The 114,682-nt window shown below is 48.4% G+C and carries 122 protein-coding genes, 1 other RNA gene and 5 pseudogenes (2 of these 128 cut by a window edge); 89 read left to right on the forward strand and 39 right to left on the reverse strand.

Translation table 11 applies throughout. The features are described from left to right. The 20 genes from VN23_RS12000 to VN23_RS12090 all read right to left on the reverse strand — a co-directional run. Positions 1–628 carry the 5' portion of a Cap15 family CBASS effector gene (locus VN23_RS12000; protein ID WP_046350672.1) on the reverse strand. Its footprint begins 11 nt before the window's first position, so 628 of the gene's 639 nt are visible here — the first part of the coding sequence; it begins with the start codon at positions 626–628; the stop codon falls past the left edge of the window. A 143-nt stretch (positions 629–771) separates the two neighbouring features. Further along, positions 772–2,541 carry a hypothetical protein gene (locus VN23_RS12005; RefSeq protein WP_231743245.1) on the reverse strand — a complete coding sequence of 590 codons (1,770 nt, stop codon included), beginning with the start codon at positions 2,539–2,541 and terminating at the stop codon, positions 772–774. Positions 2,542–2,826: 285 nt separating this feature from the next. Then, on the reverse strand, positions 2,827–4,362 hold the full coding sequence (locus VN23_RS12010) for a UvrD-helicase domain-containing protein (protein WP_046350671.1): 1,536 nt from the start codon (positions 4,360–4,362) through the stop codon (positions 2,827–2,829). Then, positions 4,359–6,101 carry an ATP-dependent nuclease gene (locus VN23_RS12015; RefSeq protein WP_046350670.1) on the reverse strand — a complete coding sequence of 581 codons (1,743 nt, stop codon included), beginning with the start codon at positions 6,099–6,101 and terminating at the stop codon, positions 4,359–4,361. The genes VN23_RS12010 and VN23_RS12015 overlap by 4 nt, the downstream gene beginning before the upstream one ends. A 642-nt stretch (positions 6,102–6,743) precedes the next feature. Then, the gene (locus tag VN23_RS21515; protein ID WP_082752765.1) at positions 6,744–7,415 is read right to left on the reverse strand and encodes an HNH endonuclease; all 672 of its coding nucleotides are present in this window, start codon (positions 7,413–7,415) and stop codon (positions 6,744–6,746) included. 185 nt (positions 7,416–7,600) lie between these two features. After that, a complete protein-coding gene (locus VN23_RS12020) occupies positions 7,601–9,709 on the reverse strand; it encodes a TniQ family protein (RefSeq protein ID WP_082752766.1) in 2,109 nt (702 codons plus the stop codon). Then, on the reverse strand, positions 9,706–10,674 hold the full coding sequence (locus VN23_RS12025) for a TniB family NTP-binding protein (protein ID WP_046350668.1): 969 nt from the start codon (positions 10,672–10,674) through the stop codon (positions 9,706–9,708). Before VN23_RS12025 ends, VN23_RS12020 begins: the two co-directional genes overlap by 4 nt. Then, positions 10,674–12,599 carry a DDE-type integrase/transposase/recombinase gene (locus tag VN23_RS12030; RefSeq protein ID WP_046350667.1) on the reverse strand — a complete coding sequence of 642 codons (1,926 nt, stop codon included), beginning with the start codon at positions 12,597–12,599 and terminating at the stop codon, positions 10,674–10,676. Before VN23_RS12030 ends, VN23_RS12025 begins: the two co-directional genes overlap by 1 nt. Continuing rightward, the gene (locus tag VN23_RS12035) at positions 12,596–13,306 is read right to left on the reverse strand and encodes a hypothetical protein (RefSeq protein WP_052746436.1); all 711 of its coding nucleotides are present in this window, start codon (positions 13,304–13,306) and stop codon (positions 12,596–12,598) included. Before VN23_RS12035 ends, VN23_RS12030 begins: the two co-directional genes overlap by 4 nt. Before the next feature lie 255 nt (positions 13,307–13,561). Continuing rightward, complete coding sequence (locus VN23_RS12040; RefSeq protein ID WP_046350872.1) at positions 13,562–13,984, reverse strand: helix-turn-helix domain-containing protein; 423 nt, start codon at positions 13,982–13,984, stop codon at positions 13,562–13,564. A 387-nt stretch (positions 13,985–14,371) separates the two neighbouring features. Then, on the reverse strand, positions 14,372–15,454 hold the full coding sequence (locus VN23_RS12045; protein ID WP_046350665.1) for a ribonucleotide-diphosphate reductase subunit beta: 1,083 nt from the start codon (positions 15,452–15,454) through the stop codon (positions 14,372–14,374). Between the two features lie 84 nt (positions 15,455–15,538). Next, positions 15,539–16,093 (reverse strand): hypothetical protein, encoded by a 555-nt coding sequence (locus VN23_RS12050; protein ID WP_046350664.1) that lies wholly within the window; start codon positions 16,091–16,093, stop codon positions 15,539–15,541. 8 nt (positions 16,094–16,101) lie between these two features. Beyond that, entirely contained in the window at positions 16,102–16,659 is a 558-nt protein-coding gene (locus VN23_RS12055) for a hypothetical protein (RefSeq protein WP_046350663.1), read from the reverse strand. Next, positions 16,656–17,684 (reverse strand): adenosine deaminase, encoded by a 1,029-nt coding sequence (locus tag VN23_RS12060; RefSeq protein WP_046350662.1) that lies wholly within the window; start codon positions 17,682–17,684, stop codon positions 16,656–16,658. Before VN23_RS12060 ends, VN23_RS12055 begins: the two co-directional genes overlap by 4 nt. A 263-nt stretch (positions 17,685–17,947) precedes the next feature. After that, on the reverse strand, positions 17,948–20,809 hold the full coding sequence (locus VN23_RS12065) for a ribonucleoside-diphosphate reductase subunit alpha (protein ID WP_046350661.1): 2,862 nt from the start codon (positions 20,807–20,809) through the stop codon (positions 17,948–17,950). A 464-nt stretch (positions 20,810–21,273) separates the two neighbouring features. Next, positions 21,274–21,954: a hypothetical protein gene (locus tag VN23_RS12070; RefSeq protein ID WP_046350660.1), complete on the reverse strand. Its 681-nt coding sequence runs from the start codon at positions 21,952–21,954 to the stop codon at positions 21,274–21,276. A 61-nt stretch (positions 21,955–22,015) separates the two neighbouring features. Further along, positions 22,016–23,413 carry an alkaline phosphatase gene (locus VN23_RS12075; protein WP_046350659.1) on the reverse strand — a complete coding sequence of 466 codons (1,398 nt, stop codon included), beginning with the start codon at positions 23,411–23,413 and terminating at the stop codon, positions 22,016–22,018. 26 nt (positions 23,414–23,439) lie between these two features. Further along, on the reverse strand, positions 23,440–24,849 hold the full coding sequence (locus VN23_RS12080; protein ID WP_062654890.1) for an alkaline phosphatase: 1,410 nt from the start codon (positions 24,847–24,849) through the stop codon (positions 23,440–23,442). Between the two features lie 272 nt (positions 24,850–25,121). Next, positions 25,122–25,601, reverse strand: coding sequence for an FKBP-type peptidyl-prolyl cis-trans isomerase (locus VN23_RS12085; protein ID WP_046350657.1), 480 nt, complete (start codon positions 25,599–25,601; stop codon positions 25,122–25,124). 4 nt (positions 25,602–25,605) lie between these two features. Continuing rightward, positions 25,606–26,073 carry a peroxiredoxin gene (locus VN23_RS12090; RefSeq protein WP_046350656.1) on the reverse strand — a complete coding sequence of 156 codons (468 nt, stop codon included), beginning with the start codon at positions 26,071–26,073 and terminating at the stop codon, positions 25,606–25,608. A gap of 51 nt (positions 26,074–26,124) precedes the next feature. Here VN23_RS12090 and VN23_RS12095 point away from each other — a divergent pair, with 51 nt between their 5' ends. The 13 genes from VN23_RS12095 to VN23_RS12160 all read left to right on the forward strand — a co-directional run bounded on the left by VN23_RS12095 (position 26,125) and on the right by VN23_RS12160 (position 38,068). Next, positions 26,125–27,234, forward strand: coding sequence for a cupin domain-containing protein (locus VN23_RS12095; protein ID WP_046350655.1), 1,110 nt, complete (start codon positions 26,125–26,127; stop codon positions 27,232–27,234). Continuing rightward, positions 27,212–27,703, forward strand: a complete 492-nt coding sequence (locus VN23_RS12100; RefSeq protein WP_046350654.1) for a DUF7931 domain-containing protein — start codon at positions 27,212–27,214, stop codon at positions 27,701–27,703. Before VN23_RS12095 ends, VN23_RS12100 begins: the two co-directional genes overlap by 23 nt. A gap of 211 nt (positions 27,704–27,914) precedes the next feature. Beyond that, positions 27,915–28,109 carry a hypothetical protein gene (locus tag VN23_RS12105; RefSeq protein WP_046350653.1) on the forward strand — a complete coding sequence of 65 codons (195 nt, stop codon included), beginning with the start codon at positions 27,915–27,917 and terminating at the stop codon, positions 28,107–28,109. Between the two features lie 245 nt (positions 28,110–28,354). Next, positions 28,355–29,662, forward strand: coding sequence for a TRZ/ATZ family hydrolase (locus VN23_RS12110; RefSeq protein WP_046350652.1), 1,308 nt, complete (start codon positions 28,355–28,357; stop codon positions 29,660–29,662). Continuing rightward, positions 29,662–30,372: a bifunctional 2-polyprenyl-6-hydroxyphenol methylase/3-demethylubiquinol 3-O-methyltransferase UbiG gene (ubiG, locus tag VN23_RS12115; protein ID WP_046350651.1), complete on the forward strand. Its 711-nt coding sequence runs from the start codon at positions 29,662–29,664 to the stop codon at positions 30,370–30,372. Before VN23_RS12110 ends, ubiG begins: the two co-directional genes overlap by 1 nt. 38 nt (positions 30,373–30,410) lie before the next feature. Next, the gene (locus VN23_RS12120; protein WP_046350650.1) at positions 30,411–31,064 is read left to right on the forward strand and encodes an HAD family hydrolase; all 654 of its coding nucleotides are present in this window, start codon (positions 30,411–30,413) and stop codon (positions 31,062–31,064) included. 166 nt (positions 31,065–31,230) lie between these two features. Then, positions 31,231–31,595: a transfer-messenger RNA gene (gene ssrA / locus VN23_RS12125) on the forward strand. A gap of 305 nt (positions 31,596–31,900) precedes the next feature. Continuing rightward, positions 31,901–34,555, forward strand: a complete 2,655-nt coding sequence (locus VN23_RS12135; protein ID WP_046350648.1) for a type VI secretion system Vgr family protein — start codon at positions 31,901–31,903, stop codon at positions 34,553–34,555. After that, positions 34,536–35,057 (forward strand): DUF4123 domain-containing protein, encoded by a 522-nt coding sequence (locus tag VN23_RS12140; RefSeq protein WP_046350647.1) that lies wholly within the window; start codon positions 34,536–34,538, stop codon positions 35,055–35,057. Before VN23_RS12135 ends, VN23_RS12140 begins: the two co-directional genes overlap by 20 nt. Before the next feature lie 16 nt (positions 35,058–35,073). Next, positions 35,074–35,448, forward strand: coding sequence for a hypothetical protein (locus VN23_RS12145; protein ID WP_046350646.1), 375 nt, complete (start codon positions 35,074–35,076; stop codon positions 35,446–35,448). Between the two features lie 19 nt (positions 35,449–35,467). After that, the gene (locus VN23_RS12150) at positions 35,468–36,685 is read left to right on the forward strand and encodes a hypothetical protein (protein ID WP_046350645.1); all 1,218 of its coding nucleotides are present in this window, start codon (positions 35,468–35,470) and stop codon (positions 36,683–36,685) included. Between the two features lie 14 nt (positions 36,686–36,699). Further along, entirely contained in the window at positions 36,700–37,515 is an 816-nt protein-coding gene (locus VN23_RS12155; protein WP_046350644.1) for an Imm52 family immunity protein, read from the forward strand. A gap of 121 nt (positions 37,516–37,636) precedes the next feature. After that, complete coding sequence (locus VN23_RS12160; RefSeq protein WP_046350643.1) at positions 37,637–38,068, forward strand: DUF2513 domain-containing protein; 432 nt, start codon at positions 37,637–37,639, stop codon at positions 38,066–38,068. A gap of 239 nt (positions 38,069–38,307) precedes the next feature. Here the strand turns inward: VN23_RS12160 and VN23_RS21825 are convergent, their stop codons facing one another. Beyond that, positions 38,308–39,012 carry a putative adhesin gene (locus VN23_RS21825; protein WP_046350642.1) on the reverse strand — a complete coding sequence of 235 codons (705 nt, stop codon included), beginning with the start codon at positions 39,010–39,012 and terminating at the stop codon, positions 38,308–38,310. A 485-nt stretch (positions 39,013–39,497) separates the two neighbouring features. Between VN23_RS21825 and VN23_RS12170 the strand changes: the two genes are divergently transcribed. Then, positions 39,498–40,175, forward strand: coding sequence for a hypothetical protein (locus tag VN23_RS12170; protein WP_046350641.1), 678 nt, complete (start codon positions 39,498–39,500; stop codon positions 40,173–40,175). 60 nt (positions 40,176–40,235) lie between these two features. Here VN23_RS12170 and VN23_RS12175 read toward each other — a convergent pair whose 3' ends face one another. Next, a complete protein-coding gene (locus tag VN23_RS12175) occupies positions 40,236–41,267 on the reverse strand; it encodes a phage portal protein (protein ID WP_046350640.1) in 1,032 nt (343 codons plus the stop codon). A gap of 2 nt (positions 41,268–41,269) precedes the next feature. Beyond that, complete coding sequence (locus tag VN23_RS12180; RefSeq protein ID WP_046350639.1) at positions 41,270–43,021, reverse strand: terminase ATPase subunit family protein; 1,752 nt, start codon at positions 43,019–43,021, stop codon at positions 41,270–41,272. 159 nt (positions 43,022–43,180) lie between these two features. Here VN23_RS12180 and VN23_RS12185 point away from each other — a divergent pair, with 159 nt between their 5' ends. The 26 genes and pseudogenes from VN23_RS12185 (at position 43,181) to VN23_RS12295 (ending at position 61,248) form a co-directional block, all read left to right on the forward strand. After that, positions 43,181–43,969 carry a GPO family capsid scaffolding protein gene (locus VN23_RS12185; RefSeq protein ID WP_062654892.1) on the forward strand — a complete coding sequence of 263 codons (789 nt, stop codon included), beginning with the start codon at positions 43,181–43,183 and terminating at the stop codon, positions 43,967–43,969. 57 nt (positions 43,970–44,026) lie between these two features. Then, a complete protein-coding gene (locus VN23_RS12190) occupies positions 44,027–45,118 on the forward strand; it encodes a phage major capsid protein, P2 family (protein ID WP_046350637.1) in 1,092 nt (363 codons plus the stop codon). Beyond that, positions 45,115–45,774 (forward strand): phage terminase small subunit, encoded by a 660-nt coding sequence (gene gpM / locus VN23_RS12195; RefSeq protein ID WP_231743246.1) that lies wholly within the window; start codon positions 45,115–45,117, stop codon positions 45,772–45,774. The genes VN23_RS12190 and gpM (VN23_RS12195) overlap by 4 nt, the downstream gene beginning before the upstream one ends. 96 nt (positions 45,775–45,870) lie before the next feature. Then, complete coding sequence (locus VN23_RS12200) at positions 45,871–46,338, forward strand: head completion/stabilization protein (RefSeq protein ID WP_046350636.1); 468 nt, start codon at positions 45,871–45,873, stop codon at positions 46,336–46,338. Further along, positions 46,338–46,544: a tail protein X gene (locus tag VN23_RS12205; protein WP_046350635.1), complete on the forward strand. Its 207-nt coding sequence runs from the start codon at positions 46,338–46,340 to the stop codon at positions 46,542–46,544. Before VN23_RS12200 ends, VN23_RS12205 begins: the two co-directional genes overlap by 1 nt. A 4-nt stretch (positions 46,545–46,548) precedes the next feature. After that, the gene (locus tag VN23_RS12210; protein WP_046350634.1) at positions 46,549–46,917 is read left to right on the forward strand and encodes a putative holin; all 369 of its coding nucleotides are present in this window, start codon (positions 46,549–46,551) and stop codon (positions 46,915–46,917) included. After that, positions 46,914–47,150 (forward strand): annotated as a pseudogene (locus VN23_RS22450) (phage holin family protein); the annotation flags it as partial. The gene VN23_RS12210 and the pseudogene VN23_RS22450, both read left to right, overlap by 4 nt. A 64-nt stretch (positions 47,151–47,214) precedes the next feature. After that, on the forward strand, positions 47,215–47,679 hold the full coding sequence (locus VN23_RS12215) for a D-Ala-D-Ala carboxypeptidase family metallohydrolase (RefSeq protein WP_046350633.1): 465 nt from the start codon (positions 47,215–47,217) through the stop codon (positions 47,677–47,679). Beyond that, positions 47,676–48,029, forward strand: a pseudogene (locus VN23_RS12220) (hypothetical protein); the annotation flags it as partial. The gene VN23_RS12215 and the pseudogene VN23_RS12220, both read left to right, overlap by 4 nt. After that, the gene (gene lysC / locus VN23_RS22150; RefSeq protein WP_231743249.1) at positions 48,001–48,216 is read left to right on the forward strand and encodes an Rz1-like lysis system protein LysC; all 216 of its coding nucleotides are present in this window, start codon (positions 48,001–48,003) and stop codon (positions 48,214–48,216) included. The pseudogene VN23_RS12220 and the gene lysC (VN23_RS22150), both read left to right, overlap by 29 nt. After that, the gene (locus VN23_RS12225) at positions 48,209–48,670 is read left to right on the forward strand and encodes a phage tail protein (RefSeq protein WP_046350632.1); all 462 of its coding nucleotides are present in this window, start codon (positions 48,209–48,211) and stop codon (positions 48,668–48,670) included. The genes lysC (VN23_RS22150) and VN23_RS12225 overlap by 8 nt, the downstream gene beginning before the upstream one ends. Next, positions 48,667–49,119 carry a phage virion morphogenesis protein gene (locus VN23_RS12230; RefSeq protein WP_046350631.1) on the forward strand — a complete coding sequence of 151 codons (453 nt, stop codon included), beginning with the start codon at positions 48,667–48,669 and terminating at the stop codon, positions 49,117–49,119. Before VN23_RS12225 ends, VN23_RS12230 begins: the two co-directional genes overlap by 4 nt. 26 nt (positions 49,120–49,145) lie before the next feature. Further along, complete coding sequence (locus VN23_RS12235; RefSeq protein ID WP_231743251.1) at positions 49,146–49,862, forward strand: phage baseplate assembly protein V; 717 nt, start codon at positions 49,146–49,148, stop codon at positions 49,860–49,862. Then, positions 49,862–50,212: a GPW/gp25 family protein gene (locus VN23_RS12240; protein WP_046350629.1), complete on the forward strand. Its 351-nt coding sequence runs from the start codon at positions 49,862–49,864 to the stop codon at positions 50,210–50,212. Before VN23_RS12235 ends, VN23_RS12240 begins: the two co-directional genes overlap by 1 nt. A 3-nt stretch (positions 50,213–50,215) precedes the next feature. Further along, on the forward strand, positions 50,216–51,115 hold the full coding sequence (locus VN23_RS12245) for a baseplate assembly protein (RefSeq protein WP_046350628.1): 900 nt from the start codon (positions 50,216–50,218) through the stop codon (positions 51,113–51,115). Further along, the gene (locus VN23_RS12250) at positions 51,108–51,656 is read left to right on the forward strand and encodes a phage tail protein I (protein WP_046350627.1); all 549 of its coding nucleotides are present in this window, start codon (positions 51,108–51,110) and stop codon (positions 51,654–51,656) included. Before VN23_RS12245 ends, VN23_RS12250 begins: the two co-directional genes overlap by 8 nt. Then, positions 51,653–53,710: a phage tail-collar fiber domain-containing protein gene (locus tag VN23_RS12255; protein ID WP_062654894.1), complete on the forward strand. Its 2,058-nt coding sequence runs from the start codon at positions 51,653–51,655 to the stop codon at positions 53,708–53,710. The genes VN23_RS12250 and VN23_RS12255 overlap by 4 nt, the downstream gene beginning before the upstream one ends. Before the next feature lie 4 nt (positions 53,711–53,714). Beyond that, entirely contained in the window at positions 53,715–54,248 is a 534-nt protein-coding gene (locus tag VN23_RS12260) for a hypothetical protein (protein ID WP_052746598.1), read from the forward strand. A 91-nt stretch (positions 54,249–54,339) separates the two neighbouring features. Then, positions 54,340–55,512: a phage tail sheath protein gene (locus VN23_RS12265; protein WP_046352106.1), complete on the forward strand. Its 1,173-nt coding sequence runs from the start codon at positions 54,340–54,342 to the stop codon at positions 55,510–55,512. Positions 55,513–55,527: 15 nt separating this feature from the next. Further along, positions 55,528–56,037: a phage major tail tube protein gene (locus VN23_RS12270; protein WP_046352054.1), complete on the forward strand. Its 510-nt coding sequence runs from the start codon at positions 55,528–55,530 to the stop codon at positions 56,035–56,037. Between the two features lie 20 nt (positions 56,038–56,057). Beyond that, complete coding sequence (locus VN23_RS12275; RefSeq protein WP_046352055.1) at positions 56,058–56,363, forward strand: phage tail assembly protein; 306 nt, start codon at positions 56,058–56,060, stop codon at positions 56,361–56,363. An 8-nt stretch (positions 56,364–56,371) separates the two neighbouring features. Further along, positions 56,372–56,494, forward strand: a complete 123-nt coding sequence (locus VN23_RS21530) for a GpE family phage tail protein (protein ID WP_082752769.1) — start codon at positions 56,372–56,374, stop codon at positions 56,492–56,494. Continuing rightward, a complete protein-coding gene (locus VN23_RS12280; protein WP_046352056.1) occupies positions 56,491–57,204 on the forward strand; it encodes a DNA-methyltransferase in 714 nt (237 codons plus the stop codon). Before VN23_RS21530 ends, VN23_RS12280 begins: the two co-directional genes overlap by 4 nt. After that, positions 57,204–59,786, forward strand: coding sequence for a phage tail tape measure protein (locus tag VN23_RS12285; protein ID WP_046352057.1), 2,583 nt, complete (start codon positions 57,204–57,206; stop codon positions 59,784–59,786). Before VN23_RS12280 ends, VN23_RS12285 begins: the two co-directional genes overlap by 1 nt. Further along, positions 59,786–60,196 carry a phage tail protein gene (locus tag VN23_RS12290; protein WP_046352058.1) on the forward strand — a complete coding sequence of 137 codons (411 nt, stop codon included), beginning with the start codon at positions 59,786–59,788 and terminating at the stop codon, positions 60,194–60,196. The genes VN23_RS12285 and VN23_RS12290 overlap by 1 nt, the downstream gene beginning before the upstream one ends. Next, on the forward strand, positions 60,193–61,248 hold the full coding sequence (locus VN23_RS12295; RefSeq protein WP_046352059.1) for a phage late control D family protein: 1,056 nt from the start codon (positions 60,193–60,195) through the stop codon (positions 61,246–61,248). The genes VN23_RS12290 and VN23_RS12295 overlap by 4 nt, the downstream gene beginning before the upstream one ends. 19 nt (positions 61,249–61,267) lie before the next feature. Here VN23_RS12295 and VN23_RS12300 read toward each other — a convergent pair whose 3' ends face one another. Further along, positions 61,268–62,623, reverse strand: a complete 1,356-nt coding sequence (locus VN23_RS12300; protein ID WP_046352060.1) for a hypothetical protein — start codon at positions 62,621–62,623, stop codon at positions 61,268–61,270. A 226-nt stretch (positions 62,624–62,849) separates the two neighbouring features. On the opposite strand from VN23_RS12300, the gene VN23_RS12305 reads away from it, so the two are divergent. Both VN23_RS12305 and VN23_RS12310 read left to right on the forward strand, forming a co-directional pair. Beyond that, complete coding sequence (locus VN23_RS12305) at positions 62,850–63,125, forward strand: toxin-antitoxin system TumE family protein (RefSeq protein ID WP_231743253.1); 276 nt, start codon at positions 62,850–62,852, stop codon at positions 63,123–63,125. Continuing rightward, positions 63,122–63,472 (forward strand): HVO_A0114 family putative DNA-binding protein, encoded by a 351-nt coding sequence (locus VN23_RS12310; RefSeq protein ID WP_046352062.1) that lies wholly within the window; start codon positions 63,122–63,124, stop codon positions 63,470–63,472. The genes VN23_RS12305 and VN23_RS12310 overlap by 4 nt, the downstream gene beginning before the upstream one ends. Before the next feature lie 59 nt (positions 63,473–63,531). Here the strand turns inward: VN23_RS12310 and VN23_RS12315 are convergent, their stop codons facing one another. Both VN23_RS12315 and VN23_RS12320 read right to left on the reverse strand, forming a co-directional pair. After that, positions 63,532–63,786: a hypothetical protein gene (locus tag VN23_RS12315; protein WP_046352063.1), complete on the reverse strand. Its 255-nt coding sequence runs from the start codon at positions 63,784–63,786 to the stop codon at positions 63,532–63,534. Positions 63,787–63,913: 127 nt separating this feature from the next. Then, positions 63,914–64,390 (reverse strand): helix-turn-helix domain-containing protein, encoded by a 477-nt coding sequence (locus VN23_RS12320; RefSeq protein WP_052746599.1) that lies wholly within the window; start codon positions 64,388–64,390, stop codon positions 63,914–63,916. A gap of 86 nt (positions 64,391–64,476) precedes the next feature. Between VN23_RS12320 and VN23_RS12325 the strand changes: the two genes are divergently transcribed. From VN23_RS12325 to VN23_RS12345, 5 genes are all read left to right on the forward strand, one after another. Beyond that, the gene (locus VN23_RS12325; RefSeq protein ID WP_156455195.1) at positions 64,477–64,713 is read left to right on the forward strand and encodes a hypothetical protein; all 237 of its coding nucleotides are present in this window, start codon (positions 64,477–64,479) and stop codon (positions 64,711–64,713) included. Positions 64,714–65,155: 442 nt separating this feature from the next. Next, complete coding sequence (locus VN23_RS12330; protein WP_046352065.1) at positions 65,156–65,614, forward strand: hypothetical protein; 459 nt, start codon at positions 65,156–65,158, stop codon at positions 65,612–65,614. Next, positions 65,611–67,521 carry a replication endonuclease gene (locus VN23_RS12335; RefSeq protein ID WP_052746600.1) on the forward strand — a complete coding sequence of 637 codons (1,911 nt, stop codon included), beginning with the start codon at positions 65,611–65,613 and terminating at the stop codon, positions 67,519–67,521. The genes VN23_RS12330 and VN23_RS12335 overlap by 4 nt, the downstream gene beginning before the upstream one ends. 87 nt (positions 67,522–67,608) lie before the next feature. After that, positions 67,609–67,848 carry a hypothetical protein gene (locus VN23_RS12340; protein WP_046352066.1) on the forward strand — a complete coding sequence of 80 codons (240 nt, stop codon included), beginning with the start codon at positions 67,609–67,611 and terminating at the stop codon, positions 67,846–67,848. Positions 67,849–68,222: 374 nt separating this feature from the next. After that, complete coding sequence (locus VN23_RS12345; protein WP_046352067.1) at positions 68,223–69,377, forward strand: tyrosine-type recombinase/integrase; 1,155 nt, start codon at positions 68,223–68,225, stop codon at positions 69,375–69,377. Between the two features lie 99 nt (positions 69,378–69,476). Here VN23_RS12345 and VN23_RS12350 read toward each other — a convergent pair whose 3' ends face one another. Both VN23_RS12350 and VN23_RS21535 read right to left on the reverse strand, forming a co-directional pair. Beyond that, positions 69,477–69,812: a GrlR family regulatory protein gene (locus VN23_RS12350; protein WP_046352068.1), complete on the reverse strand. Its 336-nt coding sequence runs from the start codon at positions 69,810–69,812 to the stop codon at positions 69,477–69,479. A gap of 583 nt (positions 69,813–70,395) precedes the next feature. Then, entirely contained in the window at positions 70,396–72,144 is a 1,749-nt protein-coding gene (locus VN23_RS21535; protein ID WP_082752770.1) for an ATP-binding protein, read from the reverse strand. A gap of 830 nt (positions 72,145–72,974) precedes the next feature. Here VN23_RS21535 and VN23_RS12360 point away from each other — a divergent pair. Genes VN23_RS12360 through VN23_RS12370 form a run of 3 tightly spaced genes read left to right on the forward strand, consistent with a single transcriptional unit; the run spans position 72,975 to position 75,101 of the window. Further along, a complete protein-coding gene (locus VN23_RS12360) occupies positions 72,975–74,114 on the forward strand; it encodes an RNA ligase RtcB family protein (protein WP_046352069.1) in 1,140 nt (379 codons plus the stop codon). Beyond that, the gene (gene prfH / locus VN23_RS12365) at positions 74,111–74,731 is read left to right on the forward strand and encodes a peptide chain release factor H (RefSeq protein WP_046352070.1); all 621 of its coding nucleotides are present in this window, start codon (positions 74,111–74,113) and stop codon (positions 74,729–74,731) included. Before VN23_RS12360 ends, prfH begins: the two co-directional genes overlap by 4 nt. 43 nt (positions 74,732–74,774) lie before the next feature. Continuing rightward, a complete protein-coding gene (locus VN23_RS12370; protein WP_046352071.1) occupies positions 74,775–75,101 on the forward strand; it encodes a low molecular weight protein tyrosine phosphatase family protein in 327 nt (108 codons plus the stop codon). 115 nt (positions 75,102–75,216) lie between these two features. Here the strand turns inward: VN23_RS12370 and rtcA are convergent, their stop codons facing one another. The 3 genes from rtcA to VN23_RS12385 are packed head-to-tail and all read right to left on the reverse strand — an operon-like array spanning position 75,217 to position 78,284. Then, complete coding sequence (gene rtcA / locus VN23_RS12375; protein ID WP_046352072.1) at positions 75,217–76,230, reverse strand: RNA 3'-terminal phosphate cyclase; 1,014 nt, start codon at positions 76,228–76,230, stop codon at positions 75,217–75,219. A gap of 17 nt (positions 76,231–76,247) precedes the next feature. Beyond that, positions 76,248–77,051, reverse strand: coding sequence for a nucleotidyltransferase domain-containing protein (locus tag VN23_RS12380; RefSeq protein ID WP_046352073.1), 804 nt, complete (start codon positions 77,049–77,051; stop codon positions 76,248–76,250). A 12-nt stretch (positions 77,052–77,063) separates the two neighbouring features. Further along, entirely contained in the window at positions 77,064–78,284 is a 1,221-nt protein-coding gene (locus tag VN23_RS12385) for an RtcB family protein (protein ID WP_046352074.1), read from the reverse strand. Positions 78,285–78,578: 294 nt separating this feature from the next. On the opposite strand from VN23_RS12385, the gene rtcR reads away from it, so the two are divergent. Both rtcR and VN23_RS12395 read left to right on the forward strand, forming a co-directional pair. Further along, positions 78,579–80,177 (forward strand): RNA repair transcriptional activator RtcR, encoded by a 1,599-nt coding sequence (gene rtcR / locus VN23_RS12390; RefSeq protein WP_046352075.1) that lies wholly within the window; start codon positions 78,579–78,581, stop codon positions 80,175–80,177. A gap of 182 nt (positions 80,178–80,359) precedes the next feature. After that, positions 80,360–81,526 (forward strand): winged helix-turn-helix domain-containing protein, encoded by a 1,167-nt coding sequence (locus VN23_RS12395; RefSeq protein ID WP_046352076.1) that lies wholly within the window; start codon positions 80,360–80,362, stop codon positions 81,524–81,526. A gap of 357 nt (positions 81,527–81,883) precedes the next feature. Here the strand turns inward: VN23_RS12395 and VN23_RS12400 are convergent, their stop codons facing one another. After that, a complete protein-coding gene (locus tag VN23_RS12400; RefSeq protein ID WP_046352077.1) occupies positions 81,884–82,621 on the reverse strand; it encodes a substrate-binding periplasmic protein in 738 nt (245 codons plus the stop codon). Between the two features lie 442 nt (positions 82,622–83,063). Next, on the reverse strand, positions 83,064–83,750 hold the full coding sequence (locus VN23_RS12405; RefSeq protein ID WP_156455196.1) for a hypothetical protein: 687 nt from the start codon (positions 83,748–83,750) through the stop codon (positions 83,064–83,066). On the opposite strand from VN23_RS12405, the gene VN23_RS21830 reads away from it, so the two are divergent. Beyond that, positions 83,740–83,970 carry a hypothetical protein gene (locus VN23_RS21830; protein WP_156455197.1) on the forward strand — a complete coding sequence of 77 codons (231 nt, stop codon included), beginning with the start codon at positions 83,740–83,742 and terminating at the stop codon, positions 83,968–83,970. The genes VN23_RS12405 and VN23_RS21830 overlap by 11 nt on opposite strands. Positions 83,971–83,983: 13 nt before the next feature. On the opposite strand, the gene VN23_RS12410 is transcribed toward VN23_RS21830, so the two are convergent. Further along, positions 83,984–84,757, reverse strand: a complete 774-nt coding sequence (locus VN23_RS12410; protein WP_046352079.1) for a hypothetical protein — start codon at positions 84,755–84,757, stop codon at positions 83,984–83,986. A 333-nt stretch (positions 84,758–85,090) separates the two neighbouring features. Between VN23_RS12410 and VN23_RS12415 the strand changes: the two genes are divergently transcribed. The 11 genes from VN23_RS12415 to VN23_RS12465 all read left to right on the forward strand — a co-directional run bounded on the left by VN23_RS12415 (position 85,091) and on the right by VN23_RS12465 (position 93,846). Next, on the forward strand, positions 85,091–85,849 hold the full coding sequence (locus VN23_RS12415; protein ID WP_046352080.1) for a hypothetical protein: 759 nt from the start codon (positions 85,091–85,093) through the stop codon (positions 85,847–85,849). 659 nt (positions 85,850–86,508) lie between these two features. Next, entirely contained in the window at positions 86,509–87,495 is a 987-nt protein-coding gene (locus VN23_RS12420) for a bacteriophage abortive infection AbiH family protein (protein WP_046352081.1), read from the forward strand. A gap of 298 nt (positions 87,496–87,793) precedes the next feature. Next, positions 87,794–88,258, forward strand: coding sequence for a hypothetical protein (locus VN23_RS12425; RefSeq protein ID WP_046352082.1), 465 nt, complete (start codon positions 87,794–87,796; stop codon positions 88,256–88,258). A 127-nt stretch (positions 88,259–88,385) separates the two neighbouring features. Continuing rightward, complete coding sequence (locus tag VN23_RS12430) at positions 88,386–88,706, forward strand: hypothetical protein (protein ID WP_046352083.1); 321 nt, start codon at positions 88,386–88,388, stop codon at positions 88,704–88,706. Positions 88,707–88,809: 103 nt separating this feature from the next. Then, positions 88,810–89,466: a DUF4365 domain-containing protein gene (locus VN23_RS12435; protein WP_197432912.1), complete on the forward strand. Its 657-nt coding sequence runs from the start codon at positions 88,810–88,812 to the stop codon at positions 89,464–89,466. A gap of 100 nt (positions 89,467–89,566) precedes the next feature. Continuing rightward, entirely contained in the window at positions 89,567–90,163 is a 597-nt protein-coding gene (locus tag VN23_RS12440) for a hypothetical protein (protein WP_052746601.1), read from the forward strand. 113 nt (positions 90,164–90,276) lie between these two features. Beyond that, positions 90,277–91,152, forward strand: a complete 876-nt coding sequence (locus VN23_RS12445; protein ID WP_046352085.1) for a toll/interleukin-1 receptor domain-containing protein — start codon at positions 90,277–90,279, stop codon at positions 91,150–91,152. Between the two features lie 508 nt (positions 91,153–91,660). Then, entirely contained in the window at positions 91,661–92,290 is a 630-nt protein-coding gene (locus VN23_RS12450; protein ID WP_046352086.1) for a hypothetical protein, read from the forward strand. Between the two features lie 276 nt (positions 92,291–92,566). Continuing rightward, positions 92,567–92,995: a hypothetical protein gene (locus VN23_RS12455; RefSeq protein ID WP_046352087.1), complete on the forward strand. Its 429-nt coding sequence runs from the start codon at positions 92,567–92,569 to the stop codon at positions 92,993–92,995. A gap of 74 nt (positions 92,996–93,069) precedes the next feature. Beyond that, entirely contained in the window at positions 93,070–93,489 is a 420-nt protein-coding gene (locus VN23_RS12460) for a hypothetical protein (protein ID WP_046352088.1), read from the forward strand. Between the two features lie 78 nt (positions 93,490–93,567). Further along, the gene (locus VN23_RS12465; RefSeq protein WP_046352089.1) at positions 93,568–93,846 is read left to right on the forward strand and encodes a hypothetical protein; all 279 of its coding nucleotides are present in this window, start codon (positions 93,568–93,570) and stop codon (positions 93,844–93,846) included. Between the two features lie 301 nt (positions 93,847–94,147). Here the strand turns inward: VN23_RS12465 and VN23_RS12470 are convergent, their stop codons facing one another. The 5 genes from VN23_RS12470 to VN23_RS12490 form a co-directional block, all read right to left on the reverse strand. After that, a complete protein-coding gene (locus VN23_RS12470) occupies positions 94,148–94,510 on the reverse strand; it encodes a hypothetical protein (RefSeq protein ID WP_046352090.1) in 363 nt (120 codons plus the stop codon). Further along, positions 94,507–95,049: a type VI secretion system amidase effector protein Tae4 gene (locus VN23_RS12475; protein WP_046352091.1), complete on the reverse strand. Its 543-nt coding sequence runs from the start codon at positions 95,047–95,049 to the stop codon at positions 94,507–94,509. Before VN23_RS12475 ends, VN23_RS12470 begins: the two co-directional genes overlap by 4 nt. Positions 95,050–95,058: 9 nt before the next feature. Beyond that, positions 95,059–95,691 (reverse strand): PAAR domain-containing protein, encoded by a 633-nt coding sequence (locus VN23_RS12480; protein WP_082752772.1) that lies wholly within the window; start codon positions 95,689–95,691, stop codon positions 95,059–95,061. Between the two features lie 256 nt (positions 95,692–95,947). After that, positions 95,948–96,970: a phage portal protein gene (locus VN23_RS12485; RefSeq protein ID WP_046352092.1), complete on the reverse strand. Its 1,023-nt coding sequence runs from the start codon at positions 96,968–96,970 to the stop codon at positions 95,948–95,950. Further along, positions 96,971–98,722, reverse strand: coding sequence for a terminase ATPase subunit family protein (locus VN23_RS12490; protein ID WP_046352093.1), 1,752 nt, complete (start codon positions 98,720–98,722; stop codon positions 96,971–96,973). A 159-nt stretch (positions 98,723–98,881) separates the two neighbouring features. On the opposite strand from VN23_RS12490, the pseudogene VN23_RS21540 reads away from it, so the two are divergent. From VN23_RS21540 to VN23_RS12600, 25 genes and pseudogenes are all read left to right on the forward strand, one after another. Further along, positions 98,882–99,669: pseudogene (locus VN23_RS21540) on the forward strand (GPO family capsid scaffolding protein). Between the two features lie 57 nt (positions 99,670–99,726). Further along, positions 99,727–100,818, forward strand: a complete 1,092-nt coding sequence (locus tag VN23_RS12505) for a phage major capsid protein, P2 family (RefSeq protein ID WP_046352095.1) — start codon at positions 99,727–99,729, stop codon at positions 100,816–100,818. Further along, the gene (gene gpM, locus VN23_RS12510) at positions 100,815–101,474 is read left to right on the forward strand and encodes a phage terminase small subunit (protein ID WP_052746603.1); all 660 of its coding nucleotides are present in this window, start codon (positions 100,815–100,817) and stop codon (positions 101,472–101,474) included. The genes VN23_RS12505 and gpM (VN23_RS12510) overlap by 4 nt, the downstream gene beginning before the upstream one ends. Positions 101,475–101,577: 103 nt before the next feature. Further along, positions 101,578–102,045, forward strand: a complete 468-nt coding sequence (locus tag VN23_RS12515; protein WP_046352096.1) for a head completion/stabilization protein — start codon at positions 101,578–101,580, stop codon at positions 102,043–102,045. Beyond that, a complete protein-coding gene (locus VN23_RS12520; RefSeq protein ID WP_046352097.1) occupies positions 102,045–102,251 on the forward strand; it encodes a tail protein X in 207 nt (68 codons plus the stop codon). The genes VN23_RS12515 and VN23_RS12520 overlap by 1 nt, the downstream gene beginning before the upstream one ends. 4 nt (positions 102,252–102,255) lie before the next feature. Then, on the forward strand, positions 102,256–102,624 hold the full coding sequence (locus tag VN23_RS12525; protein ID WP_046352098.1) for a putative holin: 369 nt from the start codon (positions 102,256–102,258) through the stop codon (positions 102,622–102,624). Then, positions 102,621–102,857 (forward strand): annotated as a pseudogene (locus VN23_RS22455) (phage holin family protein); the annotation flags it as partial. The gene VN23_RS12525 and the pseudogene VN23_RS22455, both read left to right, overlap by 4 nt. Before the next feature lie 64 nt (positions 102,858–102,921). After that, a complete protein-coding gene (locus VN23_RS12530) occupies positions 102,922–103,386 on the forward strand; it encodes a D-Ala-D-Ala carboxypeptidase family metallohydrolase (protein WP_046352099.1) in 465 nt (154 codons plus the stop codon). Further along, positions 103,383–103,784 (forward strand): annotated as a pseudogene (lysB, locus tag VN23_RS12535) (Rz-like lysis system protein LysB); the annotation flags it as partial. The gene VN23_RS12530 and the pseudogene lysB, both read left to right, overlap by 4 nt. Then, complete coding sequence (gene lysC, locus VN23_RS22155; protein WP_231743254.1) at positions 103,708–103,926, forward strand: Rz1-like lysis system protein LysC; 219 nt, start codon at positions 103,708–103,710, stop codon at positions 103,924–103,926. The pseudogene lysB and the gene lysC (VN23_RS22155), both read left to right, overlap by 77 nt. Next, positions 103,923–104,258: a phage tail protein gene (locus VN23_RS12540; RefSeq protein WP_197432913.1), complete on the forward strand. Its 336-nt coding sequence runs from the start codon at positions 103,923–103,925 to the stop codon at positions 104,256–104,258. Before lysC (VN23_RS22155) ends, VN23_RS12540 begins: the two co-directional genes overlap by 4 nt. Next, a complete protein-coding gene (locus tag VN23_RS22300; protein ID WP_257722028.1) occupies positions 104,251–104,385 on the forward strand; it encodes a hypothetical protein in 135 nt (44 codons plus the stop codon). Before VN23_RS12540 ends, VN23_RS22300 begins: the two co-directional genes overlap by 8 nt. After that, positions 104,382–104,834 (forward strand): phage virion morphogenesis protein, encoded by a 453-nt coding sequence (locus VN23_RS12545; RefSeq protein WP_046352100.1) that lies wholly within the window; start codon positions 104,382–104,384, stop codon positions 104,832–104,834. Before VN23_RS22300 ends, VN23_RS12545 begins: the two co-directional genes overlap by 4 nt. 26 nt (positions 104,835–104,860) lie before the next feature. After that, positions 104,861–105,577: a phage baseplate assembly protein V gene (locus VN23_RS12550; RefSeq protein WP_231743255.1), complete on the forward strand. Its 717-nt coding sequence runs from the start codon at positions 104,861–104,863 to the stop codon at positions 105,575–105,577. Next, positions 105,577–105,927: a GPW/gp25 family protein gene (locus VN23_RS12555; RefSeq protein WP_046352102.1), complete on the forward strand. Its 351-nt coding sequence runs from the start codon at positions 105,577–105,579 to the stop codon at positions 105,925–105,927. Before VN23_RS12550 ends, VN23_RS12555 begins: the two co-directional genes overlap by 1 nt. 3 nt (positions 105,928–105,930) lie before the next feature. Continuing rightward, positions 105,931–106,830 (forward strand): baseplate assembly protein, encoded by a 900-nt coding sequence (locus VN23_RS12560; protein ID WP_046352103.1) that lies wholly within the window; start codon positions 105,931–105,933, stop codon positions 106,828–106,830. Then, entirely contained in the window at positions 106,823–107,371 is a 549-nt protein-coding gene (locus VN23_RS12565) for a phage tail protein I (RefSeq protein ID WP_046352104.1), read from the forward strand. Before VN23_RS12560 ends, VN23_RS12565 begins: the two co-directional genes overlap by 8 nt. Next, positions 107,368–110,112 (forward strand): phage tail-collar fiber domain-containing protein, encoded by a 2,745-nt coding sequence (locus VN23_RS12570; protein ID WP_062654906.1) that lies wholly within the window; start codon positions 107,368–107,370, stop codon positions 110,110–110,112. Before VN23_RS12565 ends, VN23_RS12570 begins: the two co-directional genes overlap by 4 nt. A gap of 4 nt (positions 110,113–110,116) precedes the next feature. Beyond that, the gene (locus VN23_RS12575) at positions 110,117–110,668 is read left to right on the forward strand and encodes a hypothetical protein (protein WP_052746614.1); all 552 of its coding nucleotides are present in this window, start codon (positions 110,117–110,119) and stop codon (positions 110,666–110,668) included. A gap of 90 nt (positions 110,669–110,758) precedes the next feature. Then, positions 110,759–111,931 (forward strand): phage tail sheath protein, encoded by a 1,173-nt coding sequence (locus tag VN23_RS12580; RefSeq protein ID WP_046352578.1) that lies wholly within the window; start codon positions 110,759–110,761, stop codon positions 111,929–111,931. A 15-nt stretch (positions 111,932–111,946) separates the two neighbouring features. Beyond that, the gene (locus VN23_RS12585; protein WP_046352209.1) at positions 111,947–112,456 is read left to right on the forward strand and encodes a phage major tail tube protein; all 510 of its coding nucleotides are present in this window, start codon (positions 111,947–111,949) and stop codon (positions 112,454–112,456) included. A gap of 18 nt (positions 112,457–112,474) precedes the next feature. After that, positions 112,475–112,768: a phage tail assembly protein gene (locus tag VN23_RS12590; RefSeq protein WP_046352210.1), complete on the forward strand. Its 294-nt coding sequence runs from the start codon at positions 112,475–112,477 to the stop codon at positions 112,766–112,768. A gap of 8 nt (positions 112,769–112,776) precedes the next feature. Further along, positions 112,777–112,893 carry a GpE family phage tail protein gene (locus VN23_RS21550; RefSeq protein ID WP_082752774.1) on the forward strand — a complete coding sequence of 39 codons (117 nt, stop codon included), beginning with the start codon at positions 112,777–112,779 and terminating at the stop codon, positions 112,891–112,893. Positions 112,894–112,896: 3 nt separating this feature from the next. Next, positions 112,897–113,610 (forward strand): DNA-methyltransferase, encoded by a 714-nt coding sequence (locus VN23_RS12595; protein ID WP_046352211.1) that lies wholly within the window; start codon positions 112,897–112,899, stop codon positions 113,608–113,610. Then, a protein-coding gene (locus tag VN23_RS12600; RefSeq protein WP_046352212.1) for a phage tail tape measure protein crosses the window boundary here: on the forward strand, positions 113,610–114,682 show its beginning. The gene runs 1,516 nt beyond the window's last position; 1,073 of the gene's 2,589 nt are visible here — the first part of the coding sequence; its start codon is at positions 113,610–113,612; its stop codon lies off the right edge, out of view. The genes VN23_RS12595 and VN23_RS12600 overlap by 1 nt, the downstream gene beginning before the upstream one ends.

The raw sequence follows: 114,682 nt of genomic DNA on the forward strand, positions 1-114,682 counted from the left end.
TCGTCCAGTTCATTTTGCCAAAGGTCCCGCGACTGCCCCCATTGAAATATTCAGCGGTAGCTAACGTTAGATCGTTTGCTATAGTGACAACTGCGCAGCCCATATGGGATGCAAGGGTAGACTCCCCCACCTTTGGATCGTTCCTGTACTGATAAAGCAAGACATAGCCATCGACACTGTCAGTGGCAAGAGCTGCGGCCATACTACTTGAGCCTGAATGTGCCGTCTTGAGTCGTATCCGCAGCTTGTCCCAGCTTTGGACTATAGTGACTTCGCCATTCCATTGGTAAGCAACAGTACCATCGAGATGAAGCGACTCTCCCTGACAATCCCAAATACCCGCTAGATTAGGTACTTTCAGCAACCGATCAATCAAAGGCCACTTCCAAGCATACTTGCTCAAGATCCAGCACAGTCCCCCAAATACCATGCCTGCACCGAGCAATGAAAGCACTGCGGGAGGCACGTTAACGTTCAGCCCTGAGGTTTTGGCCAGATCAACCACGCTCAGCAAAGAGAAAACTAGCCCTGCTGAGATCACGCTTGAGACAATACTCAAGTAGCGGCCGATCTTGGCGCGTTCAACCCCTCCCATCACAGCGTACTCATGATCCTGCGGTGTAACCATATCCCTATCCTTTACTTCATCTATAAGCCTGTAGAGCTGGCAACCATATTCTCACGGAGACATTCGCTCTGTACATCAAGTAGCTATATAAATGGCAACGTTTAGTGCTTTACCATCAGATCCTGGTGCATCCGATTAATGCGCTACTCCATTAAGTAGCTCTGGTCAAAGGAGGGGTCAATGTCAAACCGACCACTCACGAATCGAATCTCCCCCACCTCCAGCGGAATCGCATCGATGCGTTCGAGAATGGCATTGATCTGAGCACACTGCTGAGCATCCAAGTAGAAACGATGCGAGTTTAGCCAATTCATAGGCGCGTGATAATTGTTAACGGTTGCTATTACCAAGGCCTCGATATGACCTTCAAGTTCTTTTCGGCTAGCACGCGGCCGGAGAGTGGGGAAGATATCTACCGTTCGATCATCTGAAACAACAATTGCGAGCCTGCGAGCAGTCCCAGAACGAACATAACGAACCGCAGAATTGAAACGAGAGCCTCTTGAAGGCGTACACTCGTCATTAACCTCGCCATCTAGGATTACTCCAATCGCATGGCAATTGGCTTGGGGATCCAAAAGAATGGTTCCATCGATTGAACTTACCTGCTGAAGAAGTGCGGCCGATAGCTTTACAGGCTCTATGCCTGTCCCTTGATGTGCCAATCTTTGTGCTTCAGAAAGAGCATCTTCTGCCACAACGATCATGCTTCCCATATCTTGGCGTGCAGCAGCATTAAATAAGCTCCAGATATGATTCAGATCGACGTCTGTTGACTCAGGGAACAATCGCGCCAAATTGCTTGTGAAAGCATCCTTTTCGAAAATCTCATTGGGAAGAGTTGGCTCTCCATACTGACTACGCAATAATGCCAAATCGCCACACTTCAACTCCCAGTGGTAGTGATCAAGGAAGTCAACAGTGAAGACATTCTGGTCGCTAGGTTTGTGGGAAGGCCGCAGCCGGCCCAGACCGTAGACGTACTGGCAATCCGCAATCAGCACTGCACTCGGCGCGGTTAGCTGCAAAATTTTCCGCATCCAACGTGGCTCTCCGAAGGAAACCGGCTCACGAAATCGCATAAGGAACTCAATATCTGGATTGCTAGGGTTAGCGAGAAGCAAGCGGCCAACCCCTTGAGCGCCTTCATAGAGGAGCGAGGAGATCAGATTGAGTCGAGAGAACAGATCGGCATATTCGTATCGATTTGAAATAGCAAGGCTAGGTGTATACATGAAGTTTTTGGCTGCGATGCGAATGATTTCATCTGACTTTCTCATATCACCAATAACTGAATGACCAGGCTCTGGACGTTGAAGTTCTACGCTTGCTTCTTGCAAGACCGTACTAAGTGCCGCGTGGATGATGCTTCTATAGCCATTAGAGGTGAACTCACCCTTTGCTGGCTTTTCATCTAACGGAGGAAACTTCCGAAATAGCGCTTCTGGAACCTGGATTACTGGGGTAACGTAGTAATCACCTACCAATTGAGCCATACCACAAAATGATCGAAGACCTTGTTCTCGGTCGAAGGGGCGAAGGGCTTGGTTCACAGCAGTTGTTACAGAATCCCTGCGCATCATTTCTGGCTTGCCCCGGTTACTCGGTTCATCTCCATAAAAGATGTGTTGCAACTCATGTTTCGAATAAATAACTTCGACTGAATCAAGGAGTCCATTGAACAATGAAAGCGACCAGCGTCCATCTTCTGGTTCGACACAGACAGAATTAGGGTCCTGGCTCCCAACTCGCCGAACGCCAACGAGAAGCGTTGTGGCATCAATTGCAACTCCTAAATCCTTTAACACATCGCGTACAAGATGTTGAATGTGCAGACGAAAATGTGCCTGGTATCCCCACATAAACAAAGTAATAGTGTGTGTCGGCAATTTATCTACCTCTTTCTTGGGCACTTTCTCTGCCTTTTTAGGTTTGACGTTGGAAGCCTTCTAAGTTACGAACTTGTTAATATGCTTAATGACTAGGCTTTTACTGAAGTAGAAGCAATTTATAGCCTCGCCCCCCCCGATTGGTTAATCAGGACTCCGCCAATGATTGGCTCACAAGCAATTTTACTCAAATGTAAATTAATTGCTAAATCTGTAGGGGCGCATTCGTGAACGCTATCGGCAAAGAGTCAACATTGAAACTTGATATATAAAAGGCCACAATCCATAAGATATCAGCGTTCAGCACTTCTAAGTCGCACCCGAGCTATGGATTAACAACTGACTTGGACTTGTCGGTGATATAACCAATGTCAAGCTTTCTTTGGCACGACTAAGCGCGACATAAAGCAAGCAGCGTTTGTCGTCCGAGTTTCCAAAATGTGTTTTGTCGCATGGCATTAGCAAAGCATGGGAGCATTCCAATCCTTTTGCTTTATGGACAGTACTTATCACCTTCGTTGGCATCCTTACGCCTGAAATAGAGCGGCGCTGGGCAATTTCAGCAAGGCCTTGACTACAATCGGTGAAATCGTTTAGCAAAATTGCCTCACGGAACTCCCGCAAAAGATTAAATCTGATCTCTCGGAAACCTACATCCTCCGCTTGTAGTGTGCGTAGCAATGCAAGGGCTCGGGTAACACCTAAATGATTGGGTTCGTTGAGAATGTGACGAGCCATAGCTTGAAGTCGTGCGGGCTTACCTTTACAAGGCTTTGTACAAGCACTGGCTATTTCTTCAAGGAATCGATCCGAAAATGTCTTATTGAAGCCTGTGGCTACACAATTTACAAAAACAACGAGGGCTTCGGCTAGTGTCACAGGGTTGTCTTGCCCACTTTGGCAAGCAGCTACTAAATGCGACAAAAAGTTGCGAGTATGTCCTTCCCATATCGGAACTCGACGTCCAAGGTAAGCGTTGATGGTGGCAACTGTTTGATTCTGGCCAGCTAAGATCATCAGTGAATCGTTTGCATTCACTGTGCGATTTACCAGGCGGCCTTCGCTTGGCCCGAGCAAGAAACCACCATGTCTCGGAGAAATATTGTCCGCAACAATGATCTGTAGTCCTTTCGGAAGGTCGCCGCGAAGATCTATTGGCTGGGCGTTTTTTAGTGTCTGGCGTGCTGCTAATATCCATCTACCGAGCTCGGGAGAGCCATTAGTCCACCGGTGTGCATAATCGAGTTGTTCAACGGTATTTGCTTGTTTGCAAAGAGCCTCCCATTGCTGCTTATGTGCAGGACGGTCTTGTTTTTTGACAAAGATTGCTTGAACCGGGTCTGCGAAGATACGCAGCTTGGCACCGGCTTTGTGTAAGGTCATTACAAGACGGTGCTGCCAAGTATTAGCATCTTGATGTTCATCACATAAAATTATTGGATATCGACTCGCCAATGTCGAGCACACCGCTTGAGAGACAAACAACAACTCGCAGGCTTTTTCTGCCAGTTTTTCAAATCCATCGCCATTAGGCTGTGAATGAGCCCAAGTTGCAGCATCAAGGGGGATACCTAATACAAGGTGATACATGCTTGCTATTTGAGCAACTAAGCCGTCGATGGTGGTAATGTGCACACGATGTCGCACTTCCTTAGTGCGTTCGCGGAATACGTCACAAGCCGCATGGGAATGGGTCAAGATTAACACTTGCCATTGATGACCATTTGAGGCCAACCAATGCGTGTACTCGGCTGCTTGGTAGGTCTTTCCACAGCCTGCAGGTGCTTCAACGACAATTAGAGGAGCTTCTGAGCGTAGTGCCGCAGCTACACTAGAATCACTCATATGCGCTCCTCATAGCCAATCGTTGTCTTCAATGCGTTGATCAACGGAAGCAGCTTTGTCTCTACATTTGGCCACACACCTAAACTGAACATTTTCTCAGCCAGCTCATGTCCGCCGGTTACTGATTTGAACCAGAGCCTAGCGTGGCCTTTCCATTCTTTTGTTTTTTGTTTGTCTTCTTTCATGCTGGCTGGAACCATGCCCGTTGCAGCTTGAGTTACCAGCTGAATTAACTGATCTCCCGCTTTATCTTGGATCATCTGGGTTGTAATTTCCCCGTTCAAGCCAAGGCGATCAGCAAGTGAACGGAGCCGCATGCCCCGTTTGGCTTCTTCAGGGTCCGTAATCAGCTGATCAAAATGCAGAGGGGAGAATAGAGGTAATATGTTTTCTTCTAGACAGCCCTGCTCCCAGCGCAAAAGCAAGTCTCCTAAGTGTGCTTTAACTATTCCCCAACGTGTGGGACTTAAGCTGGCTGGTTCACAGTCAGCAAAACCCGCGAATCTCAAGCCACCTTCAGACATAGCTTCCAGAAGTTTGAGCACATTCTCATTTCCGCCAGCGTCGGTAACATGCACACCTTCGTCTTCCCAGGTAGGGAGAAAGCGAGTTAGTAATACTTTAACGAAGCCAGTTTCGGTTGCGCCTTCTGCGACTACAGCAAGCCGAGCCAGAAAGGTTTCTGGATCCAGTTGTTGGTGTGTGGCAATTTTGTCTGCCGGTAAGGCACCAATTGCACCTTTGGCGTCTATATACCAAAGCGCACTGCCAGCTGCAGCACCGATCACCGCCGAACTGTGCGTAGTAATGAGAGTTTGTGACACATTTTTGCGCAAAGAGTACACCAAGCTACGTTGGCGATAGGGTTCCAATCCGCGCTCCAATTCGTCCACCAAGGTAATCGGTGCCCGTTCCTGAAGAGTGTCAGCAATCGCGAGTGCAGCTAATCGACGCGTGCCGGAGCCCCAGCTAGTAAGGGGTAAGACGATTGCGTTTTTTTTCGCGGTCAAACCAACCAAAGCATTAATCGATAGACCTGCTCCGCCAACGAAACCAAGCCCGAGCTCCGTAGGGAGTGCTCGCTCGCCAAACTTAGTATCTAACTCGGATAGTTTTTCCTGGGCTTCAGGATTCAATTCATCCTCTATGGAGTCGAGGGCAATCTTTCGTCCTAATTTTGCACGCAAACCTTTGTCTGCCAGCAGGCGGTCAAGTCCACTCCCTTGAATCAAACGAAGATCTCGATCATTTTTGTCATCTCCGGCCAGTCGAACCAATCCGATACTGCGGCGCAAAGCAGTCGAAAAATGAATGCTGGAACCATCGGGCTGAACCAGTTCGTGTACCAATTCAAGATCAGCAGTACCCCGTACCTGAATTTTGTAAACGGGTTGCCCTGAATTCTCATCTGTATCAAGCTTTGGCAGTACTGCATTAGCGCCATCCCATTCCCAGGGCCAAGCTACAGTACTTTGGCGATTGATGCCTATTGAGTCCGGTAGCTGTATGACTGCCTCGATACAGAACTCTTCCTCCACTTTCCGTTGCCAATAGTCCGAATCGGACAATATAAAACTATTTGTCGGATGGAGCAGTAAGGCGATGGCTTCCAACAGCGTACTTTTCCCCACATTACCGCCGCCAAGAATGATGTTCATACCAGGAGCAGGATGCCAAGTCAGACTTTCAAATCCGCGAAACCTTTCCATATGTAAGCGGAGAACTTTAGGTGCGCTCATCAAATAATCCTAAAAAAAGGTTAGTGCCGCACTAGTATCTGTGACAAGCTGAAAGCACACGCCTGCAGAATATTGTCATTTATATAATGAATCTGCTCTAGTTTGTTAGATACGTTGATGGTGCCGCCTTTGGCTGACTTCCAGACAAAAACACTATGAAGTACTTCGCACATCCTATAGCAATTTTGTTACAAAAATAGAGATAAGGCCCAATAAAAAAAACTACGTCCATCGCCTCCTTATTGGTCTTTTATATCCCATAAATCTTGTAAAGAGGAAAGCATCTAGAAGCTAATAGGATCCTACATAAATTCAATAATTTTTAATATCGCCCGCTCCAAAAAAATGGCAAATGAATCTATTACTGTTGGATTTTCAATGTCATCAACAGACGCTTAAATTATATTTTTAAAATAAAATAGGGTATAAATCGTAATTTAACTATATTTTTATCACTTAGTGGCGATAAGACTTTAGTTTTGTTTTAAGCATAAGCAAAGAAAAGCAGATCATTCCCTGCAGTTTTCAGCCTCTTCCTATAACCATCAAAGAAGCTGCTCAAAACTGGATTCCTATTACTATTGGTAAGCGTCAAAGCCTGAAGGTAAACCATTTACTTAATAAATGAAATTGACTCCACCTCTACCAAAGATCGCAGCGGGTATGCATCAAGTTGTGTGATAGGTATTCAGCTCGACGCAAGGCTGCTTTGCGATCTAGGGCTGATTTTATCAGCGACGGTTCATAACCATTATGTAAGCCTGCCAGCTGATACAACTCTGGGCTTATTGTGTCTCCGTAGTTTTGATTACAAGCCTCACACAATGTAATTAAGTTTCGACTACTAGTTTCACCGCCTGATGAGTATGGCCAGACATGTTGAAGCGTTAACGCATTTTGGTCTCCGCATATTAAACACCTGCCGCCATCACGATCATGAATTTCTTGCTTTGCCCGCCCACGATAGCTCCGCTTCAAGGTCCCTGGGGAAGCAATATCGATATCAGTGAACGATCCAAACGCAGACTTTATACACTGGTGCTGTTTTAACCACTGTTGCATATTAGATCTAGCAAAAACAAGATCAACAAGAGCCCATCCCTGTAGATATAGCCATAATCTATAAGTCTTTTCTGAATCAATATGCATAAAAGACTGGCCTAGCTCATCCAAAGCCTTTGAGAAAAGTGTAATTTCTACTGGTGATGGTTTTCTAATTTCATATCGGCCATCATCAGAAATACTCCCAAAAGTAAATGTACTGAAATAGGCATATCCACCACAAACTTGCCGAAGATCAAATGCATACGCCATGATTAATCTACTTTAGTTATTTAATCCTGTGATTATAATTGGGTAAATCACTCCAAACCATAATTTAAATAGTTTATATAAATGGCTCTCTTGCTCGAAGAACGTCCCCGAGCAAGAGAGTTACATAAAATTTCTTACTTATTCCCAATAATTTTTCTAATACGATAAAATAATTAAGATGAATATTAAAGCGCTATATTTGCTTCATACTTCATAGCCTTTTCCAAATCAAATAAATCTTGCCGGCTATAAAATTTAACTATTTTTCCACTTCCAAAGCGAGAAGACTTAATTAGCCCTTGACGCTCTAAATTAGGCAAATAGCTACGATGCATATTGAAAAACACTCCTGCCTCACTAGCAGTGACCCATGTTTTCACAAATTCAACGACATAATTTACAGCCGCTTCTGAAACAAGCTGCCAATACATTAAATCTATCAACTCAACCAATCCCGTACGAATAAAGACGCACCGAAATCGATGCTCAGTATATCCAATGTCTGAGGCCACTTTTTCAAGCGAGCTCATAGAGGGAGATAAAACCAGTTGAAGCAGAGCAGATAATGACTCCTCCGTCACACGAATATTACGTGAAAAGCTAAGTTCTCTCTTCAGTATGCCTTTCTTGATCAGTGGTGAAATTTTCTGAGGTGAAATTCGCAACTGAATGGCGGCTTCTTTTAATAAAACCCCTGTTTCTTTTTTAACAGCTGAATTCGCCTTCTTTCGCCCTGCACGTGTTTCATAACGCTCCAAATTTTTTAGTGAAAGCAAATCCACACCAGATAAATCAGCTCTATAAAACAGATAAACTAAAGAGCCATCAATTCCAGGTCCTCCAACAGGGCTTACGCCAATAGATCGGAGTTTTTCGGCATAATTTGTAACATTAGCCTGAATTGAACGTCCTAACTCTCCTGCGGTAACAAACTTTGCCTGAAACTGCTCTAGCGTATCAGTATGGACCAATAAACAACGCGATTTTACAGCCACAGGGCAGTTAGCGCGGAGCCAACCATTTCGAATAAAACTTCGAATAATTTCCTGATGAATTCCAAGCACAGTAGAGACTTGTCCAATATTTAGCCAATCAGTATTCAGTACTTCCAGTGTCTTTGTATCTGTTATACGCAAGCAACTCAGCCCTTTGTCCAAATCATAGCCCATAGAAATAAACCGCCCAGCCAGAATTCCCTTTGCTAAAACCGCCATACTATGATTAGTCAATTGCACTTTATCTTTGCCCAAATGCACTCTCGGAGCCTGCAAAGCAACCAGTAAATGCACCACATCACACAAAGCTATTCTTTGCACGTAAGCCGTTGGGTCACTGATGTGCTTGAACAAGCCAGTCTTAATGCATTCATGTATCTGCGAAAGGCTCAAGCCCAGAACAAAAGCAGCATCCTGCTTACTTAAATCACCGGCTTCCTCCGTCAAACTATATTTATAATTAAGCTCTTCCAACTGAGATAAAACTTGCTCAGCAAATCCTGCCAGTAACTCCCCTCCTCGTAAAAATGGCAGCATCTGTAACCTTGGATGCTGGCTTGACGCGTGCAACACAACTAAACATTTAATTTCTTCGAGAACAGTTGTACTGTTATTTGCCCAAGCAATCATAAGCCGCAGCCGTTCCTGTTCACTTTTATTAAGCTTATCCCTTGGATAAAAAGCCTCCATTGCCAACCAAAAGGGAAAACAGCGATCAAACAGCTCCTGCCCCTCGCCCACAAGCTGCTGGTACAACCACTCCGAATAAGCTGGATCCTCTGCAACAGTAGAAACTTTCCGAAAATCTGTGCCACATTCGCAAACGACTAACTGCCCCCGCAGTAGAGAAGGAATGCGTAAGCAGTTTGGGCAGCAATGCAATAAAGCAACGCCATGAATATGGCAAACTACATATAGCCTAAATACCCAATACCTACGCCAGTAAGGTTGCTCAGAGAGACATACAGGACAAAAAGACGCTGCATCTTCCCTAAAAAACTTCTCAGGTACTCCAACATTCATAAGTAAACGAGCCCCGCACCGAGTAAAGCTTGTGCGGGGAAACACCGCCTTTGCACATTCATGATCTAGTCCTAAAACATAAACTAGTATGCTGAACCAATAATGATATGTTAGTGATCGACGAATTCGCTCAACCCCATAAACCTCTAGCCCACAAGCCTTCAATAGCTGAGTAATGCTATCGAAACCGTTACCTTCAACGGTTCTAATTAACAGACTTGCTGGCGACTCATCAGCCTGTGGAATTGGACGGTACGGTAACTTATGAATTTTCATTTTCTAAAGACCGCAGCAACTTGAGCATCACTCATACGAAAAGGATTGCTTTTTGCAATTGAAATGGCACTGACAACGCCCATATCCCAAACAAAAGCAAAATCCTCCAACTCTACAATTTGCCGTTTTTGTCGCCAGGCCTGCAAAATCGCTTCACGGATAATCGCCATCACAAAGGATAAATTTCCTCTGGTTGCCGCATACATGCGTAAAGTTTCTTGATGGTTGCTAATCATGGGCATATCTACGAGAGCAAACCTCTTTTTTGCCTCGGAACACATTTGCGTTAAAAAATGATAAAGTTCACCAGGCTTTTCTACTGTCCCCACTTGTAAAGGACTCAATCGGAAACGATGTTTAAATCGCCGAGCTTGCTGCCATGTTGGATCTGAATCAATAATTGTTTCACACTCAGGAACGCCAACTAAGCAAATACAAACACCCGAGTTATTTACAAGCGATTTGAGCCAACGTAATGCAACCGTATTAACAGCCTCGCTACGACGCCCATGATTCAGTAGGTTATGCACCTCATCTAACAAAATAACTTTCGTCTGGCACGTTTTAAGGTGAACCACAATTCGTTTTGTTTTACTTGCAATAGTGCCCGCCAAAGGACTGGGATCATTGAGTTGTTCCAACATATTACTAGCCAGCGTACTAACGGAAACTGGCGATGGAACCTCTGTATAAAAAGCTGGAATGTGCGTTACCTCAGCATCAACGTTTTGCACCTGGGTTTTTTGAAACATACTAATAATTGCTTCGCAAATTTTAGTCTTCCCCATACCACCTTCTGCTAGCAACATGCAGCCAACAGGTTCTTTAAAACTATGTGACTGAACAATTACACGCAGAATCCCCTTTAGTGCAAAATCCAGAGATGGATGACGAATCAAAACTTTATCGAGCACAGACACTCGCTGAATTGATTCAGACTCATTAGAAAAATCTTCAAAATTCATTAGTCAATTTCCATTATTTCATAGTCATCCGAGCCACTAACTGCACCCGGTTCAAAAGACGGCACATCTGCCGGCACAACATTAAGCTCAAGCACATCAGGTAATTGATGAACAATTTTAGGGAGCGAGCGAGCACGCCCTTTACCATTTGTCAGCCGTGCAATCTGCCTTTGGGCCATTTCAGAATCTGTTTGAATCTTTTGAAATAACGTCCATCGCGCCAATAAATCACAATAAAGTCCTAGACGCTTTTGATCAGAAGCGGTGAGCGCTGCTTTAATCTTTTTGGCTTCCTGATGTTCATACTGGGTTAACCCAATGGTGTATTCAGGGTTGGTAGACTCCGCCAAAATCAGCGTACTAGGCAGAGTGGGGTGCTCAATATAAACCTCATGTAAATTGAGCTCGTCCACCAAAACAATCACTCTTTTTTCACCCATCGCCTCAAGTGTCGCAAGGGCATGCGAGAAATATTCAATGCCATCGACCAACAGCCGCCCTTTATGAATATTTCGTTGCACTGGCCAACGAGCAATTGCATCTATTTCAGCGATATCAAAAGTTGGTGAAGGCCATTCTTTAACTGAATCCTCCCACGCTAAAATTGGAGCCCGCCCAGTACGTGAATGAATACTGTTGTGATAAACCTCATTGATCCACTCGAGGCAATACTCATGCATTTTTTCTAACACAGACACAGCTCGTGCTCGAGAGTCATACTCTCCACGATCACTAGGATTAGAAAACGTCGTCCCAGAGCATTTCTGCACAAGAAAATAGGTCAAAGTCCGAAAAAATGACTCGATATGAGCCTTATCATTAGGATCTCTCACCTCTGCAGGAGTAACGATGATCCCAAGTCGTGCACAGAGCCGGATAAAAGCAGAGTTTTTAAACTCAACACCGTTATCGGGAATAATTCGAACGGGAACCCCGCCAGGCAAATTCATACTGAGGCGAGTTAGCATATTTTTAACAGCAGCTAATGTCGTTGTTGCAGATGGTGGAAACATGCTGATATATATACCGACTACCGCACGGGTATACACATCAAGAATACAAACTAAATAGGGTCGGCCAATTACTTCTCCCGAATCAGGATCACGTAGCTGAATATCTAAATAGTGAGTATCAATTTGCACCAGAAACATTGGACTTGGACTAATAATGGCTCTGCCTGCAGCACGAGCGACCCGATCTGCAGCAATTCTCCCTTTTTTTGCCAGAGTAACAATATATGGATCCAGTGCTTTAATACGCCGCTGTAGTGTGCGCAAACTTGGCACCTTTACAGCGGAGGAATGCTTTGAAAGCAGACCTAATTCGGATAATTTTCCCACAATGTAGGATTGAACATCTTTAGAGTCCCTGCGTTCAGGCTGTAAATAAACCTGCTGAATTGCCTCTTCAAGCAATATTTCAACCTGAGGGCAAAATCGAAGGACTCTATTTCCACTCTGTTTATGTCTTAGAGATAACAGAGCTCCGCCTCTCCCCTCCAAAAAATAACGTTTAATCCAGCTTGCTACGGTGCGTGGATCTGGCGGTTGTTGATCTTCCAGTTCAAAAGCAATTAATGGAATCAGTGCAGTAAGATGTTTCTTTGATGTCGGATAAACAAGCTGGGTAACTGCTGCATCCACATAACGCCGCATTCGGATCGCTGCGCGAGTTTCTTTTTCAGAAAGCTCAGATAACTTTCCTGAACAACCATTCTCAGAAATACCTTCAATATCTTGATTCTTAATTAATAAAGTTTCACTTTCCTGCATCTCGATAAACCGATCATGTGAAATACGAAATGCTTTTCCTCCAATAGCTGCTGCATACCGAACGATTCCAGCATAGATATAAGTCACTTCAAACTCACATCCATGCATATGAAAACGCAGCCCCACTTTAGGAGAGTAATAACGCGGCTTCATTGAAGAACCCCCACAGGCATATCAAGGCTCAGAGGGCGACTCATATCAATAACTAATACCCTATGAAACAGCAAATAATCTACTAAGAAAGGAGATAAAGCGGCCTCAGTTGAAGCCGTATAAACATCCCCTAATGACATAGGGTTTGATAGGGATGCAATCAGCTGACGTGCTAAAACCAGCTCTTGGCTTGACCAAGCACGAAAGCTCGAACGAGAGTAAAAGAAATAAAGATTTTCCAAATATTTTTTTGATGGCAGAGCATTTGAATCAACAATAGAGAAATGAAAATCACATAGGTTTAATATATTTTTAATCTCTAAAAAACGTAATTTATTTTCTTCATCCAAATGCTGCTGATTAGGTTTGATTTCACGTACTAACCACTGTTGATTTGCCATTAGAACCAAAAAGTCAGGGGTATACTTTTTACCTTGTCCATGTTGAATATTAATTGCTTGGCAACGATAGCCAATCACCTCAGCATCTCGCTCTAAAAGGAGGCAATATGCCAATTCGAGCTGACTTTCCAAAGCAACAGTAATCCCATTTTTTCGGCTAGGAAATAAAGCGGTGCGCCTACCCCGTGCCCCTTGAGCAATCCGGCGGTAGCCGTGAACAACCCCTGATAAATCGGGTAATTTGGCGAATGCATCTTGAGCCTGTTGTAAAAGCTCTGCTCGCAGTTTGAATTGAATACTATTCATACACACCTTATGTCCAACTAATCCCATATTTGGGCAAAGCAGTGCCCTATTGGAATCATTAACCAATTTAAATAGCCCTGTTTTTAGGCGTAAAAAGCCCCGCTAAGAGTATTTTCTCTCAGAGTCACAGGAAGAAAAAAGATAAATGGGCTTGACGCTGGAGCGCGCGTTGACGATACTTGAACTCTCTACTTTCCAAGTATTTGCCGTTAGGCACGTACGCTCACGGGACAAGCCGCAAGGTTTGTCCCGTTTTTACATTGGTCTATCCTCCATTTGTTGCATACGAAGAGACTTGGGTTTTAACAAAGCATTTTTTGCAAGCTCATCTTTTATTCCAATAATTTCTTGAATTAAGCGCACTTGAGCTGGATGTAAAGAATCAAGATGCCGGTGAAGATTCAGCAGCATCCAATGAATGTCCTCAGAGAGGTCAGCAGGGATAATAAACTTACGCTGCGAGGCCTCAACCACCTCATGTAGCTCAGCCTGCTGAAGATCAGATAAAGACAAAGCTTGGATCAACCGCTCAATAAATTCAGATGTTGGTGGGCCCTTGGTACCTACTTCCAAGGCAGAAATATAGCTCTGCTCATACCCTAACAGCTCTGCTAACTCAATTTGACGAATACCATGGGTAACTCGAAGCTGATAAAAGTATTTTGAAAATGGTCTCACAAAAACCCACACATAAATATAAAGGACCAAGAAGAGTAATTAAACAAGCATAAAAAGTCAAAGAAAAAAACAACAAAAAACAATTAAATAACACACAAAAAAAATAAAGAAAATATCAAAAAATTAAATTCAAATTAATAATATAAAATACTAATAAAAAAAATAAAAATAACACATTAATTTCAATAAAATACTTATCCAATAAGAAATAAACCATTTAATACGAACCTCTACTCATCAGATAAAAAATAAGCCCCGCAGTTGCGGGGCTTATTTTTTAAACACGAAATTCTAATCCTGTAACTGAATGAAAAACTATGAGTCGTTCAATGAAAGACTATCTGTCGTTTTGGAAGAACTATGTGTCGTTCGACGAATAAGAAAAAATCAATCCCAGCTCAACGCCCCACCAGTCTGATACTCAGTAACCCGAGTCTCAAAGAAATTCTTCTCTTTCTTCAAATCAATCATCTCGCTCATCCATGGGAATGGATTGGTCACGCCGGGGAACATTGGCTCTAAGCCAATTTGCTGCAAGCGGCGGTTGGCAATAAAACGTAGGTATTCTTTGAATTGCGAAGCATTGAGGCCAAGCACGCCGCGGGGCATGGTGTCTTCGGCGTAGGCGTATTCCAGCTCTACGCCGCGCTTGAATAGGCCGTAAATTTCGGCTTTGAATTCTTCGGTCCAAAGCTGTGGATTTTCCATTTTGATGGTGTTGATCAGATCAATACCAAAATTGCAGTGCATAGATTCATCGCGCAGGATGTATTGGTATTGCTCTGCAGCGCCAGTCATTTTGTTCTGGCGGCCCAGCGCCAGAATTTGCACAAAGCCCACGTAGAAGAACAGGCCTTCCATAATGCAGGCGAACACGATGATGGAGCGCAGCAGTTGCTGATCTGTTTCCAGCGTGCCGGTTTTAAAGCTTGGGTCGGTCAGGATATTAATAAAAGGAATCAGGAATTCGTCTTTATCGCGAATCGAGGCTACTTCGTTGTAGGCGTTAAAGACTTCGCCCTCGTCTAGGCCCAAAGATTCAACAATATATTGATAGGCGTGGGTGTGGATGGCTTCATCGAAAGCTTGGCGCAGTAAAAACTGACGGCATTCTGGCGAAGTAATTTGGCGATAAGTGCCCAAAACGATGTTATTAGCAGCAAGGCTGTCAGCGGTTACAAAGAAACCCAGATTGCGTTTTACCAAACGGCGCTCGTCATCGGTCAAGCCGTTCGGGCTTTTCCAAAGCTCGATATCGCGCTGCATATTTACTTCTTGCGGCATCCAGTGGTTTGCACACTGCGCCAAGTATTTTTCCCATGCCCATTTGTGCTTAAACGGCACCAGCTGATTAACGTCGGTGGTGCCGTTAATCACGCGTTTATCTGAGGCATTTACGCGCTTGGCGGTGGCCGCTTCAAGGTTGATGGCTACGGCTGGAGTGCTGATTTCGTCGTCAAAGTTGAGCATTACAAGTCCTGTCTTACTGATGTTAATTCTTACTGAGGTGGGTGCTCAGCAGGCGTGTTTTAATAGGTTTTACTGTATTGATACTTACTGAGCTGGGTTGCTCAGCAAGCGGGTTTTTATATTACTAGTGTCGCTAACGCCGTACTTCTGACCCAAGGCGTAAAAATCGCGTTTATGCTGATCGCTCATTTTCAGGCTGGATTGAAAACTCAGCGCCAGATGTACCTCACCTAGGTAAAGCACTTCTCCGGCTTTGACTTCAAAACTTTGCCCTATCGGCATTTGATCACGGCGCTGCTGTGGCCAGCCGGCTGCGGTGTAAATCCAATCGCCTAGCGCCTGCTGCACCGTATATTGGCCGGGCGCTAAGCTTAATAGATGTAGCTTGCCGATGGCATTTTTATTCGGCGCGGCGATGGTGTCGAGCACAATGCTGGCGTTTAAATCGATCGGCCCCTTGGGGCCTTGTAAGCGTAGCCATGCGTTAGCGCTATCTTGATCAAAGGAGTTCAGCGTTAGGGCCACAACCACATAACCCTGATCTACAGGCGGGGTCAGCTTGCCTTGCAGCACGGCCACGGGTGTGCTGGCACAGGCACTTAAAAATAAAACGGTACTGAGAATTAAACTTTTAAACATTGGGATGCCTAGTGCAGTAAGCGGGTGGTAACAAGGCTGGTATCTTGCACTCCCCACTGCTTTAATTGATAAAAATCGCGCTGCGTTTGATCGCTATACGTTAGGGCTGGGGCAAAATTAAGCTGGGCTTTAATCTCGCCCAGATATAGCACTTCGCCTGCGGCAATTTGAAAACGCCGCTCTATTTTAAAGTGCGGCTGCCCGCCCCTTCCGTTCGATGCATTTACCGCCCATTCTCCCCACGCTTCACTTACCATATAGCTGCCTGCTGCCAGTGGCAAAACCCATAGCCGCCCACGTGTTTCTGCATCTGGCCCGCTGATCACATCGCGGCTGATATCGGCGCGCAAGCTGTGCTTACTATCTGCACCGACCAGCTCCACTTGCAGCTGGGCCCGATCCGATGACAAAGATTGCACGCTTAAAGCCAGCACCACATAGCCCTGCCCTGCGGGTGGCGCAAGGCGGCCATTTTCAATTTGCATCGTGGGCTGCGCGCTACAAGCGGCAACGAGCGCACTGGCCACACCCGCCACGGCCTGCACACATCGGGATAGCAAGCTCACTTGGCGATACAGGCGATGCGTAATACTTCGGCACGCCAGCGTGCTTTATCGGCGTCTGGCAACCAAGATGCTTCAAAGCTGTGGTTAATCAATTGGATCACTTCACTTGCGGATAAATCCATGGCGGCGCGGCAAGCTAATAAATTAGCGTTGAGGTAGCCGCCAAAATACGCCGGATCGTCAGAATTCACCATGGCGCACAGGCCCGCTGCCAACAAATTACGTAAATTATGTTTGGCCAAATCGTCCACCACGCAGAGCTTTAAATTTGAAAGCGGGCAAACGGTGAGCGGAATACGCTCGGTGGCAAGGCGCACCACCAAGGTGGCGTCATCGGTGCAGCGCACGCCATGATCGATACGAGACGCGCCGAGTAAATCCAACGCCTCAGTAATATAAAAGGCAGGGCCTTCTTCACCGGCATGCGCCACGGCAGGCAGGCCCAGTTCGCGGCAACGCTTAAATAATTTTTGGAACTTAGCTGGCGGATGGCCCAGCTCGCTGGAGTCCAACCCTACACCATCGATTTGTGCCAAATACGGCAGCGCCGCGTCCAAGGTGGCTTTGCCATCGGCTTCGGATAAATGACGCAAAAAGCACAGAATCAGCTTGGAGCTAATGCCTAGTTTATCGGTGGCATCTTGCAGGGCGCGGGTAATACCAGAGATCACCGTGCCAATATCAATGCCACGCGCGGTATGCGTTTGCGGATCAAAAAAGATCTCGGTGTGCACAATATGATCGGAATAGGCGCGTTCGCAATAAGCCCAAGTCAGATCGTAAAAATCTTCTTCGGTGACCAGCACGCTGGCACCGGCATAGTACAAATCTAAAAACGATTGCAGATTATCAAAGGAATATGCGGCGCGAACTTCTTCTACATTGGCGTAAGGCAGTGCAATGCCATTTTTTTGCGCCAGCTCGAACATCATTTCAGGCTCTAAAGTGCCTTCAATATGCAGATGCAGCTCGGTTTTAGGTAAGGCGAGGATCAGTTGATCGACAGGGTGCAGGGCTTCGGTCATTTGACTCTCAAGGTGTTTGGTGGGGTGTTGCAATGACTTAATGGTAGGGCTATGGCAACGTAGGGCGGGTGCAACCCGCGGGTTTCACCCGCCCTACGAGACCTCAAATTACGGAAAAATAGAAAAAAACCGATTTTTTGTAGGGTGTGCAAATCGTTTTTCTTGCGCACCAGCTTTTGGTGCGCAACGACTTCGTCGTTGTACACCCTACGAAACTTGATGCCCATCGCACGTGGGCACAAAAGCGTGCCCACCCTACATTTTTACTGGCAGCTTTCGCACTCTGGGTTATCAATCGAGCAGAATTTCATATCTGTTGCAGGCAAAGCTGCGTCGATTGCGGCCATGGCGGGCGCGGAGCTGATCGAGTTAGCACCGGCTGCCGAGGTGTTGGTGTACACCCCATCTACCGCAACCGAGTTCAACTCGCCACCGCTACCGGTGGATTTTTCTGCTGCAGTGGCTGCCATGGTGCGTAGGTAGTAAGTGGTTTTTAGGCCACGTAACCATGCAAATTTGTACAGCTCGTCCAGCTTCTTGCCCGATGCGCCAGCAAGGTAAAGATTGAGCGATTGGCCTTGGTCGATCCACTTCTGGCGGCGCGATGCGCATTCAACCAACCAGTTTGGATCCACTTCAAACGCGGTTGCATACAAATCACGCAGGTCTTGCGGGATGCGTTCTACTTTAGACACCGAGCCGTCAAAGAATTTCAGGTCTGAGATCATCACTTCATCCCACAGACCACGCGCTTTTAGATCACGCACTAGGTATTCATTCACCACGGTGAACTCACCCGACAAGTTCGATTTCACGAACAAGTTTTGGTACGTTGGCTCGATACACGCCGATACGCCGATGATGTTGGCAATGGTCGCTGTTGGCGCAATCGCTAGGCAGTTTGAATTGCGCATGCCGTGGGTGCGAACGCGTTCACGCAGCTGTGTCCAATCCAAGCGTGAGCTGGTATCCATTTCCAGATAGCCACCGCGCTCTTCTGCCAGCAATTTAATCGAATCTTGTGGCAATACACCGCGATCCCACAGACTGCCTTTGTAGCTAGGATAAGTGCCGCGTTCTTGCGCCAGCTCGGTGGATGCCCAGTAAGCGTGGTAAGCCACGGTTTCCATCGATAGATCAGCAAACTCAACCGCTGCATCTGAGCCGTAAGGCAGGCGCAACATATGTAAGCAATCCTGGAAGCCCATAATGCCCATACCCACCGGGCGATGCTTCAGATTGGATTCACGCGCTTTACGCACCGGGTAGAAGTTAATGTCGATCACGTTATCCAGCATGCGCATCGCGGTGGTGATGGTGCGTGCCAGTTTATTGGTATCGAGTTCGCCATTTTTGATGTGGTTCACCAAGTTTACCGAGCCCAAATTACATACCGCAATTTCGTTTTCGTTGGTGTTCAGGGTGATTTCTGTACATAGATTCGAGCTATGCACCACGCCTACATGCTGCTGCGGGCTGCGGATATTGCAAGGATCTTTAAAGGTAATCCAAGGGTGGCCTGTTTCAAACAGCATAGAAAGCATCTTGCGCCATAAGCCCAGCGCAGGAATCTTCTTGGCGATTTTCATTTCACCACGCGCGGCTTTTGCTTCGTAGGCTACGTAAGCTTTTTCAAAATCTTTACCAAACTTGTCATGCAAATCAGGCGCTTCGGATGGGCTAAATAAAGTCCAGTCAGCGCCCTGCATCACGCGCTTCATAAATAGATCTGGAATCCAGTTGGCGGTATTCATATCGTGCGTGCGGCGACGATCATCACCGGTGTTCTTACGCATTTCGAGGAATTCTTCGATATCTGCGTGCCAGGTTTCAAGGTAGGCGCAAACCGCCCCCTTACGCTTGCCACCTTGGTTTACCGCTACGGCGGTGTCATTGACTACTTTAAGGAAAGGCACAATCCCTTGCGACTTGCCGTTGGTGCCCTTGATATGGCTACCGAGGGAGCGCACTGGCGTCCAGTCGTTACCCAAGCCACCGGCGTATTTAGACAGCAACGCGTTTTCTTTCAGCGCTTCGTAAATGCCTTCCAGATCATCAGACACGGTGGTGAGGTAGCAGCTAGAAAGCTGGCTACGACGGCTACCGGCGTTAAATAAGGTAGGCGTCGAGCTCATAAAATCAAAGCTGGATAAGACGTTGTAGAACTCGATCGCGCGCTCTTCGCGGTTGATTTCATTCATCGCCAAGCCCATCGCGACGCGCATAAAGAAGCTTTGTGGCAGCTCGATGCGGCTGTCTTCGATATGCAGGAAATAACGGTCGTAGAGGGTTTGCAGGCCAAGGTAGCCGAATTGGTAATCACGGCTATGATCCAGCGCCGCGCCCAATTTGGCTAAATCGTACTGGGCGAGGTTTTCATCCAGTAGCTCAGCATCGATACCGCGCTTGATAAATTGCGGGAAGTAATCGGCATACTTGGATGCCATTTCTTCGTGGCTGACTTCTTTGCCTAATACTTCTGAGCGCAAGTTGTTTAGCAGTAAACGCGCTGTTACAAAGCTATAGGCCGGGTCTTTTTCAATCAGCTGACGTGACGACATAATCAGCGCGCGGCGAACTTCTTCCGCCGGTACGCCGTCGTAAACGTTTTTAAGTGTTTCAGCCAGCATGGCAGCTTGGTCTGTGGTGCCTTCCAGGCCTTTGCAGCAGGAAGCGATCAGCTCTTTTAATTGCGCTAAATCGAGCGGACGGCTGCTGCCATTCGGATACAACACATTAATCGCGTGATGATGCTCTGGCTCAAAGCGGGAATGACGCTCTTTGCTGCGCTCTTCGCGGTATAAAACATAGGCGCGGGCCACATCGTGCTCACCAGCGCGCATCAGCGCCAGCTCGACCTGATCTTGAATATCTTCAATATGAATCGCGCCGCCTTCTGGCTTACGACGCATCAGCGCTGATACAACGGATTCAGTCAGCTGCAAGGCTTTTTGACGCACGGCGGCGCTGGAAGCGGCATCACTGCCTAATACGGCGATAAACGTTTTGGTCACTGCTACGGTGATTTTATTCGGTGCAAATGGCACCACAGATCCATCGCGGCGAATGGTTTTGTATTCAGCATAGCTGCTGTGCTGCTGAGCAGTGTTAACGCTATCGGTCATAGGGCTCTCATTGAGTTGCGCGTGCGGCTAAGTGGGCACGTCTCGCTGTGGATAATTCTGTGGATTTCTTGTGGAGAAACACTATATGTAGTGTTTAACAAGAAGAGTTAACACAAATACTAGTGTCTTTCAGCGAGATAGGCAAGTGACGGATGGGGATGAAAAGAGAGAAGGTAAAGACTAAAAAAACGAGCTTAAGCAAAGCGAGTATTTATGCGGTTTTAACGCTGTTGTGCATAAGTAACAAGACAAAAAAACCGATTATTTACATCGTCAAAAACGGCTAAAAAAGCCTGAAACAAGCCCTTGCTACGGGGCGGGCCTTCAGCCGTTCTTACGATGGCCAATTGCCTAATAAACAATCATTCTGCATTTTCTGATGCGGCAGATCGGCCAGTAAGCTAGCAAAAAAATGAGCTTTGTTCACCGAAGAACAAAGCTCATTTTTAGAAATACAACGCGGCTTAATCCAGCAAATCAATATAATCTTTTCGGCTAAAACCAGCCGACTTCAGCCAAGGCATCTCTTTAGGCATGGCTTGCGGCTCCACCGTTACTCGGCTCCAGCTACCGCCGTTTTCATTGCCTGTTTCAATGATTTTAGGCAGCTGCAATTTCTCTGACCACAGCACCATGGTATACATGCCGCCCTTGCGACTCTCTAGCCAGACTTCACCGGCAGGCGCAGGCGTGCTGCGTTTTTTCATATTTTTAAGCTGCTTGCGATCGAGCATATAGGCGGTGCTTTCCCAGCTGCCATCAAAGCCAACTTCGCGATAATCACTTTTGCTCATTTCTACAATCTGCTGCAACTTGCTCCGCACCAGCTCAAATTTAAGCTCGCCCCTGGCATCCAGCTGGATGGATTTGGCCGCCAGTGCAAAATTCATATTATGGTTATGGCCTTCATGGCCTAGCGCTGCTTTAGTGGCTTCGGGTACGGCGTTTTTTGGCAAGACACGTTCACTCCAAACCCGCTGGCTGGTACGCAGCCATGTTTCCTGAAACCGGGTCGATTTACTCACGCCCTCTGGCGTGACTACCCGCGTTTCATAGGTCACCAAAGCGGCAACATCGGGCGTGCTCACCGCACTGGCTAGCCCGATATATACAGCCATCATCAAAGCTGATAATAAATACTTCATTGATTTATTCCTTACAAAAACAAGCCGGCAATCGCCGGCCTGTTTTACCAATCAGTACGCATTAAAAACCAGCAGCTTGCTTTACCAAACCAAAGACCTTGGTGTTATCCAGTGTGCCTTTAAATGTTTTAGAGCCTGCGCCCGCAGCAAACAGCATGACATCTCCACCGCCATGCGTTTCATTGCCATTGCCTACTTTCACTGCGCCTTCCTGCTGATAATCATCGTGCAAGACCTGTGATTTATCCGCATTGCCCTCAACCAGCATGGTGCGTGTTACCGGGCGATTTGAGCTATTACCAAACACCAGCGCCGTATAGTTATTACCGTCGGCATCTTTCATTTCCTTGCCATCACGATAATTTTTTACCGTGCCCATAATGTCGCTGCCTTTCTTGCCATAGCCATTAATAGTTAAGGTATGGTCATGATCTGCAGTCACCACAATCAGGGTGTTTTTAAGCTCTGGATCGGTTTTTCTGACTTCAGCCAGTGCGGCTTTAATCGCATCATCAAAAGCGATCGTGTCGTCCATCACCCGCTTGGCGTTATTGCCGTGCAAGGCGTGATCGATGCGGCCACCTTCTACCATCAGGAAAAATCCTTCAGGCTTTTTAGCCAGCACAGCAATCGCTTTGGTCGTCATCTCGCTGAGGCTGGGCTGATCAATTGATTTTTTTACGCGATCAAGCTCGTACTCCATATGGCTGGAAGCAAACAGACCTAATAATTTGTCTGTTTTGCTGGCATCCACATTTTTTAGCTCGCTACCCTTTTCGGCAAACACATAGCCTTTGGCTTTTAATTCAGCGATCAAATCGCGGCCATCCGTCCTTGCGCCTTTCGCACTATTTGGCAGGAAGTGCTTGCTGCCACCGCCCATCAAGACATCCAAACCAGTACCCAGCTTGGCATTAAAGCCTTTACCGCCCGGCACAGCCTGCTCGGCAATGCTGTTTTCTGCATCACGATGGCAAATATGCGAGAAAGTCGCCGCAGGTGTAGCGTGTGTTACCCGTGTGGTGGTCACTGCACCCACGGCCTTTCCTTTGGCTTTGGCCAGCTCCAGCAGGGTGTCTACTGCCTTACCATTGTTGTCACCACACTGATTGCTGCCATCTTTGCCAGGCTCTTTGGCCTGTGTATCTGCGCTCATCGAGATGACTTCGTTATTCATCTTGACCCCGGTCATATAGGCGGCCATCGACGGAGCAGAATCGGTGGTTTGGGCGTCGTTAGAAAACGTTTTGATTCGTGCGGTGCGCGATCTGCCCGCATCCAGCGCTTCCATCGTTAAAGCGCCTTCTTCTTTGTATTTATAAATACGCGCAGCAGTGACTGTAGCCGGGCCCATGCCATCGCCTAAGAAGAAAATAACATTCTTGGCTTCACCGGCTGCTTGAGCAGCCTGAGCAAAAGCGAGCATGCAAGCGCTTGCAATAAGAGTTTGTTTCATCATGATTTTTCCCTTGATTCTACGGTGGCTTACAGGCCAACAGCGTCGCGAATGAGCTTGAACACATTGGTGTTGTCCATCACCCCGTAAAACTGATCGCTGCCCTTGCCCACGGCCCCTAGAAATACATTGGTGCCGCCGTGGGTTTCATTTCCGGCTGTAGTGCGAATCGCGGCTTCCTGATGATAGCTATTGGCAAACACCACGCTTTCATCCAGCGCTGTTTTTCTATCACCACGGCTTTCGCCATTACCAAAGCCAATAATGGTGTAAGGCATGCCGTCTGCATCAGTCGATAATTTGCCGCTAACCACATCTTTGACTAGCCCCAATACGCCAGGATTAGTCGCAGAAGATTTACCTGTGCGCTTGGCGTAGCCGTTCAACACGAGGGTGTGATCGTGATCTGCGGTCACAACAATCAAGGTGTTTTTTAGCTCCGGATCGGTTTTCTTTATTTCAGCCAATGCCGCTTTAATGGCATCGTCAAAGGCAACGGTATCTTGTAAGGCTTTTTTGGCCGTGGTTTCGTGCAGGGCGTGATCAATGCGGCCGCCCTCTACCATCAGAAACATACCCTTATTGTTTTTCTTAAGACCCTGAATTGCTTTCACGGTCATTTCAGCCAAGCTAGGCTCTTTTGCTGCATCACGATCCAAGTCGTAGCTCATATGGCTAGAAGCAAACAATCCTACAAATTTGGCCGTTTTGCTAACATCCAGCGCATCAAATTCGGCACGCGTACCCGCAAACCCATAACCTTTCGCTTTTAATTCAGCCACTAAATCACGGCCATCGGTGCGTTTACCTTTTGCTGCTGTCGGGTAGAAAAACTGGCTGCCACCACCCAGCATCACATCCACACCATCGGCCAGTGCTGGGTTATAGCCCTTGCCGCCCGGTACAAACTGCGCAGCGATATCGTTTTCTGCATCACGGTGGCAAATATGCGCATAGGTTGCTGCAGGTGTGGCATGAGTAACGCGGGTGGTTGTGACCACGCCCGTTGCCAGGCCTGTTGCCTTAGCGATTTCTAGCAGGGTCGTCACTGACTTGCCATTATTGTCCACACAACCATTGCTGCCATCTTTGCCCGGCTCTTTGGCCTGTGTATCTGCGCTCATCGAGATGACTTCGTTATTCATCTTGACCCCAGTCATATAGGCGGCCATCGACGGCGCAGAGTCGGTGACCTGTGCGTCATTTGAATAAGTTTTGATAAACGCTGTTTCTGGCAGTGTATCGATGGTGAGCTCGCCATCTTCACCTACTGCATAAGTGCGTGCAGCAGTTAAAGTGGTCATCCCCATCCCATCACCCAGGAAGAAAATCACATTTTTAGGCGCTGCAGCCACTGGTGCGACCACAACCGCATTACTTGTGGTATTGCACGCAGATAAAGCGCTCGCCAACAGGCCAGCGATAAGAATAATTTTCATTTACATCTCCCTAAGAGGAAGAATGCACGATAGATGAGTTACTTTACATTTAGGTTACATATAAGCTAATTATTTATGACAAGCGCAACTCTGTTTTAATAAAACTCATCAAAAAAAAATAAAACGCTAAAAAACGAAATAAATTGGCATAAATTAAAGCAGCTCATATCAGCCTACTTGGGCCACAGATATTTAAAATGGCAGCACGGCTTTACCCCAACGCAAAAAAAGCGAGCCTAAGCTCGCTTTTCTTCAATCAAACCCTAATCATCTTAGTGATCGTGGCCGTGCTCACCGTGTACATGGCCGTGTTCAAGCTCTTCTTCACTTGCTTCACGAACCGCAGCAACAGTACCCACAAAGCGAATAGTCATACCCGCGAATGGATGGTTTGCATCCACTACAACGCGGTTGCCTTCGATTTCAGTCACGCGGAATAACAATACTTCGCCGGTTTCAGGATCATCGGCTTCGAACATCATGCCGGCTTCAACTTCCATCGGGAATGAAGATTTTTCTTCTTCACGAACTAAATCTGCATCGTGTTCACCGAAAGCGTCTTCTGCTTCCATTGTCACATCAATGCTGTCGCCAACATTTTTGCCTTCCAGTGCTTCTTCAACCAAAGGAAGAACATTGTCATAACCGCCGTGCAGATATTCAATCGGCTCTTCGGTTTTGTCGATTTGTTTGCCAGTGGCATCGAACATTTCATAATTTAAAGTTACAACGGTATTTTTTGCAATTTGCATGGGTTCACCCTAGCTGTTTCACGAGTTTAAGAATTTCCGCCGCATGGCCCTTGGGGACAACGTGATAAAACGCATGGCGGATCACGCCGTCCTTATCGATTACAAACGTGGAACGGTCTATGCCGTATCTTACCACGCCATGTGCCTCCCACTCATGTAGAGCGTAATAGAGCCGGCTTACTTCGCCTGTTGGATCGGCTAATAAATCGAATTCTATCCCCTGCTCGTCTTGAAATTGCTCGTGTGACAAGCAATCATCCATGCTAACGCCAAGGATAACTGTGTCATATTGCCGAAATGCTGCGCAGCGATCACTAAACTCAACCGCCTCGGTAATACCACCGGGCGTGTGATCTTTATTAAAGAAATACAACACCACATGAGACTTCCCACGCAGCTGCGCCAATTGCACATCATCCATTTGAGCATCAGACAAAATAAAATCAGGCGCAATATCTCCAACGTTCAGCATGTGTTCTCCATGCGATAATTGTTGTAATCCATTTTGTTATAGAGCAAAAACATGCAACTTTTAGGCGGACTCAGTCCGGAAGAATTTTTAAAAGAATACTGGCAAAAAAAACCATTACTGATCCGCAATGCCTGGAGCAACTTTCCCGAGCTGATCGATTACGCACGTCTGGCCGAGCTGGCCCAACACGAGGATGTGGAGTCCAAGCTCATTGAGTATAAAGGCGGCCGCTGGAAAGCCGAATCCGGCCCTTTCCGCCCATCACGCTTTGCCCGCCTTGCCGAAACCGACTGGACCATCTTAGTTGGCAACGTCAATCATTTAGTCCCACATATTGCAGATCTGCTCTATCAATTTAATTTCCTGCCTTACACAAGGCTGGATGATTTAATGATCTCTTACGCACCACCAGGTGGCAGCGTAGGCCCGCACTATGATTCTTACGATGTGTTTTTATTGCAAGTTGGTGGAAAGAAACGCTGGCAAATCTCGAGCGACGACGCGAGCGGCTTTATTGAAGACGCACCAATTCGGGTATTAAAAGAGTTTCATCCAGAGCAAGAATGGGTGCTGGAGCACGGCGATATGCTGTATCTGCCGCCGATGTACGCCCATCATGGCGTAGCGCTTGAGCCAGGCATGACCTATTCAATAGGCTTTAGAGCACCAAAAACACAGGAAATCGCCGGTAAGTTTTTAGAATTCTTGCAAGACGAGCTGTGCCTTGAGGGTATGTATAGTGACCCACAGCGCCAGCCCACCGCTAGGCCCGCCGAAATTGACAGCGAATTTGTCGAACAAATCGGCGAAATGCTGAAAAACATCACCTGGAACGATGAAACCATCCGCCGCTTTGTCGGCAGTTATTTCACCGAACCTAAGCCCCATGTATTTTATAATCAGCCTAATGAGCCACTTGATTTTGATGATTTTGCGGCAGAAATCGCCAAAGGCGGCATTATGATCGATGCCAAAGCGCTGATGCTGTACGAAGCTGATCGTGTTTACGCCAATGGCGAAGCGCTTGAATTTGAGCCAGAAGCGCTACCTTGGCTACAAAAACTAGCCGACCAGCGCAAGCTGCCAGCCGCAGATTACCCGGAAGGCCTGATTACTATTCTTTATGAATGCTACGAATATGGCTATTTACAGCTCTCCTGAAGCACAAACTTTTGACGCCTACGCGGCTTATCCGCAAGCCGTGGCGCAAATCATGGGCTCGGCGCAACAAGAATTGCTCCTTTGCGAACGCAACTTTTCACACTGTGATCTGGGCAGCCGAGCTATTTTTGATGCCTTATGGGCGTTTTTTACGGCCACTCCTCCGGGGTATTTGCGCCTGATTTGCTTTGATATTCACTACCTTAGCCAGCGCTGTCCGCAATTTTTACAATTGACAGAAAGGTTCCCGCAAAGAATTGAGTTACGGCTTGCACATGAATCTTGTTCTAACTGGCAACAAGGCTTTATTCTTGCCGATAAAACATGTTTGTTACATCGCTATCATTTTGATTGGCCAAGAGGCGAAATAACCACTGATTCACGCATTGTTGCGATGATGCAACAGCAATTTAATGCCCTTTGGGAGCAATCCAGCCCAAGCAATGAATGGCAGCGCTTATATTTATAGACATTTAACATGTTGTTACATGGCGTTGCAGAATTCTTGCCTAAATAGCGGTATTCATAATGTGTTGGACTGTTCTTTCAAATAAAACGTGATATTATTTGCGCTGTCGGTCGGTCACTGAATGATTGCAGTTTTTCAGCATCGATCCACGGTTGATTGCACCTATTTAATTTCGTTTGTCCCATTCGTCTCTGTCAAAGGTAAGTTCATAATGAAAAAGTCCCTGCTAGTTGCTGCTCTGATCGCTGTTGCTCTGTCCGCTTGCGGCAAAACTGAAGCTCCTGTTGAAGCAGCTTCTGCTGTTGTTGAAGCAGCATCAGCTGTTGTTGAAGCAGCTTCTGCTGTTGTTGAAGCAGCTCCAGTTGCTTCCGAAGCTGCTGCTTCCGAAGCTTCTGCTGCTAAGTAATTTGCAGGCAGTACCGCTTTAAAAAAAGCCGACCGCAAGGTCGGCTTTTTGTTTTTCTAAATCAAACAATTCAAAAGTCATATAAAAAATATCAATTGCAAAGAATGACAAGCAGATTACATGCGCTTAATTAAATTAACTATACCTTTATAATCAATGCTTAAAGCAGATTCAGCAGCTGCAATTATGGCTATTCAATAAAAAATAAAAACCACTATTCTGATCGATTAATTCGAGATCATTCCATGCAGATTATTGCTCCGCGCTGGCTTATTCCAATCGAACCTCATGCTACTGTGCTCATTGATCATGCCGTTATTACTGATCATGAACGCATTGTGCAAATTATGCCGCTCAGTGCCGCACGTACCGCTTACCCTAGCGCCAAAGAAACCTTACTCGCAGAACATGCGCTACTCCCCGGTCTAATTAATACCCACACCCATTCGGCCATGAGCTTATTACGCGGCTATGCTGATGATCTAGCGCTTATGACTTGGCTGCACCAGCATATCTGGCCCACCGAAACGGCCCATGTTTCTGATGATTTTGTTTTTGATGGCACCACGCTCGCCATTATGGAAATGATTGCTGGCGGCACTACCTGCGCCAATGATATGTATTTTGAGCACAGCGCCGTGGCCTGCGCCGCTATTTCTAGCGGATTTCGGATGGGCATTGGTTGCAGCATTTTAGAATTTCCCACGCCCTTCGCCTCTGATGCGGATGGCTATATCAAAAAAGCGCTCTCCTCACGCGCCGAATTTAATGGCGAGCCATTAGTGCATTTCACCCTCGCCCCCCATGCTCCCTATACGGTAAGCGACAGCACTTTTCGCCGAGTCATTACTCTAGCCGATGAGCTTGACCTAGGCTTGCATTGCCATATCCATGAAACGCAGGATGAAATCAAAAATAGCCTGAAACAATACGGGGTGCGCCCGCTGGAGCGACTCGCTGCGCTGGGTTTTTTAGGATCGAATTTAGTTGCGGCACACATGGTGCACACCAGCGATACAGAGATCGCCCTACTTGCTAAGCACGGCGTAAATATTGCACATAATCCGGCCAGTAATTTAAAGCTCGCCTCCGGCATTGCCCGTATTCATGCCATGCAGCAAGCAGGTATCAATGTAAGCATTGGCACCGATGGTGCAGCCAGTAATAATAAAATCGATCTGTTTGCCGAAATGCGCCTTGCCGCTTTGCTTGCCAAAGCCCAAGCCAATAATGCCGAAGCCATCCCCGCTTGGCAGGCTTTAGAAATGGCCACCATAAACGCTGCCAAAGCCATGCGCCTCGATGATAAAATAGGCAGCATTAAAGTAGGCAAACAAGCAGATTTGATCGCCGTTGATCTCTCTGCTGCTGCGACCCAGCCTTGCTACGACCCCATTTCACAACTTGTCTATGCAGCGGATCGCTCGCAAGTTAGCCATGCATGGATTGCCGGGCGCTGCGTTTATCAAGCCGGGCAACACCTCAGCTTAAACGCTGGCGAAACGCTAAACCGCGCTCGCCGCTGGCAACAACGCATCAAAAAGGAAGCCTGATGACTGAAGCAAATATCAATGTTGACCCTTCCGAGATCGCCAAATTCTCTGCCCTCGCTCATAAATGGTGGGATACCGAGAGCGAATTCAAGCCTCTGCACGAGATCAACCCGCTGCGCATCGATTTTATGCAAAAGCACGTTGAGCTGGCTGGCAAAAAAATCCTCGATATAGGCTGCGGCGGCGGCATTCTGGCCGAAGGCCTAGCCCGCCAGGGGGCGAATGTCACTGGCATTGATCTGGCAGAAAAATCACTTAAAGTTGCCAAACTGCATTTATTTGAATCAAAACTCGAAGTCGATTACCGCTGCGTGCCAGTGGAGCAGCTCGCCACGGAAGAACCAGAAAGTTACGACATCGTGACCTGCATGGAAATGCTGGAACATGTGCCGAGCCCAGCCAGCGTAGTAGCAGCCTGCGCCCGCCTCGTCAAACCCGGCGGCTGGGTGTTCTTTTCTACCCTAAACCGCAATGCCAAAAGCTATATGCTGGCCGTGGTGGGCGCTGAATACGTCTTAGGCATGCTGCCGCGCGGCACGCACGACTACGCCAAATTTATCAAGCCGTCCGAGCTGGCCCGCATGACCCGAAACGCAGAAATCGAAACCGTATCGCTCAGCGGCCTAAGCTATAACCCGCTCACCAAAATCTATAAGCTCGATGACGATGCTGCCGTGAACTACCTGATTGCCACAAGGAAAGCCCCTTAAATCAAGCAAATCCATTTAAACCCCACAAGGAAAACTCCATGATTACCGCAGTCCTATTCGATCTTGACGGCACGCTTGCTGATACCGCGCCAGATCTGGGCGCCGCACTCAACCGCCTGCTTGCCGAAGAAGGCCGCAAACCGCAGCCTTACTCCGCCATCCGCCCACTGGCATCCCACGGCGCACGCGGCCTGATCGAGCTGGGCTTTGGAGTTATCCCGCAAGACGAGCAGTTTGCTGTGCTGCGCGAGCGTTTTCTGGCTCTGTACGAAACCAGCCTCTGTGAAGAAACCGCCCTCTTTGAAGGCATTCACGCCCTGATCGAAAAAATTGCCGCCCGTGGCCTGCAATGGGGCATTGTCACCAATAAGCCTGCCCGCTATACCGACCCGCTGATCGCCCAACTCCCCTTCCCCTGCCGCCCCGGCGTAGTGGTTTCGGGGGACACCGTCGGCGTGGCCAAGCCAGACGCCAAACCCATGTATTTTGCAGCCGCCCAGCTTGGTGTTGATCCGGCCCACTGCATCTATGTAGGCGACGCAGAACGCGATATTGAAGCAGGCCGCAAAGTAGGCATGCGCACCGTGCTAGCCGATTACGGCTATATCAGCGGCAAGGACAAACCTCATGAATGGGGAGCCGACCACCGCATCGCCCACCCGCTTGATCTACTTCAGCACCTGCCAGGCTAGTTTTAGTAAATGGTAGCTATTGCTACCATTTACTAAAAAAACATAAGCCATTGTTATCCATAGAAAATTAAGCCATCAGCCCCAGCAAGCTTCGCTAGAAACCCGTTACGGCGAAGGCGCACGTTGTACAAGAGCAGGCTTACGCGTATAATCAGAGATCTTCATTGGGGCCGCCATGGTTTCGACGGGGGTTGCAAAGTGGATGAGGGCATACCGGGGTCTCAGATTCCCGTAAAACACTGAATTTATATAGTCGCAAACGACAATAACTACGCTCTAGCCGCTTAATCGCGCTAGACTCTGCACTACAGGGCCCATCGGGTAGGTCGCCTAAAAACGATACGCAGAGTCATTAAGATGGGATCGCTTTTGCTCGGGTTACTTGGGCAGAGGCTAAATCTAAGGTAACTCGTTCTCTCCAAGCCTGTCGGTCGGCGTGGTCGGGAATTAAAACCAAATGACATGACTAAGTATGTAGAACTCACTATAGAGTGCTTCCGGACGCGGGTTCGACTCCCGCCGGCTCCACCAGTACAAAGCAATGAAATCAGCCACTTAGAGAAATCTAAGTGGCTTTTTTTATGCTTAAAAAGGCCCTTTTAGGCCCAACAATAGCAACATTAATAGCAACATTCCTTACAGAATTTAGGCAGCCAGCCCCCAAACCCCATGAAAAAGAGCAGCAACCATTCGAGCAAACCAACTCAGGCAGACAAGAGTAAACCTTAGAATTTTCGATTTTGTGCATAATTACACAATACATTTTTTGCAAGGCTAGATCAGCAAGCATAAAGCCTCGTGTAATATAGAAATCCCCTGTAAGCCCTTGGTTTCTCATGGCCCTTGATCTACTCGCCTCTTTCGCCGCTGCTTTTAATCAGGATCAGCGCCTTATCTCTCTTCAACTAGGCGATGGTGCAGCATGGGGCGAACAGCTATTACCCCAGCACGTAACAGGCAGTGAAGGGATAAATCGGACTTTTCTCTATCGAATCGATTGTCTTTCCCCCATTGGCGATTTAGAACTCAAATCGCTGTTAGGTTTGCCGGTGGTATTGGCAATAGCAGATGCCAATGGCGACACAGTTGAACGTTGCGGGGTCATTAGCCAGGTACAGCTCTTAGGCTCTGATGGGGGCTTTGCAAAGTATGCACTGACGATAGAGCCGCCGTTTGCCTTGCTTAGATATCGCCGCACTTCTCGGGTCTTCCAAGATTTGTCAGCCGTCGATATTGTGAAACAGGTACTGGCCGAACATCAGGCCAAAAACCCTGTGTTTGCATCTGTCCAAGCACTAGATTTCAAATTATCGGGCGAATACCCTCCCCGCTCTTATTGCGTGCAATACCGCGAAGACGATTACACCTTCCTGTGCCGCTTAATGAAAGAAAGCGGCCTATCGTGGCGTTTTGAACATTTGGCGGGCGATTCCCCTCAAGTGCAGCTGGTGGTTTTTGATGACGTCTTCTCCATCCCCGAAGCTTTAGAGCCCATCGCTCGCTTTCACCGTGCCTCGGCAACCGAGGAAAGCGATTCGCTCACCGTTTGGAATACACAGCGGCAAATCGGCAGCAGCTCGGTTTCCCTTGCCAGCTTTGACTATAAAGCCACACTCACCAATCATAGCTTGAATGAAAGCGCGATCGATCAGGGCGAAGGTGGGCAGCAAATCCAGTCAAGCCTAGAATATTACGACCCGCAAGCGCATTACTACGCCAGCGATTTAGATCAGCTAAACCAAGATGCAAAGCTGCGCCAAGATGCTTTAGACGGACAAAAGAAATCGTTTACCGGCTCAGGTACATTGCGCAGCTTGCAAGCTGGGCAATGGTTTCGCCTAGAAGACCACCCCGCTCATGATTTCGATTCGGCTGAGCAGCGCGAATTCGCCATCACTGAGCTTAAATTCACCGCAAACAATAATTTGCCAGCGGATTTAAGCCAGCAATTGCAACTGATCGCCCCTAGCCTGCTTGCCACTTCAGCCAAGGATAACGCGCCTTATCAAGTGGACTTTACCGCCCAAAGACGCGGCCAGCCTGTGCTTAGTCATTTTGGCGAGCAAGAATTTACCAAACCCACTAGCCCAGGCTTGCAAACTGCCACCGTGGTTGGCCCTGCCGGATCAGAAGTCCACACCGACGAGCAAGGCCGTATTAAGGTGCAGTACCACTGGCAACGTGCCGCCGAGCATCCCGAATTTGGCGCAAATCTTGACGACAAGTCATCCTGCTGGATCCGCGTCGCCATGCCATCAGCAGGCGCGAGCTTTGGGCATCAGTTTATCCCTAGGGTGGGAATGGAAGTAACCGTCAGCTTTATAGAAGGAGATATCGACCGCCCTGTTGTAACTGGCACTGTTTATAACGGTAGCCATTCAGTGCCAAATTTCAGCGGTGCTGGTGCCTTACCCGCCAATAAAACGCTATCAGGCATCAAAACCAAAGAACATGAAGGCGGGCAGTATGGCGAGCTGCTGTTTGATGATACAAAAGGCGAAGTGCGCACAAAGCTATCAAGCGAACACGGCAAAACCCAGCTTAACCTTGGCTATTTAATTCACCCGCGCACAGACGGAAAAGGCGAGCCACGGGGCGAAGGCTTTGAATTACGCACGGACAATCAAGGGGCAATCCGCGCCAAGGGTTTACTCATCAGCACCGAAGCCAAGAGCGGCGCCTCGGGCAAACAGCTAGACCACACGCCCGCCCAAAGCCAGCTTGAATCAGCTTTAGCCTTGGCGCAAAGCTTAGGCGAAACGGCAAGCCACCAACTTGCCGACACAATGGAAACCGGCGACAAAGAGCAAACCATCCAGCCAGATAATAGCCCGGGCGAAAAAGAAACCACCGGCCATCTGCATCACCACGTCCACGCCAGCAAAAGCTTTGCAGCCGGTAGCAATACCGATAAAGACAGCAAAACAAAATCTCAGGAACAAGCAGGCCAGCAAAGAATTATTTTATTGCATGGTGAAGACGGTGTAGCCATCACCACGCCACAGAGCCTTTCCCTCACCGCCGAAACCAATATCGACCAGATCGCCCAGCGGGATAGTAACCAAACATCAGGCCGCCGCTGGATACATAACGTCGGCCAGCATATCAGCCTGTTTGTAGCGGGGGTAAAAGATAAAGTCGCGCTCAAACTGATCGCCGCCAAGGGCAAAATCCAGCTGCAAGCGCAAAGTAACGATATCGAGATTACCGGCGATAAAGACCTGAAAGTAACGGCTTGCAAGGGGCTGCTTAGCATTTCGGCTAAAGATGAAGTTTTAGTCACGGCAGGTGGCGGCTATATCCGGCTAAAAGGCGGCAATATCGAGATTCATTGCCCAGGGGAAGTGACGGTGAAAGGGGCAAACCATGCAATGAGCGGGCCAGATCAAATGAATGTGTTTTTTCCAGAAATGCCAAATGGCGAGATAAAGCCTTCATGCTTAAAACAGGCCGCAGAAGACCGGAGCAATTATGTCATTCGTCCAGCATGAGCATTTCAAGCAGTTTTGGCCCGCTGAAGCCGTGCCTGCAACAGGAAACCTGTTTTTACTGATTGATGCCGCAGCACAAACAAGCGGCTTGCATCGCTTGCGCTTCATTCTGCCAGCTGGGGAGCGATGCTCTTTATTTGAAGACACGCCAGAACAAAATTTACATGATCTTGCCCCGTGGCTGATCCATATTGACCCCAGCTATTTACAAAGCGACGCTTTTTTACAGCTGTTAAAAATAGAATACGAAACAGCCTCCTTAAGTTGGATCTGGACGCCGCTGAATTTAAAAGAGCTACAAAAGACCATCCAGCCTTTTATGCAAGCCCAATTAAAAAGCGGCCAAGAAGCCTTAGTCCGTATTTATGATCCGCCTGTATTGTTGCGGCTGATTAAAACATTTACGCCAGAACAAGAAAAAAAACTAATGGGCCAGATTCAGGCATGGTGGCTTTATGACGCCCATCATCAAATCAGGCACATCATCAAACCACTGAATTGACCAAGAGAACATAAGCATGGAATTCTGCGAATCCAATATGGATGGCGTCAACGAGCTACAAGAACAACAAGAAGTCAAAGAAATGCTAGACAGGCTAGCTAAGGATGATCCAGTGCTTAAATCCGCGCTTGTTGATGATAAAAAGACATGGGAAGCCATTGTAAAGACAGGCCAGCTAGGCTTAGTCGATATTATTATCCGATCACAATATATTATTCTAGCGTTTACCCTGCTCAATCATGATGAAGTGCAGGAGATGGATATTGCCATTAAAGATAAAAAAGATGCCTATGGCCGGGCAATTCCGGTTGATATTGCCTTTAAGGACTATATGGGGCTTAAGTTTTGGCAAAATGAGGGAAAGACTTACTCTGAAATAAAACCACGCTAAGTGGCATATAGGAAATAAAATGGTTCCAGCAATTGTTCTTCTTGATATTGCTTTTACATTTGTAGCCACAGCAATCATCGCCAAAACAGTACAAAAAGGCAGTAACAAGACAGATCCGCTTAATAGCGAGGACTCTTTTGATTACAAAAAACCTGTTCGATTTGAAGTGGCCATATCAGATCAAAGCTTAGCGAATATTGCCTCAGCGCTGGCAATGAAAAAAGCCAGCAAGCTCGCAATGAAAGCCCCGGCAAAAACGGCAGGTGCTCCCGTTGCACTCCCTAACGGCAATGTATCCATACAGGCCAGTGTAAGCGCAACGCCACCGCGTATCATTCGCCCAAGTGTGTCATTCCCTCCTGCGGTAGAACAGCCAGGCGCTTTGCCTCATCCCCCCATGAATCCCGAAGGCTGGGAAGCCCGCCTCTGGAGTTCGGGTGCAATTGGTGCCGCTCTGACAACCGAACTCAGCAATATCAGAAAAAAGCGCACCTGCCGTTGCACCGTAGAAGGCAACACCAAAGAAGTGAACATGAATACCATGCTCAGTTCAATGCTGTTTCAATGGGTAGTGGCAAATGTTCCTGATTATGAAAACTGGCGGGAAAATAAGTTTTCAATCAAAATCAAAAAAGGCAGCACAAAATCAGACGATGCTGAATTGCATAAAATACGCGATGAAACCGAAGGCGTAAGCAGTGATTACTCGCTGGAGAATAAAGTATTTACACCAGATTCCGTTTTTGATTACGCAAAAGTAACAGAAGAATACAAGGCAATGCTGTACTATTTTGTGCCTGTCACCATCAAAGAATATGTATTAACTGCCGATCCTAAAAAAGTACAGTTTGATGGATTCTGGCCGAGCTATTGTTCTTTAGTTGAAGCGAAGTATGGGTACAAAACATTATTAGAACGCTCAAAAACTGATTCATTTGAACATGCAAAATGGCTTGCTAAAAAAACCAATCCCCGTCGTGGCGATAAAATAACTCCTGATGACGCAAAAGATATTTTCAGCAAGAAAATGCGCGAACAGGCACAGCGACAAGCTGATGCAATAAAAACTCAAATAGAGTCACCATGTGGAATTCATCACTTTTGGATTTTCACAGAAGATACTGTTTCAAACCATATGAAAAAAATATTTGATTCAAACAAATATAAAGATTTAAACAATATAATTTGCGTTGCTTTAGATAGAAAATCATTGCAATTAATTAACAAAAAAATATAAAGAGAGAATATACAATGGCTCGCCACACTGTAGAAGCATCTATAATAAGCACAGACAGTAATAAAAAAAATGAATTCACATCCAGATATTTATCTTACATGCAATTAAACAAAGAAATAATCAACAAATTAAATGGAAAGACTCACTTAGATTGGCACCTAAAAATTGGAGATGACGAAAGACTTCCATATGCGACCAACATTAACGCAGAAAAATATATAGATCTAATATTTGAATCTGAAGAATTTATAAACGATGGATGGTCTAATATTAAATTAAACAATGCTAGGTTAACAAAAAAAGAAGAGGAAGACGATGTATTATTCAAAAAGTGGCTTCAAAACAAAATAGATACCATCCAAGTTGATTTTACTTCTTACTTAAGTCTTGATGCGAATCTAGCAAATATAGATTTTGACATTTCCGGAGAAAAAGATAGTCAGTTTTTTTTCTGGCTGGTTAAACTATTATTTGAATATTTCTCAAACGACATCAAATTCTTTAACGTAACCCAAACAAGCGGAAATACAGATTTGCACTGCATTTTCCCAGATAGAAGGGAAATAAGCTGGATGCAACTAATAAAAGCTGAATTATTAGCTGAAGATGTACCTTCTGCTTATGCCGTTTGGTACATGCCCAATATTGGGTCGGTAGTCATAAGTACACAAGAAGTATTTAGCAATGAGAGTAAGCAACACCGAGATACAGCCCATGCGATAGAGCAAGAGTTGCATAAAATTGGCTTACTTCCCTTAATAAAAGGCAGTAGTGATCTTGGATTTATTGGCCGTGAGGAATGGCGAAAAAATATGGGACTAACAAATTAACCCCACTTATCGATGGCTTTACTGTCAAGTTTTAGTGCGTAAACCTTTGGGGCCAGATCTTACATTCGACATGAAGTAATTAATTTAACCCAGTTATTCAATCTTCAAAGGAGCAATAGAAATGAGCCCAAACATCGAATACATCTCAAAACTTCTTGATGTCTTCATCAACTCACCCAAAGCACATATTTCAATTCAAGACATTCAGAACGCCGGCATAACAATCTCAAATCAATCAGGACTAGATGACGAATTCTTATTTCATCTACAGCTTGCTCTGGAAAATGAGTTAATCAGCAATCGAGACTTACAATTTAGCGGGCTGAAATCTATTGGCATTAGAATTGGTGGAGGTGGCAGCGTAACATTAACATCCATACCAATTCGGCTTACACAGAGGGGCCATGATTTTGCCAAATCTTTACAAAATAAAGAAATACTATTAAAGCTAAAAACAGAACTGAAAGATGCACCATTCAAAACAATTTTTGATGGAAGTCAAAAGCTACTAGAGCACTACCTCAAGAAACGGCTCGATGCGTTGATTGAGTAAGTCACCAAGTTTTTTTAGTTTTTAGGGTCAGGTCTTACATTTGACATGAGCAATCAATTTAACTTGCTTTGCAAACCACTGTAAATTTTATCTCATGTAAAATGTAAGACCTGACCCCATGCTTTTTTCTTGCAAAGGCACGCAATCCCCCCCGTATCAAGGGGGATCGCCTACCGTTATTTCTGCCTATCATTATATTGAGAGGGGATTACCATTTACACAATTTTAGTCACATACTTTTAACGACTAACGCGGCATGCACCAAAATGTATTACCTGATAATTAGCCCCTGATTTTAAAATAGCTTCAAAAACATCCGATAAATGTCTTTTATGCTCTTTCTCCGTAACAAGCGCGATATCAATATCACGCCCATAAGAACCTTCTTGATATGATTTTATAACTTGGTCATTTTGATCATGGATATATAGCGCATAATCTTTTACTGTAGTTAGTTCTTGCACTGTTTCTTTAACCCCAATTGCTGACGAAAGTAACATTTTTTCCATATTTTCTGGCGAAGTGTTTCTCATCTCTGCGAGCTTCGATAAATCATCAGAAGATAATCCAGTTCTAGGCTTAATGCCATCAAGCAATGCCTCATCTGAGCGCAGCGACACTTCAGTTAATACACTAGATCCTTTTGTAAAGTCCCCATCTCCCGTATAAAAATCTAGCCGCATGCCTTTTGGGACTTCCGTCCAGCCGTCACCTACTTGACGAGTAAAATAGCTTGACTCTTTCTCCAACTCCTTCCACCCGCCATGACAATGAATAACCAATTGGTTAGCTTTACCATTTTGACATAGAGTAATTCCATTATGCTTAAGTATGTTAATTCCATCGGCGTCGATACCATTAACTTTTTCTGGTTGTGCAGATGTTTGACTACGAAAAGTAGATGTTAAAGCAGAGCATAGAGCATTAATAGATGGAGATGGCATTTTAATGTGAAATATGTAATATAAAGGTTTATTATATTGGTTTCAGTATAGATTTGACTTTCAAAAAACAATCCTTCATTCATCAATGGTAACCCTCCCTCAAAATGACTCTAGGTAGAAGTAAAATTACGCAATCCCCCTTGATGCGAGGGGAATTGCGTGCATTGCAATAACAGGCAAGCAATACGCAAATTATGCAAGCTTTTGTAGGGGCATTTTTTACCGTTTAGGGCCTTATTTGGCGCGGCTTAAGCCTTCCTCATGCAGGTGCATAAAAAATAGTGGGTTAAGTGGGCAGGCGTGGCGGGGTCACGAGGGCGCGCGCTGGGGTAACAAGAGTAAAAGAGCTTAAATTTGTAGCGTAGAGCAATGACGTTTAAACTTAATACTCTAGCTTGCCCTTTCCGTCCAGTTTTAGACCAATCAAGCAGTTAAACCTCTAACTGCTATTAAACAACATCTATTCTTATATGCAAGGATTAAAAATGGACAATATGAAAGCAGGCATTATTTATGTTAGAAGCCTCAATGAAAATAATGATATAAATACTTTTTTCGAAGAACTAGATAAGAGCAGAAATATTTATAAAAACTTCACCTACTCAAAACGAGATGAAACTTTCATTCGAGAGATATTACGTGATTACATTACTAAAAATGGAATTTCCTCTTTATTCAATTACTCAATCACCTGTGATGCGCTTATGCATAAAGGAATTCATGTCAATGAAATAGAGAAAGTTATTCTAGGGTTCATAAAAAACTTGAATGGAGTAAAAAACCTTATCATCACTGATACATATTTTTATGAAGCATCAACGCATCCTTTTTGCATAGATATTTTAAAAAAAATTATATCGGAAATTTCAAAAGAACTTGAAAGTATAACTTTCATGACATTAGAAAAATCAAAAGACAAAAAGAAAATAATACATGACGCTATAAAAAGCGTAATACCAAAAATAAAAATTATAGATATTATTAGCAATGATTTTCATGATAGATTTTGGATAGACATAGACAACCTCAAGGGGGTTATTATAGGAACATCACTGAATGGCATTGGAAAAAGAATCGCTCTAATCGATAATTTATCAACTAATCATGTTAAAGAAATAATCGACTTGATCTATTTAATTAAGAACAAAAAAAACAAACAGTAACTCTATAAATATAGTAAATATCATGAAAAATAAAAAGCCCGCTATTTGCGGACTTGTTCTTTACTTATTTTCTGATAATGAATAAGGTTTGAACCGGATCACCTCCACCCCCAGCCAATCATTCAGCTCCTTCATCCGCTCCTGCAATGGTTCAATCTCGTTATAAGCAAACACGGTCGCCGCCTTCTCTACGTCACCTAAGCCGCCGGTGTTGTTAGGGATGATGCCCATCAGTTGCGCCGGTACGCGGTGGGCACTGAGTTGGTCGTCACGCGTTACGTTTTTGATGTTCCAGAAGTCATCCTTGGCCGCCACTTCAGAGATAGGCAAGATCTGCATGCCGTCTTTCTTGCCGCCAGGCGCGTACACCATTAAGTTTTTAAAATTCCCTGGGCCTTTGCTGCCTTGTAATGCGGTGCGCAGATCATCGATATAGCTTTCGTTTTGCGCGGCGTCGGTCATGTACAGGATGAAACCAGCGTGGCTGCCGTTGGCAAAGTAGCGACGGCGAAACAGCGTGGCCGATTCATTGAGCCAGGTTGAATTGAGCGCCGACAGGTATTCAGGCAGGCCGTAAATCTCCTGATTAATATCGGGCTCTAATAAATGGAAGATGGCCCCTTGCTGGAACTGGTGCTCGTTGGCGTAATCAAGGATCTGAAAATACTGCTCTTCTTTCAGCCCTACCCGCATATATTTAGCCAGCGCATGTTTCAGGCCCAGCACCTTGCCGGTGCGGCTGGTGATCTTTTCTAAGTAGGCATTGCCAAAGATCAGGTAATCGAGCGCGAACTTGGAAAACTCCGACCGGCTTAACAGCGGGTGCGGGATAAAGGTTTTTAACAGGATATTGCGCTTAACTTGCAGCGGGCTGGAATGGTGAACGGTGGCGCGGTAGGTTTTTGCTAGGCCATCAAACGACATCGGCGGCTCGTACCATTTGCCATTGTTCACGCACTCTAAGAAGTCCAGCAGCTCGCGGCGATCCAGCACGGCGGAAGGCTCGCCAAAGGTGAAGGCCACAGCGTTATCGGGCGCTTTTACTTCTGGCGTTAAGGTTGCTTTTGCTTGATAGTAAGATTGTTTTTTCATGTTTAGCACATTTCCATAAAGCCAGAATTGGTAGAGTTCGAGCCTTCGAGCGGCTCATTGAGTAGCGCGTGCATACATGCCCAGGCTAAGTCGGCGTGGCTGACTTCTTCGGAGCGGCTGGCCGTGTAAGTCACATGCCGCTGGCTGGCCGTCATGGTTTTTTGAATCGCCATAAATGCGGCGGCAAGATCCGTCCAGCCCGCGTCAAACTCCAAGCGTCCTTTACGGATCACGTCCTGAGCCTTCATCACTAAGCGCGCTTTCATATCCACGCTGTAATTGATGGCCCTAGCCGCTGGGTAGAACTGTTTAACCAGTTGATAAACGCCTTGCCCAATGCCGGTGGTATCAATGCCGATATAAGCCACGTTGTATTGGCTGCAGATTTGCTTAATGCCTTCGGCCTGCGCGGCAAAGTCCATGCCTTTCCACTGCCGTTTCTCTAAGACGCGGAACTTACCGCCAGGCACCAGCGGCGGGGCCAATACGATCAAGCCCGCGCTGTCCCCAGATAAAGCCGGATCGTAGCCAATCCATACAGGCCAGTAGCCAAAGGGGCGCGGGGCAATGGCTTTGAAGTCCTCCCACTTTTCCCAGCTATCAACCATGCACTTTTGCAATTCAGATAAGGGAAAGATGCTGGCGCTATCGTCGATAAACTCACACATCAGCAAGTTTTGATAATCGTTGGGGTTATATCGTTTTTTGATCTTGTCCAGATCGAACAGATTACAACCGCCTTCAATCGCGTTTTCGATGGTCACGACTTGCCGCCACTGATCGTCACCACAGAGGCGACCTTTTGCGAGGCTGGCGGGTTTAACATCGAGCAGGATGCGGTCGGCTTTGGCGCGGCCTTTATTGAAGGCATCGCCTGACCAGAACGGGTAAGCATCGTGGTTCAGGCTGGAAGGTGTCGAGAAATAGGTTTGCCGCCAGTGCGAATGCAGGGCCATGCCCGAGGCGACTTTTTGGAGTTCCTGAAAACGCGGAATCCAGAAATACTCATCGACATATAGATTGCCGGTGTAACTCTGCGCAGTGCGGGCGTTTGTACCGAGGAAGTACAGCGTTGCGCCATTGGGCAAGACGATGGGATCGCCTTTCAGCTCTAAATCGGCAGCCTCTTTCGCAAAGGCGATAATGTATTGCTTAAAAACATGGGCCTGCGCCTTGCTGGCACTTAAAAAGATCTGATTACGGCCCGTAGTCATCGCATCGAACAGCGCCTCGCGGGCGAAGTACCAAGTTGCGCCAATCTGGCGGGACTTTAAGACATTACGAAAATTGTGTTTCTTGCCCGCCTCAAACCAGCCGCCTTGATAGCCAAACAAAGAATCCAGAAAGGCTTCTTTGATTAAAGCGACGTGCTCATCGTTAAAATCGTTCTTAACGGCCTTCTTGCGCTCTGCCTTGTTTCGGCTGGCAATATTCGGGTTTAAATCAGCCTCATTACCACCGCCGTTGTATTTATTGATCCGCGCCACTCTTTCCATTTGCCGCGAGAGCAAATCAATTTCTTTAAAGTCGATTCCTTCTTTTTTGTCCTTATTCAAAAGAAAGATGTAGCGCGATTCGAGGGACTCTTCGACGCGCTCAATCAGCTTCTTTTTGTCCCACTCATCGCGCCGTTTCCAGCTATGCACCGTGGCGGGTTTTTCGCCTAATGATTCCGCAATCCTTGATACCCGCCAACCTGCCCAGTAAAGCCGACGGGCTTCGGTGCGGGGCTCTTTGCTGTGTGTATTTTCCATAGCCAAAGGCTAAGGGAATAAAACAGAGGTGTATTTGAATGGTTTTTGTGAAATAGGAATTCACAAAAGGCGTTAATTGATGGGGGTTTAATTTGTGTTGATAGTGGGGGCTACCGAGATAAGACACTTATTCAATTCAAATAAATCGCAGAAGGATATATGAAATATAAATCTTTTCGAGTTGCCACCGAAGGCTCCACCACAGATGGCCGCAAGATCACCCGTGAATGGCTTAGCCAGATGGCCAAGAATTACAACCCTAAGCAATTTGGGGCGCGCATTAATTTAGAACACATCAAGGGCCTTTATCCAGATAGCGTGTTTAAAGCCTATGGCGATGTGGTTGCCGTATCCGTCAAAGAAGAAAACGGCGCAATGGCGCTCTTTGCCACTATCGACCCGACGGCTGATCTGATCAAGATGAATAAAGAACGGCAAAAGGTTTACACCTCTATCGAAGTAGACCCCGACTTTGCAGGCTCAGGCGAAGCCTATCTGGTGGGACTTGCTGTCACCGATAACCCCGCCAGCTTAGGCACAGAGATGCTGCAATTCTCTGCTACCGCCGGAAACAACAGCCCGCTATTTTCCCGTAAAACAAATAAAGCATGTTTGTTTACGGATGCCATTGAATTTGCGCTCGAAGAAGAGCAAGAGGAAGCCCCCACCGTGTCTATTTTAGATTCAGTTAAAAAAATCTTTGCCAAAAAAGAAGTACAAACCAATCAGCAATTCTCAGATATTCAGCAAGCCATTGAAGCCGTAGCCGAGTATCAAGCCGAAACCGCCGAAGGCCATAGCACGCTCAATAGCCGTATGGATGAATTAAACGCCAGCATTACCGAATTACGTGAATTCAAATCAAAGATTGAAAACGAACCGGCGCATTTTTCCGGAGGTCGTGATAAAGCAACCGGCGGCACAGTGTCTTTAGAAACAGACTGCTGATTAATTAATATCCCGCCATTCAATAAAAACAATTCAATACCCGATTAAGGAAACACCATGCGCAATGAAACGCGAATTGCCTATAACGCTTTTGAAAAAAAAGTTGCTCAATTAAATAATGTTCCCTCCGCAAATCAATCCTTTACGGTTGATCCATCCATCCAGCAAAAGCTAGAAACCCGCGTGCAACTGTCGAGCACCTTCCTCGGTAAGATCAATATGCCCTCTGTCACAGAGATGGAGGGCGAAAAACTGGGGATGGGCGTAACCGGCACGATTGCAGGCCGCACCAATACTAAAAAAAATCCACGTAAAACGCGTGATGTGACGGGATTAAGCTCTGGCCGCTATCGCTGTGTACAAACCAACTTTGATACCGGCATCGGCTATGCAAAGCTAGACATGTGGGCCAAGTTTCCAGACTTCCAGACCAAAATCCGCGACATGATCGTTCACCAGCAAGCGCTTGATCGAATCATGATCGGCTTTAATGGTGTATCGGTGGCCGAAGACACCGACCGCGAGAAATTCCCGCTCTTGCAAGACGTGAACAAAGGCTGGCTCCAGCAGTACCGCGACAACGCGCCGACCAATGTGATGACAGGCACAGAGAAGCACCCTGACAAAATCATTGTTGGTAAAACCCAGGTCAAGGGTGAAGACGACGTTACATGGAAGACCGAAAAAGGCGAGTACAGCAACCTCGACGCGCTGGTGTTTGATGCGGTGAATACTCTGATTCACCCCGAGTACCGCGAAAACCCCAATTTAGTGGTGATCGTATCCAGCGAATTACTAGCCGATAAATACTTCCCCAAGATCAATAGCGAGCACGCGCCCACCGAAGAAATGGCGCTGGATATGCTGATTAGCCAAAAGCGCATTGGTGGCAAAACCGCCGTCACCGTGCCTTTCTTCCCGAAAGACAAAATACTGATTCAGCCACTGGCTAATTTGTCGCTGTACTGGCAAGAGGGAGGCCGCCGCCGTCATGTGCGTGAAGAGCCGGACTATGACCAGATTGCCGATTACGAAAGCTCGAACGACGCTTATGTGATTGAAGCGTATGAAGCGGGCTGCTTGATTGAAAACATCGAGCTGCTGCCCGAAGAGCGCACGGAAGAAAAACCCGCAGAGGCAGAAAAGTGAGTCCCGCAAAAGCCCACTTGCTACGCATGACGGCGGCTCAGCTCTCGAAAGAAAGCGGTTCGGGTGCCCATGTGAATGCCAGCGGCTACGCGCTGATGTTGCATAAGCTGGCGAGCGACAAGCGACGGCTTAAGCAGATCCAGTCCCTTAGCCGCAAGATCGATGCCAAGCGCGAGATGCTGCCCGATTACGCACCATGGATCAGCGGCGCTTTATCCGCCCAGGGCGGCGGGCAGGATGAAGTGCTGATGACGGTCATGGTGTGGATGATCGACACCGGCAACTTCACCGCCGCGCTGCCGATTGTGCGCTATGCCATCAAGCATAAATTGTTTCTGCCGGATCAGTACCAGCGCACCTTGTCGTGCCTGGTGGTGGAAGAAATGGCCGATACCGCCATGAATGGCCGGGCATTGGGCGAAGTCATCGACGTCGCCGGGTTGCAAGAGATTGCCGAAATCACCCAGGCCGAAGATATGCCCGACCAGGTAAAGGCCAAGCTGTTTAAGGCCATTGCCTACGGCTTATCTGAGCACAACAAACCCGCTGCCGCCGACTATTTCCGGCAAGCCTTAGCACTGCACCCCAAGTGCGGCGTGATTAAGGATCTGGAAAAACTGGAGCGGGAAATGAAGAACAAGGCCGCTGAAAAGTAGCCGACCGGGCGAACCCCGCAGCGAGAGGCAGGGGGAGGCGAAGCCTTTTAAGGTTCTTTCAAATCCCCCTCCACCTCTTCTTCACAAGGGCAAAACATGGGATTTATTGCAGCACAAAAAAACGATGAAGTCTTAGAGCCCATCATTAAGAACAGCGGCTTCTGGCCGGATATCGATATCGCCGACGCACGGCTCAGCCTGCGCCTGGATGGCACCGTCACCCCGCCGCGTTTAAAGATGGCACTGATTGCCGCGATGGCCAGCGCCAATCAAGACCTGCGCAAGTACAAAGCTAAACAGATCGGGCAGGGGTTTAACGACCTGACCGAGGTGGACAGCGACACCATCGACGGCCAGAACATCTTAGTCGGGCATTACACCCGCGCCGTGTACTGCTTAGCCAAAGCCAACCTGACCGAGCGCTACCGGGATTTTGACAGTACCGGCGACGGCCACAATAAGGCCGACCAGCTCAGCGATCCCATCGAAGACTTAAACCGCGACGCACGCTGGGCCATTCGGGATCTGATCGGCAGCGCCCGCGCCACGGTCGAGTTGCTCTGATGCAAGTGATTGCAAGCCAGGGCGAGACGCTGGACGAGATCTGCTTTCGGGTTTACGGCAAAACAGCCGGCATTACCGAGGCCGTGCTGGCTGCCAATCACCGGCTGGCCGATATGGGGCCGGTGCTCAAGATGGGTACCGTGATCGAGCTGCCCAACATCAGCCCGCCCGCCATCCAAAAAACCATGATTCAACTATGGGACTAAACCAATGACCGAACCGCTCACCGGCACCGCCGCCTCTTTCACCGTGTTTTTACTCACTATTGCGGGGCTGTTTTCAGGGATACACGCCGACGTTTTGATGGGCAGTTTTGCAGGGGCCGTGGTGTTTATCATGACCGCGCAAAAGCTCAGCGTTTTACAGAAGATCGTTTTCTTTCTGACTGCCTTTGTGGCCGGTTGTGTGGCCGCAAAACTGGTGGCTGATCTGATCGCCATCCCCCTGCCCGCTTCGATTGTCGTTAGCGAAGGCATCGGCGCACTGATTGCGGGAGCGATCAGCATGAAGCTATTGCAATGGCTGATCCTGCGCGCCGAGCACCCCGAGGACTTGCTCAACATCGGGGGCAAAAAATGAACCTTTATTTACTCATCAGCGTGCTGGCCAGCCTCTTTGCGGCGCTCAGCATTGCCCTGTTCAATCGAAACAGCAAAGCCCATAGCACAAGCATTTCTATTTTTGCCTACGCCTTAACAGTCTGTTACGGCCTCACAGCGATCCGCCTTCTGCTGGGGATCACGCCCGCCAGTGCGCCGCTGACCTTTTTACTGCTGTTTAGCGGCCTGTATTTCTGCTTTAAGCGCGGCAATGTCAGCGATTTATGGGCTGCTTTGGCATGGCCCATCCGGAAATTTCTAAACAAGGAGCCTCACATTGAACACCTCACCCCAGCTCTCCCCACACTTCAGCCTGCGCGAATTCACCGCCAGCCAAACCGCAGCGCAGTACAACATCGACAACAGCCTGCCCGTAAACATGCTCGAAAACGCGGCGTACACCTGCCAGCAACTCGAAAAAGTCCGGGCAATACTCGGAAACAATCCCCTCATTATTACTAGCGGCTGGCGTAACTCCACATTAAATAAGGCGGTAGGAGGCAGTGCCAGCAGCGATCACGCCACCGCCCGCGCTGTAGATATTCGCTGTCCGAAGTTTGGCACGGCCAGAACGATTGCAAGGGTATTGGCCGCCTCTGATATCGAGTTCGATCAATTGATTTTAGAGTCCCCCACACTGCCGGGCGCATGGGTGCATATCGGCTTTCGTAAAGGGGCCAACCGGCGGCAAGTGCTGACCAAGTTTGCCGGGGATAAAACCTATTACGCGGGGGTTAAATGAGCCGACTCACCGCCCTTGCCCTTGTTGCTTTGTGCTTTCTGTCCGCGCTGCTGATTGCCATCAATTTACACCAGGGCCAAAAGCACAAAGCCGAGCTGCTGCAACTGGAATTAAACGCCAGCGAACAAGACAAGGCCCAGCAAGCGGCCTTGCTTGAACAGCTTTACAAAGCCAGCAGCGACAACGACGCCGCCCAGGCTGATTTACGCAGCAGCATTGAAAGCGTCAACACCGCGCTTCTTAAGAACAAACGCGCTATGGAGCAACTTAAAAATGAAAGCAAAGAAGTCAGGGACTGGTCTGATACTCGCTTGCCTGCTGATGTTATCCGCCTGCGCCAGCGCCCCGAAATCGCCAGCGGTGCAGCTTATCGGGATTGGCTGTCCCACCGTGACAGCCTGCCGCCTGCCAGCGAGCCAAGCCAGGACCAACGGCGAACTGAGTCTGGCGATTGATGATCTGGAAGCCGCATGGCACAGCTGCGCGGCACAAGTCGATATGATCCAAAGCTGCCAAGCGAAAATGCAACATGATTAAGCCCGCCGACCTGCGCGAATACCTCTCTAAAACAGTCAGCCACCTTGCCCACAACCCCGATAAGCTCGCCATTTTTATTGATGAAGGCAAACTGATTGCCACGGCGGGCAAGTCGCTTTCCTTTGAATATCAATACACCCTAAACGCCATCATTCAGGATTACGCCGACCACCCTGACACCATTATGGTGCCGGTGCTGGCTTGGGTAAGCAGCAATCAGCCCGAGCTGTTTAGTAATGTCGATAAACGCCAGAACGGCATTAGCTTTGAAGCAGATATCCTGAACCACAACACCATCGACCTTTCGATTAAAATCAATCTGACTGAGCGCGTGGTCGTGCGAGAGGTAGACGGCAAGCCCGTCATCACCCATTACGGCGAGCCGCCGCTGGATGAATACGCGGGCAAAGACTGGGCTTTATTCTTGCGCGATCAGCCGTGGCCAGTTGAATGAGCGACAACTTTAAAGCGCTGGAAGGCTGGGCTTCAGGCTTGCTTGGCAATCTGGACGCCAAAGCATTACGCGGCATGAATAAGCGCCTCGCTACTGAGCTGCGTAAACGCCAGCAAGCCCACATCGCTGCCAACCAAAACCCGGACGGCACGCCCTACGCACCACGCTTGCCGCAGATGCGAAAGAAAGGCGGACGCATCAAGCGCAAGATGTTTACCAAGCTGCGCACCGCCCGCCATCTTAAAACCCAAAGCACCGCCAACGGGGCCGCCGTACATTTCAGCCCCAGCGCCAACCGCCTTGCCCGCGTTCACCAGTTTGGTTTGGTCGATACCGTCAATGCCAAGCGCGGCATCAGGCACAAATACGCAGCGCGTGAATTGCTGGGGTTTAGTCAAAGCGACGACGAACTGATCGCCGAAACGATCCTTGCCCAAATCAGCAAGTAATGTAAAAGCCCGCCTCACACCCGCCCGTGCGTGAACATCGCGCACCGGCGCGGCACTATGGCGCAATGAATCAAACAGCCGAACATTCCCGAATTTTAGAAAGCCTGATCCGCATCGGCACCGTGGCCGAAGTGGATCACACCAACGCGCTCTGCCGTGTGCAAAGCGGCGAGCTGCTGACCGACTGGCTGCCGTGGCTGACCCGCCGGGCCGGTACTGTCCGCAGCTGGAGTCCGCCCAGCATCGGCGAGCAAGTCGTTATGTTGAGCCAGTCGGGCGAAGTGGGCGCGGGCGTGGTGTTGCCTGGGCTGTTTTCAGATGCGATGCCTGCGCCCAGCTCAGCCGCCGCCGTCACTTGTGTGGTCTTTCCGGACGGGGCGCTGGTCAGCTACAACCACGACAGCGGCGCACTCAGTGCCACCGGCATTCAAACCGCCATCATTCAAGCCTCTGTAAAAATCACTGCTGAATGCCCGGAAACTGAAACCACCGGCAATCTCACCGTGGGTGGTGATCTGGTCATTAAGGGCGACAGCACATTTGAAGGGAAGGCGGCGGTGCTTGGCGCATTCAGCTACGCCGCAGGCATGAGCGGTACTGGCGGGGAAGGGGGCGGTGCGACCACGATCACCGGCCCGATTACCCAAAGCGGTGGCGCGATCACCAGTAATGGCGTGGCTCTGGATTCGCATACCCACGGTGGCGTAGAACACGGTGGCAGCAATACCGGCGGGCCAACCTAATGGCGGGCCTGAACAAGCACAGCGGCCATGCGATTGATGATCTGGCCCATATCCAGCAATCAGTGGCCGATGTGCTCACCACCCCGCTGGGCAGCCGCTTAATGCGCCGCGACTATGGCTCTGAAATCCCCGCGCTGATCGATCAGCCTTTAAACGGGGCCACCCGCTTACGCGTCATGGCTGCAACCGCCACCGCGCTTAAAAAGTGGGAACCGCGTATCCGCGCCCAGCGCGTCACTTTAGAGCAGAGCCAGCAACACGGCGCACTCAGCGTCACCGTAGAAGCCGAGCGCATTGATGGTCCGCGCGGCCAGCAGCCGGTGGCGCTTTCTATTCCTCTGCGAGCCTAAGCCATGAAAAGCCAAGAAGTAGACCTCTCCCGCCTGCCCCCGCCCAACCTGATCGAGGCGCTGGATTTTGAAACGATCTTTAATGAACGCAAAGCGGCACTGATTGCGCTCTATCCCGATGCAGCCGCCGTGCTTACTTTGGAATCTGAACCACTCACCAAGCTGTTACAAGAGAATGCTTACCGTGAAGTGATCCAGCGGCAACGCATTAACGAGCGCGGCGCGGCTTGTATGCTGGCGTTTAGCCAGGGGACCGATTTAGACCATCTGGTGGCTAATTTTAATGTACAGCGCTTTGTCATCTCGCCAGCCAATCCAAACGCGGTACCGCCCACCGATGCGGTTTTAGAATCTGATAATTCATTACGCGCACGGGGCCAGCGGGCTTTTGAAGGCTTAAGCGTGGCAGGACCAAGGTCTGCTTATATCTTCCATGCTTTATCGGCGGACGCCCGTGTGGCCGACGCCAGCGCGATCAGTCCCCTGCCCTGTGAAGTGGTGGTCAGCGTGCTGGCGAATGATGGCGACGGCAGCGCCCCTGCTGATTTGCTCAGCAAAGTCAGGCTGCTGCTATCGGGCGAAGATGTGCGCCCCGTGGGCGACCGGCTTACCGTGCAGTCGGCCAGCATCGTGAATTACGCCGTCACTGCCGTTTTATATCTTTACCAAGGCCCGGAAAAAGGCCCGATTTTAGAAGCCGCCCACGCCCAGCTTAAAAAATACATCAGCACCCAGCGCCGCATGGGGCGCGATATCCGGCAATCAGCCATCTTTGCCGCGCTGCATGTGGAAGGCGTGCAGCGGGTCGAACTCGTGTCGCCGGCTAAAGATGTGGTGCTTGATGAAACACAGGCCGCGCACTGCACCGCCGTGGAAATCAGCGTCGGCGGCATCGATGACTAAATCACTGCTGCCGACCGGATCAAGCAAGTTAGAGCGCGCCATCGCCCAAAGCTGCCAATCAGGCCAGGAATTGCCCATTTTGCTGGCGGCACTTTGGAATGCCGACACCTGCCCCAAAGCCGCCTTACCGTATTTAGCCTGGGCTTTCTCAGTGGACCGATGGGATGAAAACTGGAGCGAGCCGGTGCAGCGGGAGGTGATCCGGCAATCGTTCTTTGTGCATCAGCACAAGGGCACCATCGGCGCACTTAAACGCATCGTCGAGCCGCTGGGCTATCGCTTAGAGATCACCGAATGGTGGGAAGAAAACCCCGTCGGCCCGCGTGGCACCTTCAGGCTGGAAGTCAAAACCGTAGAGCACGGCATTACCGAAGAAACCCAGATCGAGCTGAATTACTTAATCGATGAAGCCAAGCCACTCTCGCGCCATTTAATAGAAATGAATATCAGCGTCGAGCCACGCGGCCTGATCTATATCGGCGTCGGCCAATACCAGGGCGAAGTCATCAACATCTATCCCAAGGCAATCGACACCCTATGAGCCAAAAATACTTTGCAATCCTGACCACCTACGGCGAAGCCCAGATCGCCGAAGCCACCGCGCAAAAAAAGACCATCCATATTGAAAAAATGGCCGTAGGCGATGGCGGCGGCAACGACACCACCCCGGATGAAAACCAAACCCAGCTGATCAAAGAGAACTACCGCAGCGCTTTAAACTCGCTCAAATCCGAAGCGGGCAAAAACACAGTGATTGCTGAACTCATCATTAAAGAGAATATCGGCGGCTGGTGGATTCGGGAAATGGGGATCTATGACGACAAAGGCGGCCTGATCGCCGTCGCCAACTGCCCGGCCAGCTACAAGCCGCAATTAGAAGAAGGCTCGGGCAAGGTGCAAACCTTAAGAATGGTGTTTGTCGTCAGCAACACCGCCGCCGTCACTATCAGCGTCAGCCAGGATATTGGGATCGCCAGCATTGAGCTGGTCGAAGAAACCATGAAGCAGCATATTGCCGATGACGATCCGCATTCAAAAGATTACTACAACAAAAAAATCACCGACAAAACCAACGCCGACCTAAGGCAAGACCTCAGCGCCGCCGCAGTCAAAGAGGGAGACCGTGGCCGCGATGAAGCGATCCATCATGCAGATGAAGCAGACAGCGCCCACAGCCAGGCCGCAGACCCGCACCCGCAATACACCACCGAAGGTGAAACCAGGGGGCTGATTCAAGAGCACGTCAACGCGCCTAACCCGCACGGTGAACACTATTACCTGAAGAGCGAAGCGGATGAAAGATACCCAATACTTGGAGCGTATTTAGGAAAATCACTTTCTATCAATGGCGTATACAACTCGAATGCGGAATTGTTTTCTGAAGGCGGTTTGTATAGCTGGACACAGGGCGCATTCCACAATTACACCCAATTTCCCCTGGACAACAAAGCGTCCTGGCTTGTCTCACAAAGAACCCAGTATTCCCAAGGCTATTCGATCCTGAGCAGGATCGGCACCTATCGCAATGGCTACGCTTACGGGGCGTCCATCGTCTTTCAAATGACGGGCGAGGGGGATTTAGCGCTGGGGCGCTGGGAGATGCGCCAGGATAGTACGCTGCTGACAAAAAACCTGACGCTGAATCAAGCTACCGAAGCCGCTGATTTTTCGCGGGTGGTGTTTGAAAAAAAGAACCCCAGCGCGACCAAGCAAATTTTAGGGGCGATTACCTGGGATTCATTCAGGGATGTTTCCGCCGTTTCCAATGTCGCCGCCATCTGGGCAGAGGGCGCGGGTACAGCGGCCAATTGGGGCGAGTTGCACTTTGGCATTACCACCAATGGCGACGGCAACCTGCCGACTAAAATCATGTCGATCAGCGATGGCCGTGTTCTGACCAGCCAGCTGCATACCTATTACTTAAAATCACGCGATCCAGCGGGCAGTATTGCGGATAGGGCCAGAGATTACGATGGCGTATCGAGCCTGCTGCGCTGGCAAAACTACGGCAACGGCCATGTGATCTTTGACGGCAGCAATGGCTTATCCCCCAGTGGCGGTGGAGTTAGCGTAGCCAATGCCACCGAGCCTTGGAGAGAAGCCTTCCCCGTTTTAATGGGCTGGAATGGTGAGAATACCCATGGTGTACGTGTTGACTCATGCCGAACGGCTGACAAGCTGCTCGATGGCTCTTTCGGCGTACCAACCGGCGTCCCCGTCCCATGGCCCAGCAACACCCCGCCCGCTGGCTGGATCTTTTTACAGGGCCAGGGCATTAACCCAGCCGAAGCCCCTGTCCTTGCTTCGCTCTACGGTGCCACCCTGCCCGACCTGCGCGGCATGTATATCTCAGGCTGGGATGCGGGGCGCGGTATTGATCCGGGGCGAACCGTATTGAGCTATCAGGCCGCCAATGTGGGCGAACACCAGCACACCGTCCCCTTTGATGATGGCGGCTGGCTGCCTTACTCAGGGGGAGGGGGCCAGCCAGGTGTTAACTATGTGCGACCCCAACCACGGGCTACGGTAGACGGCCCACAGGGCAGAACACACCCGGATAACGTCGCATTTAATTACATCGTACGGTGGGGATAATCCAATGCTTAAGAACATAATCAAACCAGAAACAAAACCCTTGCCGCCGGTTTCCTTCGATCAGGACGGCTTTGCCAGCCACGACGGCATCGTGCCTTGCTTCTGCCACGATACCCACACGCTCGAATATATCGGCAAGGCTGAAATGTGGGTGTCTAAAGATTGCGGCTTGCCTGCCGGTGCAGTGCTGGATGCGCCCAAAGTCAGACCCGCTAAAAACAAAGCCATCATTCGAAATAAGGCAGATCAGTGCTGGGCGCTGATCGAAGACTACCGGAAGATGATCGCTTACCAGACCAGCGACGGCGCGGCGCGTGTGCTGGATACATTAGGCCCGATACCTGAAGGCTTCACCCTGCTGCCGTATTTTGAAGGGGCGGTCTGGAATGGTAAAAAATGGATCACGGAAGCTCAGCCCATCCCGCTGGTTTTAGACTCACCACCAGTCATCGCTGACGATCAATTGCTCGCCTTAAATGAAAAAGTAGAACGGCTTGAAAGCTTATTAGCGCAGGTTTTAAGCGAAACACCCGCCTAAGCGGTGTCGTTCAATGCTTCACAATCCCCAGTGAAAGCCAAATAAAACAGAATCGCCCATGATGGCCCGGTCAATTCAAACCGAGGAAATCATGGGCGATCAATTCCACCATGGTACGCGCGTTATCGAGATTAACGAGGGTACGCGCACCATTCAAACCATCAGCACCGCCGTCATCGGCCTGGTCTGCACCGCCCCCGATGCAGATGCAAAGTTCTTCCCGCTCAATCAGCCGGTACTGATCACCAACGTACAAAAAGCCATTGGCAAAGCAGGCACGAAAGGCACCATGCTGCGCACGCTCAATGCCATTGCTAAACAGACCAGCCCGATTGTCGTCATGGTGCGCGTCGAGCAAGGCAAAGACGAAAAAGAAACCGAGCAGAACATCATCGGCGGCACCGATGAAACGGGCCGCTTCACCGGCCTTAAAGCGCTACTCGCAGCCAACAGCATCGTGCATGTAAAGCCGCGTATTTTAGGGGTGCCAGGCTACGACACTTTACTGGTCGCCAATGAGCTGGCAACCATCTGCCAGAAGCTGCGCGGCTTTGCCTATATCAGCGCTCGCGGCTGCAATAGCGTGGAAGAAGCGCTGGAATACCGCGCCAACTTTGGCCAGCGCGAATTAATGATGATCTGGCCAGACTTTAAGAACCCCAACTGGTCCGGCCTGGATGATGAAGGCCTCGACTTAGCCGTCGCCTACGCCATCGGCTTACGCGCCAAACTGGATAAGGAAACCGGCTGGCATAAGACGCTTTCCAATGTGGTGATTAATGGCGTGACCGGCTTAAGCCAGGACGTATTCTGGGATCTGCAAGACCCGGACACCGACGCGGGCCTGCTCAATAGCAAAGACATCACCACCATTGTTCGCGCCAAAGGCTTTGTGTTCTGGGGCAACCGTACCCTGTCTACTGATCCGCTGTTTATGTTTGAGAACTACACCCGCAGTGCCCAAGTCATCGCCGACACCATGGGCGAGGCGCATATGTGGGCCATCGATCAGCCGATGACGCCAAGCTTAGCCAAAGACATTCTGGAAGGGATTAATGCAAAGGGCCGCGCCTGGGTTTCGGCGGGTTACTTGCTGGGCTTTAACGCCTGGCTGGATGTTGAGGCCAACGGGAAAGAGGATCTGAAGGCGGGCAAGCTCACCATCGATTACGACTACACCCCCGTCCCCCCTCTGGAAAACTTAGAGCTGCGCCAGCGCATCACCGATCAATATCTGATGAATTTTAGCGCCAGCGTCGGCTAATCAAGGGGAATCAATATGGCTTTACCAGGTAAGTTAAAAGCCCTCAATTTGTTTATGGATGGGATCAATTTTGCAGGACAGGTTACGGAAGTGACCCTGCCCAAGCTCAGCCGCAAGATGGAAGAGTACCGGGGCGGCGGCATGAGCGGCACGGTCGATATCGACCTCGGACTTGAAAAGCTCGAAATGTCGGCGACCTACGGCGGCTTTATGCGCGAAATCCTCGCCAGCTTTGGCGCGGCTACGCACGACGCGGTGCTGCTGCGCTTTGCCGGTGGCTATCAGCGGGAAGACTCGGAAGAAGTCGATGCGGTCGAGGTGATTGTGCGCGGGCGCCATAAAGAAATCGATATGGGCAGCCCCAAACCGGGCGACGACACCGAGTTCAAAGTCGCCAGCTCCCTCAGCTATTACAAGCTGACCCTGAACGGCAAAACGCTGGTGGAAATCGATACGGTCAACATGATTGAAATCATCGACGGTATCGACCGCCTCGCAAAAATGCGCAGCGCCATTGGCCTGTAATTAAAAGGATTTAAACCCAAATGAATGTTCAAGAAAAAAACCCCAACACCGTCGAACTCGATACACCCATCACGCGCGGCGAGCAAACGATCCGCTCTATTACCCTCATCAAACCCAAAAGCGGCGCATTGCGTGGCGTGAAGCTGGGCGACTTGCTGCAAATGGATGTGGAAGCCATCACCCGGGTATTGCCGCGTATTTCAGACCCTGCGCTCACCGAGCAGGATGTCCGCAATCTGGACCCCGCCGACCTGCTGCAATTGGCCGGGATTACCGCCGGTTTTTTATTGCAGAAGGACGCCAAAGCGGACTACCCGCAAGCGTAAATTCAGCCATGGCCGATATCGCCATGGTGTTTCATTGGCCCCCGGAGGCGATGAACACCATGACGATCTCTGAGCTGATGGAATGGCGCGAAGAAGCGCGCAAACGATACAACCCAGAAAACAATACATGAAAAATTTCCTCCACCAAGGCGACTGCCTGCCCTTCTTAGAATCCCTCCCCGCCGCCCGGGTTGATGCGCTGATCACTGATCCGCCTTATGCCTCGGGCGGCTTACATATCGGCTCTAAACATCGCAGTACAAGCGAGAAATACCAAAACAACGACACCGTCCGCAAATACCCTGAATTTACCGGCGATCACCGCGACCAACGCGCCCACCTGCGCTGGATGACGCTGTGGTTGTCTGAATGCCTGCGCGTCATGAAAGACGGTGCGCCCATTTGCTTATTCACCGACTGGCGACAATTGCCGCTGACCACCGACGCTTTGCAGGTTGCAGGCTTTACCTGGCGCGGCATTGCGGTCTGGGATAAGGGCGAAGGCGTGCGCCCCCAGATGGGGCGCTTTAGAAATCAGGCGGAATACATTGTGTGGGGCAGTAAAGGCGATATGCCACTGGCCCGCGATGTGGGCGTGTTGCGCGGCGTTTATAAGGAAGTGGTCAAACAAAAAGACAAGTTCCATATCACCGGCAAACCCACCGATTTAATGCGCGATCTGATCAAGATCTGCGCGCCAGGCGGTTTAATTCTGGACCCTTTCGCCGGATCAGGCTCGACCCTGCTGGCGGCGGAGTTGGAAGGCTACGACTGGCTGGGCTGTGAGTTAAGCGAGGAATACAAAAATATTGCCTTAGAACGATTGGCACAGGAGCACTAATGAGCGCGGCGCGAAATTTACGATTAGAAGTGGTGTTAAAAGCAATTGATCAATTTACCGCGCCGTTTAAAGGGGTACTGAATCAAAGCAAGGCGGTTGCAAAGCAAGTCAGCGAACTTAAAAATAAAATGAAAGCACTGGATAAAACCCAGGGCCAGATTGATTCGTTTAAAAAGCTGACCCGCGATACCGCCCAGACCTCGCAGCACATGAAAGCAGCCCAGGAACGCGCCACGGCGCTGGGCAGAAGTCTGGCCGCCACGGCCCATCCAACCCGGCAAATGAGCGCTGAATTTAACCGGGCTAAAAAAGAAGCGGCGGAACTGGCCGCCCGCCACACTCAGCTGGTCAACCAGCAACAAAGCCTGCGCACCTCCTTAAATGCGGCGGGTATTTCTACGCGCAACCTCTCCCAGCATCAGCGCGAGTTACGACAAAACGCCACCAGCACCAGCGCCGCCCTGCAAAGAGAACAACAGCAGCTGGAACGCTTAGGCCGACAGATGCAGCGCCAACATGCCGCCCGGGCAACTTACGACCGAAGCATGAACGTCAGAAACAATCTGGCGGGAGCCGGTGCGGGTATGGCCGTTGCGGGTGGCGGTGCGCTGTATGCAGCTAAGCGGGTGATGGGGCCGGGCTTAGATTTTGATGCGGAAATGTCCAGCGTACAGGCGCTCACCCGACTAGATAAAAACGGCCCCCAGCTCGCGGCCTTACGCAAACAGGCGCGAGAATTAGGCGCGGCCACCAGCTTTACCGCCAACGAAGCCGCACAGGGGCAAGGCTTTTTAGCCATGGCGGGCTTTGATCCGACCGCTATTCAAAAGGCCATGCCTGGCGTACTTGATTTAGCCAAGGCCGGACGGGTAGAACTGCCCGCCGCTGCCGATATGGCCTCTAATATTCTGACCGGCTTTAAGCTGAACGCTGAACAGATGGGCCGCGCGGGCGATGTACTGGTCGGCACATTCACCCGCTCGAATGTCGATTTAAGAATGCTGGCAGAAACCATGAAATACGCTGCGCCGGTCGCTGCCGGTCTGGGCGTGGATCTGGAAACCGCCGCAGCCATGACCGGTAAGCTAGGCGACGCAGGGATTCAGGCCAGCATGGGCGGCACCGCCTTACGCGCCATTATGTCCCGCTTGGCGGCCCCACCCAAAATGGCCGCAGAAGCCATCAAAGAACTCGCCCTACAGACCAAAGATGCAAAGGGCAATCTACGCGACCTGCCGACGATCCTTGCAGAGTTGGAAGCCAAAACCAAAAACATGGGGAACGCCCAGCGGGCGGGATACTTTAAGCATATTGCTGGTGAAGAAGCTTTTAGTGCTTTGCAAGTGCTCACCGCGCAAGCTGGTAGCGGCAAGCTGCAAGAACTGATTGCCACCCTCAGACAATCCGCCGGAGAAGCCAGTAAAAACGCAGCCACCATGAGCGACAACGCGGCGGGCGATATCAAGACGCTGCAATCAGCCTGGGAAGATGTGGGCATTGAAATGTTTGAAGGCAGCAACAGCCCCCTGCGCGAGCTGCTGCAAAATATCACTGACGTCATCCGCAAAACAGGCGAATGGATGAAGGCTAATCCCGAGCTCACAGCAACCATCGTAAAAGTTTCTGCATCAGTAGCGGCAGTCGTTGCCATTCTGGGCGGCTTAGCCCTGGCCGCAGCGGCGCTGTTAGGCCCCTTTGCCATGGTTCGGTTTGCCCTGACCACGATGAATATTCAAATGGGTATTGGCTCAGTGTTAGCCAAAGCCGCCACATGGAGTTATGGCCTGTTGACCGGCGCTTTAAGCCTGGCCGGTAATGCCGCACTATTTATGGGCCGCGCCCTGCTGATGAATCCTATCGGCTTATTGGTAACGGGTATCGCCATTGCCGCCCTGTTGATTTACAAATATTGGGAGCCGATTAAGGCCTTCTTTGGTGGCCTGTGGGATCAGATCAAAGAAGCGTTTAATGGTGGCATTTCAGGGATCGGCGCATTAATTCTCAATTGGTCGCCGCTGGGTTTGTTTTACAGCGCCTTTGCCAAGGTCTTCAGCTGGTTTGGTTTGGAACTCCCCGCCACCTTTACCGGCTATGGCCAGATGATGGTCGACGGTTTGTGGCAAGGGATCGCCGGTAAGTGGGACTGGTTAAAAGGCAAATTCTACGAGCTGGCCAAAATGCTGCCCGAACCGGTACAAAAGGCGCTTGATATCCACTCGCCCTCCCGCGTGTTTGCACAAATTGGGCGGCATACCGTCGCGGGCTTAGACAAAGGCTTAAGCGACAGCCAGCAAGCGCCACTCGATACCATCAGGAACATGGCCCGCAAAATGGCAACCGCTGCCGGTGGCCTGATGATTGGCGGCACCAGCTTAGGAGCCATGGCCGATATCCAACTGGATCAGCGCCCGCCCATGTCCACCCAAAGCAGCTACGGCCAAGCGCCAGCGATCCAGATCACGATTAATGCGGCGCCAGGCATGAACGAACAAGCACTGGCGCAACTGGTCGCGCAAGAAATCGCCAAAGCCGACCGCCAGAAGCAAGTGCGCAGCCGTTCACGCTTAGGAGACAGCGACTGATGATGATGGTCTTAGGTATGTTTGTATTTGAGCTGGCCAGCGCTCCTTACCAAACTTTAGAGCAGTCAAAGTCATGGCGGCACGCCAGCCAGACGCGGATCGGTATCGGCCCGGCGAATCAGTTTCTAGGGCCGGATGCGGAAACCATCGCGCTGAGCGGCGTATTGTATGAAGAACTGAATGCGGGCGAGGTGTCTTTGCTGGCGCTGGAAGAAATGGCCGACACGGGGGAAGCGTATTTTTTAATTGAAGGCACCGGCTGGATTTATGGCGAGTACGTGATCGAATCCATCAAAACCACCCGCAGCCTGTTTTACAAGAACGGCTCAGCCCGCAAGATTGAATTTAACTTAAGCCTGAAGCGGATCACATCCGACCCGCTCGAAACCATCATGGGCCTGTTGCAATGAATGAAGGCCACAAAGCCCCGCGCTTTAAAATCCTAGTCGGCAGTAAAGATATTTCTAAACTGGTGAACGACCGGCTGGTGTCGGTTAGCCTGACAGACAATCGCGGCTTTGAAGCGGACCAGCTCGATATCACGCTGGATGATAGCGACTGCCTGCTGGAAATCCCGCCACGCGGTGCCGTGGTCAGTGTGTCGCTGGGCTGGTCGGATAGCGGCCTAGTCGATAAAGGCCAATATACGGTGGATGAAGTCGAACACAGCGGCGCACCGGATCAGCTCACCATCCGCGCCCGCAGTGCCGATTTACGCGCAGGCTTGTCGGTTAAGAAAGAACGCTCCTGGCATCAAACCACCGTGGGCGCGATTGTGGAAACCATCGCCAAACAAAATAAGATCCAGCACCGGATCGGCCCAGACTTAGCCGGGCAAGCCATCCGCCACATCGACCAGACCAGCGAAAGCGACGCCAGCTTTTTAAGCCGCATTGCTCTGATGTTTGACGCCATTGCCACGGTCAAAGATAACAGCCTGCTGTTTATGAAAGCAGGCCAAGCCACCACGGCCAGCGGCCAGCCCCTGGGTAAAGTGCTGATTACGCGCCAGTCTGGCGATAGTCACCGCTTTGGTATTGCAGACCGGGGCGCATATAGCGGCGTGAAAGCCGCATGGCAAAACACCAAAACGGCCAAGAAAGAAACCACCACCGTAAAACGCAAACCCAGGAAAAAATCAGGCCCAGGGCAAGGTGAAGTGATCCAAGGCGCGGACGATAATGTCAAAACCCTAAGACACGTTTACGCCAGCAAAACCAACGCCGAACGGGCCGCAAAAGCCGAATGGGAAAAACTGCAGCGCGGCGTGGCTCAATTCTCAATCACCCTCGCCTATGGCCGCCCCGAACTCTTCCCCGAACTGCCCGCCAGCGTTTCAGGCTTTAAGCCCATCATTGACCAACAAAACTGGATCATCAGCCGCGCTACACACAGCCTGACCGATAGCGGCTACACCACGGCTTTGGAGCTGGAAGTAAAGGCCAGTGAAGTGGATGGGTAAATGTTACTAAATAGACACTCTAAATTGCTATGTGTGTAACAAAATCACAATCACGTGATATATTTTTCACTCTAAAATAGTTACGCGGCCCAGTATAAGACAGTGCATTAAAAACAAGATTATGAAAAAGATTCAAGCAAGACAGCACTCGCTCACGTTCTACTAATTCAACGGCAGGACTATCATCCTTTATTTTTGGATGCGCGCATGCATTTCTTAAATCACTCCATAGTTTTTTTTCATCTTTAGTTATAATTTCTCTATCTATTAAATAATTCAAAGCCTTTGCTGCGGTCTGTTTTTTTAAATATGAAATACTATTATGCAATGTTACCTTGTATTCAATATCAATTTCAAGATCAGATATAATTTCTTTAATTTTTTTCACATCTGCATCTAAATCTTCATCTCTATTTTTAGTCTCAATTATCGGAATAAATATATCAAGCAGCAATCCTTCAATAGCCACAGACAATGTCAAAGCAGCAATACTATTGATTGACTGAAACGAATACCACACTTGATACCATTGAGAATAAATACTGTCGTAAACTTTTCTATTTTCAGATCGTACATTCAAAATGTTTTTAAACAACTGATAATGATACTCTTTGTTGTTATAATCACCCCCTACATTACTAACCATAGGATTAGATGAAATTTTATTTCTATAACTATTATTTATAGAGCAAATTTTTGTTACAATCTCAACCCCAGTTCTTTCACAAACATAATAAGGCTGAGGCATTGAACCACAACTAAATCCAATATAAAACTTCAAACATTCAAGAACATTTTTTACATCAAAACAACCTGATACCACTGCAGTTACATACCCCTTCATTTTAATTAAATTAATAGAAAAAGAATCACAATCAATAACGCTCTGATTCCGCGAAACAGAGATCGAACCCAAAGTTGACTCTTCTTTATTCGATTTATTTGCTGGGATATCAAAATACTCAGAAAACTCAAAATAAAGATGATTCTGTGTTTCGTTTTCTATATTTAAAACTGTTGTGCAAGAGATTGATGACAAAAGAACCTCTATCACAACAGGAGAGTTTTCCATACCAAAATCCAAGCGAATAGAAAAACCTCTTGATTCATAGCAGCTACCATCTAAGGTTTCAACTTCAAGGTAAAGCTGCTGCTCTTGAATTAGTCCATCCTCAGGGACATTTAAATAGAATAGTATTCGAGGAATATTTTCTTTTTCAATACAAATGAACTCTAATTTCAATTGCCCCATTGAGTCTATTTTAATAGTGCCATACCCAGATAATCGAAGACCTAGCTCTTGCCATATTTTAACTTTTGTACAATGTAAAACTAAATCACCAGTACGCACTAATTTTTTCAGATCATTAATCAAAATATATATCCTTATAGAGTATAAAACTTACTAAAAAATGAAAAATACTCAGAAACTACTTCTGCAAATGATATCACTCTGCTTTTAAAATCCACACATATCAAGAATCTGTATTTTTTAATCAACAGGTAAATATTGGCAGGACTAGCGAACAAAAACACAATCGTTATCATCATTGACAACAGACAAAGCGTTGTCCATACTAACAACAATGAAAGCAAAGCTAATGATGAACTTAAGGCAGCCAGTTTCTGAGAATGCCTTTGCTGCCATAAAGATATGGCAAGTGCCACAGCCAGTAAGAGCCAGCCTGCACACGCTAAAATACAGCCTTGCCCTTGTGAGAAATGGTGTTTGTTTACTTCGTTATGATAATGAAGCAGGCAAAGGCGATCACAAGCACATTGGGCAAGATGAAATTAATTATGAATTTCAAGATGCGGCAAAGCTACTGGACGACTTCTGGGCTGATGTTGATATGATTTTAAAGGAGCAAATATGAATACATTAACGCTCACCGTAATGAGCCGGGCGGAAGTCACACGCCGAGCACTTGCGGCAATGAATGGTGAAGTTCAAGGCGAAATTGTCGCCTTCAATAGTGCAGAAGAATTGTTTGATACTTTAGGCGGTGGCCGCTGGGCTTTGCTCCATGCCTTGCTTGAATCCGACAAGCTGTCTGTACGCGAGCTATCCAGAAAATTAGGCCGGGATGTCAAAGCGGTACACCGCGATGCTACAAAGCTACGCGATGCGGGAATTATTGAAGCGGGAGAGGATGGACGAGGCTTGTTCTGCGCTTTTGATAAAGTGCATGTTGATGCAACCGCTGCTCGATTAGTTGCCTAATTCGCACAGCCACTTATAACCAAGCCCCTGCCAGTCAGGGGCTTTTGTTTACCTGCGATCTATACCGCCGAACTCGCATTAATTGTCAGCACCAGTGAATCAACCTGTTGCTCTGTAATGACGGGCTTATCCTCTGGAGAATACCGTACAGGCAAATAGTCCCTGCCCGTCACCACACCCAGCGCAAAAGACAGCAATATGCAGGCGGCCAAGAGTAATCGGGGAGAGGCAGAGCTGTGAAAATGAGCATGGTTAATCTGAATACTTTTACTGGTAACCATAGCAACATCGTTTGAAAAAAATTGATCTTTCATTTTTATTTAGCCATAAAAAAAATCTGCAAAATGCAGATTCGCCCCCCCAATAAAAAAGCAGCGGCCTGTTTCAGGTCGCTGCTTTTTATGGTCTTTTGATTACACTACTACTATGGGTATTTCTGGGCTATTTCTTACCAAAATGGAAGGTATGGTCGCCTTTAAATCCACCTGATATGTTCTGGCCGACCTCACCATTAAAAATCTGGGTTGTGCCTGATTTCTGTTCTTTCTTTGCTGTTACCACACCAGACAGCGCTGTTGCTGTAGTGAGGATTGCGGCTTGCCCATCAGATGAGGCAGATCGAAATGCAGTAATCAGCCTCTGCTCTGGCTCTGGCAGAACTCCCAAAGCACGTTCTCCCGTCACGATGTACTGAATATCAGCACCTAATTTATAGAGTGGCAATAGTACCCAAACAAGCGGCGTTACTTGGTTTCTTTCATAAGTTCCAAGGGAGCTAATCGAGACGCCAAGCGCCTTCGCGGCCTCTTTTTGAGATAAGCCTAAGCGCTTTCTTTCCTCTTTAAAACGGATAGAAATATCCAACATGTCAGACTTTACTATTGACGAGGTAGTAGGTGTTGTAGATAATTGATCCATAGATTCTGATAAGTCGCTTAGTGACACTCTAAATAACCTTAATGGTAACTTAAACGATGGAAGAAAACGATTCAGGCGATCAAAGCATGCCAAGGGCACCACGCGGCATGCTTAGCCGCAGAGGAATTAATTTACGCCTCAAGGAAATTGAACACCCTGTCGTGAGTGCCATCGCCAAGCAAGAATCAAGATCAGTTGCTTCTATGTGCCGATTGCTCTTATTAGAGGGTTTGGCATCTCGCGGTATAGAAGTACCCGAGGAAGAACTGGAAAACCTCGAAGACATCGCCTTACTCAATACAGAACAACTAACAGTTGCCTAAGACGCGCCTAAGTGACGCTGTGAAATATAAGCGCTTTACCCGACGAATGGTAGTCGTTTGTGGCTCTGCCTTTTGCTTTTGTAATTTTTGTTAGCTTTGGAGTAATCATCATGGCCGTAGAGATTCATTGCCCATACTGTAATTCTAAAACGCATACGCGAACCAGCGTCCGGATTACTCCAACAGCCACTACCGCCCAAATCGGCTGCCGATGTTGTGGTGCCAGGCTAAAAGTAGGCTTCCAGATCACAGAAGCCAGGGTCGCCAAGTACAGCGAAGATCATGAAGTCTTTAAGTGGACAGACTTTCCCCCTTCTAATGATCCAAAGTTTAAAGAACAGCAACTCACCCTCGCGCTTTAACCCGAAGTAATCCCCCTTTTACCTAAGCCTCCCCGCGCCTGTTTAACAGCCGCAGGGGCTTTGTCACGTCTGGATAAAACATGGCCGCTCTCGCAAAGCAGTTACAAGCAAGGATTGATTTACCAGTCAGCGCTTTAGAACCTAAGCGTTGTGTGGCAACAAAGATCAATGTGGATGCGCGAAGCCGGGTTTTAGCCATGGTCAGAAACTCCCCGGCCATGCCTTTGCCAGAAGTAAAACAAGAACGCCCTGCTTTTATCTATGCGGATGATGGTGAAGAAGTCCTCGCCACACTGAAACCACAGCGCAAGCCTTTACCTGTCTTGAATCAGGCAGAAAACCAAGAGCTGGCCGATTTACTCGCCTGGGCACAAAAAGCCGACGCGGCCATCCATGCCCGAATGGCCCGCCTGAATCAATTTGATCTACCCCGTGAATCCGCCAAACTGAAACAAATACGCGGCTTGCTGGGTAGCGTCATCGCAGAAGGCGAAACCACGCTGCAAAACGCTTGGTATGCCAGGGCGACCGCGCAATGAATCCCAAATTCAATTTGCAGGCATGGCTGGAAACCGCCACAGATAGCGAGTGCCGCGCCAAGGCGAAAGAATTTGCCGTTCGTTGCTCAAATATCGAAGCACCGCTGGAGCTGCTGGAAATGGTGGTGGCTCGCGGCTGGATCGTTTTACCTGAGCACGGCGTAAAGCATCTTGATTACCAAAAAATGAAACCATCCCAGCGCCGTTATGTGCTGGAGCTGGCCGCCAGGATCAAGTCCGATAAATGGTGGAGCAAGCGCTTGCGTACGCTCGCTATCCGCGCCGCCGAAGCCCGCGCTTATTCCTACGGGATCGGCATGGGTAAAGAACAGGCTTATGTCAGCCCGTGGAATTTAGAACGAATGGTCATCCGCGCCCAGCAAAGCGCGGTGGCTATGGCAGAGGCGGTGGCGATTTCGCCCGATGGTGAAGTCATCGATATGGCCGATGTACTGGCAGGCAGTATGGCCAACGGCAAAAACAAACGCACCGAGTTAATTGTCCGCATGAAGGGCATGGCCGAACGAGCGCAAGAAATGGGCTACCGCGCTTATGCCATCACGCTGACCGCGCCAGGCTGCTACCACCGCTGCACCAGCGTTGGCGAAAAACCGCACTTAAAGCTGATCCTCAATAAAAAATGGAATGGCTACAGCCAACAACAAACCGCCAGCTATTTGACCCAATGCTGGGCGCAATGCCGTACCCAATTTAGCAAAGCCGAAATTGATTTTATGGGGCTGCGCACCTTAGAGCCACACAAAGACGGCACCCCGCACTGGCACTTAATCTTTTTTGTGAAACCGCAGCACGCCAGCGAAGCCCTGAAGATCATCCGCGATAAGTATCTGCAAGCCGAACCAAATGAAAAAAACGCTCAGAAAGTCCGCGTAAAAATCGACGCCATCAAGCCTCGCAAAGGCCAGGATATGGTTTACGCCGCTGTGGCCTATGCCATCGCCTACATCGCTAAAAATATCGACGGCTACAAAGTAGGCGGTGATACCGAGGCGGGCATGAGTGCCATCAGCGGCGCACAGCGTGCAACGGTCTGGGCGCGTATTTTAGGCCGTCGTCAGTTTCAGATGTTTGGCACCGCGCCGGTCACGCCTTACCGCGAATCCCGCCGCGTGCGCAAAGACGCCGAAACCCTGTTAGAGCAGCTGATTGCGCTGGATAAAGAGCCGGCCATTGCTGAAGCCGCAAAGGGATTAATCGACGGCAATCTTCAGCCATGTATTACCGAAGCCATGAAGGCCATGCGGTCGGGCCGCGCCGATGTACTGGCCCCGCTCACTGCTTTACGTGATTTACATCTTGATGGCCAGATCGTTTGCCCTACCCGTATTTTAGGCAGCGCATGGGACGCTGCCGACAAAGGCGACTTCAGAGCCTATATGGTCGCCATGGAAAACGACCCGCTGGAGCTGGTGAAACGTGAACAAATCAATGGCTACGGCGAAGTAGTTGCGGTGATTTGCGGCGTAAAAAGCCAGCGCGGCCAGGTGCTCACCCATAAGGAAGGCTGGAAGGTGCAATGGGGTGCCAAAGGCAAAGCCCGGCTGGGTAAAACTTGCCAGGCCCAAAAAGGCCCATTTAAGGGCGCATCGCATATTGAATACAGCCCGCACGAAGTGGCCGAAATGAAGCGCGCCCAAAAGCAGAAACAAGAAGCCGTGTTTTTAGGGGTGGCCTTTGCCGCTGAAGCGAAGCGCAAGCGTAGGGAGAGGGCGAAGCCTTCGACCCTAGGTCATGTGGCATTAACTGTTTCCTGCACTTTGGATCAGGCACTTAATGATAAAGGCATAAGAAAAGAGAAGGCCCCGCCGGATCTGAGTGAACGGGCAAGAATCAACGCTCAGAAGTACGGTGCTCAGGCCTATATCGACGCCAAAAACAAAATTTAAAGCACGACCAAGGCCCTGCTACGCCTGCCGCATCCAGCCCGACGTAAGCAGCTTAATCATTCATCGATCTGAACAGGAATCTGAACCATGAGCGACAAGATAGACCAAGCCAGCGACGTATCAGAGCTGATGCGCTGCAATGCCATCGCAGCCCACTACGTCAATGCAAAGCTAAGCAAAGATAAAACCCCTCAGCCCAGCGGGGAATGCCGTTGGTGCAGCGCGGTCGCCGTCAATGATGCGGTGTTCTGCTGCGAAGAGTGCGCCAGGGACTGGCAAGGTCATAACGCCACGAAACAAAAAGCCCGGCGCATCGCAGGTGGATAAATGGAAATAAAGCGGATATCTGAACTCACCGAGAGCGGCCACTACTGGTGGCGGGCTCACCACCAACAAACATGGCAGATTTTATATATCGCCAACCCTGAACGATTAACTTATGGCATGGCGAACTTTGAATTTATCGGGCCAATCTCACAACCTAAAACGTAGAAAAAAACCCTGCGCATCCAAGGCAAAGAACGAAGGGAAGATATGCAGCACTCAACACGCTATGTAGTCATTGATAAATATTGCGAAATCACCGGGGATACACCGCAGGCCGTTTGGTCTCGAATAAAAAACGGTTACTGGCTCAAAGGCAGAGAAGTTTTAACACTCAGCGGCATGAAAACACTTATTGATTTAGAGGAGTACGAAAGATGGGTAGAGATGGCGAAGGCGTCAAAGCAGCCAGTGCAACATCAATTCAAATCAGCTTCAGCTATCAAGGTATGCAATGCCGTGAACGTGTCCAGCTCAAGCCCACGACCGCTAATTTAGCCGCAGCCCAACGGCACAGAGATGCCATTTTACAAGCAATAGCAAATGGCACATTTGATTACCTTGTTACTTTCCCACAATCAAAACTGGCGGAACGGTTTTCCAAAACACCAGGTAAAACAGAGATTCTAGAGTCCTACCTGACACGCTGGCTTGAGCGACAAAAAACAAGCTTAAAAACCAGTACATTTGTGGATTATCAGCGAATCATTAACAACACCATCATTCCTCAATTTGGCCAACTGAAGCTAGCAGACTTAAAGCGTAATCATCTGCGTGAATGGTGCGACTCAATGACTAAAGTAGGAAATAAACGAATTGCAAATATTCTCAGCCCGCTACGCGTAGCACTGCAAGATGCAACCCATGATGAAATGATTGAAAACAACCCGCTTTACGGCTGGAACTATCGCCGTAAAGACGCCCCAAAACCTGTAGATGATGTCGATCCATTCACCGCCTCAGAACAAGCCAGCATCTTAGGTGTACTTAAGGGGGCGGCCTACAATCAAGTACAATTCTCTTTCTGGACAGGCATCCGACCATCAGAACTGGTGGCGCTAGAATGGGGTGATATTGATTGGAAACGCGGAACTGTACGCATCAATAAGGCAATTACTCAGCATAGCGATGAAGCCGAGACCACCAAAACAAAATCAGGAATACGCAGCATTAAATTACTAGCCCCTGCCCTAACGGCTATTAATGAACAAAAAGCCCATTCATTAACTCATGAGTCCGGCAGAATTTGGCTAAACCCTCGCTCAGGTGAACCGTGGCAAGGCGATCAAGCGATTAGAAAGACGCTTTGGATTCCTACGATAAAGCGCGCAAAAGTCCGATACCGCCGCCCCTATCAAACCCGCCACACCTACGCCTCGATGATGCTGTCAGCAGGAGAGCATCCGATGTGGGTAGCCCAACAAATGGGCCATAGTGACTGGACAATGATTGCTCGAATTTACGGAAAATGGATGCCAGAAGCCAACATTGAAGCGGGGAACAAAGCAGTACAACTATTTACCGCCAATTAACATTTAAATCTATAGAACTATAGATTCATCCAATTTTTAAGATAAATACGAAAAAGTACTCAAAAGTATAAATATTTTTGAGTACTTAAATGCAAAAAACTAAGCCGCATTAGCTAAAAAATCACCTGCGATTTTAATAGAAACACCTGGATGATCTATCATTCCTCCCGATACGGAGAAAGAATTACCTTCTGACTTAGGCCCACTAAGTTTCAAATCAAAACTATCTAAAGGACCAAAGACCGAGGTATGGCCATGTTTCCAGCGTTTTATTTTAAGATTACCCGTTAAAGCCTCAGCAGTATGGCTAAGCTGCCCGATATAAAGGTAGCCAGCATCGCCTCCATTAACCATCCCCTCCTTAATTACAACTAACCCTTCCCCTGCACTACCCATAGAAGATGAAAAACGAACATGATAAATACCATCTTTCATATTATTGCCCTTAGAAATTGATAAAAAACACACCTAAAAAATGTAAGAATATTTATACGCCATGTAAGAAAAAACAACAAACATAAAGCATATTCTTACAATTTATGTCTTATTTAATCCAATTTGTAAGTTTTATTAACATTTAAATATTCAATGTTTTAAATATTTTTATAAAAAGCATTGACAATAAAAATACTAGACAATCAATAATTCAGTATTGAATAAAACAATAATAACAACCCAATAGCAACTACGCTTTATTAATTCAATTTAATCAATGACTTACAAAGCAACGATTCGGGTTCGACTCCCGCCGGCTCCACCAGTACAAAGCAATGAAATCAGCCACTTAGAGAAATCTAAGTGGCTTTTTTTACGCCTAAAAAGGCCCATTTAGGCCCAACAATAGCAACATTTCTTACAGAAAATACCCAGTTCAACAAAAAAGCCTCGCATGGAAGCGAGGCTTTTTATTATTTGAAGAATGAATAACAGCGGTCAGAGTAAACCTAAACCTACTTGCTTCGGCTCTAAGGGAATGAAACATAGCAGGGTTTAAGCTTGCTCTAACCCCAGTTACTTTTCACACTACTGCGGGTGGGATGTCGGCGCCGTGCTGTCGAATTGGCAAGATAATTCGGAATAAGGTGCCGTGTCCCAGAGTCGATTCCAGCTCGATTTTTCCATGATGCACACGCACGATCCCGTAGGCGATCGACAGCCCCAGTCCGGTTCCCTTACCAATCGCCTTGGTGGTAAAGAATGGTTCGAAAATGCGCCCTTGATTTTCCGGCGCAATGCCGCAACCGTTGTCGGCAATTTCGATGCACACGGTGGCGCCTTGTACGCTGGTGCGCAGGGATATTTCTCCGCGCCGCTCGGACATCGATTGCGCCGCGTTAACGAGAAAATTGAGAAACACCTGATTCAATTGCGAGGCGATGCATTCAACCTTAGGCAGTTCACCGTAATGCTTGACAACGTCAGCCGCATATTTGAGTTCGTTACCGATGATTTTCAGAGTTGAATCGAGACCAAGATGAATGTCGGTAAACTCCCACGCCAGTTGCGCATCGACACGGGAAAAATCTTTGAGGTTTTGCACAATTTCACGCACTCGTATCAAGCCTTCCTTCGTTTCCCGCATCAGGATCGGAACGTCGTCTTTCAGGAAAGCCAGATCAAGGTGTTCATGCTTCGATCTGGTTTGTGCACTGAGGATCATCGACTTCATCACCTGCTCCGATGCCTCGCACACTGCCAACATATCGAACAACTGCGACAGGTAGTTTTCCAGCGTGCCAAAATTGGAAAATATATAGGCGAGCGGATTATTAATCTCGTGGGCAACACCGGCCGCCAGTTGCCCGATCGATGCCAGCTTTTCAGACTGAACCATTTGCACATGGGCCAAGGCGAGCTGTTCGTTAAGCTTGATCAAGCTCGCATTGGCCTCGGTCAATTCTGCTGTCCTAGCGCGCACATTCGACTCTAGGTCTGCCTGATAGAACAGCAGTTGCTTATTGCTAGCGGCCAGCGCCGCTTCCGCCTTGGTCTTCGCGGCGATCTCGTGCGACAGCCCAAGCTCGATGCGCCGCTGCTTGCGCATAATCACGAGCACGCCCGCAGCGCAGATGCTTGCTACTACGCTAAACAAGGCGAAGGTGCTACGTAGGCTTTGCCCTGTCGATGCGGCAATCGTCGAGATCGGGCGGCTCACCTCCAAAACACCGCGTACATCCCCCAATTCCCAGTCCTTTTTGGGGCTGGCCGGGTGTGTGTTATGGCAACTGATGCAGCTGGCACGCATGCGGTCGGCCACCGCATAGCGCACTGCCGGTTTTCCTTGCAATTGCTCGAAGCGAACAAACGGTGTGGCCGGGTCCCGTGTCAACGCTGCCAGTGCATCGCGTGCAAACTGGTCTTGCGGGCCGCCGTCTTGGCGCCAAGGAAAAGGGTAGGCGCTAAACAGGCGCACCTGCATGCCAGATCCGCGCGCGCCGATGCGCCGACCCAATTCGATCGCCAGCGAGGCTGGCAGCGGAATCGCGTGCGCCTTGCCACTAAATTCGTGAGTGACCTCGACGTCTAGACCGCGCACCTTATCGATCACCTCGGCCGTGTACAGGCTGCGCAACTCCTCTAACGATTCGGACTGAAGGCGCGCGCCCTGTTCAGCCAGATCGGCCACCATTTGTTGCTGCAATTGGCTCAAATACCAGAAAGTGGCCGCCGTCGCGACGACCAGCCCAAACGCCAGCCCAAGCGCCGCATGCTTGCACAGCAGGGCATACCAATATTTCACCTTGCCGGTGGGGCCGCTTTGAGCCATGTCGATTCCGGTATTGGAAGATAGCAAGAGGGATGCGCCGTCTAATTACCCCTGAATTAATCGCACCAAGCTATCGCTGAGTGCTGCGCGCCACAGTGAACACGGTGTTCGTGTCCAACTGCCCACTATGCCTCCCTCTGATACCTATCATCCGTATTTTCAAAGCAAAACAAGCTGGTTTCACTCCGGTTTCTACCTCAGGCTAAGTTCACCATGAGTTGATTTGGCTCTTTTTAAGTAAGGTAAATAGCTCCTACCATCTTGCGCTATCTACCTTGCTTAAAAGCGATCGAATGAGAAGTGTGGATTGCGGTTCGATTATGAACAACGGCGTCCAATTGCTTTGACCACTGCTATGTAAGAAATTAAGCACCACCAAACGGCAGAACAATGACCCTACTGTGAATAAAATAAGTTATAGCTGAGTACCCAATTGCATAGCAACTGAATAACACGAAATCAGCAGCTGCAAAGGTAATACTCCTCCCGCAAAAATGGCCAAATCGAATATGCTGCCACTGAATTTTCGATGGTCGCACAGGCTGAACTGGGCAAGATCTGCCAATCGTCTTTCTTGTTGTCAGGTTAACCTTGCCAATGCGTTTTCCGCCACACCCGCCCCACACAATTTGTGCAGAGCATCAAACCCAGTGTAAGATGCGGGCCATTCGTTTTATCCACCGCACTGTTTAAAGGAGAACACATTATGCAAAACACCACTACATTCTCCGCAGTCCGCGCCTAGTTTGATCGAGACTTTCCTCCTGTAAGTCCCATTGCCCTAGGCTTCGGCCTGCCACATCATTTTTTAAATCTGATATGGATTTATCATGGGCAATTACGTTCAAAATTTGTCTGAGCGCGTTAATTTAATCGCGTCTGCAGATACATGGATCGAAGGCGATGCGATCCAGCAATTACAAAACACTGCAAAACTTCCCGGCATGCAATACGTTTCCGGTATGCCTGATTTGCATCCCGGCCGGGGCTATCCGGTGGGCGCGGCTTTTTTCTCTACCGATTGTATTTATCCGGCTTTAATTGGCGGCGATATTGGCTGCGGCTTGGCCTTGTGGCAAACCGATATTGCAGTGCAAAAAACCAATATCAGCAAACTGGAAAAAAAACTCGGCAATCTTGATGGCCCTTTGGACGAGGAATGGCAAGATGAAATTGCCAACTCAATCGCAAGCCAAACCGGCTTTCAACAGGCACTGGGCACCATTGGCGGAGGCAATCATTTTGCAGAGTTGCAATCAATTGATGAGGTTTACGACGCCGCCGCACTGGATGCGCTGGCAATCAATAAGCAGCAGCTTCAGCTTCTGGTGCATAGTGGCTCGCGCGGCCTGGGGCAGTTTATATTGCGCCAGCATATCGATCAGCATGGCCACCGAGGATTAGCTGTCGATACGGCAGATTGCGCGGCTTATCTGCTAGCGCATCAGCAAGCCGTGCAATTTGCCACGCTAAACCGCAGGCTGATTGCCCAGCAGATATTGTCGCGGCTAAACGCAAATGGCCAGGCACTGCTGGATATCAACCATAATCTGGTCCTGCCCGCGCAAATGCACGGCCTGCAAGGCTGGGTACACCGCAAGGGCGCAACGCCGGCCGATGTCGGCCCAGTCGTGATTCCAGGCTCACGCGGCGATTTTAGCTATCTGGTTTTACCACTGGCCAGCGATCTAAGCTTGAACTCCCTTGCGCATGGTGCGGGCCGTAAATGGATGCGCAGCGAATGCAAAGGCCGCTTAAGCCCGCGCTATACCGTGGCCCAGCTTAGCCGCACCAAGCTAGGCAGCCATGTAATTTGTGCCGACCGGCAACTAATTTATGAAGAAGCCCCCGAAGCCTATAAACCCGCCGAAAACATTATTTCTACTCTAGAAGGCGCAGGGCTGATTAAGGTGATTGCAAGGCTGAGGCCAGTGCTCACCTACAAAACCCGTGGGGAGTGCTGCGAATGATTTTATTACAACTCTCCGCCGCCCAAGGCCCGCTGGAATGCCAACTGGCCGTTAGCAAAGCCTTACACCGTCTCATGTTTGAAGCCAGACAACAGCAACTCAAGCTGGATATTTTAGAGCAGGAAGCAGGCGATAAAACCGGGGTTTATCGCTCTGTTTTATTCAGTCTGGATGGTGCAGGCGCTGAAGAGCTTGCCCGCCAATGGGAAGGCACAGTGCAATGGATCTGCCCCAGCCCCTACCGCCCGCGCCAATTACGCAAAAACTGGTTTATTGGCGTTTGGCGCTGCACAGAAACCCAGCGCGATTTACCAGGGGAGATTCGTTTTGAAACCACGCGCTCCTCCGGCCCCGGCGGCCAGCATGTAAACAAAACCGAATCCGCAGTGCGGGCAACCCATCTGGCCACAGGCATCAGCGTAAAGGTGCAAACTGAGCGCAGCCAGCACGCCAATAAGCGCCTGGCAGAAATGCTGATCGCCCACAGGCTGGCCAGCCTTGCCGAAGAAGCCAGTGCCAGCCAGCGCAGCGAGCGGCGTTTAATGCATTACCAGATTGAGCGCGGCAGGCCCAAACGCATTTTTAAAGACGAGCAATTTGAGCCGGTAATCGCTTAATCAATGGCCCTCCGCCACGGAGGGCCACACAGCGGAGAAAATCATGATTCGGGCACTGTTTATTTGCAGCCGAAACCGCCTGCGCAGCCCTACTGCAGAGCAAATATTTTCCACATGGCAAGGGATTGAAACAGATTCTGCAGGCCTTGCATCAGATGCCGATGTGCCGCTTTCATCAGAGCAAATCGACTGGGCCACGCATATTTTTGTAATGGAAAAAATCCACCAGCGGCGCTTAAACCAGCGCTTCGCCGCCGCGATTAAAAATAAAAAAATCATCTGCCTGAATATCCCGGACGATTACCAATATATGCAGGCAGAATTAATTAGCTTATTAGAGAAAAAAGCAGGTGGGTATTTGGATGGCTAAAATCCAAAGCAATTAACTTAAGCGAAATGTTCTTCTGAGAGCTGGTGAAACCCGCCAGACTTTGGCATGCAATACTGCAAAAACGGCGGGGCGTACCTGCCCAACAAACGCATCATCAAATTGGCAAGACACTTACGCAAACAGTCCGCTCGCCTTGCTCGTGCATTATTTTTACCGGTAAAAAACGCTCAATTACTCCGATATTGGTCAGCAAATGGGAGGATGCTTTGGTGCAGGTGAAGCTGCCTGCCCCTGCAAGCGCCATGCTCAGCAGTAATTGATCAGCAAGGTATTCCCCCACTGCGCCCTGGCTTTCTAAATAGATTTTTGCCAGGCTGGCGGCCTGATTGCCCACCGCTTCCGCACTTGTACCCTTCTCGCCAAAGCCTGTAAAAATCTCGGAAAGATGCTCATGCACCACTTCAATCAAAACCGCATTACCGGGGCCTTGATCGTTGCTGAGTACACGAATATCGCCAGCCACACCTTCAATCCGTTGGCTGATCTGATCAAGTTCCCGCTGGGCCACTTTACCAGGCACGCCCGCCACGATTGCCTCGGCCTTAATCTGCTGCAAAGCGCCTCTGCTGCTTAAGTGCAGTGCTGTCAGCGCAGAAACAGGTTTTACAGTGGCCGTGATTTCTCCGCCGCCTGCGGGGTAAAAGCCATAGCGTTTTAAGGCAATATCCTGCTGCACGCCCATTTTTGCCAGCAAGGGCTGCCAAACGCGGATCAGAAAATCGGCAGGCGGGGCCGCCTTATTATGCGTGCCACCGCTTACCGAAACCGTGCTGCCCTGCTTTGCAAACCAAAGCGCTGGCAAGATGGTTTGCAATACCAAAGTACAGCTGCCCGCCGTGCCGATGGCAAAACGATAATCCCCGCCTTGCACCGGGCCGGGAATAAAGCGCAGGCTTTGCGAGCCCACCGCCGCGCCTTCAACCTGTGCGCCACAAATGGCCACCGCCGCCTCTACCGCCGTTAAATGCTGGCGCAACAGGCCCGGCTTTTGCCGACCGGCGCGAATGTTTTTTATCTTAAAGCTCTGGCCAGTCATCATGGAAAGCGTAAGCGCACTCCGCAGAATCTGCCCGCCCCCTTCCCCAACGGCCCCATCCAACTCAATCACTAATTTTCCTTATTGTTTTAAGCAGCTTCAGCAAGCACCGATTTATAAAGCAAGCGATCCAGGCTTGTCAGCTGAGCAAGCGGCCTTGGGGAGTTTGTTTCTGCCACTTCCTGCGCCAGCAATTGCTCAATAAAAGCGTGGATACGCAGGAAACGAGCGCCGTATTCAGCCTCGCCTGCACTCATTTTTATCGCCAGCAGCTGGTTTACTTCATCGGCCAGTGCTGACTGGTCTGCAAGCATGGCTTCGGCCAGATCAGCAAACCGCATGGGTGGCATATTGGCTCGGCTATCTATCCACAACATGGCCAACAAGGGGCGCAATATATAGAGATACTTTTTCATTCTGACCGTATCTCCTTGCAAATAGCCCCTGAAATTTTTTTTTGCCATCGACAGATAATGCCAACGTGCTTTTTTTGCTGAGAAATACTCGGCCTTTAAAGCCTGTAATTCATCGCAAAGCCAACCTTCCTGCCGATAAATCACCGGCGAATCCAGCCATTCAAATAAAGTGGGATTCGATTTACCCAGTAAACCCAGCGCTTTGCGCAGCTCCCATCCACAGATATCCAGCTCATCGCTGATGGGTACTTCAATCACATCGCGCTGTTTTTCAATATTGAGATACCAATCTAATGAATGCACATAAATAAACCGCACATCGTAATCGCTATCAGGCGAGGCAAATCCCCAGCCACGGCTGCCCGATTCGCAAGCAAATAATATCTTTACATCATGCCTTGCTTCGATAGCACTCAATTCATCCATGATGCGCTCTCGAACACTGGCTTCTATCGGGTGGGCGCTTAGTATTTTCATTTTGCTTTCCAGTTATCCCTTCACACAAACCACCTGGCGCAGGGTATGCACAATTTCTACCAGATCAGACTGCGCGGCCATCACCGCGTCGATATCTTTGTAAGCCATAGGAATCTCGTCAATCACCTCTGCATCTTTACGGCATTCCACATGTGCAGTGGCATTGATTTGGTCTTCCACCGTAAACAGCTTCTTGGCCTTGGTTCTGCTCATAATTCGCCCGGCGCCGTGGCTGCAGGAACAAAAAGCCTCTTCATTTCCCAGGCCGCGAACAATAAAGCTTTTGGCCCCCATCGATCCCGGAATAATCCCCAACTGGCCTTTTTGCGCCGAAACCGCCCCTTTACGCGTCACCAGCACCTCTGCACCAAAATGCGTTTCTTTTTGCACATAGTTATGGTGGCAATTTACCGCCTCTACATCGGCCAGAAAGGGCTTGCTGATCTCTTTTCGCGCAGCCGCAATCACGTTTTGCATCATCACCGCACGGTTACGGCGGGCAAAATCCTGCGCCCAACCCACAGCTTCCACATAATCATCAAAGTGCTGGCTGCCTTCCTCAAAATAAGCCAGATCGCGGTGCGGCAAGTTGGCAATATGCTGGCGCATATCGGCCTGAGCCAGCTCGATAAAGTGAGTCCCAATCGCATTTCCTACCCCACGGGATCCGGAGTGCAACATAAACCACACGCGGTTTTCCTCATCAAGGCATACCTCAATAAAGTGGTTTCCTGTACCCAGTGTTCCCAAATGCTTACGATTATTGGTTTTAATTAAGCGGGGATATTTATCGGTAATTTGCTTAAACCCATCGGCCAGCTCTCCCCACATGGCATCCACGGTGGAAGGAGGCGTATCCCAGGATCCTTTATCCCGGCCGCTTCTTGTTGAAGTACGGCCATGCGGCACAGCAGCCTCAATGGCGCTACGCAACCCGGCCAGATTATCGGGCAAATCCCCCGCCATCAGCGTGGTTCTGGCGGCCATCATTCCGCAACCAATATCCACCCCCACCGCAGCAGGAATAATCGCCCCACGGGTAGGAATCACGCTACCGATGGTCGATCCCTTACCCAGATGCACATCGGGCATCACGGCCAGATGCTCAAAAATAAACGGCATTCTGGCAGTGTTAATCAGCTGCTCGCGCGCCTCATCTTCCAGCGGCACGCCCTTAGTCCAGAGCTTGATTGGCGAAGCGTTTTCCACATTAATCTGGCTGTAATTGCTCATTTTTTTATTCTCATTTGTTGGCTGCGTTGTGTATGAACACAGCGATTTAAGTAAAGTTGGCCTTGCCATGATCTTCAGTACGGGTGAAACCCGCTTAATTTTCAGCATTGCCAGCACTACAATACATAGCAAACGCTGTGCCGCCCATAAAAAGAACGCATAAATTAATCAACAAGTCATTGATTTACATGCGAAATAAAAATATTCAAACGAAAACCACCCACACCATACTTCGCCGAAATCAGATAAAACATGATAAATTAATCTAGTGATTTATATTTTTGGATAAGACAGATGCAAAAGACCGTGGTGTTTGGCTTTGTAGGCACCGTGCTAGATTATGTAGGCCGTGGCAGCCAGCGCTGGGAAAAATGGCGTCCTACCATTGGCCTGTGCCAGCAGGAAGAGCTGCTTATCCACCGGATAGAGCTGCTACACGATCTGCGCAGCCGTGGCCTGTTTGAAAGGCTAAAGCAAGATATCCAGCAGGTTTCCCCCGAAACAGAAGTGGTCGGCATTGAAATCAACTTAAGCAATCCTTGGGATTTTGAAGAGGTTTACGCCGCGCTGCATGATTTTGCCCACGGCTACCGCTTTAATACCGAGACCGAAGACTATCTGATCCATATCACCACCGGCACGCATGTGGCGCAAATTTGCTGGTTTTTGCTGGCTGAATCGCGCTATTTACCCGCCAAACTGATCCAAACCTCGCCTGATCGTAAAGAACAAGGCCCGGCTGGCCGCTACACCCTGATTGATCTTGATTTATCCCGCTATAACAAAATTGCCAGCCGCTTTGCCCAGCTTAAAGACGAAAGCGTTTCTTTTTTGAAATCAGGCATCGCCACGCGCAATCCGCGCTTTAACCGCATGATCGAGCAAATCGAAAGAGTAGCGATTCGATCCAAAGCGCCCATTTTACTGAGCGGCCCCACGGGCGCAGGCAAATCATTTTTAGCCCGCCGTATTTATGAAATGAAAACCTCCAGACACCAGATTAGCGGGCGTTTTGTAGAAATAAACTGCGCCACACTGCGCGGCGACAGCGCCATGTCTACCCTGTTTGGCCATGTAAAAGGCGCATTTACCGGCGCACAAACCGAGAGAGCAGGCCTGCTGCGCAGCGCCGATGGCGGCTTACTTTTTTTAGATGAAATTGGCGAGCTGGGGCTGGATGAGCAAGCCATGCTGCTGAAAGCCATCGAAGAAAAACGCTTCTTTCCCTTTGGCAGCGATAAAGAAGTCAGCAGCGATTTTCAGCTGATCGCAGGCACCGTGCGTGATCTGAAACAATGGGTGGCCACAGGGCGCTTTCGGGAAGACTTATACGCCAGAATCAATTTATGGCTCTACGAATTGCCCGGCCTTGCCGATCGCAGCGAAGACCTAGAGCCTAATCTGGAATTTGAACTACTGCGCTATGCCAAAGAACAAGGCGAACAAGTGCGCTTTAATGCTGAAGCAAGACACAGCTACTTAAAATTTTCCAGCAAGCCCGAGGCCAAATGGTCTGGTAATTTTCGCGAGCTATCCGCTTCCGTCACCCGCATGGCCACGCTGGCAGAAAACGGACGCATTACCCAGGAAAACGTAAACGAAGAAATCACCCGCCTGCAACAAGCTTGGCACAACAATACCCCCAATGAATTAGACGAATTAATGGGGAACAAAGCCAGCGAACTCGATTTATTCGACCGCCTGCAGCTGGAAAAAGTCATCCAGATCTGCAAAACATCTGATTCGCTATCTGATGCAGGCAGAAAACTATTTAATATATCGCGCCAAGAAAAAGCCAAAAGCAATGATGCAGACCGCTTAAGAAAATATCTGGCGAAATTTGAATTAGATTGGGTCAAGGTAAAAGGAAGTGGCCTGGCGGGTGGCGCTTAGATATGAGTATTGTGCGCAGCATCGCTCTGCCAAAAATCCACAAGCGACGCCAGCCCCTGTTTCATATCAAACCCAGCCCTCCCCGCTGCACATAATTTTTATGCAAATAAGCGAATGCTTTGCCTGATCTTTGATTCACAGTATGATAAACAGAACGTTCGTTCTAATCATATTGAGAGGCTATGGATTCATCCCTTGTTATTCAATTACGGCGGCACGCATTAACACGGCAAGGCTTACAATCCGAAGCCATTTTCGGCAGTGGCCTCGCAGCGACGCTTGCTGCAATTGAGCATCTTGGCTACGTGCAAATAGACACGATTTCAATGATTGAACGTGCCCATCACCATGTTCTTTGGTCGCGCGTACCCGATTATCAGCCCGGTTTTTTGAATCAGCTGCTCGAAAACCGCCAGATTTTTGAATATTGGTTTCATGCCGCATCCTACTTACCCATGCGTGATTATCGTTTTGCGCAGCATCGCATGGCCGCGGTCAGAGACAGCACATGGGCCAATTACCACGATATCCCCGCCAAGCTGATGAATGAAATCTTGCTAAGGGTGCGGGATGAAGGGCCATTGCGGGTGCGTAATCTGGAAAACAACAAAGGAAAAAGCGGCAGCTGGTGGGACTGGGGGCCGGGTAAACGGGCGATAGAAAAGCTGTTCCTGCAGGGCGATCTGATGATCAGCCAGCGCATCGGCATGGAAAAAGTCTACGAGCTGCCGGAGCGCATGCTGCCTGCCAATCTGGATATACGCCAGCCTGATCTTGCCGATTATGCGGGCTACCTGCTGCAAAGCTATTTACGCGCGCATAGCGTGGTGACATTCGAGCAACTCACCCATCTGCACACCAACCCAGCCCTAAAAAAAACAATGCGCGAGCTGCTGGAGGCCCAAATCGCCAGCCATCAAATCGAGGAAATCAGCAGCGCTGTCCTGCCCAAAGCTTACGCCGAAACGAGTGCACTCACGCAAGCCTTGTCAGCAGCTCCCTACGTGCACCTGCTATCGCCATTTGATAACGCCATCATCCATCGCAAACGCCTGAATCAGCTGTTTGGCTACGACTATAAGCTTGAATGCTATGTGCCCGCTGCCAAACGCAAATATGGCTACTTCTGCCTGCCCATCCTCTTTGGTGATCGCTTTGTGGGCCGCATCGACTGTAAAGCACATCGGCAGGAGCAAAGGCTGCAAGTCATCAGCATACACTTGGAATCCCCAATCAATAAGCCCGCCCTCTTTGCAGAAGCATTGATGCAAAAGCTAAAGCAGTTTGCATTTTTTAATGGCTGCAAGCACCTCGATATTCAGAATATTGAAGGTGTTTTAGCCACATAAACCAATTCTTCGGCACGAACAGGCAGAAAGGCAGTTTGGAGGAGAATTGCAGAAACTCGGCTGAAAATAGAAGTGATAATGAATAGTTAAGACAATACGTTCCGAAAGGAATGCATTTGAATGCTGAGTCGAAAGCTGACGTACACCATGCATTGCACAGACCGAACCATGTGCAAAAAAACGATTCGAATATGCTTCACCCATTCAAATATTAGAGCGACTACCAGTGTAAAACAAACTCATGATTTAATGATAATTGCACTTAGAAGTTAAATATACCGAATTTATAGCTTCATTCATATACGCTATTTAATTACCACCATCATAGAAATTATTATGAAATAGTTATGATTCTAACTACTCTAATTTTTTCGCCGCATTTTTTAAAGCTTCGATCACTTTTTGATCTGTTCCTTTGTTTATGGCAATGTAAAGATTGCTGTCAATTTCACTTAAAGGATAAGCGATGGTTACAAGAGAGGCATCTAAGTTTAATTGCTCCATCTTTGCATTAAGGCCAATTTCCGTCAGGATAGCGACATCACAACGGCCTGCCATGAATTTCTTGATGTTCATCGTTGAATCACTCGACTCATCTATATATGGAAATCCGCTACGCTTTAAATACTCCGCGCGATAATCAGCACGTACAGCACAAACCGAGTATTTTTTTGCTTCATTAATACTGGTGATGACAATATCCCTGCGGGCTGAGAGTCGGTAGAAAAAGACAGTTGCATCATATAGTTTATAAATATACTCAAGCTTTTCTAACCTTTCTGGCGTTTTTGCAATGGGATATATCATCACATTGGGTTTTGTTAATGCGTCGATATAAGAGCGAACCCAAGGTTTGACCTCAATATTTTCTTCTGTTAATTTGATTGCCTTAAGAAAGTAATTGAGTTTTTTTGTGGCTAGCCCCCCAATTCTACCTTTAGCATCAACAACGACATAGGGTGGATCATTTTCAGTATAGATAGTGAGGCCTTTGAACTCCTCATTCGCATATGCTATATGCGTTGGCATTAATAAAATAGCACATATAAATACAATTAATTCAATAATATTTTTTAATTTACAAAGCAGAGTCATTGCTTTACTCCCTTTAAATTAATTACAAAAAATCTGCATGGTAAATATAAGCATGCGGGATAATTATCTTATTCTCATTGATTAATTTAAATTTTCTTTCAAATTAAAATAAATTGTACTCAATCTAGAATATGAAAAGCGATAGTGCAAGCTAGAAAGTAATGAGACAGATTCAGATGGCAGATTCAACTTTAAAGTGCAATTCTCGAAGGTATGCTGCTTTTTATGTGAATCGCGTTCGTTCATTGTTTACGGCTGAGGCCATTGCACGTGTTGCCTGCAGTATTATTAACTGCTTAGTTTTTACCATGACCAAGATGCTCATCCATTCGGCATTCAAGACCTTTTCAATGGTCAGTTTGGTGAATTACTGTGGGTAAAATAGAGTCAGATCTTACATTTCTCATAAAATAAATCGTACAACGTGCCCATAGTTGCCTGTTTAATTCTTAGAAAGAGGTGGGTACACACCCCTTAAATCCATGGACACAAATTGTTGCTCACACTTTTGAGAGGGAGCATCTCCACTTGCCATGCCAAGGATCTTGGCCCACCCATTACCATAAGGCCAAAATATGTAATCTCGACCAAATGCCATCACTCCGTCTTCCACAAAGAGCCGGTCAGTAAAATCGAGTTTATCCTCATCACGTAACACGCTACTCTCAACTACGCCGTAACCATAAGTAAGAATCGACCGATCTCCGTCAATAAATCCGTACCTATGTTCACTTCGATAATTCGTTTCAGGCAATTTCAGACGAGCTGCATCGAAACACTCAAGCCCGCAATCTCTGTGCCAATTTGCCTTTTTTGTGTATCTGTAGAGCGCTGTTTCATCTTTGCCTCTCAGCGAACAATCAAATCCAGCATATCCATGCTTTGCAATAAACGCCGGGCCTTGAGTGCAATCCGATGAATAGCCTGCTTCGATATAAATATACGAAACAGGCCTTGTTTTAAGCACCTGATAGCGATCCGTTTTATTACACAGCTCAATAAATTTGGCATAAGCAGGGGTTAGCTTATATGCAAATGGATAAATTGCCAAAGCAGACAGCACAAATACAATATAAATAACTCTGGGTAGGCCTGGCGGCAGAATCTTGCTGCTCAGGATGAGTAACAAAAATATAAAACCGGCGAGTAGCAAAAAACCTATTGCAAACATTGCAGATTTTGATATGAAAGCACAGGGAATTTTCCTAAACGCAGATTCACTTTATGGTGTAAAAATTGGCTCAATTATTACATTTAGCACACACTACAATGGTTTGCTCAAAAAATATGCAGATATGAGAAAACAAAATACTGTAAATGAAAAAAAAGAATACATCAAAAAAGACTGATTGATGCAGCCATTTATGAAGAAATCAAACCCCGTACCCAAGCACACCATTTTCGGCCAAGATAAATAAATTCAGGCCCCTGCTTACGAGCAAGAACCAGTTTTACCACCAATTGATGCAGCTCATCAGCTGCACGAGAGAAATCTGTCAGCCCACGAATAAATGTTTCTAAAGCAAGCCGCAAAGGATCTGACTCTGCTCTCGCCAACAAGGGACCCAGCGCATCGCTTGTAAGTCTCTCTTCCAAAGCACGCATGCGCAGGTACACCACATTACTGGTGCTAAGCGGGGCCAGAAAAATCAAGAGAATGGCTTCCTGCATCCAATAAGGCATACTTTCACTCTCACTGCGGCTATAAAAACCGGCTGGTATTGTCTCAAAGACTAACGTGGCATAAGCAAAATAACTGACCAAGCTCTCGTGCTCATCAATCACATCAGATATCACACTAAAGTGCTCATCATTTCTGATTGCATCTGCAAGTGTTTTATCAATATGATTCAGCACCGTATCAAAAAAAGCATGCACTGCTGCAAGCCCTGATGTAGTCACCTCATAGGGAAATGCAAGAATTGCATCCTTATGCTGTGTCATAAGCTTCTGCGCTTCAGCATCTTCTGACATGGGCATCACAACGCAATCAGGACCGTACTGCCTCCAATATTCTGGCAAAGCCCCCATATCACTCTCCATTGCCACTTGAAGATAAGCAAACCGAAGTGTAAAAAAATGGCGAAGTTTGGCAATTTCTTTTTTGGTGACAAAGTGATCGTTATCAGGATTCAATTTTTTCTACATGCAAAAAGAGATAATGTATTTTTTAATAAGGGAAGCCCAATCTCCAGCCCTACCGGAAAAATGTGCTGTAACAACTTGTAATACCGCGGCCACGCCAATCGAAAAAACATTTACAAGCAAAACACAGAAATAAATTCGGAGCAACCTGGTTAGACTACTAATTTTGAATGGTCACAACGGCTAAAACAATATTATCAGGCATAAAAATGAAATGCAAAAATTAAAACTCAATGCAGGACGCTGGGCTGCAAAAAAACCTATTTCCACATGGTGTACTGAGCAAGAGGTATAATCAGATAAAACATACAAAGGAAGATACAAATGAATAACACCCTATATAGCATATTAGCTATAACGGTTTTTTCATTATCTGGCTGCTCTGACAAATGGAAAGATAAGGCATTGCTCCACGATGGACGCACCATAAACGTAAAAAGAGAGATGAAACTTAAACTTTCAGATGCATCACTGAATGATATAGTTAGCCTAACGCCCAACCATCACTATATCGAAGCAATTAATCCCTATACAAAAAAGACCATAACATGGACTGGAGAATCAAACATCAACCCCATCATGCTTGACTTTGTTCATGGATCTGCATATCTAGTTATAAGTTCTTGGTTTCAAAATTTACTTATTAACCGCCCACTACTTTACGGCTGCCCAGATTTGCCTTATATATTTCTGAAGTTAGATGAGCATAATAGTGAGTGGTACCCGCTTCAAAACAAAGACATTCCCATCGAACTTAAATCTGCAAATTTATCTGTTTTTCATGGTTATTTCGAAAATTATTTTCGGGATAAAGAATGGAAGCCATTAATTTTACCTGAAGGAAAAACACTCGAAGAATTAAAAAAAAGCAGTGCCCAGCCAGTATATGATGATTTGAACAAAAACGTCAGTATAATTAACAAATGGAACAAAAAAACTCAAGATTCAAGCGAAAACTATTTACAGTTAGAAATACCAAGAAACTTAAACGAATGGAACTATAAATCCAAAGATAAATACCTTGAAGATAGATTACATTTAAACGAACCCGGTTATATAGATAACTGCCGAATAAATAAGTAGACTTCACTCTATATTTTTATAAAAATTAAATAGCAAGAAAAGCAGAGGCAAAAAAGCATTGCATCATTAAGCCGCTGCATATCCCTGCTTTTTCCAATATCTGCTTTTATTAAATCAAAACTTCTTTTGTAATAACAGGGGTCAGAGTAAAGTTAAACCTGCTTCCTTCGGCTCTGAAGGTATAAAACATAGTAGGATTTAAGTTTACTCTAACCCCAGTTACTTAATGAGCTGAGTATTTATGTATCCTTGCACCCCATGCGTGAGGGGCTTAAATCTATCCAATACAATCAAACACTTAGAACTAAGTCCCACTGAAGGGCATCACCACAAATCGCGACAGCTAATCACCCTCCCCCGCAAAAATCCCGCAGAAGAAATAATTAAACAAAATAGTTAAGACATCTATTTTCATGTCAAATTCAGGCCGCCCCTTACGTTGCGCTCTAAATAATCAATCGTGAACCTGACTAAAAAGCAAGACAAAGGTGGGAATCACCCCTCCAGCGGGTGTAGTATATCGGCATAAAATACTTCAGGCTGCGCCCAGTAAGGCATTACACGGGGCTTAGCGTTTTTATACACCGTAGATGGCGGTTTTTCTGCCGTTTTAGGGTGTCTACATATTGTTAATGCCACTACACCAATAGAGATTGAGCATGCATACGCTTTATGTAATAGGTAATGGTTTCGACTTGCATCACGGGTTAAAAACGAGGTATCAACACTTTGGCGTTTTCCTAAAAGGTAGAAAATCTGAAATTTACGATTATCTTCTCGAATACTATGGATTGCCAGACATAGACGAGGAAGATGAAGACTCTCAACTTGATCCGTTGTGGTCCGAATTCGAGCAATCTTTGGCAAATTTGGATGTAGAACAGGTCTTGGATAATAACTCACATCTGATTGCCAATCCTTCATCAGATGAATTCAGAGATAGAGATTGGCATGCGTTGGCAATCGAGATGGAAATGCTTGTTGAAAAACTGACTGTCGATCTTATCAAAGAATTCAACAGATTTATCCTTCACGTTGAATACCCAGAATTAGATGAAAGGAAGAGATTACTATTGAGTGAAGAAGCAATTTATCTCAACTTCAACTATACAGATTGCTTAGAGCGATATTACAAAATTCGAGATAAAAATATCCTTTACATTCACAACAAAGCGAACAAATTAAGTGAAAAAATAATTCTTGGCCATGGCTTCAACCCAATTATTTTTAAAGAAAAGGAAGAGTCCCCGCCGAAAGATGCATCCGAAGATGAACTAGAAAATTGGTATGAGTATATGTCGAATAAGCATGACTACTCATTTTCTAGCGGGAAGGATAAACTCGTTGAGTATTTCGAAGCTTCTTTCAAAAAAACAGATAAGGTTATCCAAAATAACGAAATTTTTTTCAAACGTCTATGCAAGGTAAAAAACGTCATAGTACTTGGACATTCTTTGTCAGTGGTTGACAGGCCTTACTTTATCAAAATACTAGATTGTGTCGATGCAAGCGCTAAATGGACTGTTACATATTATGGAGATAAGGAAAAAAAAAGGCATATTAGAAGCTTAAATGAAATAGGCATCGAAGCCAATGCTGTAGAGCTAGTAGAAATTAGTAGGTTTGTAGCCAGTGTTGCTTCATAGCGTAATTTGCATAACAAGTCGGTCAATTCGAAGCCATAAAAAAACCGGGGACAGACCACGGTTAATTGCCCATTTTTTAATTAAAGGGGCCTCGCCCCTTTAATTACTGTTTTTATGACGTACTTATTTATTGTCTAGTGGTAATACGCCCAAACTTACAAACTTATGGGGTCAGGTCTTACATTTGACATTAAGCAATCAATTTAATCAGCTTTGCAAATCACTGCAAATTTTATCTCATGAAAAATGTAAGACCTGCCCCCATTGCTTTTTTTACAATCAAACAATGAGAAGTTAAATGGAAAACGGTGTTAATACTATTGGTACGTTGTTGGGCTGGTCCGATCTAGGATTGTTTGCATTACTTATTACTTTTCTGCAATACATAATAGCTTGTTGGCTTAAATCAAGAATCCAGTATTCAATAAAAAATGAGTATGATCGAAAACTAGAACAATTAAAGGTCGATCTGAACTTTAGTGTTAAAAAGCGAGAAGAGGCGGCACTAGTGGCAGAGTTATTAGCAGAGTGGATTAGTCAGCCGGAAGACCGGAAAATACTTAACAAATTACTTTGGGAAGCTTCTTTGTGGCTACCTGATGAAGAGACCCTTGCTTTAAATAACTTGCTTGCCCATGAAGGGAATATTACGACTAAGCAGATGCTAATTAAGATTCGTAAAATTATACAAAATGGTGAAACGTCAATTACCGCTGAAGATTTAACCAGTTTTGCTAAAAAACCGAGCACAGACCACGGTTAATCGAACCTATGGGGTCAGGCCTTCATTTAACATAAAGCAATAAATTTCACCTGCTTTGCAAGCCACTATAAATTTCACCTGATGTGAAATGTAATACCTGACCCCATTACTTTTCTAGGAATTAGCAATGACACCACACATAAAAATTCTAAACCGTGCAGCTTCTGGAAATTTACCCAAAGCAATTGATAAAAACTGCGAGATAGATATTGAAGCATTCAAAGAGCTGTATAAATCCGGCCTAATGGTCGCCATTAACGCTTCCGCAGATGATGGCGAATGCTACTTGGAACCAAAAATCTCAACAGCCGGCAGAGAGTACTTAGAAAGGACCAATGAAAAAAATCAACCATGGTGGAAAAGCATTGATAGGCGATTCTATGTGCTTACTATTTTCATAGCCCTTCTTGCCATAGCGATACCCCTGTACCTAGCAAAGGCAACATGACAATAGGTTCAAATCGTTCGCTGGGACTCGCCCCTTAACCAAACATTAAGCATCGCAAGGAACAAAAATAGTTTATCGCACACGAGAGCATGTACTTGAAGACTTGGCAAGAGTTCAGCTCACCAAATTGTTTATTAAGGAGGGATGGACAGTCGAAGATCTTACCGAGGACTACGGCGAAGATTTCTTTGTCCGCATTTTCGAGCAAGGAACTGCAACTCCATTTGGTTTCTTTGTTCAATCAAAGGCAACAAATTCGATGGAGCGTTACCTATCTACCGACGCAACCCATATTTCCTATCCAGTGACTACCAAACACCTTGAGCATTGGAATCGCTTCTGGGAACCTATCGTCCTTGTGATATTTGACGCTAATACTGGTATCGTTTATTGGAGAATTATCCAAAATTGGATGGAACAACAATCGGAACAACGGCTAAATCAACTTAGAAAACAAACTACCGCAAGTGTTCGGATACCTGTCAAGAACGTTCTTGATGACGCTGGAGTAGTGAAGCTACGCGATATGACAGTTATGCGTTTCAACAGATTCGAGAATGAACAGGAAGGTGCAAATCACTTAATTAATTGTCTCAAAGAGAATATTGGTTTGGATATCAGCTATGACGCACAGGACGGAATTCTTGTAATTCCAAATGGTGAATTCGTTTCGAGCCCAGACGGGGGCGCTTCCACGATATTTTTCGGGAAAACACTCGTCATGATAGAAAAAACCTATGGGGTCAGGCCTTACATTTGACATAAAACAATCAATTCACCTTTTTTACAAACCACTGTAAATTTATCATATGTAAAATGTAAGACCTGACCCCATTGCTTTCCCAGACGTTAGGGCACACATGACCAATCACAACGAACATTGGGAACACTTCCTCGATCCAGAGGTTGTTCGGCCATCGCTGTTCATGGCAGCTATGTTCATAACAGTTTTCGAAATCCTTAAGAACTCAATAGTTGATCGCCTACGCGACTTCTATTTAATCGGCTTGTCTGACGAAAGCAATACCGTTTGTCCTGACTACACGAACAATGTTCTCTCACGCAACAAGAGTGCAGTGTACGCATCCTTAAGTTGGCTCGTCGAAAATGAAGCCATCAACGATTCAGACATAGCCACATTCGAACAACTAAAGAGCACTCGGAACCTACTTGCTCATAAGCTATTTGATGTCGTAACAGGCCAAGCGGAGTCAACTCATCAGGAACAGTTCACCGCTCTCGTTGAGTTGCTTCGGAAAATCGAGGTTTGGTGGGTGGTTAATGTCGAACTTGCCACCAATCCAGACTATGACGACCAAGAAATAGATGAAGCTGAAATCGTTCCTGGTGCAATCTTGTCACTTCAAATGTTGTTACACGTAGCAAGTGGCGGCACCGATCTTTTAGATGAGTGGAGAAATCTGCAAGCAAAAAGGTCGCCACCACATGCTAAATAGCACCCAAATACCGTCCTAACCATTCGTTCAACCGGACAAATATACGTATGCTTTGCATGCCAGTATTTCTCGGTTAACTCTAACGTTATGCACGCTCATCCGAGGATAAATTAATGGCTGCAAGTGTATTTTTGAGTCATAACTCAAAAGATAAAGAATTTGTAAGAAAGCTCGCAAGAGATATAGAGGCGCATGGATTAAAGTATTGGCTCGATGAGGCTGAAATGAAAATCGGAGATTCTCTCATTAAAAAAATAAGAGAGGGGATTGATACGGTGAATTACTTTGCAGTTATCTTATCGCCAAACTCTGTAAATGCACCTTGGGTAGTAAATGAACTTGATGTAGCAATGAATCTTCAAATCCAAGGAAAACCTATTAAGGTATTGCCGCTTCTTTTAAAAGAGTGCGAACTCCCAGGTTTTTTGGTTGGAAAAGTTTATGGTGACTTTCAATCTGAAATAGATTATGAAAATTCATTTAAGAATTTAATAAACAGTATGGGCTTTGTTTACAATAAAACTGTCATGAACTCGGAAAGAAGTTCTAATAACCTTAGTTCTGCAATTAACAAAGCGAATGCTAAGTGTTTGCCTCTACTGACAAAGCCTTTTCATAGGCCATTTCAATATATGGGAATGTCAATTCAAAAAGCAGAGGAAACATTTAGCGTAAAAGCAAACGATGCAGGAAATATCATTATTGAAACTGATGAATGTAGGATGTTTTTAGAGGCTGAAGGAAATTTTATTAGCTATGTGGAAGTAGACCTCAAAGCAACCGCTCCACACAATCAAAATGAAGAGTTTGACTCTGAGTCTATTTTAGGTGCATTTAGTATCGGGCTTCAAGAGTTGGATTTTGAACGAAAAAAAACTCATTGTCATACATATTATGATCATCGTAAAAAATTAAAGGTTAGCGTATCTTGTTTATATGATGGGGCTCCGTTGACGGTTGCATTTAGCTCGAAATATTACGGCATGTAGTTTATTGAGCTGCGTACAAATAGTAAGCATCTATAGGGTCAAGCCTTACATATGACATGAAGCAATCAATTTAATCAGCTTAGTAAATCACTGTAAATTTTATCTCATGTAAAATGTAAGGCCTGACCCCGTTACTTTCCTTTGTACTTTCCTTTGAAGATAATCCTGCATTTAAAAAATTGAATTTTGACTTTGTTATTGCATATCGCCTTTACGGAGGTAAATAATTTTCTATAATATAGACAAAGCGAACATGAATAACTGGAAATAACTGAGGTCAGAGCAAAGTTAAATATGCTTGCTTCAGCTCTGAGCGTATGAAACATAACAGGATTTCAGCTTGCTCTGACCCCAGTTACTCATCGGGCGTAGTATATCGGCATAAAATACTTCAGGCTTCGCCCTGCAGAGCATTTCAAGGGGGCAGCATTTTTACACACCAAAGATGGTGGTTTTTCTGCCATTTTAGGCTGTCTGCATCTTGTTATGCACTTATTGAGAATTTCGCATGGACATTGGGAAAATTGAAATAAAGCTGGATAAATGCTGGGAGCTACAAGATCTTTCAGTATTCACCAAACAGTACGTTCAGCTATACAGCTTTTTCTATGTTCTCAAGTGTGTAGATGAAGGAATGTATGTCGGGCTGAATTTCTCCACCTACCCATGGGGCGGTGGTTACAGTGTTGTTAATTTCTTCAAAGGTTCCTACGGCTTAACTCCAGATGAGTACCGTCTTCAAGTAAACAAAATTCAGTATGCTTCACCTGGATTTATTGAGCTTAGTGGTGCTATAGCCATCGCCTCAGATGTAAGTATTTTAGTTAGCGCACTATGTGCATCAGCTTTAGCTCTCAACAAAACATACGATACAATAGTAAAAAGTTATCACAGCAGAAGGTTAGGCCAAATCAAAGTTCAAGAAGCCGAATCAAAATTAATGCAAGACGATATCGCATTTATACAGCAATCAATTAAGCGCTTATATTCCGAATTCAAATTACGCCCTGAGCAAATAAACGCAATACAAAAAATCACAAACGGCAATGACCTTATACAGTTAAAAATTCTTTTGGCACTATATCGTCGAGCAGAACCAATTCAAGGGCAGCAGTCGTCAGGAAAAGCACGGTTGTAATTACATAACAAATGGTTCAAATCGTTTGCTCCGCTCACTAACACGGGATAAAGCCTCTCCTTAACCAAACGTTAGGTCTTAGCAAAAAATATACATATGACCAAACATACAATACAAAACTACTACATCTCATACGAACAACAAACAAATCATGATATTGAGGGGAAAGGAACCCATTGCTTCCGTTTAAGTCGCGGTTTTATGGTTTTTCTGCGCAAAAGTATTCCATAAAACCACAACTTAAAAACTGCCGCTGAACTCGGCGCTAGGGTCGCTATGCACTTAATAAACAAGCTTTCCGAAAAAATGATGGAGCATATAGCCGAAGCAGCTATTGCTTCAGTATCCGTCTTGCTTGTTTTTGCCGCAAAAGAACTTTCCCCTATAGTTTTACCGCTAATTGAAAGTAAACTTTCCAATCAAACATTGCTGTCTCTTTTTCTGGCTTCATTAGCAATAAATTTAATTTTGGCAGTCCTCATATATGTGGCATCTAAAAAACCAGACTTTAATTTGAAATATGGCATTTACTGGGACAGTAAAAAAAACCCTCATTGTCCAGCATGCCAAAAACCTGTTGCAGGCTACAGTGACTACGGGGCATCGGGAAAAGGCTATTATTGCAAACCATGTAAACAGATTTTTCCACTAACTGATGTATCTGGTAATGACATATCACCCAGCCAAGCAATTAGTGAACTTTAACCCTGGCCCATCCATCAAGCGGGGCCTGCTAAAGCCACCCCTTATGTCAAACGTTATGTTGCAAAGGAGGTTCAGTGAGTACCGGCATATTCTCTCTTATCGGTTTAGTAGTAGGCGCAGTATTACAGTTTCTGTTCTCTCGGCACCTCGATAACAAAAAACATCAACGTGACTTAAGGGCAAAGGCATACGCCGACTACCTACAGTGCGTAAGTGAACATGCAAATCTCGGACACCAAAGAAATTCAGCAGAGGGCCGCCAACTTAGAGCCAAAACCTCTGACTCCAAATGCAGAATTTCACTTTACGGTGCACCGGCTGTGATTTCTGCATTTGCAAAATTTGAGCGACTCGGCGCGACAATGAATACAAATGAACAGTGCGGTGCCTTCACAAACATGGTGGCAGCCATGCGCAAAGATGCTCTTGGAAACTCATCTGTAGCCCCGGCCGATCTCGAAGCTGTATTACTTGGTTCGCGTCATGCAACATAACAACTGGTTCAAATCGCTCGCTGGGACGGGCTAAAGCCCACCTCTTAGCCAAACGTTAGGCCTCACGTAGGAACGCCGATGATGAACTATCCAAAGATCCTACCCACGCTACCACACGTGCTTCACGAGTGGATCGAGATCCAAGTCTGGCAGCAAGATCGAAACACATTTGTCGTCAGCGGTTCGTATTCCCAAGATGGCCTGCAGATGCACATCTACAATGATGCGCTCATTGCCTCGTATTCGACTCATGAAGAGGCTATTGAAGTTGGAAAGGCAATCGCGCGGCAAGCCAGCGCCGCTCGACTCATCGCCAGCTTGCCCTTCTGCTGCAGCTTTAAAGAAGGCGAACCATGAGTAATTCCACCTCAAAATAGTCATAAACAGGAGTAGGCTTACGCCCCCTTGAAAAAAGGTATTGTGTCCCTTGCAACAATCAGCAAGAAACCCGCAAATAGTGCAAGCTTTTATAGGCATACTTTTTGCGGCATAGGCCCATATTTGGCGCGGCTTAAGCCTTCATCATGCAGGTGCATAAAAAATAGCGTGTTAAGTGGGCAGGCGTGGCGGGGTCACGAGGGCGCGCGCTGGGGGCTGAGGCAGATTCTTCTCAACATGCAGGCTCAAAATAAGCCCGCAATTGCGGGCTTATTACGGACTACTGACTTATATAACGATCTTGCTCTTTAATGAGGCGGTCATAGTCCGGCCTTTCATAAGCATCCAAACATTTCATGACGGTAAGCTCTTCCCCTGATTGTTGACCAACAAGCCTACTCTTTTTCAGATACGCATCAAAATACCCTCGCACCTTTACATAAGCGGCTTCATCATCATGGCTGCCAAGTTGGAAGTATCCTCCCCTAGCAAGCCCAGCCTCTTTTTTCAATTGCTCATTTGAGCTCAGACAATACGCAAGTCCCCATTTCTTAAGAATGCTGCGCGTCTCTGTCACTTTAGTGGCTGAAATAGCCATTGCTGGGTAAATAAATAAGATGATAACTATCAGCCTCTTAATCATTTCAACTCCCAAAAAAACACATCAATTGTTTGTACATCGGGTCTGCCTGGATGCGTAAAATAGCAATGATCACCACAATCCGAGCCATTCCAAAGAGTTACATGCCCCGATGCATTGCCCCAACCTGATACCGTAAATATAAGAATTCCATTCTTCCCTTTAAAATTTTCTGATACGTCTTTTCCATTCGCTTTTACCGAAACATCAGGGCTACCAAAATTAGCCTTCACAAAAGAAATCATATCTTTTACGCGTAACAAATAATTTTTATCATCACCACCTTTTACTTTATAACCTGGCCCCCCTTTCGTTATAGTTACTCCGCCATAATTGAATGACCGGCTTAAACGAAGAGCACACGCATTTGCATAATCAGCAGGATTTACTTTAAAGAGTTCATAGGCATTACCACCTACTAATTTATAAACACTTGGAGCATCCATATGCACGGGATACTTTGACCAAACATCATTAAATTTAGGTCTATTAACTTTAATCCTTGCACTTTGACTACCTGCTGTTGCTTGTATTTGTCCCATTTTCAATCCTTAAGCTGAAGCATAAATTTCTACCGAATGATCTTTTAAAGCATTCATTATTTTGGCCTTCCCATCGGCTTGCACAATAGCGGTCAATGTAATTTGAGCAACACCTTCTGCAAGCTCATGTTCATCTCCACCACTAATAATGACCTCTACAGACTCCCCCGCTTGGTAATTTAAAGTTTCCACATGCACATTTATATCTGAATAAAATCTAGATACATCAGCAAGAGGGGTTTCGTCCTCCCCATAGCTCCAATAAATACGCTTAATTTCTTTTTCTTTTACAATAGGGCTTACCAAACTTGATAAAGCAGCCGCAATAACAGCAGGCGCTTTGCTCTTAGAAACGGGTAAAGCAGCTCCGCTTGGGGCCTCAATCATTGCATACTTTTGAGTTGCAATAAGCGTCGCACCACACGACGTTAACATCCCCTCAACCGCAACATTTTTTCCTAAATATGAAACGCCCACTACTCCTGCAACAATAACAAATTGGCACTTACACTTTGGGCAAACGCCTTTATGTCCGACACCTGCAGCAGGTTTTCCATAAATATTAATACTTGCAAAACCTTCAATAACTGTACCACCATGTGAGGTAGGATCGCCCTCTCTTATTATTGCTTTAAGACCCATTTAATGTTCCTCAAAATATAATCACTTATTCAAATTGATTAAACTTAAAAAATGCACCCTATTAGTTCAGTGACACGCTTAAGTTACAGAATACATATACAGCATCTTTAAATTTTAAATAATTATTTAAATACCTTACTAAGCGCATATTCAAAAAGCATATAGATAACTTACGCCAAAATATTCCATATAGATAAATTAGCTATTCAGATAAAAAAAGCCCGCGATTGCGGGCTTGCTGTTTGCTTGGTTTTTTTTACGACAGCACGTAAGGATTGAAGCGGATCACCTCCACCCCCAGCCAGTCGTTCAGCTCCTTCATCCGCTCCTGCAATGGCTCAATCTCGTTATATGCAAACACGGTCGCGGCCTTCTCCACGTCACCCAAACCGCCAGTATTGTTGGGGATAATGCCCATCAGTTGCGCGGGTACGCGGTGGGCACTAAGTTGGTCGTCACGGGTTACGTTCTTGATGTTCCAGAAGTCGTCCTTAGCCGCCACTTCTGAGATAGGCAGAATCTGCATACCGTCTTTCTTGCCGCCAGGCGCGTACACCATTAAGTTTTTAAAATTGCCCGGGCCTTTGCTGCCTTGTAATGCCGTGCGTAAATCATCGATATAACTTTCATTTTGCGCGGCGTCCGTCATGTACAGGATAAAACCAGCGTGGCTGCCATTGGCGAAGTAGCGGCGGCGAAACAGCGTGGCCGATTCATTGAGCCAAGTTGAATTAAGCGCCGACAGGTATTCAGGCAGGCCGTAAATCTCCTGATTAATATCTGGCTCTAATAAATGGAAGATGGCCCCTTGCTGGAACTGGTGCTCGTTGGCGTAATCAAGGATCTGAAAATATTGCTCTTCTTTCATCCCTACCCGCATATATTTAGCCAGCGCATGTTTCAGGCCCAGCACCTTGCCGGTGCGGCTGGTAATCTTCTCAAAGTATGAATTGCCAAAGATCAGGTAATCAAGCGCGAACTTGGAGAACTCCGACCGGCTTAACAGCGGGTGCGGGATAAAGGTTTTTAACAGGATATTGCGCTTAACTTGCAGCGGGCTGGAATGGTGAACCGTAGCGCGGTAAGTCTTAGCCAAGCCATCAAACGACATCGGCGGCTCGTACCATTTGCCATTGTTCACGCACTCTAAAAAGTCCAGCAGCTCACGGCGATCGAGCACGGCGGAAGGCTCGCCAAAGGTGAAGGCCACGGAGTGATCAGGCGCTTTTGCTTCTGGCGTTAAGGTTGTTTTTGCTTGGTAGTAAGATTGTTTTTTCATTTAGTAGATCGCCATAAAGCTGGAATTGGTGGAAGTCGAGCCCTCGAGCGGCTCATTGAGTAGCGCGTGCATACATGCCCAAGCTAAGTCAGCGTGGCTAACTTCTTCGGAGCGGCTGGCCGTGTAAGTGACTTGCCGCCCGCTGGTCGTCATGGTTTTTTGAATCGCCATAAATGCGGCGGCAAGATCCGTCCAGCCCGCGTCAAACTCCAAACGCCCATTGCGGATCACGTCTTGGGCCTTCATCACTAAGCGCCCTTTCATCTCCACGCTGTAATTGATGGCCTTAGCCGCTGGGTAGAACTGTTTAACCAGTTGATAAACGCCTTGCCCAATACCGGTGGTATCGATGCCGATATAAGCGACGTTGTATTGGCTGCAGATATCCTTAATCCCTTGGGCCTGCGCGGCAAAGTCCATGCCTTTCCATTGGCGCTTTTCTAACACGCGAAACTTGCCGCCAGGCACCAGCGGCGGGGCCAGTACGATCAGGCCCGCGCTATCGCCAGATAAAGCGGGGTCGTAACCAATCCATACAGGCCAGTAACCAAAAGGACGCGGGGCAATGGCTTTGAAGTCTTCCCATTTTTCCCAGCTATCGACCATGCACTTTTGCAATTCAGATAAGGGAAAGATGCTGGCGCTATCATCGATAAACTCACACATCAGCAAGTTTTGATAATCGTTGGGGTTGTATCGTTTTTTGATCTTGTCCAGATCAAACAGATTACAGCCACCTTCAATCGCGTCTTCAATCGTCACGACTTGCCGCCACTGATCGTCCTCACAGAGGCGACCTTTGGCGAGGCTGGCCGGTTTAACATCGAGCAGGATGCGATCAGCTTTAGCGCGGCCTTTATTGAAGGCATCGCCCGACCAGAACGGGTACGCATCGTGGTTTAGACTGGAAGGCGTCGAAAAGTAGGTTTGCCGCCAGTGCGAATGCAGGGCCATACCCGAAGCGACTTTTTGGAGTTCCTGAAAGCGCGGAATCCAGAAATACTCATCGACATATAGATTGCCGGTGTAGCTCTGCGCGGTGCGGGCGTTGGTGCCCAAGAAGTGCAGCGTTGCGCCGTTCGGTAAGACGATGGGATCGCCTTTTAACTCTAAATCGGCGGCCTCTTTGGCAAAGGCGATAATGTATTGCTTGAATACATGCGCCTGCGCCTTACTGGCACTTAAAAAGATCTGATTGCGGCCTGTCTCCATCGCATCAAACAGCGCCTCCCGGGCGAAGTACCAAGTCGCGCCAATTTGACGAGACTTTAAGACATTGCGAAAGGTGTGTTTCTTACCTGCATCAAACCAGCCGTGCTGATAGCCAAACAAAGAATCCATAAAGGCTTCTTTGATTAAAGCGACGTGCTCCTCGTTGAAATCGTTCTTAACGGCTTTCTTGCGCTCTGCTTTGTTGCGGCTGGCGATATTGGGGTTTAGGTCGGCTTCATTACCGCCGCCGGTGTATTTATTAATCCTTGCGATACGTTCCATTTGCCGTGAAAGCAAATCAATTTCTTTAAAGTCGATACCCTCTTTTTTATCCTTATTTAAAAGCAAGATATAGCGCGATTCCAGCGACTCTTCGACACGCTCGATCAGCTTCTTTTTGTCCCATTCATCGCGCCGTTTCCAGCTATGCACCGTGGCGGGTTTTTCGCCTAACGATTCCGCAATCCGTGAAATACGCCAGCCTGCCCAATACAGCTGGCGAGCCTCAATACGCGGGTCTTTGCTCTTTATATTTTCCATAGCCAAAGGCTAAGGCAATCAAAAGCAGAAGTATTTTGTTGCCTTTTGTGAAATGGGAATCCACAAAAGGCGCTAATTGATGGGGGTTTAATTTGTGTTGATAGTGGGGGCTACCGAGATAAGACACTTATTCAATTAAAATAAATCGCAGAAGGATATATGAAATATAAATCTTTTCGAGTTGCCACCGAAGGCTCCACCACAGATGGCCGCAAGATCACCCGTGAATGGCTTAGCCAGATGGCTAAGAATTACAACCCTAAGCAATTTGGGGCGCGCATTAATTTAGAGCACATCAAGGGCCTTTATCCAGATAGCGTGTTTAAAGCCTATGGCGATGTGATTGCGGTATCCGTCAAAGAAGAAAACGGCGCAATGGCGCTCTTTGCCACCATCGACCCGACAGCCGATCTGATCAAGATGAATAAAGAACGGCAAAAGGTTTACACCTCTATCGAAGTAGACCCGACTTTGCAGGCTCAGGCGAAGCCTATCTGGTGGGCCTTGCTGTCACCGATAACCCCGCCAGCTTAGGCACAGAGATGCTGCAATTCTCTGCCACCGCTGGAAATAACAGCCCGCTATTTTCCCGTAAAACAAATAAAGCATGTTTGTTTACGGATGCCATTGAATTTGCGCTCGAAGAAGAGCAAGAGGAAGCCCCCACCGTGTCTATTTTAGATTCAGTTAAAAAAATCTTTGCCAAAAAAGAAGTACAAACCAATCAGCAATTCTCAGATATTCAGCAAGCCATTGAAGCCGTAGCCGAGTATCAAGCCGAAACCGCCGAAGGCCATAGCACGCTCAATAGCCGTATGGATGAATTAAACGCCAGCATTACCGAATTACGTGAATTCAAATCAAAGATTGAAAACGAACCGGCGCACTTATCAGGTAATCGGGACAAAGCCACCGGCGGCACAGTGTCTTTAGAAACAGACTGCTGATTAATTAATATCCCGCCATTCAACAAAAACAATTCAATACCCGATTAAGGAAACACCATGCGCAATGAAACGCGAATTGCCTATAACGCTTTTGAAAAAAAAGTTGCTCAATTAAATAATGTTCCCGCCGCAAATAAAACCTTTACGGTTGATCCATCCATCCAGCAAAAGCTAGAAAACCGTGTGCAACTATCGAGCGCCTTCCTCGGTAAGATCAATATGCCCTCTGTCACCGAGATGGAAGGCGAAAAGCTGGGCCTGGGCGTGACCAGCACAATTGCGGGCCGTACCAATACTAAAAAGAACCCGCGTAAACCGCGTGACGTGACGGGATTGAGTTCTGGCCGCTATCGCTGTGTACAAACCAACTTTGATACCGGCATTAGCTACGCCAAGCTGGATATGTGGGCCAAGTTCCCAGACTTCCAGACCAAAATCCGCGACGTGATCGTCAAGCAGCAAGCGCTTGATCGAATCATGATCGGCTTTAATGGTGTATCGGTGGCCGAAGACACCGACCGCGAGAAATTCCCGCTGCTGCAAGACGTGAACAAAGGCTGGCTTCAGCAGTACCGCGACAACGCGCCGACCAGTGTAATGACGGGCACAGAGAAGCAGCCCGATAAAATCATCGTCGGTAAAACCGAGGTCAAGGGCAAAGACAACGTCACCTGGGACACCGAAAAAGGCGAGTACAGCAACCTCGACGCGCTGGTGTTTGATGCAGTGAATACCCTGATTCATCCCGAGTACCGCGAAAACCCCAATTTAGTGGTGATCGTCTCCAGCGAATTACTGGCAGATAAATACTTCCCCAAGATCAATAGCGAGCACGCGCCCACCGAAGAAATGGCGCTGGATATGCTGATTAGCCAAAAGCGCATTGGTGGCAAAACCGCCGTCACGGTGCCTTTCTTCCCGAAAGACAAAATGCTGATTCTGCCGCTGGCTAATTTGTCGCTGTACTGGCAAGAGGGAGGCCGCCGCCGTCATGTGCGTGAAGAGCCGGACTATGACCAGATTGCCGATTACACAAGCTCAAACGACGCTTATGTCATTGAAGCGTATGAAGCGGGCTGCCTGATTGAAAACATCGAGCTGCTACCCGAAGAGCGCACAGAAGAAAAACCCGCAGAGGCAGAAAAGTGAGCCCCGCAAAAGCCCACTTGCTACGCATGACAGCGGCTCAGCTCTCAAAAGAAAGCGGTTCTGGTGCCCATGTGAATGCCAGCGGCTACGCGCTGATGTTGCACAAGCTGGCGGGCGACAAGCGACGGCTTAAACAAATCCAATCCCTTAGCCGCAAGATCGACGCTAAGCGCGAAATGCTGCCCGATTACGCGCCATGGATTAGCGGCGCTTTATCCGCCCAAGGTGGCGGGCAGGATGAAGTGCTGATGACGGTGATGGTGTGGATGATCGACACCGGCAACTTCACCGCAGCGCTGCCGATTGTGCGCTATGCAATCAAACATCGATTAGCGCTGCCGGATCAGTACCAGCGCACCTTGGCGTGTTTAGTTGTCGAGGAAATGGCCGACACCGCCATGAATGGGCGGGTATTGGGCGAGGCCATTGATGTGGAAGGTCTACAAGGCGCGGCTGAAATCACCCAAGCCGAAGATATGCCCGACCAAGTAAAGGCCAAGTTATTTAAGGCCATCGCTTACGGCCTATCCGAGCACAACAAACCCGCTGCCGCCGACTATTTCCAGCAGGCCTTAGCGCTACACCCCAAGTGTGGCGTGATTAAGGATCTGGAACGGCTAAAGCGGGAAATGAAGAACATGGCCGCTGACAAGTAGCCGAACGAGCGAACCCCGCAGCGAGAGGCAGGGGGAGGCGAATCCTTTTAAGGTTTTTCAAATCCCCCTCCACCTCTTCTTCAAAAGGGCAAAAGGGCAAAACATGGGATTTATTGCAGCACAAAAAAATGGCGAAACCTTGGAACCGCTGATTAAAAACAGCGGCTTCTGGCCAGATATCGATATGGCCGACGCGCACTTAGCTTTACGCCTCGATGGCACAGTCACCGAGCCAAGGCTAAGAGTGGCGCTGATTGCGGCGATGGCCAGCGCGAATCAAGACCTACGCAAATTTAAAGCCAAGCATCTGGCCGATGGCATCCAGAACTTGGCCGAGGTTGAAAGCGAAACACTGGATTGCCAGAGCGTATTAGTCAGCCATTACATCCGCGCGGTGTACTGCTTAGCCAAAGCCAACCTGACCGAGCGTTACCTTGATTTTGATAGCACCGGCGACGGCCACAACAAGGCGGATCAATTGCTTGACCCCATCGAAGACCTACGCCGTGACGCACGTTGGGCGATTCGAGACTTACTCGGATCAAACCGCGCCAGTGTCGAGCTGATCTGATGCAGGTCGTTGCAAGCCAGGGCGACACGCTGGACGAGATCTGCTTTCGGGTTTACGGCAAAACCGCCGGTATCACTGAGGCCGTGCTCGCCGCCAATCACCGGCTGGCCGATATGGGGCCAGTGCTCAAAATGGGCACCGTGGTTGAGCTGCCCAACGTCAGCCCACCCGAAGCTAAAAAAACCATCATTCAACTATGGGACTAACCCAATGACCGAACCCCTCACCGGCACTGCCGCTTCATTCACCGTATTTTTACTCACCATTGCGGGGCTATTTTCAGGCATCCACGCCGACGTATTGATGGGCAGTTTTGCGGGGGCCGTGGTGTTTATCATGACCGCGCAAAAGCTCAGCGTTTTACAGAAGATCGTTTTCTTTTTAACCGCATTTGTGGCCGGTTGTGTCGCTGCCAAACTGGTGGCGGATCTGATCGCCATTCCCCTACCGGCTTCGATTGTGGTTAGCGAAGGCATCGGCGCACTGATTGCGGGAGCGATCAGCATGAAGCTGCTGCAATGGCTGATCTTGCGAGCCGAACACCCCGAGGACTTGCTCAATATCAGGGGTAAAAAATGAACCTCTATTTACTCATCAGCGTGCTGGCCTGCCTCTTTGCGGCGCTCAGCATTGCCCTATTCAATCGAAACAGCAAAGCCCATCGCCTAGGCATTTGTATTTTTGCTTATGGCTTAACCGTCTATTACGGCCTGACTGCTATTCGCCTACTGATGGGCATCACGGCCACCAGTCCCACACACACCTTTTTACTGCTGTTTAGCGGTGTTTATTTCTGCTTTAAGCGCGGCAACGTCAGCGATTTATGGGCCGCTTTGGCATGGCCTATTCAGAAATTATTAAACAAGGAGCCTCACATTGAACACCTCGCCCCAGCTCTCCCCGCACTTCAGCCTGCGCGAATTCACCGCCAGCCAAACCGCAGCTCTGTACAACATCGACAACAGCCTGCCCGTAAACATGCTCGAAAACGCGGCGTACACCTGCGAGCAACTCGAAAAAGTCCGAGCCATACTCGGAAACAATCCCCTCATTATTACTAGCGGCTGGCGTAACCCTGCATTAAATAAAGCGGTCGGTGGCAGCGCCAGCAGCGATCACGCCACCGCCCGCGCTGTAGATATTCGCTGCCCGAAGTTTGGCACAGCCAGAACGATTGCAAGGACTTTGGCCGCCTCTAACATCGAGTTCGATCAATTGATTTTAGAGTCCCCCACGCTGCCAAGTGCATGGGTACACATCGGCTTTCGTAAAGGGGCCAACCGGCGGCAAGTGCTAACTAAGTTTGCTGGAAATAAAACCTATTTTGCGGGGATTAAATGAGCCGACTCACCGCCCTTGCCCTTGTTGCCTTGTGCTTTCTGGCCGCGCTACTGATTGCAATCAATTTGCACCAAGGCCAGAAGCACAAAGCCGAGTTGCTGCAAATAGAACTCAGCGCTAGCGAGCAAGACAAGGCCCAGCAAGCGGCCTTGCTTGTGCAGCTTTACAAAGTCAGTAGCGACAACGACAGCGCCCAAGCCGACTTACGCAGCAGCCTTGAAAGCGTCAACACCGCGCTACTTCAAAACAAACGCGCCATGGAGCAACTTAAAAATGAAAGCAAAGAAGTCAGGGATTGGGCTGATACTCGCCTGCCTGCTGATGTTGTCCGCCTGCGCCAGCGCCCCGAAATCGCCAGCGGTGCAGCTTATCGAGATTGGCTGTCCCACCGTGACGGCTTGCCGCCTGCCAGCGATCCAAGCCCAAACCAACGGCGAGCTAAATCAAGCGATTGATGATCTGGAAGCCGCGTGGCATCACTGCGCGGCGCAAGTCGATATGGTGCTGAAGTGCCAACAAACCGCTAAGGCCGCCCAATGATTAAGCCTGCCGACCTACGCGAATACCTGTCTAAAACAGTGCGCCACCTTGCCCACAACCCCGATAAGCTCGCCATTTTTATTGATGAAGGCAAGCTGATTGCCACAGCGGGCAAGTCGCTTTCTTTTGAGTATCAATACACGCTCAATCTGATTATTCAAGACTACGCCGACCATCCCGACACCATTATGGTGCCGATGCTGGCTTGGGTAAGCAGCAATCAGCCCGAGCTGTTTAGTAATGTAGACAAGCGCCAGAATGGCATTAGCTTTGAAGCGGATATCCTGGAACCACGACACCATCGACCTTGCAATCAAGATCAATTTGACTGAACGCGTGGTGGTGCGAGAGGTAGACGGCAAGCCCGTCATCACCCATTACGGCGAGCCGCCGCTGGATGAATACTCGGGGCAAGATTGGGCTTTATTCTTGCGCGATCAGCCGTGGCCAGTTGAATGAGCGACAACTTTAAAGAGCTGGAAGGCTGGGCTTCAGGCTTGCTTGGCAATCTGGACGCCAAAGCATTACGCGCCATGAATAAAAAGCTAGCGACCGAGCTACGCAAGCGCCAGCAAGCCCATATCGCCGCCAATCAAAACCCAGACGGCACGCCCTACGCACCCCGCTTGCCGCAGATGCGAAAGAAAGGCGGACGCATTAAGCGCAAGATGTTTACTAAACTGCGCACCGCCCGCCATCTTAAAACCCAAAGCAATAGCGATGCGGCCGCCGTACATTTCAGCCCCAGCGCCAACCGCCTTGCCCGCGTTCACCATTTTGGTTTAGTCGATAGGGTCAATGCCAAGCGCGGCATCAGGCACAAATACGCGGTGCGTGAATTGCTAGGGTTTAATCAAAGCGACGATGAGTTCATCGCCGACACCCTCCTCAGCCAAATCAGCAAGTAATGTAAAAGCCCACCTCACACCCGCCCGTGCGTGAACATCGCGCACCGGCGCGGCACTATGGCGCAATGAATCAAACAGCCGAACATTCCCGAATTTTAGAAAGCCTGATCCGCATCGGCACCGTGGCCGAAGTGGATCACGACAACGCGCTCTGCCGTGTGCAAAGCGGCGAACTGCTGACCGACTGGCTACCGTGGATTACCGCGCGTGCGGGCAAGGTGCGGATCTGGAATCCGCCCAGCATCGGCGAGCAAGTCGTTCTATTTAGCCAATCCGGCGAAGTGGGCGCGGGCGTGCTTTTACCTGGGCTATTTTCAGACGCCTTTCCGCCGCCCAGCCATGACGCCAGCGTCACTTGCATCGCGTTTCCGGATGGGGCGCTAGTTAGTTACAACCACGGCAGCGGCGCATTGAACGCCACCGGCATCAAAACCGCGCTGATTCAAGCCTCGGATCATGTCACCGTCGATTGTCCTGAAACGACCACCACCGGCAACCTCACCGTCGGCGGGGATCTGAGTGTTAAGGGCGACAGCACACTAAAAGGTAAAGCGGATGTACTGGGCGCGTTTAGCTACGCCGCAGGCATGAGTGGTACCGGCGGGGCAAGTGGCGGCGCAACGACGATTACTGGCCCGATTACCCAAAGCGGCGGCGCGATTACCAGTAATGGCGTGGTTTTAGATCGCCACACCCATGGCGGCGTACAGTCTGGCGGTAGTAGCACCGGCGGGCCGAAATAATGGCGGGCCTAAACAGACACAGCGGCCATGCGATTGATGATCTGGCGCATATCCAGCAATCAGTGGCCGATGTACTCACTACTCCGCTGGGTAGCCGCTTAATGCGCCGCGACTATGGCTCTGAAATTCCCGCGCTAATCGATCAGCCTTTAAATGGGGCTACCCGCTTGCGCGTGATGGCCGCAACCGCCACCGCGCTTAAAAAGTGGGAACCCCGTATCCGCGCCCAGCGCGTCACTTTAGAGCTGGGCCAGCAACACGGCTCACTCAGCATCACGCTAGAAGCCGAACGCATCGATGGCCCACGCGGCCAGCAGTCGGTGGCGCTTTCTATTCCTCTGCGAGCCTAAGCCATGAAAAGCCAAGAAGTAGACCTCTCCCGCTTACCCCCGCCCAAGCTCATCGAGGCGCTGGATTTTGAAACGATCTTTAAGGAGCGCAAAACCAAGCTAATCGAGCTATACCCCGATGCGGCCGCCGTGCTGAGCCTGGAATCGGAACCGCTCACCAAGCTGTTACAAGAAAACGCTTACCGCGAATTGATCCAGCGGCAACGGATTAACGAACGCGGCGCGGCTTGCATGTTGGCGTTTAGCCAGGGGAATGATTTAGATAATCTAGTGGCTAATTTTAATGTGCAGCGCTTTGTCATTTCGCCCGCCAATCCAAACGCGGTACCGCCCACCGATGCGATTTTAGAAACCGATGATTCATTACGCGCACGCGGCCAGCGGGCTTTTGAAGGCTTAAGCGTGGCAGGGCCAAGGTCTGCTTATATATTCCACGCGCTTTCGGCTGACGCCCGCGTGGCCGATGCAAGCGCCATCAGTCCCCAGCCCTGTGAAGTAGTGGTCAGTGTGCTGGCGAATGATGGCGACGGCAGCGCACCCGCTGATTTACTTAGCAAAGTAAAGCTAGCGCTATCAGGTGAAGAGGTGCGGCCCGTCGGCGACCGGCTTACCGTGCAGTCGGCCAAGATCGTCAATTACGCTATCACCGCCGTTTTATATCTTTACCAAGGCCCAGAAAAAGGCCCGATTTTAGAAGCCGCCCACGCCCAGCTTAAAAAATACATCAGCACCCAGCGCCGCATGGGGCGCGATATTCGGCAATCGGCCATCTTTGCCGCGCTGCATGTAGAAGGCGTCCAGCGGGTCGAACTCGTGTCGCCGGCCAAAGATGTGGTGCTTGATGAAACACAAGCCGCGCATTGCACCGCCGTGGATATCAGCGTCGGCGGCATCGATGACTAAATCACTGCTCCCTACTGGCTCCAGCAAGCTAGAGCGCGCCATCGCCCAAAGCTGCCAATCAGGGCAAGAGCTGCCTATTTTGCTGGCGGCGCTTTGGAATGCCGACACCTGCCCCAAAGCCGCCTTACCGTATTTAGCCTGGGCTTTCTCAGTAGACCGATGGGACGAGAACTGGAGCGAACCAGTACAGCGGGAAGTGATTCGCCAATCGTTCTTTGTACATCAGCACAAGGGCACCATCGGCGCATTAAAACGCATCGTCGAGCCGCTGGGTTATCGCTTAGAGATCACCGAATGGTGGGAAGAAAACCCCGTCGGCCCGCGTGGCACCTTCAAGCTGGAAGTCAAAACCATAGACCAAGGCATGACCGAAGAAACCCAGATCGAGCTGAATTATTTAATTGACGAAGCCAAGCCGCTCTCGCGCCACCTGATCGAAATGAATATCAGCGTCGAGCCGCGTGGTTTGCTCTATATCGGCATCGCGGAATATCAGGGCGAAGTCATCAATATCTACCCGAAGGCCACAAGCACACCATGACCCAAAAATACTTTGCCATCCTCACCCAATACGGCGCGGCCCAGATTGCCGACGCCACCGCGCAAAAAAAGACCATCCATATTGAAAAAATGGCCGTGGGTGATGGCGCGGGCAAAGACACCGTCCCCAATGACAAGCAAACCAAGCTCATCAAAGAAAACTACCGCAGCGCTTTAAACTCGCTTAAATCCGAAGCGGGCAAGAATACGGTGATTGCTGAACTCATCATCAAGGAAACCATCGGTGGCTGGTGGATTCGGGAAATGGGCCTGTATGACGACAAAGGCGGCTTAGTGGCCGTTGCCAACTGCCCCGCCAGCTATAAGCCGCAATTAGCCGAAGGATCGGGCAAAGTACAAACTCTGCGTATGGTGTTTGTGGTCAGCAACACCGCCGCCGTCACGATCAGCGCAAGCCTAGATATTGGGATCGCCAGCATTGAGCTGGTCGAAGAAACCATGAAGAAACATATCAAGGACGACGATCCGCATTCAAAAGATTATTACAATAAAAAAATCACCGATAAAACCAACGCAGACTTAAAAAAAGACCTCACCGCCACCGCCGTCAAAGAGGGGAGCCGTGGGCGCGATGAAGCGACAAAATACGCAGACGGCAGCAAGGTCGCCTTAACCGGCAATCAAACCATTGCAGGAAATAAGACACTGACCGGCGACACCGTCGTCAATAAGATCACCGCCAAGGTGGACGTCGTTTCAGAAAATTCTTTGATTGCGATGCGCGACAATCCCAAATATGCCCCCGCAGTCAATCTCAGCAACAAAGCCTTAAGCAAAGCGGTAACGGATGCTTTACCCAATGGCAACTCAGAGCAAGTCGGCGCTTATTTAACCTATGCCGCCGATACGGAGTCCGGCTCTTTCCGTAAAACCGGCTCTTTAGAATTTAGAGTGGATAAGGAAGGGCTGACCCGTTCCATGTGGTCGGTCAACCACCGCGACGGCACATCAGGCGTGGTCGTCTTAAGCAAAGGTAGTTGCTCCTTTCCGGTGCCTATCTCTGCTCCTGATCCAACTCAAACGGCCAATGACTCATTTAAAGTGTCATCAAAATGGGTGAATGACAAATTAGCGCCCTACTACCAAGAGCTGCCGCTGCTGCCCTCTGTTTCTGATTTAAATGATTACATCAATGATGGCTACACCTTCCAAGCCACCAATGTAAACGCAGCCAAAGGCACCAACTACCCCGTCCCGCTGGCGGGCCTGCTTGAAATCAAGGCCAACGGCACTTCATACATTTATCAGAAATACACCACCTACGATAAATCTGAACAATTCACCCGCACACGATCCGCCAACCTGTTGTGGGCAGCGTGGGTAAAAGAAGTCAACGAGCAAAGCGGTATTGCGACGGACTCACAAAAACTGGGCGGCAAGCTGGCAAACATGTACACGCTCAAAAGCGAGGCCGACGAGCGTTACCCAATATTTGCCGACTTAGGGGGCAAAGGGCTGGCACTTGAGGGGTGTGTAAACACTAACGCAAAAGGTCAAATTTCTAATGCAGTAGAGAACGACTGGACGCAGGGTGCATTCCACAACAGCAATCAGCCCACGGCACTAGACAACAAAACAGCCTGGCTTGCCTCAATGCAAACTCAGTACAGCCAAGGCTATTCAGTCATCAGCAAAATCGGCACTTACCGAAGTGGCTGGCAGTTTGGCGCGTCTATGGTTTTTCAAATGACGGGCGAAGCAAACCGCCCTCTGGGACTTTGGGAGATGCGGCAAGATGGCGCGTTTATTTCAAAACACCTCACACTCAATAAAACAGCAGAGCCTGCCGACTTCTCAAAAATCGTATTTGAAAAAAAATACCCTAGCGCCGAAAAGCAAATTTTAGGGGCAATCACTTGGGACTCTTTCAGGGATGTTTCCGCCGTATCCAATGTTGCCGCCATCTGGGCAGAAGGTGCAGGCACCGCTGCCAATTGGGGGGAGCTGCATTTTGGCGTCACCACCAATGGCGACGGCAACCTGCCGACTAAAATCATGTCGATCAGCGATGGCCGAGTTCTCACCAGCCAACTGCATACCTATTACCTAAAATCACGCGATCCAGCGGGCAGCATTGCGGATAGGGCCAGAGATTACGATGGCGTATCGAGCCTGCTGCGCTGGCAAAACTACGGCAACGGCCATGTGATCTTTGACGGCAGCAATGGCTTATCCCCTAGTGGCGGTGGAGTTAGCGTAGCCAATGCCACCGAGCCTTGGAGAGAAGCCTTCCCCGTTTTAATGGGCTGGAATGGTGAGAATACCCATGGTGTTCGTGTTGACTCATGCCGAACGGCTGACAAGCTGCTCGATGGCTCTTTCGGCGTACCAACCGGCGTCCCCGTCCCATGGCCCAGCAACACCCCGCCCGCTGGCTGGATCTTTTTACAGGGCCAGGGCATTAACCCAGCCGAAGCCCCTGTCCTTGCTTCGCTCTACGGTGCCACCCTGCCCGACCTGCGCGGCATGTATATCTCAGGCTGGGATGCGGGGCGCGGTATTGATCCGGGGCGAACCGTATTGAGCTATCAGGCCGCCAATGTGGGCGAACACCAGCACACCGTCCCCTTTGATGATGGCGGCTGGCTGCCTTACTCAGGTGGCGGGGGCCAGCCAGGGGTTAACTATGTGCGCCCCCAACCACGGGCTACGGTAGACGGTCCACAGGGCAGAACGCACCCGGATAACGTCGCATTTAATTACATCGTTCGGTGGGGATAATCCAATGCTTAAGAACACCACAAAACCAGACAACACCCGCCCGGAACAGCGGCCAGAAACAAAACCCTTGCAGCCGGTTTCTTTCGATCAAGACGGCTTTGCCAGTCATGACGGCATCGTGGCTTGCTTTTGCCACGACACCCACACGCTCGAATATATCGGCAAGGCTGAAATGTGGGTGTCTAAAGATTGCGGCTTGCCTGCCGGTGCAGTGCTAGACGCGCCTAAGCTCAGGCCCGCTAAAAATAAAGCCGTCATTCGGAATAAGGCCGATCAGTGCTGGGCGCTGATTGAGGATTATCGAAAGATGATCGCTTACCAGACCAGCGACGGCGCAGCGCGTTTAATTGATACGCTAGGCCCCATCCCCGAAGACTTCACCCTGCTACCGTATTTTGAAGGGGCGGTCTGGAACGGTAAAAAATGGCTGCCAGGTATTCAAGCCATTCCGCTGGTTTTAGCGGAAAGCGAGCAAGACCAGCTCACCGCTTTGCATGACAAATTAGCGCGTATGGAAGCCTTGCTGGCTCAGGTACTCAGCGAACCTGCTGTTTGATGGTGTCGTTCCCCGCTTCACAATCCCCAGTGAAAGCCAAGTAAAACAGAATCGCCCATGATGGCTCGGTCAATTCAAACCGAGGAAACCATGAGCGATCAATTCCACCATGGTGTGCGCGTCATCGAGATTAACGAGGGTACGCGCACCATTCAAACTATTAGCACCGCTGTCATTGGCTTGGTCTGCACGGCCCCCGATGCAGACGCAAAATTCTTCCCACTCAATCAGCCGGTGCTGATCACCAGCGTTCAAAAAGCTATTGGCAAAGCAGGCACTAAGGGAACGATGCTGCGCACGCTGAATGCCATCGCTAAACAAACTAATCCCATCATCGTGATGGTGCGCGTCGAACAAGGCGCGGACGAAAAAGAAACCGAAAAGAACATCATCGGTGGCACCGATGAAACAGGCCGCTTCACCGGCCTTAAAGCCTTGCTCGCGGCCAATAGCATCGTGCATGTAAAACCGCGCATTCTAGGCGTGCCAGGCTACGACACTTTGCTGGTCGCCAACGAGCTGGCAACCATTTGCCAGAAGCTACGCGCCTTTGCCTACATCAGCGCACGCGGCTGCAATAGCGTGGAAGAAGCGCTGGAGTATCGCGCCAACTTCGGCCAACGTGAGCTGATGCTGATCTGGCCAGACTTTAAAAACCCGAACTGGTCGGGGCTGGATGATGAAGGCCTCGACTTAGCCGTCGCCTACGCCATCGGCTTACGCGCCAAGCTGGATAAGGACGTGGGCTGGCATAAGACGCTTTCTAATGTGGTGATTAATGGCGTGACCGGCTTAAGCCAAGATGTGTTTTGGGATCTGCAAGACCCCGACACCGACGCGGGCCTGCTCAATGGCAAAGATATCACCACCATCGTACGTGCCAAGGGCTTTGTGTTCTGGGGCAATCACACCCTTTCTGCTGATCCGCTGTTTCAATTTGAGAACTACACCCGCAGCGCCCAAGTCATCGCCGACACCATGGGCGAGGCGCATATGTGGGCTATCGATCAGCCGATGACGCCGAGCTTAGCCAAAGATATTTTAGAAGGGATTAATGCAAAGGGCCGCGCGTGGGTTTCAGCCGGTTACTTGATGGGCTTTAACGCTTGGCTGGATATCGAGGCCAACGGGAAAGAAGATCTGAAGGCGGGCAAGCTCACCATCGATTACGACTACACCCCCGTCCCGCCGCTGGAAAACCTAGAGCTGCGCCAGCGTATTACCGATAAATACCTAATGGAATTTGGCGCAAGCGTCGGCTAATCAAGGGGAATCAATATGGCATTACCAAGCAAGCTCAAAGGCTTCAACGTCTTTATGGACGGGATTAATTTTGTGGGCAAAGTAAGCGAAGTCACCTTACCCAAGCTCAGCCGCAAAATGGAAGAGTATCGGGGCGGAGGCATGGGTGGCACGGTCGATATCGATCTGGGCCTTGAGAAGCTCGAAATGTCGGCCACCTACGGCGGCTTTATGCGCGAGATTTTTACGACGTTTGGCGCGGCCACACACGACGCCGTGCTGATTCGCTTTGCCGGTGGCTATCAGCGGGAAGACTCAGAAGAAGTCGACGCAATCGAAGTCATCATGCGCGGTCGTCACAAAGAAATCGATATGGGCAGCGCCAAGCCTGGCGAAGATACCGAGTTCAAAGTATCTAGCTCACTTAGCTATTACAAGCTAACCCTTAACGGCAAAACGCAAGCTGAAATCGACACCGTAAACATGATCGAAATCATCGACGGCGTAGACCGCCTTGCCAAAATGCGCAGCGCCATTGGCCTGTAATTAAAAGGATTTAAAAAAATGACTCACCCAAACACCGTAGAACTCGATACCCCACTGATTCGCGGCGATCAAACGATTAGTAACATTACCCTAATCAAACCCAAAAGCGGCGCATTGCGTGGCGTGAAGCTGGGCGACTTGCTGCAGATGGATGTGGAAGCCATCACCAAGGTATTGCCGCGTATTTCAGACCCTACGCTCACCGAGCAGGATGTCCGCAATTTAGACCCTGCCGACCTGCTGCAATTGGCAGGGATTACCGCCGGTTTTTTATTGCCGAAGGACGCCAAGGTGGACTACCCGCAAGCGTAAATTCAGCCATGGCCGATATCGCCATGGTATTTCATTGGCCCCCGGAGGCGATGGACAACATGACGGTATCGGAGTTGATGGAATGGCGCGAAGAAGCGCGCAAACGACACAACCCAGAAAAATAATAAATGATAAATAAACTCCATCGCGGCGACAGCCTGCCCTTTTTAGAATCCCTCCCCGCCGCTCTGGTCGATGCGCTGATTACTGACCCGCCTTATGCCTCGGGCGGCTTACATATCGGCTCTAAAAGCCGCAGCACCTCTGATAAATATCAGAACGGCGGCACCGCTCGCAAATACCCCGAATTCACCGGCGATCACCGCGACCAACGCGCCCACCTGCGCTGGATGACGCTCTGGCTGTCTGAGTGCCTGCGCGTCATGAAAGACGGCGCGCCCATTTGCCTCTTTACCGACTGGCGACAATTGCCGCTGACCACCGACGCCTTGCAAGTCGCGGGCTTTACTTGGCGCGGCATTGCCGTCTGGGACAAGGGCGAAGGCGTGCGGCCTCAGATGGGGCGCTTTAGAAATCAGGCGGAATACATTGTGTGGGGCAGCAAAGGCCATATGCCAAACGAGCGTGATGTCGGCGTATTGCGCGGTGTTTACAAGGAAGTGGTCAAGCAAAAAGACAAGTTCCATGTCACCGGCAAGCCGACCGACTTAATGCGCGACCTCATCAAGATCTGCGAGCCTGGCGGTTTAATTCTTGATCCTTTCGCCGGATCAGGCTCCACCCTGCTTGCCGCTGAATTGGAAGGCTACGACTGGCTGGGCTGTGAGTTAAGCGAGGAATACAAAAATATTGCCTTAGAACGATTGGCACAGGAGCACTAATGAGCGCGGCGCGAAATTTACGACTAGAAGTGGTTTTAAAAGCGATAGATAAATTCACCGCGCCGTTTAAAGGGGTACTGAATCAAAGCAAGGCGGTATCAAAGCAAGTCAGCGCACTTAAAAACAAGATGAAAGACTTGGATAAAACCCAAGGCCATATCGATTCATTTAAAAAGCTCAGCCGAGATACCGCTCAATCTTCTCTGCAAATGAAAGCGGCACAGGAACGCGCCAGCGCACTAGGTAGAAGCCTAGCCGCCACCGCCAACCCCACTAAAAAAATGAGCGCGGAATTTAACCGCGCTAAAAAAGAAGCCGCAGAATTAGCGGCAAGGCACACTCAGCTTGTCAGCCGACAACAAAGCCTGCGCACGTCCTTAAATGCGGCGGGCGTCTCTACGCGTAATCTGTCCCAGCATCAGCGCGAACTCAGGCAAAACGCCGCCAGCACAACCGCTGCTCTGCAAAGAGAACAACAGCAGCTGGAACGCTTAGGCCGACAGATGCAGCGCCAACACGCGGCCAGAGCAACTTACGACCGAAGCATGAACGCCAGAAACAATCTGGCGGGAGCCGGTGCCGGTATGGCGATTGCGGGCGGCGGTGCGCTGTATGCGGCCAAGCGTGTGATGGCTCCAGGCTTAGACTTTGATGCGGAAATGTCCAGCGTACAGGCGCTCACCCGACTGGATAAAAACGGCCCCCAGCTCGCGGCCTTACGCAAACAGGCGCGAGAATTAGGCGCGGCCACCAGCTTTACCGCCAACGAAGCCGCACAGGGGCAAGGCTTTTTAGCGATGGCGGGCTTTGATCCGACCGCGATTCAAAAGGCCATGCCTGGCGTACTTGATTTAGCCAAGGCCGGACGGGTAGAACTGCCCGCCGCTGCCGATATGGCCTCTAATATTCTGACCGGCTTTAAGCTGAACGCTGAACAGATGGGCCGCGCGGGCGATGTACTGGTCGGCACTTTCACCCGCTCGAATGTCGATTTAAGAATGCTGGCCGAGTCGATGAAGTACGCCGCGCCGGTCGCTGCCAGTCTGGGCGTAGATCTGGAAACCGCCGCCGC

This window comes from Janthinobacterium sp. B9-8 (assembly GCF_000969645.2).
Classification (GTDB): domain Bacteria; phylum Pseudomonadota; class Gammaproteobacteria; order Burkholderiales; family Chitinibacteraceae; genus Iodobacter.

Excerpts from the sequence above, each read along its gene's own strand:
- VN23_RS12010 (WP_046350671.1), bottom strand. The coding sequence starts at position 4,362 with ATGAGTGATTCTAGTGTAGCTGCGGCACTACGCTCAGAAGCTCCTCTA.
- VN23_RS12015 (WP_046350670.1), bottom strand. The coding sequence starts at position 6,101 with ATGAGCGCACCTAAAGTTCTCCGCTTACATATGGAAAGGTTTCGCGGA.
- VN23_RS21515 (WP_082752765.1), bottom strand. The coding sequence starts at position 7,415 with ATGGCGTATGCATTTGATCTTCGGCAAGTTTGTGGTGGATATGCCTAT.
- VN23_RS12020 (WP_082752766.1), bottom strand. The coding sequence starts at position 9,709 with ATGAAAATTCATAAGTTACCGTACCGTCCAATTCCACAGGCTGATGAG.
- VN23_RS12025 (WP_046350668.1), bottom strand. The coding sequence starts at position 10,674 with ATGAATTTTGAAGATTTTTCTAATGAGTCTGAATCAATTCAGCGAGTG.
- VN23_RS12030 (WP_046350667.1), bottom strand. The coding sequence starts at position 12,599 with ATGAAGCCGCGTTATTACTCTCCTAAAGTGGGGCTGCGTTTTCATATG.
- VN23_RS12035 (WP_052746436.1), bottom strand. The coding sequence starts at position 13,306 with ATGAATAGTATTCAATTCAAACTGCGAGCAGAGCTTTTACAACAGGCT.
- VN23_RS12045 (WP_046350665.1), bottom strand. The coding sequence starts at position 15,454 with ATGCTCAACTTTGACGACGAAATCAGCACTCCAGCCGTAGCCATCAAC.
- VN23_RS12050 (WP_046350664.1), bottom strand. The coding sequence starts at position 16,093 with ATGTTTAAAAGTTTAATTCTCAGTACCGTTTTATTTTTAAGTGCCTGT.
- VN23_RS12060 (WP_046350662.1), bottom strand. The coding sequence starts at position 17,684 with ATGACCGAAGCCCTGCACCCTGTCGATCAACTGATCCTCGCCTTACCT.
- VN23_RS12065 (WP_046350661.1), bottom strand. The coding sequence starts at position 20,809 with ATGACCGATAGCGTTAACACTGCTCAGCAGCACAGCAGCTATGCTGAA.
- VN23_RS12070 (WP_046350660.1), bottom strand. The coding sequence starts at position 21,954 with ATGAAGTATTTATTATCAGCTTTGATGATGGCTGTATATATCGGGCTA.
- VN23_RS12075 (WP_046350659.1), bottom strand. The coding sequence starts at position 23,413 with ATGATGAAACAAACTCTTATTGCAAGCGCTTGCATGCTCGCTTTTGCT.
- VN23_RS12080 (WP_062654890.1), bottom strand. The coding sequence starts at position 24,849 with ATGAAAATTATTCTTATCGCTGGCCTGTTGGCGAGCGCTTTATCTGCG.
- VN23_RS12085 (WP_046350657.1), bottom strand. The coding sequence starts at position 25,601 with ATGCAAATTGCAAAAAATACCGTTGTAACTTTAAATTATGAAATGTTC.
- VN23_RS12090 (WP_046350656.1), bottom strand. The coding sequence starts at position 26,073 with ATGCTGAACGTTGGAGATATTGCGCCTGATTTTATTTTGTCTGATGCT.
- VN23_RS12095 (WP_046350655.1), top strand. The coding sequence starts at position 26,125 with ATGCAACTTTTAGGCGGACTCAGTCCGGAAGAATTTTTAAAAGAATAC.
- VN23_RS12100 (WP_046350654.1), top strand. The coding sequence starts at position 27,212 with ATGGCTATTTACAGCTCTCCTGAAGCACAAACTTTTGACGCCTACGCG.
- VN23_RS12105 (WP_046350653.1), top strand. The coding sequence starts at position 27,915 with ATGAAAAAGTCCCTGCTAGTTGCTGCTCTGATCGCTGTTGCTCTGTCC.
- VN23_RS12110 (WP_046350652.1), top strand. The coding sequence starts at position 28,355 with ATGCAGATTATTGCTCCGCGCTGGCTTATTCCAATCGAACCTCATGCT.
- ubiG (WP_046350651.1), top strand. The coding sequence starts at position 29,662 with ATGACTGAAGCAAATATCAATGTTGACCCTTCCGAGATCGCCAAATTC.
- VN23_RS12120 (WP_046350650.1), top strand. The coding sequence starts at position 30,411 with ATGATTACCGCAGTCCTATTCGATCTTGACGGCACGCTTGCTGATACC.
- VN23_RS12135 (WP_046350648.1), top strand. The coding sequence starts at position 31,901 with ATGGCCCTTGATCTACTCGCCTCTTTCGCCGCTGCTTTTAATCAGGAT.
- VN23_RS12140 (WP_046350647.1), top strand. The coding sequence starts at position 34,536 with ATGTCATTCGTCCAGCATGAGCATTTCAAGCAGTTTTGGCCCGCTGAA.
- VN23_RS12145 (WP_046350646.1), top strand. The coding sequence starts at position 35,074 with ATGGAATTCTGCGAATCCAATATGGATGGCGTCAACGAGCTACAAGAA.
- VN23_RS12150 (WP_046350645.1), top strand. The coding sequence starts at position 35,468 with ATGGTTCCAGCAATTGTTCTTCTTGATATTGCTTTTACATTTGTAGCC.
- VN23_RS12155 (WP_046350644.1), top strand. The coding sequence starts at position 36,700 with ATGGCTCGCCACACTGTAGAAGCATCTATAATAAGCACAGACAGTAAT.
- VN23_RS12160 (WP_046350643.1), top strand. The coding sequence starts at position 37,637 with ATGAGCCCAAACATCGAATACATCTCAAAACTTCTTGATGTCTTCATC.
- VN23_RS21825 (WP_046350642.1), bottom strand. The coding sequence starts at position 39,012 with ATGCCATCTCCATCTATTAATGCTCTATGCTCTGCTTTAACATCTACT.
- VN23_RS12170 (WP_046350641.1), top strand. The coding sequence starts at position 39,498 with ATGGACAATATGAAAGCAGGCATTATTTATGTTAGAAGCCTCAATGAA.
- VN23_RS12175 (WP_046350640.1), bottom strand. The coding sequence starts at position 41,267 with ATGAAAAAACAATCTTACTATCAAGCAAAAGCAACCTTAACGCCAGAA.
- VN23_RS12180 (WP_046350639.1), bottom strand. The coding sequence starts at position 43,021 with ATGGAAAATACACACAGCAAAGAGCCCCGCACCGAAGCCCGTCGGCTT.
- VN23_RS12185 (WP_062654892.1), top strand. The coding sequence starts at position 43,181 with ATGAAATATAAATCTTTTCGAGTTGCCACCGAAGGCTCCACCACAGAT.
- VN23_RS12190 (WP_046350637.1), top strand. The coding sequence starts at position 44,027 with ATGCGCAATGAAACGCGAATTGCCTATAACGCTTTTGAAAAAAAAGTT.
- VN23_RS12200 (WP_046350636.1), top strand. The coding sequence starts at position 45,871 with ATGGGATTTATTGCAGCACAAAAAAACGATGAAGTCTTAGAGCCCATC.
- VN23_RS12205 (WP_046350635.1), top strand. The coding sequence starts at position 46,338 with ATGCAAGTGATTGCAAGCCAGGGCGAGACGCTGGACGAGATCTGCTTT.
- VN23_RS12210 (WP_046350634.1), top strand. The coding sequence starts at position 46,549 with ATGACCGAACCGCTCACCGGCACCGCCGCCTCTTTCACCGTGTTTTTA.
- lysC (WP_231743249.1), top strand. The coding sequence starts at position 48,001 with ATGTTATCCGCCTGCGCCAGCGCCCCGAAATCGCCAGCGGTGCAGCTT.
- VN23_RS12225 (WP_046350632.1), top strand. The coding sequence starts at position 48,209 with ATGATTAAGCCCGCCGACCTGCGCGAATACCTCTCTAAAACAGTCAGC.
- VN23_RS12230 (WP_046350631.1), top strand. The coding sequence starts at position 48,667 with ATGAGCGACAACTTTAAAGCGCTGGAAGGCTGGGCTTCAGGCTTGCTT.
- VN23_RS12240 (WP_046350629.1), top strand. The coding sequence starts at position 49,862 with ATGGCGGGCCTGAACAAGCACAGCGGCCATGCGATTGATGATCTGGCC.
- VN23_RS12245 (WP_046350628.1), top strand. The coding sequence starts at position 50,216 with ATGAAAAGCCAAGAAGTAGACCTCTCCCGCCTGCCCCCGCCCAACCTG.
- VN23_RS12250 (WP_046350627.1), top strand. The coding sequence starts at position 51,108 with ATGACTAAATCACTGCTGCCGACCGGATCAAGCAAGTTAGAGCGCGCC.
- VN23_RS12255 (WP_062654894.1), top strand. The coding sequence starts at position 51,653 with ATGAGCCAAAAATACTTTGCAATCCTGACCACCTACGGCGAAGCCCAG.
- VN23_RS12260 (WP_052746598.1), top strand. The coding sequence starts at position 53,715 with ATGCTTAAGAACATAATCAAACCAGAAACAAAACCCTTGCCGCCGGTT.
- VN23_RS12265 (WP_046352106.1), top strand. The coding sequence starts at position 54,340 with ATGGGCGATCAATTCCACCATGGTACGCGCGTTATCGAGATTAACGAG.
- VN23_RS12270 (WP_046352054.1), top strand. The coding sequence starts at position 55,528 with ATGGCTTTACCAGGTAAGTTAAAAGCCCTCAATTTGTTTATGGATGGG.
- VN23_RS12275 (WP_046352055.1), top strand. The coding sequence starts at position 56,058 with ATGAATGTTCAAGAAAAAAACCCCAACACCGTCGAACTCGATACACCC.
- VN23_RS21530 (WP_082752769.1), top strand. The coding sequence starts at position 56,372 with ATGGCCGATATCGCCATGGTGTTTCATTGGCCCCCGGAGGCGATGAAC.
- VN23_RS12280 (WP_046352056.1), top strand. The coding sequence starts at position 56,491 with ATGAAAAATTTCCTCCACCAAGGCGACTGCCTGCCCTTCTTAGAATCC.
- VN23_RS12285 (WP_046352057.1), top strand. The coding sequence starts at position 57,204 with ATGAGCGCGGCGCGAAATTTACGATTAGAAGTGGTGTTAAAAGCAATT.
- VN23_RS12290 (WP_046352058.1), top strand. The coding sequence starts at position 59,786 with ATGATGATGGTCTTAGGTATGTTTGTATTTGAGCTGGCCAGCGCTCCT.
- VN23_RS12295 (WP_046352059.1), top strand. The coding sequence starts at position 60,193 with ATGAATGAAGGCCACAAAGCCCCGCGCTTTAAAATCCTAGTCGGCAGT.
- VN23_RS12305 (WP_231743253.1), top strand. The coding sequence starts at position 62,850 with ATGATGAACTTAAGGCAGCCAGTTTCTGAGAATGCCTTTGCTGCCATA.
- VN23_RS12310 (WP_046352062.1), top strand. The coding sequence starts at position 63,122 with ATGAATACATTAACGCTCACCGTAATGAGCCGGGCGGAAGTCACACGC.
- VN23_RS12315 (WP_046352063.1), bottom strand. The coding sequence starts at position 63,786 with ATGAAAGATCAATTTTTTTCAAACGATGTTGCTATGGTTACCAGTAAA.
- VN23_RS12320 (WP_052746599.1), bottom strand. The coding sequence starts at position 64,390 with ATGGATCAATTATCTACAACACCTACTACCTCGTCAATAGTAAAGTCT.
- VN23_RS12325 (WP_156455195.1), top strand. The coding sequence starts at position 64,477 with ATGCCAAGGGCACCACGCGGCATGCTTAGCCGCAGAGGAATTAATTTA.
- VN23_RS12330 (WP_046352065.1), top strand. The coding sequence starts at position 65,156 with ATGGCCGCTCTCGCAAAGCAGTTACAAGCAAGGATTGATTTACCAGTC.
- VN23_RS12335 (WP_052746600.1), top strand. The coding sequence starts at position 65,611 with ATGAATCCCAAATTCAATTTGCAGGCATGGCTGGAAACCGCCACAGAT.
- VN23_RS12340 (WP_046352066.1), top strand. The coding sequence starts at position 67,609 with ATGAGCGACAAGATAGACCAAGCCAGCGACGTATCAGAGCTGATGCGC.
- VN23_RS12345 (WP_046352067.1), top strand. The coding sequence starts at position 68,223 with ATGGGTAGAGATGGCGAAGGCGTCAAAGCAGCCAGTGCAACATCAATT.
- VN23_RS12350 (WP_046352068.1), bottom strand. The coding sequence starts at position 69,812 with ATGAAAGATGGTATTTATCATGTTCGTTTTTCATCTTCTATGGGTAGT.
- VN23_RS21535 (WP_082752770.1), bottom strand. The coding sequence starts at position 72,144 with ATGGCTCAAAGCGGCCCCACCGGCAAGGTGAAATATTGGTATGCCCTG.
- VN23_RS12360 (WP_046352069.1), top strand. The coding sequence starts at position 72,975 with ATGGGCAATTACGTTCAAAATTTGTCTGAGCGCGTTAATTTAATCGCG.
- prfH (WP_046352070.1), top strand. The coding sequence starts at position 74,111 with ATGATTTTATTACAACTCTCCGCCGCCCAAGGCCCGCTGGAATGCCAA.
- VN23_RS12370 (WP_046352071.1), top strand. The coding sequence starts at position 74,775 with ATGATTCGGGCACTGTTTATTTGCAGCCGAAACCGCCTGCGCAGCCCT.
- VN23_RS12380 (WP_046352073.1), bottom strand. The coding sequence starts at position 77,051 with ATGAAAATACTAAGCGCCCACCCGATAGAAGCCAGTGTTCGAGAGCGC.
- VN23_RS12385 (WP_046352074.1), bottom strand. The coding sequence starts at position 78,284 with ATGAGCAATTACAGCCAGATTAATGTGGAAAACGCTTCGCCAATCAAG.
- rtcR (WP_046352075.1), top strand. The coding sequence starts at position 78,579 with ATGCAAAAGACCGTGGTGTTTGGCTTTGTAGGCACCGTGCTAGATTAT.
- VN23_RS12395 (WP_046352076.1), top strand. The coding sequence starts at position 80,360 with ATGGATTCATCCCTTGTTATTCAATTACGGCGGCACGCATTAACACGG.
- VN23_RS12400 (WP_046352077.1), bottom strand. The coding sequence starts at position 82,621 with ATGACTCTGCTTTGTAAATTAAAAAATATTATTGAATTAATTGTATTT.
- VN23_RS21830 (WP_156455197.1), top strand. The coding sequence starts at position 83,740 with ATGAGTAACAAAAATATAAAACCGGCGAGTAGCAAAAAACCTATTGCA.
- VN23_RS12415 (WP_046352080.1), top strand. The coding sequence starts at position 85,091 with ATGAATAACACCCTATATAGCATATTAGCTATAACGGTTTTTTCATTA.
- VN23_RS12420 (WP_046352081.1), top strand. The coding sequence starts at position 86,509 with ATGCATACGCTTTATGTAATAGGTAATGGTTTCGACTTGCATCACGGG.
- VN23_RS12425 (WP_046352082.1), top strand. The coding sequence starts at position 87,794 with ATGGAAAACGGTGTTAATACTATTGGTACGTTGTTGGGCTGGTCCGAT.
- VN23_RS12430 (WP_046352083.1), top strand. The coding sequence starts at position 88,386 with ATGACACCACACATAAAAATTCTAAACCGTGCAGCTTCTGGAAATTTA.
- VN23_RS12440 (WP_052746601.1), top strand. The coding sequence starts at position 89,567 with ATGACCAATCACAACGAACATTGGGAACACTTCCTCGATCCAGAGGTT.
- VN23_RS12445 (WP_046352085.1), top strand. The coding sequence starts at position 90,277 with ATGGCTGCAAGTGTATTTTTGAGTCATAACTCAAAAGATAAAGAATTT.
- VN23_RS12450 (WP_046352086.1), top strand. The coding sequence starts at position 91,661 with ATGGACATTGGGAAAATTGAAATAAAGCTGGATAAATGCTGGGAGCTA.
- VN23_RS12455 (WP_046352087.1), top strand. The coding sequence starts at position 92,567 with ATGCACTTAATAAACAAGCTTTCCGAAAAAATGATGGAGCATATAGCC.
- VN23_RS12465 (WP_046352089.1), top strand. The coding sequence starts at position 93,568 with ATGATGAACTATCCAAAGATCCTACCCACGCTACCACACGTGCTTCAC.
- VN23_RS12470 (WP_046352090.1), bottom strand. The coding sequence starts at position 94,510 with ATGATTAAGAGGCTGATAGTTATCATCTTATTTATTTACCCAGCAATG.
- VN23_RS12475 (WP_046352091.1), bottom strand. The coding sequence starts at position 95,049 with ATGGGACAAATACAAGCAACAGCAGGTAGTCAAAGTGCAAGGATTAAA.
- VN23_RS12480 (WP_082752772.1), bottom strand. The coding sequence starts at position 95,691 with ATGGGTCTTAAAGCAATAATAAGAGAGGGCGATCCTACCTCACATGGT.
- VN23_RS12485 (WP_046352092.1), bottom strand. The coding sequence starts at position 96,970 with ATGAAAAAACAATCTTACTACCAAGCAAAAACAACCTTAACGCCAGAA.
- VN23_RS12490 (WP_046352093.1), bottom strand. The coding sequence starts at position 98,722 with ATGGAAAATATAAAGAGCAAAGACCCGCGTATTGAGGCTCGCCAGCTG.
- VN23_RS12505 (WP_046352095.1), top strand. The coding sequence starts at position 99,727 with ATGCGCAATGAAACGCGAATTGCCTATAACGCTTTTGAAAAAAAAGTT.
- VN23_RS12515 (WP_046352096.1), top strand. The coding sequence starts at position 101,578 with ATGGGATTTATTGCAGCACAAAAAAATGGCGAAACCTTGGAACCGCTG.
- VN23_RS12520 (WP_046352097.1), top strand. The coding sequence starts at position 102,045 with ATGCAGGTCGTTGCAAGCCAGGGCGACACGCTGGACGAGATCTGCTTT.
- VN23_RS12525 (WP_046352098.1), top strand. The coding sequence starts at position 102,256 with ATGACCGAACCCCTCACCGGCACTGCCGCTTCATTCACCGTATTTTTA.
- lysC (WP_231743254.1), top strand. The coding sequence starts at position 103,708 with ATGTTGTCCGCCTGCGCCAGCGCCCCGAAATCGCCAGCGGTGCAGCTT.
- VN23_RS12540 (WP_197432913.1), top strand. The coding sequence starts at position 103,923 with ATGATTAAGCCTGCCGACCTACGCGAATACCTGTCTAAAACAGTGCGC.
- VN23_RS12545 (WP_046352100.1), top strand. The coding sequence starts at position 104,382 with ATGAGCGACAACTTTAAAGAGCTGGAAGGCTGGGCTTCAGGCTTGCTT.
- VN23_RS12555 (WP_046352102.1), top strand. The coding sequence starts at position 105,577 with ATGGCGGGCCTAAACAGACACAGCGGCCATGCGATTGATGATCTGGCG.
- VN23_RS12560 (WP_046352103.1), top strand. The coding sequence starts at position 105,931 with ATGAAAAGCCAAGAAGTAGACCTCTCCCGCTTACCCCCGCCCAAGCTC.
- VN23_RS12565 (WP_046352104.1), top strand. The coding sequence starts at position 106,823 with ATGACTAAATCACTGCTCCCTACTGGCTCCAGCAAGCTAGAGCGCGCC.
- VN23_RS12570 (WP_062654906.1), top strand. The coding sequence starts at position 107,368 with ATGACCCAAAAATACTTTGCCATCCTCACCCAATACGGCGCGGCCCAG.
- VN23_RS12575 (WP_052746614.1), top strand. The coding sequence starts at position 110,117 with ATGCTTAAGAACACCACAAAACCAGACAACACCCGCCCGGAACAGCGG.
- VN23_RS12580 (WP_046352578.1), top strand. The coding sequence starts at position 110,759 with ATGAGCGATCAATTCCACCATGGTGTGCGCGTCATCGAGATTAACGAG.
- VN23_RS12585 (WP_046352209.1), top strand. The coding sequence starts at position 111,947 with ATGGCATTACCAAGCAAGCTCAAAGGCTTCAACGTCTTTATGGACGGG.
- VN23_RS12590 (WP_046352210.1), top strand. The coding sequence starts at position 112,475 with ATGACTCACCCAAACACCGTAGAACTCGATACCCCACTGATTCGCGGC.
- VN23_RS21550 (WP_082752774.1), top strand. The coding sequence starts at position 112,777 with ATGGCCGATATCGCCATGGTATTTCATTGGCCCCCGGAGGCGATGGAC.
- VN23_RS12595 (WP_046352211.1), top strand. The coding sequence starts at position 112,897 with ATGATAAATAAACTCCATCGCGGCGACAGCCTGCCCTTTTTAGAATCC.